Below are 95,986 nucleotides of genomic sequence, written 5' to 3' on the forward strand. Positions count from 1 at the left end.
TCGTAAACAAATTTTAGAAACACTTGATAATTTATGTCATTTAATTTACGAAGGAGGAACAGATAGGCAATTATTACTAGTCGATATATTACGTGCAGTTGTAAAGAAAAGCCTTTACAATTCATCGTGGAGTAGTCTTCAGAGGTATACAAATATTAACAAAGATAAATGGAGTAGTACCATACAAAATGGAGACTTCATAAAGGAGTTTTGGCCATCTCAAAAATTACTCGGAGAAAAGGGTATTTATAAAGGTAAATCGGCTGTTATTCAAATGCCAACAAGTGCAGGAAAAACAAAGTCCCTTGAAATTATTATACGCAGTAGCTTTTATTCGGGAAGAACAAAAATGGCCGTAATTGTTGCTCCATTTAGGGCACTTTGTTCTGAGATAAAAAACAGTCTCCAAGATACTTTCAAAAATGAAAACATCAATATTGACGAACCTTCTGATGCTTTACAGAATGATTTTAGCTTTATAGAAGATTTTGATTTTGAAGAATCAAACCTCGTCCTAGTATTAACTCCTGAGAAGTTTATATATATAATTAGAAATAGTCCAGAGTTAGTTCAACAAATTGGTCTTCTAATCTATGATGAAGGCCACCAATTTGATAATGGAATTAGAGGTGTAACATATGAGTTACTTTTATCATCGCTAAAGAATAAGGTAAAAGAAGATACTCAAGTTATTTTGATTTCTGCTGTGATAAATAATGCATCTGCTATCGGGGATTGGTTAATTGAACGTGATAAAGAGATAATTACTGGATTTGATTTACTTCCGACCTACAGAACGGTAAGCTTTGCCAATTGGACAACACGCCTTGGCAGGTTGCAATATGTCCATAGTGATAATGCAAATAAAGTTGAGTTTTATGTTCCAAGAGTTATTGAACAAACAACTTTTCCGCTGAGAGGTCGTGAAAGAAATCAGCGCATGTTTCCTGAGAAGAATGATGGTAAATCTATCGCTTTATATTTAGCCTTGAAGCTTGTAAAGAATGGTGCTGTAGCTATCTTCTGTGGTTCTAAACTTTCAGTAAAATCAATATCGGAGAAAGTTTTGGATATTACAGAAAGGGGGTTTGATACAGGAAAACCTATACTTGCATCAAGTATGGATGAAGTAGAGAAATTAACATATCTTCATCAGAAGCACTTAGGTAATGACCATTATATGACCCGTTGTTCTAAATTAGGAATATACTCTCATAGTGGCTTTACTTCTGAGGGGTTGAGGCTAGCAATTGAATTCGCTATGCAAGAAGACAAAATTAAATTTGTTATATGCACATCGACGCTTGCTCAAGGAGTGAATTTACCAATCAGATATCTCATGATTACAAGCTTTTATCAAGCCGATTCGAAAATTAAAACACGAGATTTTCACAATCTTATTGGAAGAGCAGGAAGAGCAGGAATGCATACTGAAGGGAGTATAATATTTACTGATACAGAACTGTTTGATAAGAGAAACAATAATAGAGAAAAGTGGAAATGGGAAAACGCTATTGATATGCTCGACCCAGTAAATTCAGAGCCTTGTGGTAGTACATTGCTGACTATATTTGAACCACTTTACAGCGACGACAAGAATTATAGTGTTGCTATAAGTCCATTGGAATTAGTGAGTGCATACGTAGATAGTCCAGAAGCAATTCATAAGCTTCCTAAAGATTTTGCAGAAGAACACTCTGAATCAAATTTCTCAGTTAATGGCCTGAATAAACAACTTAGTAATAAACTTGACATTATCGCTGCTATTGAAAGTTATTTAATGGCATATTGGATTGATTTCGGGCTTGGTACTGATTCGGATATAATTGAAAAAGTTGCAATGGGTACTTTGGCATATAGTATATCAGATGACAAACAGAAGGAACAATTAAAAGAATTATTTAGAGTTTTAGCCGAAAATATAAGTAAGAAGGTCACTTCAGATGAGAAAAGGATATCTTTTGGTCGTACATTATTAGGTGTAGAAGATATTCTTCAAATAGAGGCATGGACTTTTGAAAATATTGACAAACTAATAGAATCTGAAACTGATGACGAATTATTTGAAGTTTTGTGGACGATATTATACGAAAAGGCGCCTGTCAGTATAAAAAAATTAACACCAGCCGATTCAGCTTTTGAATTGACAAACCATTGGCTAAAAGGATACACGTTTAACGAATTACTTGCTTCTATATCAGCCAATGTTAAATATAAGGCTGGTAAACAAAGAAGGACTGTAACAATGGAGCATATAATTGACATTTGTCACAATACTTATTCCTTTGGATTGACTTTGATAATTGGTGCAATTTCTGAGGTCATCAAACTCATGAAAAATGATGAATATGATAATATTTTAAAAAAATTGGACTTAATTCAAAAAATGATGAAGTATGGGTTACCTAGTAGATTATCAATTTCATTATATGAATTAGGGTTTGCAGACAGGGTTGTTGCTTCTGAGCTTGCCAGTAAATTTGATTATTTCTCATATTATAGAACTGAATTAAAAGATAATTTAAAAGCAAATAAAAGTGAGGTTGAAGCATTTTTAAGTAAATACCCTTCTTATTTTACAGCGGTGAATAATATAATTTGTAATGAATAAAAGCGCCTAACATTTTGTATAAGTAATGGCAGGCAAAGTGCTATATATTAAGGTTTGTAGTCCGCTCAAACTGCATAGCGGTTTGACAGAAAAGTGCCACGCAATCTGCCACTACTCATACAAGTGGCCGTTATGCACAATTAATAATAACAACTATGAAATACATTATTTTTCTTTTCTTCCTTCAACTTGGATTTTATTCATATTCGCAAGAATATTATAAAGGAACTTTAAATTATAAAATCAGCCTGTCTTTTAATAAGGCATCGGATAGTATTAAGTATTATGGAGACTGGGAAAAGTATAGTCCAGAGCTTCTAAAAATATTCTCGTCACCAGTATCTGAGAAATATCTAGTGAAAAAGGACACAGTCTTGATTTACCAGTTTTTAAAAGAAGATGTTCAAGCGCAATACATTTTAATTTCTACTAAGAATAAACTTGATAGATTAGATGTTACTTCTGGTCAGATAAACAAATGGGGTGATTTTTCACCCAAGAAGTATTTAAAATTTAATAGCTATAAGAGAATAGCTGATGAAGATGAAATTATATTGCAAAAGGAGTGCTCGGTCTGGCTTTCAACTTCGAAAAATGGTTGGCGAAAAGTTTGGTTAACTAATATTGATGAAAAGCTACCTTCAACTGAAGGATCACAGATATTTTTAGATGGGAAATTAATTCTAAAACAAGTAAGCTTTTTCAATGATGGGCGAATAATAACAAAACAAATTGCTAATAGGGGAAGCCTATCAGAAAGTAATTTTGGTAAGCTAATTGGTGCTCACAATAAAATTGATATTAAATCGAAATACCTTCCTATTGCAGATAATTCGGAATATCATGATAAAGCACTTAAAAAAGGAGATTTAGCACCCAATTTGCATTACAGGAATATTTTTGAAAACAAGTTGAGTTGTCTTTATGAATCAACCCAAAAGAGTAAGTATACAATTATAGAACTTTGGGGTACTTGGTGTGTGCCATGTTTGCTCGCTACCGAGAAAATAAAAATGTTGAGGAAGAAATTTAAAGCTGAACATTTAAGTATCATTTCTCTAAACTGTAGGGACAGAAACATTGAAAAGGTGAAATCTGTTATTGAGAAGAAGGATATGAAATGGGAACATGGTTATACAACTGAAAAATTGACTTCAATTTTTAATAAAAAAAGATCCTATCCTAAATTACTAATCTTGGATAATAATAACAAAGTATTATTCATTGGAAATCCACAGACTGATATTGATGAAATTGAAGCAATTATTGCAGGAAAGTAAAAGTGCATAACATACGCTATATACCATAGGCGGGTAGTGGGTTTCGAAGGTTTTATGCTTTTAATGAGCAACGGCAAGGGAACCATTTTAGAATAGTTATAGTTAAATGTAATCCTAAAATAGCTTTATATATAATTCAACTAAGGGTTACATAGCTCCATTCGTTAGGCTTCATGCAAAGAAATCAAGTCAATAAAATATTAAAACTTAAAATAATGAGTCTATCAAACGAGACAAACAGCAAGATTTCAAGATTAGTAAGTGTTGTGTTCGCACTATTTATTCTCTCATTTATCTATTCACTAGTCGATAACTATCCTAATTACAATTCAGCATTTGATTTCGGTAGATCGACTGGAGCCATGTTTGGTCATTTGCTTAAAATATTAGGGACGATTGTTTTATTGGCATTGTCAGTTAGAAGTGTTAAAACGGTTTTGTTAAAAGAGTAAGGACACGAAGGGCTTTAAAATTATTATTTCACAATTAAATAAAAATTAATGCAGAACGATTATACAAAACCGGAATTTAAAAAGTTATTACACAAACTCCAGGAAGAAAGTTGGCAGCTAGAACTACTCATCTCTGGTTTTGCAATTTTTGGTTTAGTTACAGCAATCCCATCCGTTAGGGAGAGCCTAATAGAAGCTGAAAACAATCACCAAATATATTCGTTTGTAATTTCACTAGTAGCAACCATATCGTGTTATATATTAATTTTCAACCTATTACTTCATGTCTTATTGCGCGGATTATGGATCGGTGCTTTGGGCTTGCGTTATGTATCTGGGGATATCGATTATGATAGTTTAAAATACAGTGAAAAATTTACTAAATACTTAAAGAAGAGAGTTGGCTCTTTCGATAAATATATTGGCACATTAGAAAACTATTGTAGCGTGATATTTGCCGTTTCTTTTTTGCTCATTTTTTATGTTTTAGCAATAACATTCACCATACTCGCTATTTCTTTAATTGGAAGCCAAATAATTGGTAACGAAGATTTACCAGGATGGCTGTCTAAAGGTTTCGGTATCACACTTATGGTGTTTATCACTTTTGGAATGTTTTTCACCTTAATTGACTTTTTAACGCTAGGCTTTCTTAAAAAGAAAAAATGGCTATCTACCTTTTATTTCCCTGTATATTGGGTCTTTGGATTTATCACCTTGTCTTTTTTGTATAGACCATTGGTTTATAATTTTCTCGACAATAAGTTTGGTAAACGATTAAGTTTAGCATTGGTACCCTTCTATATAATAATAGCATTAGCCACAACTCTCAAATACAATGTTTCAAATTTTTTACAAGACGACATGACTTCGACTGAATATGTTGCTAACAATAATAACTATGAAGATTTATTATGTGATAGCGATGGATTTATTGATCATGTGGCCATCCAATCAAAAGTCATCTCCGATAACTATGTAAAGGTTTTTGTCTTGTTTTCTGAAAATATAGAAAACAGGATATTTAAGTTTAATCCGGAATTGGAGCCAGATGAAGATAGTCGTGGATTGAAATCAGGTGTTACAATTGGTAATGGGCGTAGACTTAAAAGAGGAAAAAGAGATAGTCTAAGACGTGTCTACTTAAAAACATTTAATGAAATGTATTCAGTAAAAATCGATACCATTCAGTATGATTCTGATTTTATTATATCCAAAAGTCAAAAAGGTGATTTAGGTTTTGAAACTTTCCTTAGTACGAAAGATTTAATAGAAGGCAAACACATATTAAAAGTTGACCGTTTAAGAATCAAAAAAGGGGATACGACAAATTTGAATGTGTCTAAAATTCCATTTTGGTATTACAAAGATTAAGTAACACTAGCTTCCTAAAAATATAGGACAGAGGGTGGATAGAAGTGTATTTTATAATGCCCAATATTCAAAACGTTACTAACAACAGCTAAGGATTAATGGATAATTTTGAACACAATAGAGAAAGTTGGAATGAATTAACAGCTTTACACGCAGAATCAAGTTTTTATGATCTTGAAGGTTTTAAAAAAGGTAAAACATCATTGAATCATATTGAGATTGAGGAATTGGGAGATATAAAGGGGAAGAAGCTGCTTCACCTGCAGTGTCATTTTGGAATGGATACATTATCATTAGCCAGACAAGGAGCTGAAGTCGTGGGTGTTGATATTTCCGATGCTTCAATCCAAAAAGCGAGAGAAATGTCTGCTGAATTAAAAATCCCGGCAAAGTTTGTGCGTTCAAATGTATATGACATTGAGAATGTCTTAAATGAGACTTTTGATATTGTTTACGTTTCTTATGGCGCAATTAACTGGTTGGATGACCTTGACAAATGGGCGAAAATTATAAGTCGATATTTGAAACCCAATGGCACTTTTTACATGGTTGAATTTCATCCATTCAGATACATGTTTAATGATCAGTCTGAAATTTCTTATAGTTATTTCAAATCAAAGCCATATGAAACAGTTGTCGATAAATCTTACACCGAGGAATCTGAAATTTCAAATAAGGATTTAAAACACATTGAATGGCATCATAGTTTAAGTGAAGTTATTAATAGCTTAATCACTAATGGATTGAAAATAGAATTTTTTAATGAATTTCCTTATCAGGTTTATAATTGTTTTCCTAATTTGATTGAAGATGAAAAAGGAAAATGGGTTTCTAAAAAATATGGTGATAAGATTCCTCTGATGTATTCTATTAAAGCAAGAAAAGTATGAACAAACGATTGGGCTCAATGCAGGTTCGAAAGCCTATACGGCCATTAGCCCAACCCTAAAAAAGGAGATAAGAAATGAAACTTGAAGATTTAGGCTATCATACAGAATTGGAAAACTACCGAAAGGATCAAAATCTTGATTCGTTTGGGGTGGGAAGAGTCATTTCCGAGCATAAGGAAAGATACGTTGTGAAAACAACTGAAAAAGAATACGATGGTGAAATCATAGGAAACCTGCGTTTTTTGGCAAGTAAGAGGTCTGATTTTCCTGCTGTTGGCGATTGGGTGGCAATTTCGGAGTACGATGAGGATAAAGTGCTTATTCATGCCGTTTTTCCAAGACAGACCATCATCGAACGACAATCTGTTGGTAAGCAAGGGGAGAAACAAATTATAGCAAGCAATATTGATTACGCCTTTATTGTGCAGGCTGTCGACCGGGATTTTAGTATTAACAGAATAGAACGATATCTGACCATTTGCAACACGTCAAAGGTCAAACCAATTGTCATTCTCAACAAAATAGACCTGGTAAGCGAGGCCGAATTAACAAAGATGATTAGCAGCCTTCGCGAACGGGTACATACAGCGCCCATATTGGCAATTAGTAATGCATCTCATAAAGGGATTGAAGAACTGAAACAGATTATAGAAAAAGCTAAAACCTATTGTTTGCTGGGCTCATCGGGAGTCGGCAAATCGACCCTCTTGAATCATCTTTTGGGTAAAGACCTGATGCGTACAGATGCCATAAGTGAAAGCTCAAACAGAGGCAAACATGTTACCAGTCATCGGGAGATGCATATCCTGGAAAATGGTGGGATTATAATTGATAATCCAGGAATGAGAGAAGTTGGAATTGCCGATTCGGCCAGTGGCTTAGAAATTACATTTGAAACCATAGTCGCATTAGCGAAGCGATGCAAGTTTAAGGACTGTACACATACAACTGAAACCGGCTGTGTGATTGTGACAGCCCTCGAAAGTGGGGAGATAGATACCTTGTCCTACGAAAACTACTTGAAAATGGAACGGGAAAAAGAGCACTTTGAATCGACTGTTGCTGAAAGGCGTAAAAAAGACAAAGATTTTGGTAAGATGATTAAGAACTATAAAAAAGACAAAAAAAATAAGAAGAATTGAGTACAATCATATAACTAAAAGAACAGGCCTGAATTCAGATGAAGCCTCGCTGGCGAGTGGTAGGACTTTGTTGTAATTGGTGACGAAGCTTAGAAAGAATATTATAACACATTTTATTAAAAATATAAACGATCAAACAGATGAAGAAAGAAATTAAATATTCGGTCATTTTTATTGTGATTGTACTCATTCTTAGTTGGAGTCTCACGATGTTCTTTTTTTCAAAACCGGAAACAGTGCAATTATTTCCTTTAGTGATGTTTATTCCTGCAATCGTGGGCATCATTATAAATTCGATACGCTATAAGTCGTTTAAATTGGTTTTTAAACCTATAACGACTAGGATAAACCTGAAATCAATTTTATTCTCACTCATTTATCCTTTATTATTTATTGGATTAGTGGCTATCGTCCTTTCTTTAACAGGTATCGGTAAATTTAATTCAGACAAACTATCGGAATTAAGTAATTTCCCTTCAATTGAGATGATAATCATTGGATTTCTCTTAATGTTTGGTGAAGAATATGGCTGGAGAGGTTTTTTATTGAAAGAATTAGCGACAGCTAAAGGGAAAATATACAGTGCAATAGTTGTAGGTATCGTTTGGGCGTTATGGCATGGGCCAGTTGTATTTGGATTAGCTAATCAGACAAATATGGAAAACCCACTTTTGATTTCAGTTATACAGATGGGGGCAGTCTTTGTTTTCTCACTACCATTTGCATATTCGTATTTTTTAACAAACAATATATTACCTCCTATGATATTTCATTTTGTCTGGAACTTTTATAACCCAATGATACTTGGTAATATCTACCAGAATCAGCCAGGAATTATAGAGGGAAATATGATTTATATTAATGGTGAGGGCCTGGCGGGAATAATTTTTGGCTCAATATTTATAATATGGTATATCAATACATTTAAAAAGAGCTCAATTAAGAGCATTACGAGTTAAATATGGTCAGAAATACAAGCTGCCATAACAACTATGCGTTCATATACCATAGGCAGTAGTCCCTATGGGGTGGGACTGAAAGCTTAGTTAAATTGATGAATACCTGCAAGCCCATTTGAAATCACGAACGTCTTTAAAATCGACTTCGAAATTTTGCAAAACCATTAGACCTAATATTTTAGAAACTACGATGCAAAAACTACATTTGAGTCTGATATTAATTTTTCTTGCCGGAACGCTCTTTGGACAAAAGAATTTTAGTGCAAAGGAAATTCAAGAGGATATTGATTTTTTTCAGAAAACACTGGTTGAAGTTCATCCTAATCCTTTTAAAACATTATCAGAAACCTCCTTTAATCATCAATTAGAACTTGTAATAAATCAGTTAAACTATCCTTGTTCGCAAAAGGATTTTTATCTTATGTTTTCCCCAATAGTGGCAAAACTTGGTGACGCACACACGGGTGTATATTATTATCCTCAGAATATTCTATTATTTCCTTTAGAATTAAAAAAAGTCCAAAATAGGATTATTATTTCATGCAATTTTACCGACAACAAAAGCATCCAGCCGGGAACGGAATTAGTTGCAATAAATGACATTAGTACGATAGAAATTATCGATAGCTTGACCAATTATGAATCAGGTGAAGTTAGGTCATTGAGAGAAGATTTCTTACTATCATCAGACTTCCCCTATCTACTTTACACAGTATATGGTTTCAAAGACACTTTCAAACTAACATTGAGAGTAAAAGATGAAGTATTTACCAGCACAACAAAAATAAATGGCCTTTTGTCAGACTCTCTTGATGTTAAAAAAGAAAGCTTAGCCAAACAACCCTTCAGTATGTTTATTAATGAAAATATGAACTTGGCTCTATTAACCATTAATACCTTTGAATACGGTTATTTAGATGAATTTAAAATGTTTTTGAAGAATTCAATTCATAAAATAAAAGGAAAATCTATTTCTAATTTAATTATAGATATAAGGGAGAATGATGGAGGAAGTTCATCTTTAGGTGATGAGTTATTAAGGTATATTTCAGACAAAGAGTTTTGTCAAGAATCAAAAGAAATATTAAAAGTTAGTCAATCATACTTAAATCAAAACGACAGCAAGTTAAAAGATCGTATTGGGAGTATAAAAACAACGATTACAGGATTAAATCATTTAATCAAACCATATCCTTGCAATAAACGATTTAGTGGACAAGTCTATATTCTTATTGGTCCTCATACATTTTCTGCAGGCTCTGAATTTGCAGTTGCAGTTAAAGATTATGGTTTAGGTATTTTTATTGGTGAAGAAACAGGAGGAAGGGCAACTTCATTTGGTGAAATGCAAGGTTTTTTTCTTCCTAATACTAGGCTGCGTTTTGGAATATCTTGTAAGAAATTCTTTAGACCCAATCAAACGGATGATGGAAAAGGAGTAATGCCTGATTTTTATGTTCCTCGAAATTTTGAAGACCTCTGTCATAATATTGACACTGTTTTGAATTTTACGAAGAATTTAATTTTAGATAATGGGCAATGATGAAAAAATGACATACGATAAGGAAAAATACAAAATTTGGGATTGGAAAAGCCCTGGGATTATCCAAAATGTGACTTATGGGGAATGATCTAATTTTTGAAACTGTTAGTAATTAATAAGACAATTGTGATTATGGATAAGAAAAAAGGAAAACTCAAGAAGATTATATTCGGTATTGTTGGAACAATAATTCTTTTTATAATAGTTGTGATTGCCAACTTAATAATTTTTGAAAAGCGAGCATCGGTTGTTTCAAAAGGGCAACCCATAGAAAATTATAAGGGGTCGAATTGTGCGCTTTTAGTCGTAGATATCCAAGAAGCGACAACAGGAGAAGTTTCAACGAATCCTTTCTATTCGATGAACTCTGACTCTTTAATAAAAAATATCAACCGTATAACTGATACTTTTAAGAACAGAGATTTCTTAGTTGTATACATCAGAAGTGAAATTTCGGATCCATTAATAAATCTATTAAATAATTCATTTGCAAAGGGGAGTTTGGGAGCCAAATTTGATAAGCGGATGAAATTCGATTCAGGTTTGGAAGTTATTAAAAGTAGAAATGATGCCTTTATTGATACGGAACTTGATCGTATTTTGACGGGTAATAGAATAAGTGAATTATATCTTGTTGGCTTAGATGCTGCTTATTGCATAAATATAACCTCTGAAGCTGCGCAGAATAGAAATTATACGGTTAAACTTATCGATGAAGCAATTTTATCAGAATCAGAAACCATGAAAGATAGTATGATGGTAGATTTTAAAGAAAGAGGAATTAAGATTATAAGCATAGACAGCATCAATATAATGAAATAGAAAATACGAAAGCCTCACCTTATATATACATGGCCGTTGACGTGCAGTTTGAAAGCTTAGTTCAATAAATGAACACCAGCTAGCCCATTAAAATGACTCACGCGCTTTATTTTGAGATTTAATAATTTGAAAAAAATAGATCAAAGTTATTTGATAATGAATGATAATGCTCGTACAAGCAATTGGATAAATAAAAATTTGAAAGAGCTTTCGCAGCTTAGTGGTAAACAAGGGATTGAAATCCTGCATAAATGTGGCGGAGCTTGTTGCGAATCGTCCGATCTTTACCAGGGGGCTTGTCAAGTCAGAAATGAAAATGCCTCTGAAACGGATATGGATGTTCTTTTTAATGCTTTTAAAGCGGACTATTGCAATTCAGACGATCTTACAAAAGAAGGGAATACAATAAGTTTGATATTTGAATCCTGTACCTGTCCTATGGTCAAAAATGGAGTGAAGGATGCATTTCTGTGCAACTGTACAGTTGGCTACTCTAAAAACTTATTCGAGACCTTATTTGATAGAAAAGTGAGAGTCGATTTGGAAAAATCGATTTTAAGAGGAGACTCTATTTGCAAGCAAATCATCACTGTTATTTAAAATAATCTTTCTGTGCCAATACTACAGATTTTTAAAGTATAATAATAAAATTTAAGAATAATGAATCAACCAAATCCATCAGCAGCTTTTTTGCCATTAATTTTAATCTTTCTGGTAATTGCCATAGCTGTATATAAACTCGCAAAAGAAAAAGGAAAAAATGTTGCCCTATGGACAATGCTAGCATGTATTCCTATAGTAAATATCATAAGTGTTATATATATAGTGGGTGCGACAAATTCAAGGCTCGAAGCTAAAATTGACAGGTTGTTAAAAGAGTTGGATAGGGAAGAGTAAGTTAAAGAAGGGGTTATTTGATCGTTAAAGAATAAAAACATATGGGCGGATCGGGTAGTTTATTGAATATGATAGTAAGCATGAGACAGAATCGTGCTAACAGGCCATCGAATAGACAAAAGTTTAGATCGGATACTGGTGATATTCATTATAAAAATCATGCTAAAGTTCTACATTTTAAAGAAGTCCCTAAAGAGGAATTGGAGCGGATAAAAAAAGATATCAGAGAGAAATCGCGAGCAGAACAAAGGAAGTTGACTGTAGTCTTTATTGTTGTTGCTGTACTGGTATGTACTTTAATGTTTATTCTTTTTTATTGAAAGAAGAATCATGCCAGCATGCAGCTCGTGCTTTTGTGAATTAATATACTAAACTGACCAAACTATTTTTAAACAGACTGAAAGAGTTGGATTTATAATGTTTGAGGTAAATAATAAAAACGGCTTGAGCCCTGAGGATCTAATTGTTCCGATGAAGTTCACTTTTTTATTACAATTAAAACATTACTCAAGTCTTATAATTGACCTTTCCTGATACACATCTTACAAATGATGGTGAGATTTTAAATAATTAATACGGTAATATTAAATGTGACAAAATATTTTATGAGAAAAAAAATCATCAACAAAAGAGTCCTTTTTGAATTTGTATCAATAAGCTTTGCGGTATTTTTAGGTATGATGTTGAATACATGGAAAGAAGCAAGAGATAACTCTGAACTTGCCGAAAAATCAGTGCAAAATATAAAGACTGAAATATTAAATAACAAAGAAGAAGTTGCTGAACTTTTACAAGCTCATAGGGGGCATCTGATAACTGTGGATAGTTTAATACTCGAAATGGAGGACTCAATAAAGGTGACAAACCGAAGTGTAAGTTTGAAATTCAGATTAATCAATTCGACCTCCTGGGAGACAGCCAAACTCACGCAAGCTGTAGCCTATATGAATATAGATCTGGTAACAAAGGTTTCCGGAACATACAAATATCAAGACTATTACGATGATTTGGTAAGAAAATATGCACAAGAGAGAATGACATCTGTTCCCGAAGCATATAATAAAAGTACACTGGAAAAGTTGCAAGTTTTTATTGCATCAATAATAGACATAGAAGATAATTTGCTTGAATATTACGACGATATTTTAAAGTCAGATCTTTTGCCTGAGATGGATACTAAGAGCTAGGAAAGTTTGATGAGCTAGGAATAGAGACGCAATTATTGTGACTCTATTTTTTTTAGAATACGATTTATTATGGTGATAGGCCTGTAATATATCGCGTATAACGAGAAAGACATAATGGATATAGAATAGAATTGAAATGCTGGAATAATTAGTCTAATTTGGGTTTTTGATTGTAACCAAAAAAATATTTTTATTGTCTAATAAATGCTTTGATTAGGAATCATATACAAACCAAAATTAATTAATATGAATGACAATTATTCGAAGAAGCTAAGTGCGCTTCTTGTTTGTTTTTTATTGCTTTCGGCCTATGTCCGGGCGCAGGGCACGCGACTTTTGCGTCAGCCCACACTATCTGAAACACATATTGCTTATACCTATGCAGGCGATTTGTGGGTATCTGATATCAGTGGCGCCCAAACCTTACGTTTAACCAGTACACCAGCCGTTGAAAGCGATCCGCATTTTTCTCCCGATGGTCAGACCATTGCTTTTACATCGAATCGTTCGGGGGTGAATGCCGTTTATACGGTTTCAGTTAAGGGAGGCGATGTGAAGCGTTTGACCTGGTATCCTGCTTCTGCTAATGCACGCGGCTGGACTCCTGATGGGAAACGGGTATTGTACGCTTCAACTCGTGAAACAGCACCATCTAACTTCGATCGTTTATGGACCGTATCACGCGATGGCGGCGTATCGACAATGCTAAATGCACAGTGGGGAACCAAAGCTTCATTTGCTGCTGATGGCAAGCAGATTGTGATTGATAAGGTTCGTCGTTGGGATTGGGAATGGCGCGCCTACCGGGGTGGACAAAATACGCCACTGATTATTCTGAATCTTGAGGATTCAAGTGAGAAATTGCTTCCCAATGAATCGACAACTGATGTTCAGCCTGTTTGGATAGGCGATAAGATCTATTTCCTTTCGGACAGAGACTGGGCGATGAATATTTGGATGTATGACACCAAGACCAGTGAATTAAAGCAAATCACGACATTCAAGGATATTGATATCAAATCGCTTTCGGGTTATAAGGATAAACTTGTTTTCGAAAGAGATGGTTATTTGCAAACTTATGATTTGGCTTCAGGAAAAACAACACAGCTTGATATTGAGCTTAGTGGTGATTTCCCTTGGGCAAGAACCAAGTGGGAAGATGTGAGTGATCGTATTGCATCGGCGTCACTATCTCCAACGGGTAAGCGAGCCATAATGTCGGCACGTGGAGAAGTGTTTACCGTGCCGGTTGAGCATGGCGATGCGAGAAACATCACCAATAATTCAGCTGCAGCTGATCGCGCTCCTATTTGGTCACCCAAAGGGGATAAAATTGCATGGTTTTCGGATGTGAATGGAAAAGGCTATCAATTGATGATTGCCAATCAGGATGGGCTATCAGAGCCTGAAGCCATATCGATTGAAGAATCGAAAATGGCCTGGGAGCCAGCCTGGTCACCTGATGGGAAGTTTATTGTGTTTACTGACGATGATGTGCGTATTCGTTTGGTTGATATCGAAGCTAAGCGTATCAAGACCATTGATGTAGGGGGTAATAATTTTGAGCGTGGCGATCTGGGCCTAACCTGGTCGAAAGATTCTAAGTGGATTGCTTATGCGAAATCGGGAGCCAATAATTTCCGACGTATTTGTATCTGGTCGATGGCTGATGATCGGGTGAGACCGGTTACCAACGAATTGGCAGATGCTTTTTCACCTGCCTGGGATGCCGATACGCATCATCTTTATTTTCTGGCAAGTACTGATTTAGCCTTGTTTTCGGGTTATGTGAATACCTCAGTCATGGGAGCAAAGGCACCCAACTACGAGGCTTATGTTGTGAATTTGCGTAAGAAAGATGCTTCGCCTTTTGAACCAAGAAGCGATGAAGAAAAGGCGCCAAAAAAAGAGGATAAAAAAGAAGCTAAGGATAAGAAAAAGGATGATAAATCAGCGAAAGTCAAGGAAAAAGCCGATAGCCTGATGCAGATTGATTTTGATGGTATTGAGCGAAGAATTATTCCTCTACCTATGGAAAAAGGGAAATATCGTTACATCTTGGCTGGAACCAAAGGCATTGTATTTATTGCTGAAGCCAGTCCTAAAGGGAGAACCTCTACGCTACATAAATTCGATTTAAAAGAGAGAGAAGCAAAGGAGTTTGTTTCCGGTGTTCGATCTGTTTCGATTTCGGCGGATGGAAATCAGATGTTAGCTAAAATGGGATCGGCCTGGAAAGTGATTGGAACGAAAGGTCCCAATGGAAAAAGTGCGAAGGTTTTAAAGGTAAATTTGAAAACACAGCTCGATCGTATGGCTGAATGGAATCAGATGTTTGAAGAAGCATGGCGATACCAGCGCGACTATTTTTATGATCCCAATATGCACGGCAGAGATTGGAACGAGGTTTACGAACGTTATACACCTCTTGTACCTTACATCAAACATCGCAGTGATTTAAATTATGTACTCGATCAGGTGAATGGTGAACTTTCGGTAGGTCATAGTTTTGTTTTTGGTGGCGATTTCCCTAAAACCGATAGTCCGTCGGTGGGTTTATTGGGAGCTGATCTGGTGGCCGATGGCAAGCATTGGAAGATTCAGCGCATTTATACCTCAGAGAGTTGGAACCCTGACTTGTCTAGTCCGTTGGATCGTCCAGGAATGAAAGTGGAAGAGGGGAATTATATCGTTGGCGTTAATGGTAAGGAAATCAGCAATAAACAAGACTTTTATAAGGCTCTTGATGGAACAGCCGGTCAGCAAACGGTTCTTCATATCAATAACAAGTCTGATTTTAAAGGTTCCTGGAAAATAACGGTGAAACCTATAAGTAGCGAAAGAGCCCTTCGTCAACGCGCCTGGGTTGAAGACAACCGACGTTTGGTTGATAAGCTTTCCGGCGGACGATTGGCTTACATTTGGGTGCCGAATACTTCAAATAATGGCTTTATCTCCTTCAATCGCTACTATTTTGCTCAGCAAGATAAGGAAGGAGCTGTGATTGATGAACGTTTTAATGGCGGCGGATTATTGGATGACTATATGGTTGATTTGATGAGACGCGAAACAAGAGCTTGTTTAACCAACGAGGTGCCGAATGGCGATCCGATTCGTTTGCCTGCCGGAATTGTTGGTCCAAAAGTCTTAATCATTAATGAGCTAGCCGGATCGGGAGGTGATTTCTTCCCATGGGTATTCAAGCATCAGAAAATTGGCCCAGTGGTTGGTGCACGTACCTGGGGTGGTTTGGTTAAATCGTCAGTACATTATCCCTTGGTAGATGGGGGTGCACTAACGGCTCCTGATAATGCCGTATTTGATCCAAACAAAAACGAATGGGTTGGCGAGAATAAAGGTATTTCTCCAACAATAGAGGTTCGTCAGGATGCACAATCCTTAAACAAGGGTATCGATCCTCAGTTGGAGCGTGCTGTTAAGGAGGCGCTTTCTCGTTTGTCTAAGACAAAAAGAAAAATAACCCCACCACCATTTTCAACACCTGCACTTAAGAAGTAGAACGGAAATGTGTATTGAACAGTTAGCCGAATCTGAAATGCGTTTCAGATTCGGCTTTTTTTTATGGGGAATCTGTTCTTTCATATTTGATATGATTCTAATATTCTGATAACATGATAAGTGTATCTGCGATCTTAGGTTTGTGCTACAGAGTTTCGAAGACAGATAAATTTAGGTGTAAATAAACAGATCACATTATTGTTATCTTTTCTATAGTTTTCCTACTTTCGCACTCCCAATCCAAAGAAATCAGAACTCCTATTAGATCAAGTGAAGAGCGTTTCGTTCATTGACTCGTCGTATCTGGTTAAAGCGTCCTGTTTTCAGATTATGCTAACATTCCATTGCATGTCTATCTGAATCCCATTCGAGGATTCTCAATATAACTAATATTAATTAATTTAAAATGTTTGATTCTTTTGTCATCGTTCTTGCCTTTTCGGCACTTTTTAGTCTTATCAATACCAAATATCTGAAGTTAAGTCCGACCATTGGGATGATGATATTGGCACTTGTTATGTCTGTTTTTATTCTTTTAGTTAAGGAATTTGCACCTTCGGTTTACCAATTTATTCCAACTTTTGAAAGAGATATTCACTTTAGAGAGTTTCTGCTGGAGATTATACTGAGTTTTTTGCTCTTTGCGGGGGCTATGCACATTAACATTAAAGATTTACAAAAGCAGAGAAAAGCCGTTTTTGTTTTTGCGATTTTCGGAACCCTTATTTCAACATTTTTGGTTGGCACACTAACTTTCTATGCAGCTCATTTGTTTTCATTGAACATCCCTTATGTTTATTCTCTATTATTTGGGGCACTCATTTCACCTACCGACCCGATTGCGGTACTTAGTATTTTGAAGAATTACAGTGTGAGAAAAGATCTTCAAATGAATATTGAGGGGGAATCTCTGTTTAATGATGGTGTGGGTATGGTTCTTTTTGTTGTGATCCTGCAAGTTATCAATAGGGGGTATATGAATGTACAGTTTGATGAGGTGATCTTTCTTTTTCTGAGAGAGGCTCTTGGAGGGATTGCTTTTGGTTTGTTAATTGGATTTTTAGGCTTTCAGATTCTTAAAAGAACCGAAAACAATGCGAAGACTCATGTCATGCTAACCATAGTTATGGCATCGGGAGGGTATTCATTAGCTGAAAATATTCATGTTTCACCAGCTTTGGCCATGGTTGCTGCCGGATTATATCTTGGAAACATGATACATAGTAAGTCGTATTCAAAAAAGAATCTGATGCAATTGGTGACATTTTGGGACGTTTTGGATGAAATTTTAAATGGGGTGTTGTTTGTACTGCTTGGATTTTTTATAACATTAATAAACCCTTCAGTTGTTCATATCCCATTTGCCATCGTCACGATACTTGTTGTTTTAATAGCGAGGTATATTTCAGTTTTAGTTCCTTTCCAGCTTATCAAACATTCCAATAAAAAGGTGAACCGAAAAACGATTTTAATCCTGACTTGGGGTGGTTTGAGAGGGGCCTTGGGAATTGCACTAGCCTTATCCGTTCCTCCGGAACATTTTGGTGACTTATTTGTTTTTCTGATGTATTCCGTGGCCTTGTTTTCAATTATTATTCAAGGATTAACAATTGGTAAGTTGGTGAAAAAGCTGGATCTGGTTAATCTGAAGGATGTTAAGTAACCAATTAGGCTTATTGAATCAGAGTAAACAACCTTCTTTACGATCAATAAAAAATCCGAACTCATATGAGTTCGGATTTTTTATATCTGTCTCTTTTAAGAAGAAAGACGATTTATTTCTCTGTGAAATTATAAAGCTTATTATGGAAGAGGTAACTCGCCGTTTGGTAATACGTAATGGCGTCGCGTAATTCCTCTTGATTGAGTTGCGTTACGTGCTGTTCCAAATTGTCAACCTGAAAGGCTTCGGTTCTTTTAGTTGGGACTTGGACCGTTAGTTGATTGTGTTGTAACAAACCAATTTTTTGATAGGTTCCCAGAAGGGCACGATCAGGCTGATCCAACAGAATATCCTTACCAAAGAATTTCGATTTGTAATCCATATTCAACAGCCCCAGAATTGTAGGTGCAAAATCGATTTGTGAAGCCAATGTGGCGTTTTCACCTGGCTTAATAATAGCTGGAGCATACACGATTAGAGGAATGTGGTATTTCTTGACCGGAAGCGATGTTTTTCCTGCACTCGATGCACAATGGTCTGCGACCACAACAAAGATGGTATTCTCAAACCAGGGATGTTTTTTAGCCTCGCGAAAGAATTTAGCAATGGCATAATCGGTGTATTTTACAGCGCCCTTTCTTCCCGAATGAGATGGAATATCAATACGACCCTCAGGATAGGTATAAGGGCGGTGATTGGAAGTGGTCATGATGAAGTTGTGGAAAGGCTGTCCTTTTTTATATAAGCTATCCGCTACTTGTGTCGCTTTTGCAAATAAGTCTTCATCACAAACTCCCCAGGCATTTTCAAACGTAATTTCATCGCTTGAGAAATCTTTGTGATCGATAATATCATACCCGCTATTACCAAAGAAATAGTTCATATTATCGAAATAACCATTACCCGCATAAATAAAATTGTTGGCATAGCCTTTCGATTTTAGAACATTACCTAAGGTGAACATGTTTTCGTTATGCGGACGCTTTACGATAGAAAAACCAGGTGTTGGCGGTAAAGACAGGGTCAGAGCCTCCATACCTCGAACGGTACGTGTCCCTGTTGCATAAAAGTTGGTGAAAAATAAGGATTGCTGGGCAATGGTATCCAAATTAGGCGTGATGTTGTTTGTGTTACCAAAGCGTTTAAAAAAAGAACCACTTAAACTTTCAACTGTAATCAGCATTACATTATAATGTTTATCCTCACCTGGATAGGTAATCTGACGGGTCACATCAAGAACATCCTCGCTGGTAAAGGTACTGTTTGGGGTCTTGATAAGCTCACGCAGATGAGTGAAGGCCTCTTTGTTGTCGATGTCCTTATAAAAGGCTTTATAATCCAACTCATTGTTTCTGAAAGCAGAAAAAATCTGATAGATTCCGTTGTGAGCGAGTTCATTGGAATAGGTGTTATCCATAATCTCAGCTGTGCTTTTATTAACCGAATAGAAAGCCAGTAGGGGTAAAAGCCACAGAATAAGGCTGAGTTTTAAACGGGAAACAAAGCGAGATTCCGAGTTGATACTTTTATCGAAATGTTTTTTTACCAAAGCGAAAATAGCTGCTGAAAGCAGCAACATGCCAAGAATAATGATGGGCATTGGGTAAGACTCTCGTATATTTGAGATGACTTCGTGTGTATACACCAGGTAGTCAACGGCAATAAAATTGTAACGAACACTAAATTCTTCCCAAAAGAACCACTCACCAATTCCTGAAAATACTAGAATACCTATGGTGATAATGAAAAATACATAAGAAATCCATTTGTGTATTTTCGTACTAAAAATACGATCCGGAACGATTAGTAGGTAGAATACAAAGGGAATTATGAAGTACGAAATGGTTACCAAATCGTAGAATAAACCATACAGATAAATTTGGAAGATGTGAATCAAACCGGGATCTGAATTTTGAAAATCACCAATCAGGAGTATCGTTCGAATAAGAAAAGAGAGGGTTATAAATATCAGACTGAATAGGAGCAGACCTCCGTAGCGTGATTGCAGAATACTTTTAAATCTCATACTGTATAATTTGTATTTATATTATAGGGGCCAAATATACATTGTCTTTTTGATAAAAACCTAATATTTATACCTGCTGAAGTTAAAAAAGACAAACAACTCTTAATATTAGTCATTCTAATTAGATGTCTTATAGGTCTGAAATATTAAGTCAATAATCAACTGATATGATAGAGCTCTGTATTGAATTTTATATTCATTACAGAGCTCTTTTTTTGCTTCACGATAAGTCGTGTTGAAAAAGTTAATTTGACTGAATTTTGTTTGGTGGAATTTAATGATTGAGTCAATTATTTCAAGATTATAATGTCCCTTAGACCTTATTTTTGCTGTGTTATAGATATAAATATCGATTTTGAATTTGTGTGTGTCCAGTTGTTAAAAATACATAAGAGCATTATATGCTTAACTTATTATTTTAATTTTTTGATAAGTTTATGATGAATTTATGAGGGCGATTTTGTAAAACATATAAAGTTTGATCTAATCTGTAACTTTTTTAGCGCTCATTCGTTTTGATATCATAAAAAAACAATAAATCGATTATGACAAGAAATCTACTTAGTATTCTTTTACTCTTCTGCTCATTATGGGGGCATGCACAGCAATTATCAGGGCTTATCAGCAATTCCGAGGGTAAGCCTATTTCTTTTGCCAACATTTATATCAAGGAACTCGCCACAGGAACCACTTCGAATATCGACGGGGAATACCAGTTGCCTTTGCCTGAGGGAAAGTGGCATCTTTCTTATCGTTATTTGGGTTATAAAACCAAAGAGGTGATAGTGAATATGTCGAAGAATGATTTGGAGATGAATGTCTCACTTGCTTCACAAACCTACCAACTGAAAGAGGTTAAGGTTTTGGCTAGTGGTGAGGATCCTGCTTATTTTGTGATGAGAAAGGCCATAGCCATGGGGGACTATTACAGTAAGCAGGTGAGTGAATACAGCAATATGGTTTATCTAAAAGGTTCGGGTAAAGTGACCAAGGTGCCGGGCCTTTTTAAAAAGAAGCTGGCCGAGGAGGGCATTACAGCCAACAAAACCTTTGTGACAGAGAATATTTCTAAAATCCATTTTCTTTTACCCAATAAGGTTGAGGAAGAAGTGATTTCAATCCGATCTTCGGGTTTGGATAATGAGGCTAACCCGATGCAATTTATCACAACCAATTTGTATAATACCCGTGATGATGGTTTTATCTCGCCATTGGACAAATCGGCTTTCACGGTTTATAAGTTTCGACTGGAATCGGTGTTCGAAGATCAGGGACGGACAATAAACCGGATTAAGATCACGCCAAAGCGAAAAGGGAGGGATTTGTTTAAGGGCTATTTGAATATTGCGGAAGATTATTGGAACATTCACTCTGCCGATTTAAAATTGAAACTGCCTATGACTGATGTGCACATGCGTCAAATGTATGCGCCCGTGAGCGAGGATGTTTGGATGCCCATGAGTTTTGATTTTAGTATTAAGTTTGAGGGAATGGGTTTTGGTATGAACGGGATGTATGTGGCTTCGATTAAGGATTATAAAGTGACATTGAATCCAGATTTGGATCATGACTATTTGAAACAAGCGGAGCTTGCCAAAAAACAGGAAGCCGCAGCAGTTGCTGAATTGACTAACCAAGCTGAATCGAAAGTTTTATCGGTGAAGGAGAAAAAGCGGAAAGATGAGATTCAGAGCTTATTGGATAAAAATGATATGAGCAATGCCGAGATGCGCAAACTCTATCGTTTAATGGAAAAAGATAATCAGAAAGAGAAAAAAATAAAGGTGAAGGAGCCTTTGGAAATTAAGATTGAAAAGGTGAAAATGGCTAAGGATGCCAAAGAGAAAGATTCTTTGTATTGGGCTGAGATGCGTCCGATACCCTTGTCAAGCGATGAAAAAATCAGTTTTATAAAAAAGGATTCCATCAGCCTGATTCGAAATAGTCCTGAGTATAAGGATTCAGTCCGTCAGGCCAATCGGAAGTTTAAGTTCAAGCATATACTCTTCGGAAAAACGTATAAGTACAAAGAGAGTCAGTCCCAATTGTCGACTCCGGGTTTGCTAAGTTTTGATAAGATTTCCTTCAATACGGTGCAGGGGATTACATTTAATGCGCCATTTTCCTATACCAAGAAGGATACCCTGGGACACTACTTTGATATCAATACCGATTTCACCTATGGGTTCTCAAGAGAACATCTTGATTTTTCAGTGGGAGGCCGATACCGTTACAATGGGATGAAGCGGGCCTGGCTTGGTTTTGAAGCCGGAAGTAAAGCGGTTGATTTTAACGGACAAACGGGGATCGATCCCATGCTGAATGCGATGGCTTCGCTTTATTTTAAGGATAATTACCTGAAGCTTTACGATAAGAATTTTGTGAACATATGGCATCAGACTGATTTAGCCAATGGGTTAAACCTATCCACCAAGCTGGAATATGCAAATAGAAAACACTTGGTTAACCATTCAAATCTTTCTATAACTAATCCCGATCATAAGTCATATAGTCCAAATATCCCGGAGGGCGTAGCGACCAATTTAGTTGGAGATAACAAAGCTTTAACTTTTATGGCCAGGTTGGAGTACACGCCACGCCATCGTTATTCAATAGTTAAGGGTACAAAACGAATGACTTCATTTCATCAACAACCAACTTTTGCTTTAGCATATCGGATGGGAGTTAAAAATCTTTTGGATTCGGATGCCGATTATGCTTTGTTGCAGGCTTCTGTCAAACAAGAATTGCCTTTGGGTTTCAACGATTATTTGTCTTACTCTGTTAAAGCCGGGCGTTTTCTGAATAAAAACAAAGTGTTCTTTGCCGACTATCATCATTTTAATACCAGTAAACCAACATTGATGTTGGGTGGAGGTTTGAGCACCTTTCGCCTGTTGGATTACTACAAAAACTCAAGTACAAACGATTATGCTGAGGCACATGTCCAATATACTTCGGATCGGTTTATATTGAAGCGTTTGCCGATTCTTAACAATGCTTTGGCGGTACAGGAAAGGGTGTTTGCCAATTATTTAACTCAAGCAGGACGGAAGAACTATTGGGAAGTGGGCTATGGTTTGTCGCAGATTTTCTTGTTACTTGATCTCGAAGTGGTTTGGAGTTTTGATGGCAATCAACATCAGGACACGGGTCTTAAAATTAAGTTGAATTTTTAAGTTGATTGTATAAGTATATCTATACGTTAGCTGTGTATTTAAAGAAGTATTAGAGGCTTGGACTTTTATAGTCTAAGCCTTTTTATGATAGAATTTTTTCTCCAAATTGTTGATTTTATAATGCTTCCAGACTGTGTTTTGTGAATTATTTCCTTAAGTCGTATTCATCGATTAACTCCAGCGTATCAGGATTCTTGACTCTAACATGAATTTTAGAGCCCTCCACATCGATAAGGACAAGAGCATTCTGGGTGGAGAAATTTCGAACATGCTTCATCCATGGTGTTTTTTCCTGTGCATAATAGGGCGCACCGGCTGCACCGTTGTTGATTTGGTAAAATGTTCTTGACAGTTTCACTTTCTCATGATTATAGGTTTCCGGATAGCGATCCATTTCTTCGGTAATGGTCAGCATGTTGTAGTTGTGCTCATCACCCGTAAGTGCGGCTACAGTTTTTGTGCTTTTATTTACAATGATATCCAGTAGTTTGTCCCTGCGTTCAATAATACCTTCATCGTATGTTTTTCCATTGACCGTAGGTCTCATTCGATTATCTCCATTATACCACATATCATCCTTTACATGGCCTCCGTTGGGGAAGAAGGGGGTGTGTACTGTCACAAATACATGATCAATGTTTTCGTCTTTCTCTAAACGTTTCAAGGTTTTTTCAAGCCATTTCATTTGATTGTCCATGATGTAGGCATGCAGGTTGCCACTGACAATGCTTAAGCCTTGTGGGCTGTACCAGTAGTCAGAATTCATCACAACCATGGCTACATTGTCGTAAGTGTACCAAAAAACAGATTCCTTATAGGACGGAAAATCATCTTTACTCTTATCGGGATCGTATTTCGAATTGTCTTCGCTTCGGGGGCCATTCTCAGGCAATACAAAATTATCCTGGAAAAGAGACTCCCCCGAATCATTTGCAAAGGGGAAATGATCGATCAGATAATTAAAATCCCTGATGGTATCATGAAAGATGTAGTTGTAGGCTTCATGATTTCCAAATCCCGGTATAAAAGGGATATAATGCCAATAGGCTTCTACTGCGTGTTTCCAGTTGGCATACTGCAGATTCATGCGTTCTCGGCTCACTTCGTAACCATCGATCAGGTCGCCAGTAAATTGTACAAATTTGGCTCCTTCTGCCATACTGAGCGAGGCAATGCGTTTCATAATATAGGCATTGGTGCCAAAAATATCTCGTTCGCCACCACCTTGTCCCGATCGGGAATCACTGCCATAGGCAAAGGTGAACTTTTTACGACTTCCGGGCGTGGGGGAGGTTTCAAATTTAAAATCGTATTCAAATTCTCCAAGTGTCAACTGATAGTTGTATTGGGTTCCAGCTTCAAGTCTGTTGATTTCTATTTCGTGTTTTATGCTGGCTTTTTTATCGGTAAATGTTTTGTTGTTTGTTTTTATACTTGCCTTCACCTCTTGAGAAGTAACAAAGGAAATAACGCAGCTCTTGTGGGTCAATTTATTTATAAATGGTCCTTCGATGACTGTAGGTACTGCTGTAAATAAAGTGTCTTGATGAATAAACGCAGCTTTGCCATCATATAGAATAAGGCCTTTGTCAGTCATTATTCTGTAACCCAGTATGCCCTTGCCGGATTTTTCCCAACCAATCATGTCATATCTACCTGATAGATTACGTGCAATGGGAATGACGGTTTTTCCATTTACGATGGGAGAACTTTCCCTGAAATAAACCGGTTGTGGAAAGCTGCCATCCTTATAATTGATAAAACCATAGTAGAGCGTTCCGTTTAGATCGGGAATTTTAAAATCGAATTCCAGTCCTGCTTCTGTTCCTGTTATATTGTTGTAAAAGTCGGAGAAATGGAAGTAATCTCCAGCAGCTTGTGCATATATCTTCTGATTGGACATCTGTAGAAAAACGCCATTTTCATCTGATCCTATGTTGGAATAAACTTCCGGAACCTCTTGAGCCTTTAGGGGGAATACAAAGAGTAGGCTGCAAGCCCAAGTCAATACTTGTTTCATGGTATCTTATTTTTTTTTTTGGTTTAATGTCTTGATTTCATTAAAGATACAACATGAAGGGGAGTGATGCAGATTTTTTAGATGAATTTGATGTTAATTCTATTGAAGATGTATGATAAGAAGGGATTCGGCTTTGTTTTAAATTGTTGAGGTGTGTGTAAAAATAAAGGAGCCCCTACGGGCTCCTTTGCTTTAAATATATAAACAATTACTTACTCTTTAAGGCTGATAACTTTGCCAAAAAGTTTTGCATTTTCGTTTACTTTTGTTTCGTTACCATACACACAAATAGCATTTTGTGCTAAAATGTCTTCCACCATTTTTTTCATTTCTTTAATATCTTCAGGTGTAGTTGACAAAACGGCAGCACGCTCAGTTTTTAACTCTTCGGGTGTTGTTTTCTCGAAGTAATACTGAATCGCACGTTTTCCTCTTTGTGAAGCTGTCATCGGGCCATCCATACGAGAAATTGTACCAATAATATAACGGGTCATCTCTTTTGCATCGGCATCAAACTTTTCCAAATACTCCGGAGTTTTGTTATAATTATTGATGGTTTCTGATAAATTCGGATCGCGGTAAGAAGCGAAATAAACATTACCGCTATTCGAAATGCCGGCAAAACCGCCATAAGCACCACCAATAACTCGTATCTGCTTTTGTAGCCAGTCGGTTGAAAGCACTTGGTTTAGAACTCTCATTTTACCATTGTATTCGTATCCCAGCTTTTTCAAGTCATAACCTTTAACTACATACTGTACCTTTGATGCCGTTTTTAAACCTTCGTTTTTCTTTTTGAAATCGAATTTCCAATTGTTTAAACTAACTGGCTCATCTTTAAGATTTGAAGTAAGGGTTTTAATGCCTGTAGTGTAAGCCATAAAATCTTTTTCATCACAGGTTACAGAACCAATCGTATTTTTTTTGGTGAAAAGTAAAGCAGCTGTTTTTTCAAGATTTGCAATAAGCTCGTCGCTTTTAGTATCGAAATTCTCCGATAAATCAGTCACGAAGCGGTAGTAGTCCAAGCCACTTGTTTTCTCGCTGTACGCACCATATGTTGAGTAATACGAACGAAGGCGAGTCATGGCATAACCTAAACCGTAATTTTTAATGTTAGACTCAACTCTCGATTGGTGACGGGTAAGCAGTTCTTTCAAACGATCTTTATCGTTTAGTTTTGAATGATTAATGATTTCATTAGCCAATTCAAACATTTTCCCAGCCTTTTCAGCTGTAGCCTTAGTATAAACGGCAAATTTTGGAATGATCTTATCATCAGAGTGATTTTCAAGGAAAGTGGTTGTGTATGTGCTGAAACCACCTGTTTGAATATTCAACGCATTATCCAGTTCACCGTAGGTGTAATTTTCTGTATTTAATTTTCCTAAGAATGAAGATAAGAGTTCTGCATAAGGAATAAGCTCCTTAGGCAATGTGCGGATATCGAAATACAAGTTGCTATATAGAATATTGTTAGTGAAGGTGTTGTGGTGTAAGACCTCTACGTCAGAAATATTCTTTTTATCGATGTCAAACCACTCAATATCACTACTGATATCTGCCAATTCAAGCATTGGGACAGTAGCCATTGCTTCAGGTGTATCCTCTTTTTTCTGGTGTGCAATCAATTCTTTAGTCTGCTCAATTAGCTTTTCCTTTTCTTCTTCGCTTAAGCCATCTTTAAACGCTTTTAACTCTGCTTTTGTTTCAGCAGTTAATTTCGCTTGTAAACCAGGTTCAGGCTTTAAAACCATCAATAAGGCATGTGGGTTGTTTACCAGATATTTGGTTGTGGTTGTTTCAAGAATATTTGTAGTCAGTGCTTTTTTAGCTTCTTCCAAAGGTTTATTATATTCCAGGCCTGGGAATGGATTATCGGCAAACATCCAGCTTTGATAGGATTGTAATAAATACATCATCCCTTTTTGTGGCGTATTGCCTTCTTTCATGTTGAATTCCATACGATTCAGAATGCCTTCAACCATGGTTTTATCAAACCCTTTTTCGGCAACGGTTTTCATGGTAGAAAAAACGATCTCTTTGAATTTGTCTTTATCCTCAGGGTTCGCATTTTCTACTGTAATGTCGAAAACACCTTGTTTAGCTGAATTGTAATAAGCACTCACGTCTCGTCCAATTCCAGCTTCTTGTAAAGCCAGGCGTAGAGGAGCTGATTCATGGTTAACCAAAGCATCGGCTAAAACATCGAAGGTTAAGCTTAAAGCAATATCGGTACCTTCGCCAGCTACAAAACTCATATTTAAGAATGTTTTATCTTTAGTTGAGGCTCCATCAGCTACAGCATAGGTTTTCTCAGCTTCCTTCATTTTATCAAATGGCTTTTGCATAGGAATCTCAATTTTCTCATTTGATAAATTGTAGTTCGCCAAGTACTCTTTGTCGATAAACTGTAGCTCCTTGTCTAAATCAGCATTACCATATAATAAAATGTAGCTGTTGCCTGGGTGGTAATACTTTTTGTGAAAGTTTACAAAAGCTTCCTGAGTAAGTTGAGGAATCGCTTTAGGGTAACCTCCTGATGAAACACCATAGGTATTATCCGGGAAAAGGATTTTATTAATCTGGTAACCCAATTCTCTGCCTGGGTTTGAGAAAGCTCCCTTCATTTCGTTATAAACCACACCCTTGTACACAACTTCATCGTCCTTGCTTGCCAACTCGTGGTGCCAGCCTTCTTGCTGAAGAATTTTAGGATCGGTAAGAAGATTTGGGTTAAAAACCGCATCAAGATAAACATGCATCAGGTTGAAATAATCCTTATCGTTCATACTTGCTACCGGAAAGGTGGTGAAATCAGCACCTGTCATGGCATTCAGAAAGGTATTTAAGGAACCTTTTATCAGAATATCAAAAGGACTTTTTACAGGGAAATTCTTTGAGCCATTCAATACGGAGTGCTCCATGATATGTGGCGTGCCACAATCGTTTTGAGGGGTTGTTTTAAATGCGATATTAAACAACTTATTCTGATCGTCGGCAGCAATTTTAAGCAATCGAGCCCCGCTTTTGTCATGTTTAAACAGCAGGCAGTTGGCATTGACTTCTTCCACAAATTTTTTCTCAACCAGAGTAAATCCATGGTATTTCTCGCCTGATTGAAATTTCTCTTTGGGGCTACAGGCTGTAAATACAGCGAATACTGCCACAAGAAAGAAATATGCAATGTTTCTTTTCATGTTAAATGTTTTAGTGATTGTTATTTTGATTAGTATTTGAGTTTGTAAAATGTGCAATTTTACAAATTGTAGTAAATATAGTAAAATTCAAATTGGCCTAATCATTGGCTTGTGATGATTTATATGTTAATACATATGTTTGTTTAAATAATGCCTGCTAAGACTTGAATTTAAAGCCATTTTTATAATTGTTAAAAAAACATAAGATAAAAATATTTGTTTCATTAAGGAGGGAGTAAGAAGCATATTGGAATAATCAAAGGTGATTTTTTGCTTTTTTAAATGATGATTGCGGGGGAGTGTATTAAATGGATAAGGAAGCGTTAATTTACAATTTCATCTTTTGGTTCAATATTTTGATTTTCATTAAAATTTGAACGAAAGTAGGAGGGATTCCGATTTTCTCGATGAATTATGATGGAATGGAAGCAATTTATTGAGCGAGCTGTATAGGAAATTTATACATTTCTCATTTTGATAATAATCCGCTCTTCCAGTTTCTTAAAATCAAGAGAGAGGGCTTTTTTGCTCTTTAAATCACGAATGCATTGTTCTATTAATAAACTTTGTTTGTGGTATTGTTTACATTTATTACACACTAGTTTGTGTGTTTTTAGTTGAAGTTTTTCTTTAAGGTTTAATTTTAAATGTATATCTCTTTCAATAAGTTCGCTTGCCTTAAGACAAGACAGGAAAAACAGGTGTTTTATTTTTGTTATCATTCTTTATTTTTTTAGCCAGTGGGTTTCAATACAATTTCTCAGTTTTAGTTTGGCTCGATGAACGATTTGCCAAAAATGAGTCGTGTTTATTCCCATTTCCTGCCAAATATTCTCACCTTTTTTTTCTGATAGATATTTAAGTTTTACACAGGTTTGCCAATTTTCGGGTAAAGTCTCAAGGCATCTTGTAAGAATAAATTGGAATTCTTCATCCTTAAGAACGTCCTTTTCATTTTGATGCCAAAATTGTGGTTTCTTGTGAGAATACCAGGTCTTCTGTTGATTAAAGAAAATGGGTAGTTCGTTGGTTTGGGGTAAACCGTTTGAGTTGAGTTTCGTGCGATAAAAATCGATGATTTTAAGGTCTAGTATTGAGAATAACCAGGTTTTGGACGAACTATCCTCTTTAAGCTGGTCAATTTTTTCTAAAGCGGTCAGAAAGGTTTCTTGCACCAGATCTTCTGCAATATCAGTTCGCAGCGTATTATAAAAGGCCCAAGAGTAGAGGTCCTTAGTATGAAGATAAACCAGTGTTTCTAAAAACGCTTTGTCCATGAGTATCGGCTAGATAAACTTTAGTCATTAAAAAATGAGAGTAGCAGTTTTTAGTGTGTGTAGGTGTACTCTAAGATAAGAATAAAATACCAAAAACTCTTTTATTTTTCATTTTGATTCTATTAGCTTGTTATTTAGGATTATATTCCATTTTTACATCTGGCTGGATTCATATTTTTATTGTATATTAAGAATCGAAATATGCTATTAACCAAAGCAAATATCTATGTATACACCCCAAAATAAAATTCGAATTGTGACCACAGCCTCCTTATTCGATGGTCATGATGCTTCCATTAATATCATGCGGCGTATTCTCCAGGCTTCAGGAGCGGAAGTGATTCATCTTGGACACAATCGTTCGGTTCAGGAGATAGTCGATTGTGCTATTCAAGAAGATGTTCAGTCAATCGCTGTAACATCTTATCAGGGAGGGCATAATGAGTTTTTTAAATACATGAGAGATTTATTGCTTGAGCGAGATTCCGGACATATTCGAATCTTTGGCGGCGGCGGTGGTGTGATTCTCCCTTCTGAAATTGAAGAACTGGAAGCTTATGGTATTTCTAAGATTTATTCACCTGATGATGGGCGTGTATTAGGTTTACAGGGGATGATCGATCATTTGCTTGAGAACTGTGATTATCCTACGGGTAAAGAGGTCGGTTTTTCTCTTGATGAGTTAAATAAAACCAATCATTCTTCTTTGGCCAAGATGATCTCTGCTGTAGAGAATTATCCGGAAATGGTTTTTGATTTAATGGAGAAGCTGAGAGTCGAAGAAAAGAAATCCAATTCTGTAATTCTTGGTATTACAGGCACAGGAGGCGCAGGGAAGTCTTCATTGATAGATGAGATCATTCGTCGTTTTTTGGAGGTTTATCCCGATAAGGAACTGGCTATTATATCGGTGGATCCTTCGCGTCGTCGTACAGGTGGGGCACTTCTGGGAGATCGTATTCGGATGAATTCGGTGCATTCCCATCGGGTTTACATGCGTTCTCTAAGTACGCGTCAATCCAATCTTGCCTTATCCAAACACATTAAGGATGTGCTTTGTATCACGAAGCATGCCGGTTTCGATCTGATTATTCTGGAAACTTCGGGTATTGGTCAGTCTGATACAGAGATTATCGATCATTCGGATTGTTCACTTTATGTGATGACGCCTGAGTTTGGTGCGGCCACCCAGCTTGAGAAAATTGATATGCTGGACTATGCCGATTTAATAGCCATTAATAAATCGGATAAGCGGGGGGCTTTGGATGCTTTACGCGATGTGAGAAAGCAGTATCAACGGAATCATTTATTATGGGAATCTGAGCTTGAGAGTATGCCTGTTTATGGAACGGTCGCTTCCCAATTTAACGACCCTGGTGTAAATGAACTTTTCATATCCATTTGTGAGAAATTGAATGCGATTAGCTCGGGTAAATTTGATCTGAGTGGAGCAAATAAATTGGGCGTTAGTGAAAAGATTCAAGTGATTCCTCCATCGCGTGTGCGTTATCTTTCAGAGATCTCAGAAACGGTTCGATTGTATAATAAACGCAGCGAAGAGCAATCAAAAATAGCTGATAAATTGTATTCGCTACAAAAATCAAGAGAAACCATTCATTCGAGAGGTAAAGAAGAGAAGCATTTGTTCGGAAAATTAGATCATTTAATTGGAGAATATGAAGAGAAACTGGACAGAGAAAACCTGAAGATATTAAACAATTGGCCAGAGAAGGTGAAACGGTTTTCGAATGATTATTATACCTACCAGGTGAGAGGAAAAGATTTTAAGATTGAAACAAAAGGGGAAACCTTATCTCATAATAAAATACCTAAAATTACTTTACCCAAATACCGTTCGTGGGGGGATATTCTGAAATGGAATTTAAGAGAAAATGTGCCCGGTGAATTTCCGTATGCTGCAGGTGTTTTCCCGTTTAAGCGTGAGGGAGAAGATCCGACGAGGATGTTTGCTGGTGAAGGTGGTCCCGAAAGAACCAATAAGCGATTTCATTATCTTTCAAAAGGGATGCCGGCCATTCGTTTGTCAACTGCCTTTGATTCGGTGACCCTTTATGGAGAAGATCCACACGCACGTCCTGATATTTATGGGAAGATTGGGAATGCTGGCGTTTCTATAGCTTGTCTGGATGATGCGAAAAAATTGTATTCCGGTTTTGATTTGATGTCACCCATCACTTCTGTATCGATGACCATTAATGGTCCTTCGGCAGCAATGGTTGCCTATTTTATGAATGCAGCTATTGATCAGCAATGTGAATTATACATCAAAGAGAGGGGATTAGAGAAGTCAGTTGAAGAAAAACTTGAAGAGATATTTAAGGCACGAAAAGCCAAACGACCAAGCTATCAAGGACAGCTTCCTGAGGGAAATAACGGACTTGGCCTAATGCTGTTGGGGGTGACCGGGGATATGGTTTTACCTGATGAGGTTTATCAAAAGATAAAGGTAGAAACCATGAGCCGAGTGCGTGGTACCGTACAGGCCGATATTCTGAAGGAAGACCAGGCACAGAATACCTGTATTTTTTCAACGGATTTTTCATTAAAGTTGATGGGAGATATTCAGGCTTATTTTATTGATCATGAAGTTCGAAATTTCTATTCGGTTTCTATTTCGGGCTATCACATTGCTGAAGCGGGTGCTAATCCTATCAGTCAGTTGGCTTTTACATTAGCCAACGGTTTTACCTATGTGGAGTATTACCTTTCACGGGGAATGGATGTGAATGCTTTTGCACCCAACCTTTCTTTTTTCTTCTCAAATGGTATCGATGCCGAATACGCCGTTTTAGGACGCGTTGCTCGTTTGATCTGGGCAAAGGCCATGAAGTTTAAATACGGAGCTGACGAACGCTCTCAGAAGCTGAAATACCATATTCAGACTTCAGGAAGATCCCTGCATGCTCAGGAAATGGATTTTAATGATATTCGAACCACTTTGCAGGCACTTTATGCTATTTACGACAATTGCAATTCTCTGCACACCAATGCTTACGATGAGGCCTTAACGACACCAACTGAGGAGTCGGTTCGGCGCGCTATGGCTATTCAGTTGATTATCAATCATGAATTAGGCCTGGCTATCAATCAGAATCCTATGCAGGGCTCCTTTATCATCGAGGAACTGACCGATTTGGTTGAAGAAGCTGTATTGCTTGAATTTGATCGAATTTCAGAACGTGGCGGTGTATTGGGTGCGATGGAGACCATGTATCAGCGAAATAAGATTCAGGAAGAGTCGCTTTATTACGAACGACTTAAAAATTCAGGTGATTTGCCTATTATTGGCGTGAATACTTTCCTTTCAAGTACGGGATCACCAACCGTTATTCCCGAAGAGGTGATTCGAGCAATTAAGGAAGAGAAAGAATACCAGATTGCATCGATAGAAGGCTTGCATGAAACCTATAAGAAAGAAGCAGCCAGGAGTTTATTGGAACTAAAGGCGAAAGCTACAGGCAATCAGAATATTTTTGAAACCCTTATGGATGCGGCTAAGTATTGCTCCATTGGTCAAATTACTCATGCGCTCTTCGAAGTGGGTGGTAAGTACCGTAGGAATATGTAATTGGTCATATTGCCAAGTTTATAATCTGTACAAAAACAAAATCCCAAGCAGTTATTGTTCTGCTTGGGATTCTGTTTAATAATCTTTTATGGATTTTTTTGTGTCAAAAACTTAATCCTTTTTCAATTCTTTAGCCTTTTTGATTTTGTCTTCCAGATCTTTAACACTTTTTTCAGCCTGATCAATCTTGTCCTTTCTTTCCTTGTATTGTTTTTCAGAAATCTTTTTTTCCTTTTTGTTTTTTTCGAGTTGTTCCTTCGACTTTTTAATTTTTTCCTTTGCTGTCTTTATTTTATCGTTTTTTTCTTTAATCGTTTTATTAAGCTCTTCAGTTTTTTGTTCCTTTAGCAGCTTAGCCTGACGAGCTCTTTCCTGTCCAAATTCTTTCCCTTTTAAGGTTTTATTTTTACCGTAAGCATGTCCTTCTTTATCCATTTCGGATTTAAGCTCTTTTTTATTAGCTTTCATTTTGTCTTTTTCGACTTGTCCTTTTTTTTCCAGATGTTCTTTTTTCTCTTTACTCATTTTCTGTAAAGAGTCTTTTTTCATCTTCACTGCTTTTTCAGTTTTTGCTTTTACCTTTTTGTCTTTTCCCTTTTGAGCAAGTGTTAGTTGGCTTGTGCAAACCATTAGAAAAAAAGATAACAGGATTATCATACACTTTTTCATAGTCGTTTGGATTTAGATTATAATTCGTCTAATAATTCATCAACTTCTTTGGCGCTTTATCGATATCATCCTTAGCTTTTTCTAATTGATGGGTGATAGAGTCGATTTGATTGATTTCGTTTGTTGAATTCTCTACTTTGGGAGCAGCTGTCGTATTTTTTTCAGTTTTCGTTTTTTTCTCAGCACAGGCGAATAAGAACAGGGACGAAATAGCCATAATAAAAAAGGTTTTTTTCATAACTCAGGATTTAAATGATTTTAGGAATGAATTAAAGTTAATGAAAAAGTAGTGATTATCAGTAAATAAAGAATCCCAACCTGCAATTCAGCAGGTTGGGATTCTTAGTTTATTTTAATTTTGATTAGAATATATATCGGACTGATAGGGCAAAACCATCCCCCCATAGTCCTGAATAACCAATTAGGTTTAAGGCTGGTTTCCAGTCCACACTTAAATTAATCGGAATTTCACGAATATTATATTCCAAACCTAAGATTCCGTCTAATCCAAGCACAGTGTAGTTCTTGCCATCGTCACCCCAATGTGCATGATCACCATCCCAAAAGCCGATATGACCACCAAAGCCGTAATACCAGTTAAAACCAGGTTCGTTAAAGGCTCGGGCGTGAATTTCATACAAACCAGTTAAGTTCAGGCCTTGCCATCTCGATGAAATAATCCCCTCAAGGGCAACATCATTCCTGATGAAATGTTTGATCGTTAATCCATTTGCTGAACCCCCTCTAATACCGATTCCCGTACCATAATCTTGTGCCTGAGCTAATGTGCCGATACAAAACAGGCAAACAATTAATAACAGTTTTTTCATAATTTTCAGTTAAATGTTTTTTTTTGTCTAAATGTAAAAGTAAACAATTTTGAATCTTTATGCATAAACTATTTGACGGCGGAAATATTGTGGACTAACTATTATTTCTGAGACGAATCATCTTGGATTCTATTTTTTAGAGACTAAAGTTCGATTGCTTCGAGCTCAGTTTCTGAAAAAGGCTCAAATTCCGGATTATCATTAAGAGTGATGACTGGATTGTAGTTTTGAACCTTATAATGCTGATTAAAACGTTTCTTTAAGCTTTTAATTTGGTCTATACTGTGAAGTCCCTTTACGATGGTTGTTCTGAATTCGTATTCAATATGCGATTTCTCGATAAGACTTATGGATTCCAAAACGTTCTTGTAGGTCTCTTCGTTTAAGGCGTGGCCAACCCCATGTTTATAGTTCTGGAATTCCAAAACATGTTTAATATCCATAGCAATAGAATCAATCAGTTTGTTTTTTATAAGATACTTAATCTGATTGGGATAGGTTCCATTACTATCTAACTTGACCTTCAGTCCCAGATTTTTAATTTTACGAATGAAGTCAGGCAAATCGTTGTGTATACAGGGTTCACCACCTGTGATGCAAACGGCATTTAATAAGTGTTGGTACTTTTGCCAATAAGCAAATAGTTCATTTTCCTCATAACATGAGCTAAATTTTTCGGGTAAGACCAGATCGGGATTATGACAGTACGCACAGCGAAAATTACAGCCCTGTGTAAAAACCACAGAGCTGATATTTCCAGGATAGTCGATAAGACTTTGTTTTTTGAATCCTGCTATTTTCATTGAGATAAGAGTTTAAATAAGTTCAATTTCTTCTACTTCAATCATCTTATCAAAGAGTTTTCTGTCATGGTATTCAGCTCGCTTGCCATTGTTCCATTGATCAACGGGACGCAAATAGCCCACAATGCGGGAATAGACTTCACAGATATTATGCTTCCCTACGTCCTCACATTTGGGGCAAGTTTTGTGCTCACCGTAGATGTAGCCATGCTCGGGACAGATACTGAATGTGGGAGACAGGGTAAAGTAGGGCAGTTTGAAGTTTTCACAAATGGTTTTGGCTAATTTTTTTACGGATTCGGGAGGCAATTGGCTTTCGCCCACAAAGGTATGGAATACGGTTCCACCTGTGTATTTGGTTTGCAAACTGTCTTGCAGTTCCAGAGCTTCAAAAATGTCGTCGGTATAGCCCACGGGCAATTGGGTGGAGTTGGTATAATAAGGCGCCGCGTCTTGTTCTTTCACCTGGTTTTCGTTGGCCACAATAATATCCGGGAATTCCTTCTTGTCGAGTTTAGCCAATCGGTAGGTTGTTCCCTCAGCAGGTGTGGCTTCCAAATTGTAGATGTGTCCTGTTTCTTCCTGGAACTCTTGCAATTTATCACGCATAAAGTCCATGATTTTTACTGCAAAAGCATGTCCTTCCTTGGTTGTGATATCTGTTCCAAGGAAATTCAGCAGCAATTCATTCATGCCCACCAGACCTATGGTCGAGAAATGATTGTCCCAGTAGGCGCCATTCTTCTTGCGGATGTTTCGCAGATAGAACTTGGAATAGGGATATAAACCATTTTCGGTGAGTTGTTCGATCACTTTACGTTTAATCTCCAGACTGTCCTTAGCCAGACCCATCAATTTGTCAACTCTTTGCAGAAGTTCGTCTTCGTTTTTCGATTCGTAAGCCAGGCGTGGCAGGTTTAGTGTCACCACACCCACAGAACCCGTTAGAGGATTGGCACCAAATAAACCGCCACCACGTGATTTCAATTCGGTGGTATCCAGACGCAAACGGCAACACATCGAACGTACATCGTCGGGTGACATATCGGAATTCACAAAATTTGAGAAATAGGGAATGCCATACTTGGCTGTCATCTCCCAAATGGGCTGACGGTATTCGTTATTCCAGTCGAAATCTTTGGTGATGTTATAGGTCGGTATAGGGAATGAGAATATACGACCGCAGGCATCGCCCTCAGTCATCACTTCAGCAAAGGCTTTATTGAAGATATCCATTTCGTGCTGGTAGTCGCCATAAGTCGTTTCCTGCAATTCACCGCCAATAATCACAGCTGTGTCCTTCATGTTGTTGGGAATCTCCAAATCGAGGGTGATATTGGTAAAGGGGGTTTGAAACCCGACACGGGTGGGCACGTTCATATTAAAGACAAACTCCTGAAGTGCCTGTTTGACTTCCTTGTACGACAAATTGTCGTGACGAATGAAGGGTGACAGATAGGTGTCAAAATTAGAGAAGGCTTGGGCTCCGGCAGCTTCGCCCTGCATGGTATAAAAGAAATTGACGATCTGTCCCAGTAGGGTTCTCAGGTGTTTGGCAGGTTTGCTTTCAACCTTGCCCGGTACGCCTTTAAATCCAATTCGAATAATTTCCTGCAAATCCCATCCCACACAATAGACACTTACAAAGCCCAGGTCGTGAATGTGGAGTTTGCCTTGCTTGTGCGCCTGACCAATTTCGGTTGGATAAATTTTATTTAGCCAGTATTGCGAGCTGATGATTGTGGAAATGTGTTGATTCATCCCCTGCAATGAGTAGGATGAATTGGCACTCTCTTTAATTCGCCAGTCGTTATTGTTTAGGTAATCATCGATGATATCGATATTCGAAAAGAGCTCTTTTACATCCCTGATGCCCTCGTGTTGTTTTCGATAAATAATATAAGCCTTGGCAGCCTGATAGTGTTTCTGCTCGAAGAGTTCAAACTCGACAGCATCCTGAATGTCTTCGACACTGGGGGCATCCGTTTTAAGTTTTGCAATAACACTTTTCGTGATTTGATCGGCAAGGGCTCGGTTGGGCGAACCAACGGCACGTAAGGCTTTGAATACGGCAAAGGCAATTTTTTCCGATTCGAAGGCGACGATTCGACCGTCGCGTTTTTGTACTGTTTTAATAGCACCATTAATTTTCATCATGTCTTAAATTTTAAATTAAAGAATTAATGGTAGCTGGGGGTAGAATACAAGAAAGCAGTAAAGTCTTCCTAAGCTTTTTCTCCCGAAAGCTACGAATTACGATCAAAAATGACAGGTCTTCCGGCTTATTGCATTTTACTTGGCCTTCCCATACGCTTGAGGCAGACAGTGGCTTTTTAATAAGTAAAACCTAATTGCAATTTACGGCTGCGGGGACAGCTACTGATTTTAACAGTATTCCCTTGATCAATTTTGCTTTATAAAAGTAGAATGAAAATTGATATTCTAAATGAAAAAATCATTATAGTTATTAAGAAGTAATGAACAATGGTCATTTTGTTTGGTGATCTTAAGGTTTTGGATTTGTTTAAATGTATTATTTAAATTCAATCCTTTTTTTGGATAGGGCAAGATCGGGAGCAGTGTAAAAAAAAAATCCCGACTTGCCAAAGTAAGTCGGGATATCATTGTCTTATCAGTTATTAAAGCTATTTGTTGCTGGGCTGATCTTTTTGCATTTCGACATAATCAGCAGACGATCTGAAATCACCGATCAGATATTTACAGAAATATTCACCACGCAGCCAGAACGAGTATTCGCTCATATTACCAAAACCATGACGTTGGCCAGGGTATAAGAAGAAATCGAATCGTTTGTTTGCCTTAATTAGGGCATTGGCCATTCTGATGCTGTTGGCAGGATGAACATTGTTATCGATATCACCGGTAACAATCATCAATTTCCCTTTCAGGTTCTTAGCCAGGCTAGGGTTGGTGTCAATCTTGTATTGGAAAGTGGTATCACCTTTTTCGCTCACAACTTCTTTCACACCATGATGTGTTTCACTCCACCAGCGGTTGTAAATATTGTTATCGTGGTTCCCCGCGGCAGATACCGCTACTTTAAAGAAATCAGGATAAACCAACATAGCCGCCGTTGACATGAATCCACCCCCTGAGTGACCGTAAATTCCGACTTTATTGATATCAATAAAACTGTATCTGTCAGCCAATTGTTCGATACCCACTTTTTTGTCCTCCAAACCATAATCTCTTAGGTTGCCATAACCGTAGTTGTGATACCACTTAGATCGGGCAGGATGACCGCCACGGTTACCCATTGTCACTACAATAAAGCCTAATTGAGCCATACGGTCAGCTCTATCCATACGCACTGAGAAACTTTTGTAAACCGCTTCAGTTTGAGGTCCTGGATAAACGTAAGTTAGGATTGGGTACTTTTTATTAGGATCGAAATCGAATGGCTTGTACATTACGCCGTAAATATCAGTTACGCCATCGCCTGCTTTTACTTTAAAAGTCTCAGGGAATTTATAACCTGTCTCAAATAAGCGAGTTAAATCAGTTTCTTCAAGATCCATCAATTTCGTTCCTCTTGAATTGTAAAGTGCAGAAACAGGAGCAGAGTCAACTCTTGAAGAGTTATTTACAAAGTAGTGAGTTTGATCATTCAAATTTACTTTGTGATCGAAATCACCCTTATTAAGAAGTTTTAAACCTGTACCGTCAAAATTCACACGGTAAAGATGCGAGTAATAAGGGTCTTCACCTTTTTCGCGAGCATTCGCTGTAAAATAAAGGACACGGTTTTGCTCATCGATGCCCTGAATTCCGTCACAGTGCCATGGACCTGAAGTAATTTGGTTCTTTAGTTTTCCTTGACCATCGTAAAGGTAAAAATGAGCCCAGCCATCGCGTTCTGACCAATGGATCATTTCTTTTCCGTTATTTACCAATGCGAAAGGACTTCTGCCTTCGATATAAGTGTTTAAGCGTTCTTCTATAAGGATATTAACTTCACCGGTTGTGGTGTTAGCCGTACAGATATCCACACGTTTCATATCACGGCTAGTGCGTTTGAAATAAAGCAAATCACTTCCCTTATTCATCCATTTCGAGAATTTGACATCATCAGCCTCGTTACGCTTCTTTCTTGGAGCGGTCAAAATTGAAAGGGTCTGATCCTTGAACGCATTTGCTTTAACTTTGACCGCTTTTTTGCTTTCCCAGTCGAAAATTTGAAGCTCGTACTGAGGAGCTTCTTTCTCGCCAGCCATGTGGTATTTATAGCTTTCCAAAGTCGGACGACCTTTAGCTACTGAATTGATAACCCAAAGATCTTTCACTTCACGCTCATCTTCACGCGTAAGAGCAAATTTCTTTGAATCAGAAGAGAAGGTGACATAAGCCTCTTTTCTTTTATCCTTTTCTTCTTCTTTTTCTCTATTGGTTTTACCATAAGAGTTGGTGCCGTAACAGTAGTGCTCAATACCATCAGTGGTTAGCTGGTGCTCTACAATGGTTGAGTCCTTTTCATTCTTCTGAGCTTTCTTGTAGTTTTCAGCATCCATCCAATATAGGTTGTGATGCTTAGCAAAAATCACATATTTCTGGTTTGGTGCTACAGATGCCCACTCTTTTTGTTCAAGGGGCTTTTCAAAATCATCAAGCAAATTCAGTTTTTCTGAAGCCAATGTGTATTCGAAATGCCACACTTTAGCAACCATTTTATTTTTTGAATCTTTCTTCTTTTCACCGTCCTTTTTTTCTTCCTGCTTGTCGCCCTCTTCATCTTTATCTTCTTCTTCAACCAGCTTACTCTTTACCTGAAACTGAAGAACTGTTTCATTTTTGATGAATTTAATTTTATCAATGTAAAGGTGTTGGGCATCGAATGGATCACCCGTCAGGCGACTCATATCAGAAGCCATTTTAACCACATCGAACAATTTGTTTTTTGTGTTTTTTACAGGATCGACCAAATAGTAAAATTGTCCCTCCGGAGTACGGTAGGTGTACCAGAATTTTTCACTGTTTTTTAGCCAGTGTGGTTTTACACTGGTCGAGAAGACCATTTTTTTCAATCGGTTTGGCGAAAATTTAGCCGCCAATTCAAAGTTTGCTTTTGTCACAGGCGTTTCCTGTGCAAATACACCAATTCCTATCAAAACGAGTAGGAGTGAGAGTAGGTTTCTTTTCATGTGTCTGTAGTTTGTTTTTCATTTACCACATGGAAGTCGCTTGTATTAGTTATCACCTTTTGTATAAAAAGGCTTGCTAATGGCTCGTTTCATGTTAGTTGGTTTATTTATTGAGTTGTCCAATCTCTCTTTGTGAGAGATTCTCATTTAAGCCCGCTAAAATAGATAACTGCCCAACATAAAACACTAACAAAGTTCAGTTTTCGATAAAAAATAGAATTGGCGGGATAAACAAGAAATTTTTTGAAATTTCGTAGAAATTATATACTGACAGTATCTTTTTAACTGACTTTTCTAAATCTATTTTATCGCCATACATAAAAGTTTAATTGATATTGAAGCAGGCTTTTAATAATTTTATATATGTGGGTGAATCAGTGAACATACAAAAGGCTATTTTTCAGCATATCAAAGGTATTTTTCCACCAAACTTATCCTTTATTCATGAAATTGCCCAAGTGCTCGGAATAAGTTACGAGAGTTCTTATCGTAGAATTCGAAGTGATAAAGTATTGTCCTTTGAGGAGCTTTACAAGTTGTGTGCTCATTTTAGAATATCCGTTGATTCTTTTTGTGGTGCCCCAATCAACAAAGTGGTTTTGTAGAACCGGAAAGTATTTGTGTTAGGTTAAAGCGTTTTGGGAACGATTTGCCTAAGCTTACCCTTTCTGCGTTAGTTTGCTTTTGTTTTATTTTGCTGTATAACAATATGCAAGCCTTTCGTAAAACGAAAGAAGGATTTGTATATGCCCGTGGATGATATGCGAAAGCATCGTAATTTAGTAATGGAAAGCAGATATGTTTTTGTGTTATATTGCTAATAACAAAAATGATGGAGTGCGATTCGAAAAAGGATTTTAAACATCTCTTGCAAAAGGAGAAATCGGTGCGTCAGCATATTTTTAGTCTTAAAATAAGTTAGAGAAAATTACCAGAGGATTTGCACTTGCTTAGTTCGTTAGTATGACTACCTTAGTTGGATTGCATTTGGTCTTTTCGGTAGGATTGGTCAGTCTTTTTTAATGGAACTGGATTGCGGCGGGCATCATTGCAGGAATAATTTCTGCATTCATTTCTTATGGTCTGGTGAAAAAGATCATAAGAAAAAGGAACGGACTTGTTGTTAATTAGTAATACCGATTGTATCAACTTAGTGGGCTATCCTTCGACTTGCTCAGAATAGCTTCCTATTTATTACATCGGCATTAGACTGGGTTGTTTTTGCTCGCGATGGCTTACTAATTATTCAAAATGGTATAATACAAAGAAATTATGAAAGAAAATAAATACGCACTGATAACAGGAGCAAGCAAAGGATTAGGTAAAGCATTGACTTTGGAATTGGCTTCGGAAGGGATTAATGTTCTTTTAGTTGCTTTACACGGGGAGGGGTTGCCAGAACTGAGTGCCCAAATAAAAAACCGATTTGGGGTTGAAGTTGATTATCTTGAAATTAATTTGAGAGACTCTTCTGCTGTTCATGAAATTGCCGATTGGTCAAATAAAGTGGATGTAAGCATACTGATTAACAATGCAGGCATAGGAGGGGCAAAACCATTTGAATTGGCTGGTGTTGAGTATTTGGATGCTATGATTTCGATTAATATTAGAAGCCTGACCTTACTAACCTATTTGTTATTGCCAAATTTAAAAAAACAGCCTAAATCGTATATTCTTAATGTTGCCAGTATGGCTTCGTTTAGCCCTATCGCATTTAAAACCGTGTATCCGGCATCTAAGTCTTTTGTTTACAGTTTTTCGTGCTGTTTGAAAGAGGAATTGAAGAATACGAGTGTTTCCGTTAGTGTTTTGCATCCAGGTCCTATGAAAACAAATGCGGAGGTAAGCAAACGAATCGAATCGCAATCTTATTTGGCTAAACTAGGAGTTCAGTCTCCCGAAGAAGTTGCAGACATTGCCATTCGTAATTTAATAGGAGGGAAGACAATGATCATTCCCGGATACATGAATAAGCTTAATTGGTTGTTGATGAAGATCGTTCCCTCAAGATTTGGAGTCCCGATAATTTCGAACATTGTAAAAAGGGAGATTGTAGCACAAGTGAAATGATTGATTAACATAGAGAAAACTTATTTTTAAATTGATTGTGATGTTACAAACATATTTTGACGAGATCGAGATTATTGTTGTGCTATTGTATGTTGTGCTTGGGATATCTCTTAATTCCTACCTTTTAACTTTTGCAAAACCTTTTCGTTTTTTGCTGGCAAAATACTCTGGCGAAACAGCTGCCAGACGGAGCGTTTATCTGCAACGAATTATGGGTATGTTTTTCTATGGCATTGTGCCGCTTGCAATAGTGTTGATGCTGTTGCATGGCAGCCTTCGCGATTATGGTACTGTGCTTTCAGAGCCGCTGACAACATTGTTGTGGGGAATTCTGTTTGCGGCTATTATCATTCCGTTAACACTCTACAATGCTAAGTCACCTTCTAATTTGGCTGTTTATCCGCAAATTCGTTCAAAGAAGTGGACGTTAAGTACCTTACTCATTAGCGGCCTAACGTGGGCTGGCTATCTGCTTTGTTATGAGTTTTTTTTTAGAGGTTTCTTACTGTTTGCCTGCCTAAGAGAATTTGGTACGGTGCCTGCAGTTGCAATTAATATGTTGATTTATTCCATAGCACATATTCCTAAAGGAAAATTAGAAACAATTGGTGCCATTCCTTTGGGATTGGTTCTTTGTGTTCTTACCATTTCAACAGAATCGATTTGGTTTGCTTTCCTGGCACATGTAATTATGGCGCTAAGCAATGAGTGGATCTCATTGTATCACAACAAGGATACGAAATTGGAAATTAAGTTTTAACACCGATACGAAAATGAATATTCTGATTACAGGAGCGACTGGTTTTATAGGAACAAGGCTAACACTAAAGTTAGCAGAGGAAGGGCATTGTGTGCATGCTTTATACCGCTCGGAAGAGAAAGCCAAAGCGATTGCACACCCAAATGTAAGCTTGTTTAAGGGGGATATTACTGATTATCGGTCTATTGAAAAGGCTGTGAAATCTTGCGAAGTGATATTTCATATGGCTGCTTATGCCAGAGTTTGGGCGAAAGATTCCGATACTTTTAACAGGATCAACGTTCAGGGAACAGTAAACGTAATGGATGCAGCCCAAAAGGAAGGTGTTCGAAAAATTGTTTTCACCTCTACAGCAGGGGTTTTGGGACCCTCTTTCGCTGAACGAGTATCGGAGAATACAGAAAGAACAACCAAGTATTTCAGTGAGTATGAAATGACCAAAGCACTGGCAGAAGAAAAGATGTCGGAATATATTCGTAAGGGGCTCGAAATTGTCGTTGTTAATCCAACCCGCGTTTACGGACCGGGAATATTAAGTGAGAGCAACGGGGTAACAAAGATGATCAAGCTGTATTTCGAGGGGAAATTCAGATGGATTCCAGGAAATGGGAAAAGCATAGGTAATTACGTTTATGTGGATGATGTTGTGGAGGGGCATATTCTGGCTCTTGAAAAAGGGAGGTCAGGCGAGAGGTATATTCTGGGGGGTCAGAACATTTCCTATAACAGTTTTTTTGAACAGTTAGCCGGGCTCACCGGACGAAAACTCAGGATGATTAAACTGTCTCTTTCTTTGATGCTAGGTACTTCTTATTTGTTTTTGTTAAGGACAAAAATATTGGGTACTCCGCCACTTATTACACCAAACTGGGTGGAAAGATTTCTTCACAATTGGGAGGTTTCGAGTGATAAGGCTATTAAAGAACTCGGCTATCATATAACTCCGCTGGATATTGGCTTAAGAAAAACTCTGAACTGGTTGAAAGAGTAGGACAGAGCAAATTAATTACCCAAGTGAGTAAAAAAAGAAAATTTAAGTCTAATGCCAAAACTGGCTTAGGATGTTAACGTTTATAACCATATATACTAAGTGATCGATGTTTCGAAAAATCAGGAGTACCAGTTCCCAATAAGTATCGGGAGCTGGTATGTTTTCTTTTTAGAGGCGATAACATTATAATAAAATCTGAAATTACCCTTGATTAACGAATCGAATTCAACTGATCTAATTAATGTGTTCCCCATTCAAAAAGAGTTGATAATTGATCTCCACAGAAGTTTGCAAGGTGATTGAAACTGAGCAATATTTTTCAAAGCTCAGGGCTGCTGCACGTATGACTTTTTCGGCAGGCATATCACCTTCCAAATAGATTTTAAGAATCATGGCTTTAAAAGGTTTGGCTTCTCCAATTTCCCGGGTTTCGCCCTCTATTTCAACTTTATAGGATTTGATAACCTGGCGTTGTTTTTTCAGGATGTTGATGATATCAATGGCAGAACAACCGCCAACGCCCATTAGCAGGAGTTCCATTGGACTGGCTCCCTGAACATTCTCAATTGTGGAATTATCCATCAAAACGGGCACACCACTAGCCCCTTTGGCTTCCATTAAATAGTCCTCGTTTATTCTTTCAATACTTACTTTCATATGTTTATAATTTTTTTTATTAAGGTCATATGGAAGTCGCCAATAATCATCCCGAGTGTGAAAAGGGACTGCTCATGGCTCGTTTCATATTCTTGTGTATTTTATATTGTTTTAAGCAGTTGCGCAGTGTTGATTATCGTTGCGAATTCGTCTTTTAAATTGCAAAGCGAAATTTGGTGAATCATCTCTGCCGGGTATTTTTCACCCTTTATACCCATCCGATCAAATGTAGCTGTGGCATCTTCAATAAGAAGGGTTTCATAGCCATAATTTCCAGCCATTCGGGTTGTTGTTGATATGCAATGGTTGGTTGTCAGGCCCACAATCACCAAATTTGTGATTCCCTTTTTCTCAAGTCTTTCTTTTAAATCAGTACCGATAAAGGCTGAGTTTACATTTTTAATGATGAGGGGCTCACCAGCCATAGGCTTAAGCTGATCACAGATTTCGAATCCTGCATGCGATTGATGTAATCGGGATTTGGGATCTTGCGAGCTATGAATAATGTGATAGATGGGAAGATCTAATTTTCGCCATACCGAAAGTATTTGAGCTGCTTTTTCTTCTGCATCTCTATTGTTTCTGTTTCCACCCCAATAGGCTTCATCATCAAAACCTTTCTGAAAATCAATTAATAATAGAGCGGGTTTACTTTCTCTTAACTTCATTCGCGATGTTTTACGGGTTAAAAGTCAAATTATTTCTTTTCTGGTATAAGGGTATTAATCAGATTATCAAGAACCGGATTCGTATTCATATTATTCCAAACCATTTTTAAAGTTGTGCGTTGTGGGATGTCATTCAATTCGATGAATTTAATTCCCATATCGTAGCCCAATTTCAGAGATGTGGGAACGATGGCCACTCCAAATTTGTTTTCAACCAGTCTGAAAATGGAACTGGCATTAACCGTATAATGTGAAATTAGAGGCGTGAACTGACTCTGATCGAATATCTGCATCATTTTTTCGTGATAAGATTCACTATAAGAAGAATCAAAAAGAATAAAGGGTTCATCTTTGAGTTGACTTAAATTTTTAAAGTTCGATTCGTTTAGAGAATGATCCTTGGGAAGTACCAGAGAAAAGGAATCTTCGAAAACCGATTGAATACTTATACCTCTTGGGACGCGCTCCATTCTGACGAAACCCACATCGATTTCCTGATTCAATAGGGCTTGAATCTGTTTGTTATTGTCCATTTCGTTTAAATTGAAAAGAACCCGAGGATGTTTGCTTTTGTATTTTAGAAGCAGATCGGGAATAATCTTTTGCATAGCAGAGCCCACATAAGCCAGTCTAAGGTTTCCATCCAACCCGTCATTTAATAATTTGGCGTGTGCAATAACATCATCCAGTCTTTTAAAAGTATTGGTGAGTTCTTTCTGAAGATACAAACCTGCTTTAGTCAGTTCAACTTTCCGGTTATGTCGTTCAAACAAGCTAATGCCCAAGTCATTTTCCATCTGTTTGATCTGACGACTTAAGCCTGGTTGCGAAATGTAAAGGCGTTCTGCAGCCTTTCTAAAATGCAAATCCTTGGCTAAAGCCAGAAAATATTTATAATGTCGAAATTCTATTTGATTACTCATAGTTATTAAATCTTAACAAAACTAGTATTGTTAGGTATCAAAACTAAGAATATCTTTGCAAATAATAAAATATATAACATCAGGTTTTAAAAGTGCCTTAACTTTAAAGACTGTAAGAATACAACACAAAACTTAAGCTAAAAATATGACGTTTCAAGAACAAATCTTACAAGGGATTCCAGCAGAATTACCTGTAAAGAAAGCTTATCCAAAGGATGCCAACCGTGCACCTAAGAGAAAAGATATTTTATCTGTTGAAGAAAAGCAATTGGCTATACGCAATGCCTTGCGTTATTTTCCAAAGCCCTGGCATAAGGAGTTAGCCACTGAATTTGCTCAGGAATTATTGGATTATGGTCGTATTTATATGTACCGTTTCAAGCCTGATTATAAAATTTATGCTCGTCCAATCGAAGAGTATCCTGCTCAGTCGCAGCAGGCTGCCGGTATCATGATGATGATGCAAAACAACCTGGATCCGGCTGTTGCTCAGCATCCTGAAGAGTTGATTACCTATGGTGGAAACGGTGCTGTATTCCAAAACTGGGCGCAGTATTTGCTAACCATGCAGTATTTGGCAACCATGACTGACGAGCAAACACTTCATATGTATTCCGGTCACCCAATGGGATTATTTCCATCATCAAAAGGGGCACCTCGTGTGATTGTAACCAATGGTTTGGTTATTCCGAATTACTCGTCACCTGATCATTGGGAAAAATTTAATGCATTAGGTGTATCTCAGTATGGACAGATGACTGCAGGTTCTTTCATGTATATCGGTCCACAGGGGATTGTTCACGGAACAACCATTACAGTAATGAATGCTTTCCGTAAAATCTTGAAAAAAGGAGAGACGCCTGCTGGAAAGATTTTCCTAACAGCTGGTTTGGGTGGTATGAGTGGTGCTCAGCCAAAGGCCGGTAATATTGCAGGTTGTATCACCATTGCTGCAGAAGTAAACCCTAAGGCTGCGACTAAGCGTCATGAGCAAGGATGGGTTGATATCCTAATCGACTCTATGGACGAGCTGATTGCTCGTGTAAAACAAGCTCAGGAAGCTAAAGAAGTTGTTTCAATAGCCTTTATTGGTAATGTGGTTGATGTTTGGGAGCGTTTTGATCAGGAAGATATCTTTATTCATGTGGGTTCCGATCAGACTTCACTTCATATTCCATGGACAGGCGGTTACTATCCTGTAGATACCTCTTATGAAGAATCAAACCGATTGATTCGTGAAGAGCCGGAAGTGTTTAAAGAGAAAGTACAGGCAACCTTACGTCGTCATGCGGCTGCGGTGAATAATCACACTGCTAAAGGCACATATTTCTTCGATTACGGAAATGCTTTCTTATTGGAAGCTTCACGTGCAGGTGCTGATATCATGGCAGAAAATGGCATTGATTTCAGATATAAATCATACGTTCAGGATATTTTAGGCCCAATGTGTTTCGATTATGGTTTCGGACCATTCCGTTGGGTATGTGCTTCGGGTAAGCCTGAGGATTTGGACATGACTGATGAAATTGCAATGCAGGTTCTAACAGAAATCAAAGAGAATTCTCCTGAAGAGATTCAGTTGCAGATGCAGGATAATATCACTTGGATTAAAGAAGCAAAACAAAACAAGATGGTTGTGGGATCTCAGGCTCGTATTTTATATGCCGATGCCGAAGGACGCTCGAAAATTGCTGAAGCCTTTAATAATGCCATTGCTGCCGGTAAGATTGGACCTGTTGTATTGGGTCGTGATCATCACGATGTGAGTGGAACTGACTCGCCATACCGTGAAACATCAAACATTTACGATGGTTCTAAGTTTACAGCTGATATGTCGATTCACAATGTGATTGGTGACAGCTTTAGAGGCGCAACCTGGGTATCTATCCACAATGGTGGTGGTGTAGGTTGGGGCGAAGTCATGAACGGTGGTTTCGGTATGTTACTTGACGGAACACCAGAAGCGGATGCCCGTCTTAAAAGCATGTTGTTTTACGATGTAAACAATGGTATTGCCCGTCGTTCATGGGCGAGAAACGATGAGGCCATGTTCGCTATCAAGCGTGAGATGGAACGTCGTCCTGACCTAAAGGTGACTTTGCCTAACCTTGTTGAAGATGATTTGTTAGCTGATCTTTTTTAAAGATTAGTTTTGTGTAAAGGGAAAATGGGTTTAGGTACGTTCTGAGCCCATTTTTATACCTTTCTAAAATTTTAAGAATTAATCCCGGCTGGTTTTCTGGCCGGGATTATTATTTATATGCATTCTAACTTGCTCATACAGGACTGTTTGACATGATTAAACCTGCATTTTTTAATAAAATATTGATGAAATTGGCGTAAATTTAGAAGTGATTCATCCTCGATAAAGCATTTAATAAAAAACAATATTCACTCAATATTTTAAAATTATGCTTATTCAAAAACAATTTTCGATGAGATGGCTAACGGTGGTATTGATGATGTGCCTCGTATTTAGCGTGAATTCCTGTAAGAATGATGATGATGATAATGGTGACAATGCGACACCATCCCATGTTGGAACCTGGCAGTTACTTGATGATGGAGGACTTGAAAAACAAGTTCTGGTCATCACCGAAAGCACATTTAAAATGACCGCGTCAGTATATATTGAAGATGAATGGGTCGATTTTATGATTGTTGAAGGTAGCTATTCGGTAGATGGAAATATTTTTATGCTTACGATTACCAGGCTTGGAGTGATTGCTGATGAGGAGACCTATGAAATGGTTTATTTTACCCCTGATGATCTCGAAGAATGGGAATTGCTTTTAGAAGAAGAATTTGAAATGGAAGATCATTTTGAAGCCAAATTTGTGGTTTCAGGTAATAAACTGACCATCATAACCGATGATAATGATGATGGTGTTTTTGATCCTATTGAAGAAGGGGAGACTTTTACCAAGCTTTAGTAGAAGGAATCATAAATCGTATAAAATCAGGATTTGGTTCAATTTGATTGAGACCGGTTTGCCCAAAATAGAAAGTGGACTCAGATATGTTCTGAGCCCACTTTTCTGTTTGTGATAATGGGAGAGGGAATCGCTTTTCATTTTAAATCTTGATCGACTTGTAAGGTCTAAAACTATCGTTAATGGTCTTGCTAATTTTGTGGGCGATTCAAAGAGTTGTCTTATCTACCGACCGAAAGGAAATCACGAAACGAAGGAATTATTGTTCAACTTTAGGATTTTTTCCACACATCTGTATTTTTCATAAATAAACTTTTATTATGACAATAAAAAATCTTAACTTTTGCGTCACCAAAGAATTATAAGAAAACCCAAACCCTAAAAAAACTTTTATATGAACAATGAATTTTCAAGAAGAGAGTTTATCCGAACAGGATCTGTCTCTCTTGCGGGAATGGCAATTTTACCCTCATTCTTAAGTCTGGGATGTAATCGTATTACTGAACAATCGGGCTTAGAGGAGTATTACGCTCATTTTAATGTTGACAGAGAAATGCTGCAAAAAGTTATGGCTGAAGCCTTATCAAGAGGAGGAGATTATTGTGATCTGTATTTCGAACATTCTCTTTCAAACAATGTTGGGCTTCAGGATAAGCAAGTAAATAGTGCTGGATCCAACATTGACTATGGTGTAGGAGTACGTGTATTGAAAGGAGATCAGACCGGTTATGCTTTCTCAGAAGAGATTACTTTAGATGCTATGAAGAAAGTAGCAAAAACTGCAGCTAGTATTGCAAATGAAAACAAAAAGTTTCCACCTATTAATTTGCAGGAAAGGGTACATCCTGAGTTCTGTAAGATTAAAACGTCCTGGGAGGATGTATCCATCAAACAAAAAATCCCATATCTCCAAAAATTGAACGATAAGGTTTTCAGTTTGGATGATAAAGTAGCTAAGGTTCAGGTTTATCTGAACGATAGTTCTTCATATATTCTTTTTGCGAATTCAGAAGGTGTGGTCAGTTTTGATTATCGCCCTATGGTTAGTTTTATTGCTGTTTGTGTGATGGAAAAAGGTGATAGACGAGAAGATTTCTTTGCATCACGTTCCATGAGAATAGGCTATGAATATATAAATGAAGAACTTTTGGATGAAATAGCGAATGAAGTGGTAGAGGGCGCCAATAAACAATTTGAAGCTGTAAAACCCAAAGCAGGTCAGATGGAAGTTGTTTTAGCTGCAGGCGGATCTGGTATTTTATTGCACGAGGCTATGGGTCATGCCTTTGAAGCTGATTTTAATCGCAAGGGAACATCAATCTTTAGTGATAAAATGGGGCAAAAGGTTGGAGAAGACTTTGTGAACATCATTGATGATGGAACAAATCCAAATTATAGGGGAACTCTGAATATTGATGACGAGGGAATCCTTACCCAAAAAACAAAGATGGTGGAAAATGGTGTGTTAACCAGTTATCTGCACGATAGAATTAGTGCAAAACATTATAATGTGGCGCCAACAGGAAATGGGCGTCGTGAGTCCTTCCGATATGCACCAATTCCTCGTATGAGGAATACATACATGGAAGCTGGCCCTCACAGCAGAGAAGATATTATTTCAAGTGTAAAGGATGGTATCTATGTCGACACATTTACGAACGGACAAGTTCAAATTGGAGCCGGTGATTTTACGTTCTATGTGAAATCGGGTTATTTAATTGAAAATGGTAAACTGACCCAACCGATAAAAGATGTCAATCTGATTGGTAATGGGCCTGAAGCTCTTCGCCAAATCTCAATGGTAGGTAATGATTTGAAAATTGATTGTGGTACAGGAACCTGTGGTAAGGGAGGACAAGGTGTCCCCGTTTCTATGGGATTGCCAACAGTTAAAGTAACACAGCTAACTGTTGGTGGTACGAATGCTTAATGAAGCATTAGAGTTTACTTTTAATCAATTTAAAAAGAAGTTTCGATGAAAGACAATAAAAAAATGGAATTGGCCCAATGGGCTTCCAAATATGCCAAAGAAAATGGCGCAAAAGAAGTTTCAGTTTCGGTTTCTGATTCTAAGGAATCGGAAGTAGAAGTCAGAAAGCAAAAAATAGAAAAAATACAGGAATCAATCCAAAGTGGATTAAGCCTTAAGCTTTATGTGAACGGAAAATACTCGACACATTCCACGAATCGACTTGACAAGAATGATCTTGAGAAATTTATCAAGGAGGCTATCCTGGGAACGAATTATTTAGCTGAAGATCAATACCGTTCTTTACCCGATCGTCATCTTTGTTATGATGGGACCGAAAAGGATTTGAAACTTTTTGATTCGCGTTATGATTCAATTGATCCTCGTCAGAAAATTGATTTGGCAATGCAAGTTGAGGCTGAAACAACAGGTATGGATGAACGAATTATTAGCGTTAGCGGATCTTATAATGATGGATCTTACCGTAGTTATTTAGTGTTGAGTAATGGTGTTGAGGGTTTCAAAGAATCAACATCATATTCTGTTAGCGCAAGCGCATCTATAAATGGTGGAGATAGTCGTCCAAGTGATTATCATTATAAAACCGCAAGATTTTGGGATCAATTATCAGGAGAAGGTGTTGGGAAATATGCCGTTGAAAGAGCTTTAAGGAAAATTGGAGCCAAAACAATTAAGTCGGGAAAAATGCAAATGCTGATTGAAAATAGATCAGTAGGCCGTGTACTGAGTTCTCTTCTTCAACCGATGTATGCTTATAATATTCAGCAAAAAAGATCCTTTTTAGATGGAAAGATTGGTCATAAAATTGCTTCTGATTTATTGAGTATTACCGATAATCCATTTATTGAATCAGGACGCAATTCGCGATTGTATGATAGGGATGGTTTGGCTGCTCGTAAAATGACGGTCATAGAGAATGGTATACTTCAAACTTATTATATTGGTGATTATTACGGTAAGAAGTTAGATATGGAACCAACTTCAAGCTCGGCATCTAATCTGATTTTTGAACCGGGAGATAAAGACTTATCAGCCTTGACCAAAGAGATGAATGAAGGTATTTTGGTAACGGGTTTTAACGGAGGTAATTCAAATTCTGCAACGGGTGATTTCTCGGTTGGCGTAGAGGGGTTTTATGTTAAAAAAGGAGAAATGCTTCATCCTGTATCGGGTATGAACATTTCCGGAAATCACAAAGAAATTTGGAATAATCTAGTTGCCATTGGTAACGATCCATTAACAGATCGTGGCTGGCAAACACCAAGCATGATGTTTGAAGGTATTGGTTTCAGTGGATTATAATATTTGAATAATAAGCTTAAAGAGCCCTGTCAGTTTGATAGGGCTCTTTTGTTGCTGATAACGGTAAATTGTATGAGTAGTGCCGAATTTCGAAGCTCTTTCTTGTCGAACCGAGATGAGCTTTGATACGAGAACCGAAGCTCAAATTACGCACATCACTCGGCATTACTTATACAAAATGTTGGCTGCTGGGTGCATTTTACGCCAACTTACTAACCTCATCTATTTCTACATAATACTTCTTTTTATCTCGCTTCATATCTTTTAACAATTGTCCTTTGTTGTATCCAGATAATAAATCATTTTCTATGATAAGGTGTTTTTTAAAATGTTTAAATATGGTATTTGCCGTATGTCTTGATAATCCAATATTTTGTAGCCCTATCACAATAGAATGCCTAGTTCCATATTCTAAATATGTAGCCCAGTTTATTCCTGCCTTTTCTTCTCCTAAAAAATGCACTAACAATTGATGATAATGGTTAAAATATCTTTCAAGTTTAAATCTTAAACTTGATTCAATATCTTCCAAAAGTGAGTTAATCTCAATATTAATATGCAAAGGGTTATCAATATCAAATAAAACAGATGATTTTGGATCTCTTGTTAGCCATATATCTTCACCTCGTTCATGCTTTCTTTCAAGCCTTTCATTTATGATTAGATTTAAGGGAGTATCAGATATCCACTTATTCATTAAAAAAGCCCAATATTTTAATCTTGCATTGGGGTTACCATTAGATGAACAGAATCCTTTTTCATTGATTTTCCATTCATACCATTCTTGAAAGTTCTCTAGTTGACTAAGAATATTGTCGTAACCAACTTGAGGTAATTTAAATTGAGTTGGATTGTCTTTAATTTTATAATAAATCTCTCTTTGGATTTTGAGACTTAATGATTTGTACGAAGTCAATACGGATAGAGGTACATCTTTTACCTTATCCGCATTTTTCTTAGCTAATTCTATAATCTTATCATGATTTAATTTGACAAACTCTCTTAACAAAAAACTTTCATTATAATTATCAAATCTCATTGTATCAATGGTGATTATATTAGCTATATACTCTAATATTTTTTGTTCTTTTTTAGTGTCCTTGATACCATTTTTTAAAACTTCCTCAATTGCTTTAAGATTTTTCTGTACTCTAGTTAAAACTATTGGAGTAGCTTTTGTTTGTTCTTTTTTTAATATATCTAAACTGACAGTATTTTCTGAATTGATGTAACAAAAAACGTTTCCTGAAAATTCCTTCATAAAACGACCTGCTCGACCAGCTAAGTTCCAAAAATTAATAGACTTTGAAGAATTATTAATATTATTGGCATCCTTAGCTGTTTTAAATCTTTCCTTCCCAGGAATAATAAATATATTTCTAATAGGCATATTTACACCTTCCAACAAAGTTGAAGTAGAGAATAAAAATTTGATTTTTCTTTTTCTAAATAAATCTTCAACTATATTGCGCACAGCTTGCGGCAATTTTCCATGATGATAAGCCACTCCCTTTTTTAAGAATTTTCGCAAATAATACTCATCATGAATATAATCTTTAATAATCCGTCTTGCTCTTTTAATTTCATCACATTGCTCAACATCTTCAAGAATATCATAGAATTCCTTTGCATTATCCACGACTAATCTAGGACTATTACAATAAATTAAATTTGAATCTCTAGATTCTCCAATTTTATAGATTGAATTTAGAATATCAGAGCAATACTTCTTATTAATTTTTGATAATTCTATATAGTTACCCCCTTCATTGTACTTCACACTTGATTTTGATGTATCAATTAAATAAAAATTTTGCGATACAGGAGTCTCAATAGTAGAATAACTATTTGATTCTGACAAGTGAAATAGTTTTAAAAATGTTTCTGGATTTGCAATATTTGGTGATGCAAAAAACACTCTCATTTTTGGAAATTTCTTCAATGCAATATCAATTGCTGAGTATTCTGTAATTGCCCTATCATCATTGCTTGTCAATTTATGGGCTTCATCAACGAACAAAATATCAATCGAAGGACTACCATTTTGAGAAAGGTAACTATGTAATCGTTCTGGAGTTAAAACAAATATATTATTCTCTTCAGCTTCAACATTAATACTCTTGACTACATTGGAGTTTGTATAAATCTTAAAATTATTATCCTTTAAGAGATCCCCAAATTCCGCATGAAGTTCTTGAGAAAATTGAGTAATTAACGCTCTACTTGGAACAATAACTACCAAAATTTTTACTTTTTTGTCAATTATTTGTTTTTCAATAAATTTTTGTATCAAAAATGATTTTCCCATTGAAGTTGGGCCTGAAAAACTGAAACAATTAGCCGAAAACATTTTTGTAAACAAATCATACTGGGAATCTGTAAATAATTTTTTCCCATCTGGTGTTATATGGCTCTCAAGTTTTATATTCTTTTCTAGTTCACGATCAAAAGGTAGTTCTGCTTTATCTTTTAATAAGTCACTAGAAGCAAACAAACCAAGTTTTATAAAAACAGCATATGCAACCCTTAAGTATCTCTCGTCATCTTTATAAGAATCATATAAAAGACTAATGATTGAATAAGCTTTATTTCTTGCTATTGATTCCGTTGAATTGGATAATATATCAATAAATCTTAATATGTCTGAAAATTCCTTATTTGTAAGTTCTATATTATTTCCTTGTCCAAATAAGGAATTGGAATAAAGCAAAATTATTTTTTCATTTAATTCCTTAAAATAACCATCAACTAAAACATCTTCAGCTAATTTATTACCAAATCTGTTCATCTTCATATAGAGTTTAAAAATTCTGTTGAAAAAGCACTAACATCCTCAAAAGGCACTAGATATAAGTTAATTTCAGATTCTGAGAGTTCTTTTTGCTTCAATTTTTCTGAAATTTTACCTAGTATATTTTCTATCATTGTCTGTATTTCTCCATATATATGGTTCTTGTATCCTTTTTTTATTTTTTTAAATTTCTTAACATCTGCATTAAAACCTACAAATACTCCAAACGAGTTATATATTTCTAATTCATCATCCTCTTTATCAGGTATTATTAGTCTCTTTAAACTATTATAAGTATCGCAATCATATGATGAACTTGCAATACTATTTGACATTAACATATTAGGTGTAAGACACTTATTTTCATTTTTAGAAATAAAATCCAAGCTATCCAATATTGCTTTATTAATATCACAATTCATCGCACCATTACTATGTACTAATGTGTAAGAATTATCATCCTGTATTTTAATATGTACACTACTAAAGGAGTTATCTATTTCTATTTTTGAAAATAATTTTGGAGCTTTCAAATCTGCCTCCAAGAAGCTAAAAATAAAAAGTTCCGCAGCTTTCTCTTCTGATTGATATTCCTCCATTTTTCTAGTAGCAATTCTATCACGCTTTCCAGTAAGTTTTCGTGCCTCATAGTCTGAATTTTCACTATCTGACAAAGAAAAATATCGGATATTTTCTATCAATCTATCTTTTAAAAGTTCTGTATCTAAATTTCTACCATCAAGTTTAATACAAAATAAATTTAAGGTAGAATCCTCAACAGTATAGGTTTTAATCTTCTCAAAGCAATCTAGAAATTCCTTATTTATTCTAGTTTTAATAAACTGTGAGTTATCTTCTATTGCTAAATTTCCTAGACCTTTTTCTATAAGAAATTGGTTAATGTGATCATCAATAATGACACCTTTTCCATTGGCTGAATTTTGTGTGTCAGTATATATTCCAATCAAATATTTATTCTCACCAAAAATACCTGCACCGGAAAATCCTTTTATATTATCCTGACTTGATGATTGGAGATCTGCTGTTGCATTAGATTCTATTGGTAACCACATCTTTCCACTTTCTCTGACTATCTTTGAAGCCTCTTTGAAATGAAATTGCGTAATTTCCGATGCATCATTAATTTGAGGGAATCCCCAGCCATCAATATTATCGAATTGTTTTTTATCTGTAAAATCAGGAGTAGGAATGTTGTCAATGTCTAGCTTTGGAACACTGACAATTGCAAAATCTCGATCCTCAATAAAGAATACCTTACAATCTTTTCCTTTCAATTGAATTAAAGGATTTTCAGGATGATCAATGACTAATTTTGCTATGGTATAGTCAGGCTTAGGACAGGTATCACAAATGTATTTTTTACACTCTCTTGCATCCTTACGACAGATACAATGCTTTGCTGTAAATATTAGGTCATAGTCATATTCTTTTGTTGGGTAGATAACTCCTGAACCATAGTTTTCTTCTCCTTTCTTTCTGTACGAATTAATCCGTACAGCTAATAATTCACCAATTTTAGTCTCCATAGGTTAGAGTGATTTTGTTATTTTTTCTTTCAGGAAAATAAAAATTCCTAAAATCTTCTTTCTTGAAAATCTCTCTTATCTTACTATTATCATTAGTAAAATAGAAATTCACATTTTCTTTTCCGTAGTGATTAATAATTAAAGCAAGAGTTTCCTTATTTGGATGTCTATGAGATTCGTTTGCATTCGCAGATATTACAAACTTTGAACAATCAATTAATTCTAACAACTCTTTAGTTATATTATTTTTGCTACCATGATGAGCCAATTTCACAAGGTCAAATTTATGTTTTGACTCATTATTCTTTAATTGTGACTCGAGAGAGTTTCGAATTACCTCGGGATGTGAATCAGCAAGTAGCAAGGCTTTATAATTTCCCATCACCTTTTCTTTTATATCTTCTGATTGAACAATTATAGGTTCCTCATAAATCAAAGCAATACTAGCACCATTTGTTTCTGAGTCATCCTTTCCAAGATTTTTGAACTTAAAATCTTTAAATAATATTGAGTAATCATATGATTTATCCTTAGAAGATGACTTTTGAGATGCTTTTTTTAATTTTTTCTTTTCTTTCTCCCAAAACTCTTGCAACTTCTTAACTTTTTCAATTGTAGGAGATAAAACCGTTAACTTTGCTTTACCAATAATAATTTCATCACCAGCTAAATAAATTTTCCGATCCCATTTCTCGTTATTATCCTCAAGCATATCTGTTAATCGCTTATCTTGTCCATAACTTGACTTAGCGGCGCCTTTAGATTTTCTAACAACTGAATAATTTTCTCTATTTTGAGATTCACTCTCAGTCAATTGAGAAATATATTTCTCGGCATGGAAGACATATTTTTTAATATTCCTTTCAATGCTTTCATCACCTACAAGATTTAATATTCCACCTATATGATCATCATCACTATGTGTAACAACAACCAGATCTAAAAAATTATTTTCATTTTCTTTTAAAACAGAATAGATTTCTTTGACAAACCGAGAGTTGATTATCTTATTTCTCTCTACTCCACCATCAATAAGAATGTGCTTATTCTCATTAATAGTTTGTATTAAAATAGCATCCCCATTTCCTACATTTATAAAATTTATCATCTCAACTTGAATAATTCTTTCGCAATTGGGCTGCCCAACCTTGCAGCCAACGTAAAAGTGTTTTATCCGTCCAATATGGCAGGATAAGAACAACACTTAAATAAGAGTCACTAAAATTAAAAATTAAATGAAGTAAACAGTATTCAGACCGGAAGTAAAATTATAAAGAGATGTAAAATAGAATCACTCTTCATAATGATGGCATAAATGTCAAATTGAAATGGGGAAGAATCAAAAAATAAAAGGCATTTTGCGTTTTAGTTTGGGCTCAAATCGTTTTGCAAAAGAGCATTTACGTTTTGCAAAAGAGAAAAATAGACTCAAAAAGGGTCTTTTTCGCTTTGTAAAAGGACCAAAATGAATTGAAAACAGTCTTTTGCAAACTGTAATGGGCATTTTGCGTTTTGTAAAATGCATTTTACAAAAGGCAAAAAAATGAAATTTGGCCTAAAAAGACTTACACGGCCATTTTTTCAAAAATGGACAAACGAGTTTGAAAGGTCAATAAAATCAGATTATTAGGGGGGAGTAATTAAGAATGGTTAATTAACTAAATATTTTAAACACGAAAAATGTCATTTTTCACAAAATAACAGGCAAAAGGACGCAACAGCTTATTTTTAAAGGCATCCATAAAGCTTATTCACCCACATAAATCCTTGGCATTTTCCCTGTTTACGGAGCTTTCATAATTTAACAAAACGCAGATATGCAAAATAAAAAGCAGCCTAAACTACTTTAATAAAATCGCGGATAGCCAGGATAAATTTTGCTTCTTCAAGCCTTGTGTTTTCGCAATCTTTTGTGGGTATAAAACTAAAGGTTTAGATCATATGGGCTTATGAAGCAAAAAGGAAACACCAGCCCGTCTTACTACGACAGCATCTCGGCAACACTTCGACTACGCTCAGTGCGGCGTCTCGATATAACAGCTCAGGAACCGGGAGGGGGGTACTGTTAGCCCAATTCAAGTCGGGCAAAACACGGGTTGTAGTCATACTCTAATATTTAGAGCTTGCTCATAATCAGGGAATGACAATTCAATTATCTACGCATTTATTTCCTAAGGGGGGCCTGAGTGCGTTATTCCGGATTTTTAGAAGGAAAGGGTGGTGATCGTTTTTTTCGCTTTGATTCAAAATCAAATTAGCTCCTCTAAAATTTAAATTTGTTGCTTTAAAATTGAAATCACTTGCTCTAAAATTTCAATAAGTTGTTTCAAAATTCAAATAACCTGCACTAAAATCCTGATTAGTTGCTTTAAAATTGAAATTACTTGCTTTAAAATCTTAGTCAGTTGTCTTCAAATTGAAATCACTTGCTCTAAAATCTTAGTAAGTCGTTTCAAAATCTAAATAACCTATTCTAAAATTCTGATTAGTAGTCTTAAAATTTAAATTACTTGCTTCAAAATCTTAGTCAGGAGTTTAAAATTGGGGTTTGATGTTAAAAAAAAAAAGGATGCAATAATGGCGTTTAAAAAAAAACTATTGCATCCTTATAAAGAGCTTAAATATAATCCTTATGAATTTCCAGGCCTTTTTCTTTCAGTTCCTGGCTGATTTTCTTCAACAATTTCACTTTTTGATTTAAGGGAAGAAAAGCCGATTTGAAACCATTTGTAATCAGGTATTTAATTTCTTTTGGGGAGAAATTAAATTCTTTGATTGCCAATAAATATTCGTCGGTAAGTGTGGTTTTTGAAATTAATCGATTATCCGTATTGATGGTGACCCTTAATCCCATATCGAAATAGAAGCGAATCGGATGTCTGGAATAGGATTCAATCGCTTTGGTCTGAAGATTCGAAGTAATGCACATTTCAAGAGGAATGCGGTGGTCATTCACGTAGTTTAGCAAATCACCATCTTCTTTTAGTCGGGTCCCATGTCCAATTCGATTGGCTCTCACATGGTGCAAGGCCTGATGAATGGATTCCGGTCCGTAGGCTTCACCCGCATGCACCGTTGTATTGATATTGTTATTGATGATTAGGTAAAAAGCTTCTTTATGGTCTTTGGCAGGGAAGTTCTTTTCGGCGCCAGCCAAATCGAAGCCAACAACGCCAGAGTTCTTATAAGCAACGCAAAGTTCGGCCAGTATATTGGTTGTTTCAGGGCTTAAATGACGCAGTCCGCATATGATAATTCCGATGGTAATATCAAAATCCTTTTCAGCTCTGCTCTTACCATCCAGTACGGCTTCAACCACTTTACTGAGCGATAAGCCTTTCTCAATATGAAGAATAGGAGAGAAGCGAATTTCCAGATATCTGATGTTTTCTTCAGCACAATCCTCTGCCAGTTCGTAAGTGGCACGCTCCAGAGCATCTTTGGTTTGAAGCACAGAACAGGTAATATCAAAGGGTCTTAAATAATCGGTAAGGCTTTTGCAATTGTGACCAACTTCTAATATTTGTTTTAATTTTTTTGGATCTTTCTCCGGTAAGTCTACCTTATTTTTATTTGCCAGATCAATAATGGTTTCAACGCGCATCGATCCATCTAAATGGCAATGAAGTTCTGCTTTGGGTAAGCTTTTAATAAATTCTCGTGTAAGTTCCACTCTTTAATTATTTCGTTAATAGAAAATTGTAAAATTTCTAGTAATAAAATGGTTGTGAAATCAAGACTGCCAGCCGATATAAGTTGACGATTGTCTTTAATTCTCTACAAAGATATCACTAAATTTTAAAATGATAGAGTCATTCTAAATTGGATGCTTCTTTCAGCTTTTATTTGTTACAAGCTCTTGCATAATTGAATAAAAGAGAGCAAATTGCGTGGACGAATTTCTAACCAACTTAAAGCCCTGATCTCATTATGAAACCTTATACTCTGCTCTTTTTACTGTGTGCCTGTTTGTTTGCTTGTTCAAAACCCCAATATCCCATTGTTGAAATAGAAACGGCTTTGGGTTCCATCGAACTGGAAATTTATGAAAACGAAGCCCCTGTTACAGCCAAGCATTTTTTAGCCAATGTCGATCAGAATATTTTTGCTAAAGCTTGTTTTTACAGAGTTGTGCATCTGGACAATCAGGAGGGGAGAGATATTAAGATTGAAGTGATACAGGGCGGTTTATTTCACGATTCTATTGTCGACCATCTGCCAACCATCCAGCATGAACGAACCGATCAAACGGGTATTCTACACAAGGATGGGGTTATTTCGATGGCGCGTAATCAGCCGGGGTCGGCCAGTACCGAGTTTTTTATATGTGTGGGGGATCAACCCAGTTTAGATGCTGGCGGACTTCGTAACCCCGACGGAGAGGGGTTTGCGGCCTTTGGAAAAGTCATTCGCGGAATGGACGTTGTCAGGAAAATTCAAATGCAAAAGGAAAAAGATCAGATGTTGCTTAAGCGAATTCCAATTCTTTCGATTCGGCTAATAAAGGAATAAATCTCAAATGAGAATTCATTTGAGAAATGAATTAATTCTTATCGACTATAGGAAATTGGTCGAATTTTGGCAGAACTTCCAGTTTATTGTCCCAGTTTGCTTTGCTTTTAAAAAAGACATGAGCTTGTGGTTTTAGGGGAATATTCGTTTCAAGACAGCCTGCGGGAACGACCAGATGTTTACCGTTTATCTGAATATTAGGGAGTGCCGATCCACAATTGGGACAGAAACTTTTCATGTGGCGGGTTGACTTAAATTGGTAGGTTTTCACTTTATTTTCGCCGGACAACCATTTAATACGTGCTGTTGAAGAGAATAGATTTGCAGCGTGAGCCGAGCCGGTGTCCTTACGGCAATATTCACAATGACAAAGAAAAAAGCTTTCAAAGTTGCCATCAATTTCGAAAGTAATATCGCCACAAAGGCATGATCCCGTATGTTTCATAATTTGTGTTTTTTTTTAATCAAAAATATTACGATACTGTTCATAATCGTTGCATTCAAAGGTAAATTAATTACCCACGGAGGGTTTTGTTGCCTTTCGAAAAATGATTCGTAGCTACCAGACTAAAACCATTTTTTTCTTTTGAAATAGATTAAAGGCAAGATAAAACTTAAAATTAGAAGTAGAAGAATAATTGGATACCCCAAAACCCATTGTAGTTCAGGCATATGTTTGAAATTCATGCCGTAAATTCCAACAATCAGAGTTGGTAGCGAAATGCAAACGGTAATGATCGTAAGGATTTTAAAAATCTTGTTTTGTTCCAACTCGATTTTACTATTGATATTTCCACTCAAGTCATCCAATCGATTGAAGTTGTATCGTAAATAGTCTGCAATGACTGTCAGGTCGTCTATTTCTTCGTTGATCTTATCGAATGAACTGTCGTTGTAGTTGTTGCTCTTTTTTAACAAAAACAGAATCCTTTGGAATTCAGAGAGGGACTCTCTAATGAGGAGATTGTTAAATTTTAACTCAGTAATGTAATCCAGATCATTCTCTTTAAACTGCTTGGATTTAAGTGTTTTCTGAAAAAGATCCTTTATTTTTTTTGAAATTAATTCAACAATGTCCGCGTAATAATCCGAGATGACTCCAATCTGAAAAAGGAATAGCTGATGATAGGTCTCAAAAGACGTCGCCTTAAGGTTGTATATATACTGTGTTAGCTGGTTTAAACTTTCTTCTATATCCGGCGAAAGAAATGTAAATACAATATCATTTTTAATCAGAATATAAATATCCTTTTCTTCGAAGCGATTATTGGAGGAGTAGCTTGGAATCGTGAAGTTTAAAGACAGTTGAGTATTGGACTCAATATAATGTGAACTGATTTCGATATCCTCTTTTTTACTGAAAGAAGTTAGGTCCAGATCAAATTTTTGGGCAATTGTTTCCAAATCTGAATTGAGAAAGCCTATAAACCGAATACTAAAAATTGCATTGGGTTGGTATTCAATTTCATCAACAGACGAGTAAGTTATGACATCATTGTTTTTATAGTAGATTTCAATCATCGTTATTTATTTACTTTACAATCAATGGTTTCGTCTATTCCGTTTGATACAAGACTTCAAATTTAGAACCTGCTTTTGCAAGGAACTTAATGCGATCTATTTCTAAGCTATTTTTATTAAATATCTTTTTTAAGTCCAACGACTTGCACTATACCTGATTCTAAAACAAGTTTAGAAATATCGGTAAAACCTGCATGATTCATCCATTGACTGACTTCATTTTCAGAATAACAATTGCCTCCTTCAACTCCAACCAACATATTAATCGAAAAAATGGCTCCTTGTACAGGCTTTGTTTTTGCATCGTTCATGATCCAATCCTGAATGATTATTTTTCCATTGGCATTTAAAGAATTGTAGCACTTTTTCACCAAGCCTTGATTGGTTTCGTTTGAATTGCTGTGGATGATGGCAGACAGAAAGACCAAATCGAAACCTTTGGGGAGTTCATCCTTCGTGTAGTCGCCGCTATAATGTTCAATTTTTCCTGTAAAACCTTCTTTCTCGATGATTCTCTTTGAAATGGGAACGACATTCGGCAGATCGAAAATCGCGGTTCTCAAACCTGGTTTTCTCTTTATGAATTCCATACAAAAACAGCCAGAACCACCTCCAACATCCAACACCGATTCGATATTTTGCAGGTTGATTTTTGAAACCTGAGAGGGGGCTTGCCTTTTTCCTCTATCGTGCATGGCATGGATAAATGACTCCAACCATTCATTGCCTCTTTGGTTAATTTCTGTTGATTGGGCTGGTTTTCCGGTTTTCACCACATCAGTTAGTTGACTCCAGGTATGCCACAAATGGTTCATATGCATCAAGCCACCCAAATAATTCGGGCTGTTTTTCGAAAGCAACTGATAACTCTCCTCTGAATTCCTGTAATTCCCATCGGTTTTTACCAACAGGTTTAAAGCGACCAAAGCATTCAACAGTCTTTCTGTAGCATCTTTATGAGAGTTTAAGGCATTCGAAATTTTTTCAGAGCTGTAGCAGTCCTTACCTATAAATGTGAAAAGATCTAATTCGTAAGCCGTTAACAATATTCTGCTTTTCTGAAAAGCCATTGACACTTCTCTGAGTTCCATTGGATTCATTGGCGTTCATTTATGATGAGATTGTTATCAAACAAGTCGTTGTAATAAATTTACTTAATTTATTCTTTTATGAAGCCTGATTTACTTAATCTTAATAAAATTTTAAGGTGTTTGGGTGATTTTTAATGTTTTGTTGGTGTTTGTTTCTGATATCTCTATTTTCTTAAGCGATCAAATTTTAAAACGTTGACACCTCTGTTTTTAAAACTCACGATCATACTATCCTTTGTCTTAACTGATTCTGATAAAATCGCGTCATCTAAAAGATTAACTCTGTAATTTCGATTCTGTGCGGCTTCAACCGTACTGTTTATGCAATAAGCAGCGTCTAAACCAACGATATACAGTTCATTTATTTTATTGTTGGATAAGATATTATCAAGTTTAGTATCTATAAACGCATCATTCTTACTTTTAACGATCTCTAAATTTGAATTTAATTTCAGTCGTTTATCAAATTTTGCTCCCGGACTCCCTTCGGCATATGAATCGTTCAGGAGATTGATTAAAGGATTTGTGATTGCACTTCTAATAAAAATAATGGGTATGTTTTGATTTTCACAATAGTCTGATACCCGGTTTATTTTGTTTATTAAGGCATCTGAATTACTGGTATAGAATGAGTTTGTCGAAATTTCGCCTGTTGTTGCTTCTTGGATATCGATAACTAAAAGGGCACAATTAGGTTCGTTGTAATTCTCTATGGGTTGCCCTTTTGAAACCACAGATGCATTTTTTTCAAAAACGATTAGGTTGACAATTAGGATTATAACGAAAAGAATTATTACTCCAGCGATACACAGGATAATCGTTCTTAATCTTCTTTTTTTTCTAGCCATTTTCTTTAGTTTTCTGTTTGTTCTTCAAGGGTAAATTGTATGATAAGTGGCAGACTGCGTGGTAATTTCTTGTCAAACTTTGGTTGGTACCACATTGCCTGCCATAGCTTATACAAAATATTAGCTTGAGTTATTTTTTTTTCATTTTAAGCCCTTCGATTTTTTTCTTATAGAAATCGTTACCACTTAATTCTAAAGCTTTGGATACATATTTAATTGCATTGTTTAAGTCGCCTTTGGCTTCATAATAATCAGCCATAGAATCAAAGGCATTTGCACTTTCAGGATAATACTCAATAGCAAGTTCTAAGTACATTTTCGCCTTTTCAAACTGTTGCATATCCATATTCATATATCCTGACATATTTAACAGTTCCTCAGGATAAGGCGGTTCTGAATAAGTAAAATGCTCTTTGAGTTTCTGTTCTCTATATCTAATTATAGCGAGAAGCTCATCTTTGGGAGTGTCAAATGAGTTTATTTTATCGGTATTTTCCATCTGATACCATTTAAAAAGAGAGAGCAAACCATCCATGATGGAAGGAAAGGGGATTGTGCCATGTATATCGCCGGGATAAAATTTCCAGTCAAATACTAATCCGTTTTTTTTCGCATTTTGCCTAATTAAGTTCGAAAAGGCAATGTTTGAACGGGCAAACAAGCTAAAGTCAGTTGTATCTTGCATGACATTGTCCAGAGTTATCTTTGAATTTTGCATATGCAATTGCCCACTTAAAGACATAAATAAAGATTTGTTTTTATATTTCTGACCAACAAGTAATCCTTGCGCCTTTTTCAGTAGTTTTTGGTCATCCCAATCAAGACTTGGGTCTATAGCTATATAGTTGGCAAATAAAGTTGGATGATTAATTAGCATATGAATGGTGAACAAGCCTCCATATGAGTGACCAATTAATGTTCTAAAATTGGTCACCGGATATTTGTTTTCTATAAATGGAATAAGTTCTTTCTCTATAAATTGACTAAAATGATCAGCCTCTCCATTTTTTTCATTAAAAGGCATACCGTATTTTGTTGTGATGGTTGAAGTCGTCAGATCTCTTATTCTGTTTTTTTTATTCGAAATTCCTACGAGTACCATTTCAGGCGTAAAGCCACCGCTATAATAATTTTGAACATCACTGACTGTAGGAAGAAACACTTCGCCGTCTAAAATAAAAACGACAGGGTATTTTTGATTTTTCTCCGGGGTATAACTGGCAGGCAATTGCACATAAATATTTCTCGACTCGTTTAGGATTTGGGAATATAGACTATCCACAACACCAACTTTTTGCAAAAACCTTTGATTTACTTGTGCATTGATACAATTTAGGGAAAGGATCATGAGTCCTGTTGTCAATGCTATTTTTAGTCCATTTTTCATTTTAGCTATTATATTTAGATTATATTTGTCATAACTAATACTAAGGCTTGTACTTAGGTACGTAGGTGATTTCAAAGAGTCATTTTATTCACTGATCAAGGGGAGGCCATGATACAAAGTGAGTAATGAGCCAATTAAGCAAGTTGTGTTTTTTAATAACAAATACTTTAGATATTATTTGTGAGCAATAAATATACATTTTTATTTTTAGCAAAGCCCATTTCTAAATCACGAACACATTAAAAATAGGGGAGGTGAGTCTTCTGTTTTTTTTATTGTATGAAACTTTTAAACGGCTTGTCAGGGTGCATGAGATTTTCCAGACTGGGTAGAATTGATAGAAGAAAAAATAGAGGTGTTGTGTTTTTGAATACATTAAAACTTGGTGAAAATCAAAACAAAGAGGCCGTTCAAATCTATTTTGAAACAGCCTCTTTCTGGTAATCTTCAAATTATACTAAAAAACCAGTAATGGCGAAATAATACCAATACTGAATCGTCCGGTATTTCTGTCTGCAGATGAAAACTGAGTTTTTGAATAATTGGAGTAGTTGTATTTTCTGGCTACATAACTAGCATAAAACTTCAAGTTTAGATCTTTGAAAGGCGAATACTGTATGGTAGGAATTAGTCCATAAGTCGTAACCAATTTCTCAGTTGAATTGCCGTTAAATTTAGCATATGTATTGTTTGTCATCACTGTTAAAAGTAAGTTAATCTTAGGTTGAATTTGATATTCTGCTCTCAACCAATGTTCAACATACTTAACATCTTCTGCCGGAGCTTGAAAGCCTGAGGCAATGATATTCGTAGCAATCCCTTTATTGTCCAAAGCTTCGAAACTGTATTGAAAATCATACATAAGAGTGAAGTCTTTTGACTGGAACTTATTACCCAATACGAAATAGTGCAACACTTTGCTCTTAGCTTCAATGAAGTAACTGTAACTATAAGCTGTTTTTAGTTTTCCTTCAAATAAGCTTCCTCTCCAGGAAGATACAAAGGCCAAAGGTGCTTTCGCAGCTTTAATCCCGGAAATATCATATCCCGCATATTGAACAGCTAAAGATTTTGTTCTCGTATTTAATGCTTGAAGACCAAATGTGTGTTTTCCGTCTTTCAAAGTATGAGAAACAGTTGCACCTATCAAATAGTTGTCGGCATATTCTATCAGATCATTGTATTCCAAGATATCAATCGGATTTAAGTCCAGCTCCATTCCACCCCAATCAGTAGATTGTTTACCAACTGTAAGTTTAGTTTGAGGTGTAAGTGTGAAAACTAAATAAGCAAGATCAGTTGATCGACTCATATTGTCAAGATCTCCCACTTGGTGCTCGCGAGTATATCTGTCTCGAAATCTGAAGCTGACCTTTTCATGTATCTTACCTTTAATTTCCAATCGGAATTGATTGGAAGAAAAGTTAGAACTTTCATAATCTCCATCTTCAAATTTATTATCAAATGCTAAACGGGTGTTAAAAATAACATCAATATTTTTTAATAATGACTGCTTTTCTACAGGAATTAAGGACTGGTATTTGAGGTCGGATTTATTTTCTTGCTTTTGCGCAACTGCAAGAATTGGCAGCAAAAGAACTACTATATAAACAAAATATTTTTTCATTTTTCCATGAATTTTATATTTATAGTATAGGCAGTTTAACGATAAGAACTCCAAATTCAATCCAAAACATAAGTTTATGAATTTAATTTTACCACTTTTGATTGTAAACTGAAAGTGAAGGTTTTAAGCAAGGAGTCGTAAAAGAATGACTCCCTGCATTTTTAATGTTAATAGTTGAAAAAGTTACTTTGGATTTTAGCACGATCACTCGTTTCCATTAAAGATAACATCAATAAAATTCGGGCCTTTTGAGGATTAAGATCATCTCCAACAACAAAACCAAGAGCAGCATCATCTACTTCGTTAAACAATGTCGTTCTACCAGCTCCCGTTCTATTTGAACGACAAACCACAATTCCTTTTTTAGATGCTTTTTCAAGAGATTTACCAACAGCCGCATTAAAATTACCATTACCCATACCAGCATAAACAATCCCCTTAACGTTTGTGTTTAAAAGGGCATCAACTGTAACCGGACTGGCATCGGCATAGCCGTATATAATTTCAACTTGAGGTAAAGACATCGCTTTCGTTACGTCGAATTTTTTTGCAGGATTGCGCAATGATTGGTAATAATAATTTACTTTCCCATCATATATTAAACCAATGGGGCCGAAATTACGGGAAGCAAAAGTTGACGTACTGGTGGTAATCGTTTTTGTTACATCTCTACCATCAAAAACCAATTCATTCATTGCTACTAAAACGCCTTTCCCCTGACTTTTAGGATCTGCAGCAACGATGACTGCGTCTAACAAGTTTTTATTGCCATCTTGACTCATTGCAGTAGAAGCACGCATCGCACCAACCAATACAACTGGTTTGTCAGACAATGTTGTTAAATCAAGAAATGTAGCAGTTTCTTCCATCGTGTCGGTACCATGAGTAATGACAATAGCGTCTGCAGAATTCTCTTTAAAAATCTCATTTATTCTTTTTGAAAGTTTTAACCAAACTTCAACGCTCATGTCCTGGCTACCAATTTTAGCAATTTGTTCTCCTTTAATTTGGGCTATATCGTGAATTTCAGGTACAGCACTTAATAAAATATCAATCGATAATTTCCCAGCAGTATAAGCAGCTTTAGTTGCTGATTCTCCTGCACCTGCAATAGTCCCTCCAGTTGCAAGAATGGTTACTCTTGGCAATATCTTAGTCGTTTTCTTTTTAGTTTGAGCCTGCGTTTGTAATGTGAAAACAAACAAAAACAGTACGAATATGCTCTTTTTTATTAAACTCGTTTTCATAATTGATAAGTTTTAAATTATTATTGGTTTTGCCGCATCTCTCATTATTATTTTATTCCATTTGATTTATATGGCGTTCTTTACAACTATTTGTTTTCATATTTTGATTTATCCAATCCTGTCATATTCTTCGGTGATAATAAGACCTTTATTTGTTCCTCTGTAAGCAGTTTTTTCTCTCTTACCAATTCTAAAATTCCTTTACCCGTTGCTTTGGCTTCTTTGGCCAGTTCGTCACCTACATGATGGCCCAAGACAGGATTTAAAGCGGTAACAATACCAATAGTAGTTTCTAAATTGCGTTTGTGAACATCCTTATTGACCGTGATGCCATTGACACATTGAACTCGGAAAGTTTTTATCGTATTGGTCAGTAATTTTTGTGATTCAAAAATTGTAAGCCCCACAACGGGTTCGTATGCATTCAATTGTAAATCACCATCTGATGCAGCAATATTTACAGTTACGTCATTCCCCATAACACGGTAGCTGACAAAAGCCATCAGTTCGGGGATTACCGGATTTACTTTCCCAGGCATGATAGATGAACCTGGTTGTCGTGCAGGAAGGTTAATCTCAAACAAACCATTCCTTGGTCCCGATGACAGATTGATCAGGTCATTTGATATTTTCGATAGGGTTGTTGCTAAGGTTTTTAAAGCCGAAGAATACACGACAAATCCTTGTAAACAAGATGTCGCTGCAATCAAATCATCAGCATTGACCACATCATAACCCGAAATTTTTCTAAGATGTTCAATCACATATTTGTCATAACCTTTAGGTGTATTTAAACCTGTACCAATTGCAGTACCACCCATATTAAGGACCATTAGAGATTGACTTGCATGTTCTATATTAGCAATATCCCATTCCAACATTGCAGCAAAAGAATGAAATTCCTGCCCAACGGTCATAGGTACGGCGTCCTGGAATTCAGTACGACCCATTTTCACGATATCGATATTTTCGTGCCCCAATTTCCTGAACGATTTTTTCAGTTCATTAAGTTCTTTTATTAAGCGATCATTATGCAACAACATACCTAACTTTAATGATGACGGATATGTATCATTGGTTGATTGTGACATATTCAAATGATCATTGGGAGAAATCTTCTTATAGTTCCCTTTGGCTTGTCCGGACTTTTCAAGTGCAATATTCGCTAATACCTCATTAACATTCATATTGGTTGATGTTCCTGCACCTCCCTGATAGAGGTCAATCTTAAACTGATCAAGAAAATTTCCTGCAATTAATTCCTGACATGCTTCTTCGATTGGTTTCAAAATTTCAGGCTTCATTTTACCGGCTTCGGTGTTTGCCCGGGCACAAGCCAATTTCACCATTCCCCAAGCCTTAATAAAGTCAGGATAATCATTAACATACTGGCCAGAGATATGAAAATTTTCCATTGCTCTTGCAGCTTGGGCTCCGTAGTAGGCGTCTTTAGGAACTTTTATGTCACCCAGTAAATCTGTTTCAGTTCTATACTCTTGTGAAAATCCATTCAGCATCATGCAAAAAACAAGAAGTAAGCTTAGCAAAATTGTTCGTTTATTTACATTTTTCATCGTTTTGAGATTTTAAAAATGAGTTGTTTATGTGATATAAGTTATGAGTAAAGCAATAATGACAGCAGAAAAGGTTGTCACCAATCCGGGAACCATAAAACTGTGATTCACCAATCGGTTGCCAATTTTGGTCGTTCCGGTTTGGTCAAAGGAAATAGCAGCCAGTATTGTTCCATAGGTTGGAAGCACAAAGTATCCGTTTACGGCGGGGTATAGGGCTATTAATAGTTCAGCATCAAGCCCCAGGGCTAGTCCAACTGGCATTAAAGTCACGACGGTAGCTGCCTGGCTAAAAAGCATAATTGATAAGGTAAATAAACCAAAACCAAACACCCATTGATAACCTTCAATGGCTTGGGAAATACTTTCAACAATAACGAGTCGGTTTCCTTCAAAAAATGAAGAACCCAACCAGGCAATTCCTAAAATTGAAATCAGAGCCACAACACCACTCTTCATAATGCTTCCACCGACAGCCTTGCTTGCTTTTGCCTTAAAAATGACCATGATTAAGCCTCCTATAGCCAACATGATGATCATTATGGCAGGTCCCATCCCAATTTGATCTTCTGTAAGTTTTCCATCAACCATCCATTCATAAGAAGGTCTTAATTCAGGAAACATGCCAATTATAACGATCATTATAATGGCGAAAAAAAACATAAATGTAGAACCTTTGGCGTTTTTTAAAGTTTTTTTATCTGGAGTTTTGGTCGCTTCCAAGGCAATAATTTTTCCATCTTTCAATCGTTGCTGATAAATAGGGTCATCAGCTAACTCTTTGCCTTTTTTAAGAACGGTTATTGAGCCGATAACAACAGCTATTAAAGTGGAAGGAATAATGACCAGTAACATTTGAGGAAGACTCACTCCCATAACCGATAGAATACCAATCATGGCCACTGTTGAAGCAGAAATAGGGGAAGACACAAGCCCCTGCATGGCTGCAATAACCGACATGGACATTGGCCTTTCCGGTCGAATACCCGATTTTCGTGATATCTCAGCAATGATGGGTAATAATGCATAAATAACGTGTTGTGTTCCAGAAGCCAGAACAAGAATGTAAGTTACCAAAGGAGCCACAAAAGTGATGTTCTGAGGTCGTTTCCGCATGATTTTCTCTGCCATGCCTACCAGAAAATCAAGACCTCCGGCAGCCTCCATAGTAGAAAGTGCCGTAATCACGGCAAGGATCATTCCCAACACAATTACAGGGGGGCTTCCAACAGGTAATTTCAAAACAAATATAAAAATGACCAATCCGATACCAGCCATTGTACCCATTGCGATACCACCAATTCGAGCACCAATAATTATGATTGCCAAAAAGATTATCAACTCAATCCAAAGCATATGATTAAGATTTAATTAGTTATAAACTTAAATTATGTTGGTCTAATCCTTTAGATTAAAAAAAAAACGATATTTTGACACAAATAGCATTAACATTTTCTGATTGGGTTAATAGTATGAATTTGCCATTGCGACGATTTTTTTTACAGAATCTAAGGCTTTTATGAATAGTGCTTTTTTTGAGATAGGAATGCCTGTAAAAATAAATTTTCTAATGCTCTAAAAGTTTGAATACCATAATCCAAATAATCTGCCATTCGCCTAAGAAAATATGCTTTTTTCTGGTAGTTTTTATAATTAATGTTTTTGTAAAATTTACAATTCAAATCTTAGATATCAAGTAGATTAATAAAGCAAATTCAAGTTAAGCATTCTATGAAAAACACACAACTATTTCTTTGAACAGAGTCTGTGTCAGGGATTTAATCTTTGTTTTGAAGAGATGGCGATACAAGATCTAAAGATTGTATAATTCTCACACCCCTTAAAAAGATATGAAAATAGCGCTTACCAATTTGTTACAAATAGGTTGGGAATCTTCGCCCTTGATTGCAAGCTAGTGCCACATTGGGGTAAAACACTAAAGATTTATTTCAGAACAAACGTATGGGAGGGAGGAGATGCTGCAAGCTTTTCAGTGAGCGCAAAAAAGAGATAGTTTATTTTTATTTTAAAATGAGAATCACGAAAATCGATACCTTTTTTCAATTGCTTGTAATGGTTTTGTTAGCTTGCGTGGGCGATTAAAATAGTTGTCTTATTACCGACCGAAGGGAGATCACGAAACGAAGTGAGTAAAACGCTAAAAAAGCAAGCTGAGTAAATTTGTTTATATTTTTTGCCATTGGGGGTACGTATGCAATTACAGAATTCAGCCTTATGCTGAATTTTTATACAATCAGCTCATATATTTTATACTGCAAACGTGAATTTCTATTGAATTACCTGGATGATATGCTTATTTTTGTTTTTTATGTCGCAATTAGCTGTAGAATATATGTTATATGAATGACTTTAATATCGGGAAAATTGGGAGATTAATGCGCCGAGACTATCAGATAAAAGGGTTATTAACTAAATACAAAATAGGTAAAAGTATGGTGGAAGAGTTTAAAATAAGGAAGGCTGAACCAGATGAATATCCTGAAATTGAACGAATATTTGAAGCTCAGGGATTAGAGAACAATAAAACCGGAGTCAAGGTTTTTAATGGATATTCAGTTGAAGTGTTTGACAGGCTAATAGGTGGAGCAGAAGTGATGCTTCAAGAGGGAGAATATACTTTTTCTGTTGCTGTGATTGACGATTTTAAAGGGCAGGGCATTGGAAAATCATTATTTCAAATAGTGGAAGAAAAAATACGGAACTTAGGAGCTAAGAGGATACTGATTCAAGCAAAAGTTCCTGCTTATTGGTCAAAGTTTGGCTTTGTTGAAATTGTTGATCCTAATGATGCTCCAAAAACTTTTCGGTGCGATGGCTGTTCTCAATATGGGAAAGACTGCTTTCCAAAGATAATGGTTTTAGATTTATGATAGGTTTGATAATGGGGCAAGTCTGTGTATATTTTTATACTTATAGAAAATTAAAAAAAGATTTTAAATTATATAACCTATTCTTTTCGGGCCTCTTAAGTAAGATTGTTATTGGGAACGTTGGCAAGGTGGTTTAGATTGCTCATTACCAATTATACATTCCCAATTCGATAAGCAATCAACGTCCAAAACTTCATTTTGTACGTTGACCTTTCGACTTTCAGCCCTTTTATTTATTTTTGCCTTTATCCTTTATCCTTTTCAACCTTATAAACCCTTTTATTTAATCAGCTGCTTAAAATAGCTTGGCGTATTGGCTTCAAAGGTCATTTCCTTCTTGGTATGTGGATGTCTGAGGGTTAATTTTGCAGAATGAAGCGCAAGACGTTTGATTCCCACGCTTTTTTCACCATAAACCTTATCGCCGGCTACCGGACAGCCATGTTCGGCAAAATGCACACGAATCTGGTTTTTTCGTCCCGTGTACAAACGGATCCTTAATAAGCTGAAACGTTCCGACTCTTTGATAACCTGATAACCTGTTTTGGCAAACTTGCCTTTGTCCGCATTTCTGACAGAGAAAACACGATGAATACTATTCTCTGCCAAATAAGAGGTGATGATGCCTTCTTTCTCACGCATTTTACCTTCAACTACCGCCACGTATGTCTTGCTAAAACTCTGCCATTCATCCTGAAGGAAAAATTTTGCTTTTTCGGTTTTTGCAAAAACCAATACGCCTGAGGTATCCTTATCCAAACGGTGTACAATAAAAATTCTGTTCTTCGATTTCTGACTGCCTTTTTTCACATACTGACTTAAAAGAAAATAGGCCGTTTTCTCTCGCTCACGGGCACTGGCCATGGTTAACAAACCACTCACTTTATTTACAACAATAATATCCTGGTCTTCGTAAAGTATCGTGAGTCCTTTAGGTTGGTATTTATTCGACGGTTTTTTATTTTTTTTCTGAATTTCTTCCATATCTATAAAATATAAACACCTTTTTTTCGTGTTGCGCGCTTCAGGCAACAAGGGTGACTGGCTCGGCTTACAGTAAAATATTTTGCTTCATTAATTATTCTGCAAAGATTACGCTTTCATTTTGTTTTTTTCTTAGAAGGATTCTAAATCAGATTAAAAAGTAAGGAAAGCTAAAATACAGTCAGAATCGAAGCAGAGGCCAAAACGAATATGGGTTCATTTAGAACCAAATTTTTAATCTAAATTCGGTTTCTGCATTAAAAATTTAGCGTACATTTGATACTATGATGTCAACAAAAACAATTACATATATTCTTTCCAAAGGTCATTTAAATCTGGATGGCCGTTTGATGTTTTTGTACATTTTTTCCGAACTCTAATTTATCCCATCCTATAGATGATTCACGGGTTTTACAAATAGCTTGTTGCTGATAACGACTATTGATAGAACAGTGTAGAATTTTCCTCTTGAAACCAAAGGTTCATTGAATGAACTGTTTGAATGTAGTGCCCTATTTTGTTTTATATGTTTAATTTTACTTAACTGATTGAATTAATGGAAGCCTCAGATATTTACGACAATGACCTGATTAATAAGAATAGTCAGGATTTTATAGAATTCCCTCAAATCAAATGGTTTAATGCCTATCGTGATGAACAGTTGATCAATCGAAGAGCCGACCTGTTGGACTTCACAAATGACAATCTGCTGTTTAAGGGGACCAAACCTTTTTATAAACAAATTTCAAAGGGCTGTAAGCTTTGCGGAGCAGGCTTCTGGAGCTGTTTGTTTATCACGGGCAAATGCAATGCAAATTGTTTTTATTGTCCCACATCGCAAACCCACGACGATTTGCCTACGACTCAGGGCTTGAGTTTCGAATCGGCTTCGGCCTACGCCGAATATGTCAATCATTTTAAGTTTAAAGGGGTTGGATTCAGTGGAGGAGAACCCTTCTTAGTTTATGATAGAGTAGTTGAGTTTCTGAAGAAGCTGAGAAAAAAGTGTTCTCCCGATTTGTATGTCTGGCTTTATACCAATGGAATCCTTGTTGACGAAATCAAATTGAAGAAACTGGCCTCTTTGGGTTTAAACGAAATACGTTTTGATATAGGCGCCACAAATTTTAGTCTCGACAAAGTGAAAATGGCTAAGGGGATCATCCCCAATGTGACCATTGAAATACCGGCTATCCCTGAGGAACTGGAACGAATGAAATTGCTTTTGCCTGAGATGATAAAGGCGGGAGTGAGCAACCTGAACCTGCATCAGCTTAGACTAACCAAATACAATGCACCTAAACTCTTAAAAAGAGACTATACTTATGTGGCTGATGAGCGACCGCTGGTTTTGGAATCGGAAATTATGGCATTGGAACTGATTAAATATGCCATGGAGGCTCATCTTGAGATGGGAATAAATTATTGTTCGTTCAACTTTAAACATCGTTTCCAGAAAGCAGGATTTCGTTCTCAAATTGCCAATGCCTTAGCCGATGATTCCGAAATTATCAATACCAATGGTTTTGTCCGAAATCTGAAAGGGCATCACTTGAGTTACGAACGTATCTCGGTGACTGATTTTGATAATCAGAATGGTTTAAGTTTAGATTTAAAATACAAAAAATATTCTGTGAAGCGGGATGCGATCATGAAAAATATTGAATTAAGCCCTCAGTTATTATCTGAAGTGGAAACATTAATTAGCGAAGGCGAAACCCGAATTCCTAAGGATGAATTATTGTACAAAATTTGGCGGATGGAACATATCGAGAACAAACTTCGTAAGTTTTAAACTGGGGATTGAATTTTAAGGATTCAGTTAAATGGAACTGAAGAGGGCCTAATAAATGTTAATTCAGCCTGAATAATAGACCAAAAACTCTTTTTTTAGTTTGTGTTGCCAAATAAAAAGCTTTTCTTTGTGCAAAAATTTATCAATTATTAAAAGATTTAAGTTATGACTATTGCTAAAGACAAAGTAGTATCAGTTATATATGAGTTGAGAACTGAACTTGAAGGAGAAATCATCGAGAAAGCAGTTGCTGAAACTCCATTAACATTTCACTGTGGTGCAGGACAAATGTTAGAGAAATTCGAAGCGAACCTAATGGGTCTTTCTGTTGGATCAGCTTTCGATTTTAAATTGGCTACTGAAGAGGCTTATGGTCTTGCTTCTGAAGAGGCTGTTATCGATTTACCAAAGAACATTTTCGAGGTAAACGGTGAGTTCGACTCAGAAATGATTAAAGAAGGTAACGTTGTACCTATGCAAGATAGCTCAGGTCGTCGTATGAATGGTATCGTTCTTGAAATTGGCGAAACAACTGTTAAGATGGACTTCAATCACCCATTAGCTGGTGACGATTTGTTTTTCAAAGGTGAAGTTATCGAAGTGCGTGACGCAACTCAGGAAGAAATGGATGCGCTTAAAGCTGAAGCTAACGGATGTGCTCCTGGCGGATGTGGCGGCGGATGTTCTTGCTAATCCTCAAATGAAATTCTCAGAGAGCTTTCTCTGAAAAGATACAACCCGGAAGTCATTGACTTTCGGGTTTTCTTTTGGGCTCTATTTTTAATCACTACATCCTCGCATCTCCTCATCCTCGCATTTCGTGAATTGTTGTATATTTAGGCTTCATTAAAAAGGATAGGAGATATGACAAAGAAAAAAATGCCACTTTATGTGAAAATATTAATCGGAATGGTTTTGGGTACTGTTGCAGGTCTTTTTGCCGTTAAAATGGGCTGGGATCAGTTTACCTTCAACTGGATTAAGCCCTGGGGAGCCATCTTTTTAAATCTACTGAAACTGATTGCCGTTCCTTTGATTTTTGTTTCTCTGGTAAAGGGGATTTCAAGTTTGTCAAACATCTCAAAGCTTTCTCGTATTGGTTTTAAAACCATTTCACTTTATGTGATCTCCACCGTGATTGCAGTAAGTTCAGGCCTGATTTTAGTGAATACCATACAGCCAGGCAACACCTTTCCCGAGGCGAAGAAAATAGAGCTTCAGGAGAAATACCATACAACGGTCGATTTAAAGAAAGATCAGGCTGCTAAGGTGAAAGAAGAAACGCCACTGCAATTTTTAGTTGATATGGTGCCATCTAACTTTTTTGAGGCGGCCAGCGACAATACCAAGATGTTGCAGATTATCTTTTTTGCGATTCTGTTTGGTATTGCTATGGTTTTGCTTGAAGAAAAGCAAATCGTTGTGGTGCGGGATTTCTTCAATGGTATCGATGCCATTATTCTTAAAATAATTGATCTGATCATGGCCTTTGCACCCTATGGTGTGTTTGCCCTTATTGCGGGCTTGATTGTCGATTTTTCCGGCGATGTTGATCTGTTTGCAGCATTGGGTTTGTACGCCATTACCGTGATTTTGGGTTTATTGGTGATGATCTTTATTATTTATCCGCTTTTCTTACGCTTGTTCACGCCCGTTTCGTATCGCGATTTTTATAGGAAAATTAGTCCGGCTCAGCTTCTGGCATTTTCAACCTCTTCTTCAGCGGCAACACTTCCAGTTACACTCGATAGAGCTGAGAATCATTTAGGGGTAGCCAACGAAGTGGCTAGTTTTGTTTTGCCGGTAGGTGTAACCATCAATATGGATGGGACCAGTTGTTACCAAGCCATAGCGGCTGTATTTATTGCACAGGTATTTGATGTGCCTTTGGATATTTACGACCAACTCATCATTGTAATGACGGCAACTTTGGCTTCTATCGGAACACCGGGAATACCAGGGGGGAGTATTGTCATGTTAATCATTGTTCTGTCATCGGTGGGTATTCCTATTGAAGGTCTTGCCTTGATTTTGGGTATCGATAGACCCCTGGATATGTTGCGAACCGTAGTGAATGTAACGGGTGACACCACCGTCGCTACCATTGTAGCCCAATCCGAAGGGAAATTGAACTATAATCCTGAACTCATCCCTCAAACTGTTGAAGTGAAAAAGTAGGATGATATAACCCGACAGAGTCGAAGACCTGTTGGTGTTAGAAAATTGAAATAAATCAATACTGTAGGTTACAAGCAAATTGATAGCCTATAAAACTATTCGAACCTGACAGGTTTAATTTACATCTCGTATATTAACCTGTCAGGTTTTGAGTCTAATATTACTTGTGTCTTTGAGTTAATAGCTCAACCACTTCTTCGAGTTTATAGCCTTTTGCAGATAAGAGAACTAAATAGTGATACATCAGGTCAGCTGCTTCCCCCATAAATAAGTCTTTATTGTCATCTTTAGCTTCAATTACCAACTCAACAGCTTCTTCGCCAACTTTTTGAGCAACCTTATTTATCCCTTTTTTGAACAGACTTGCGGTATACGATTTCTCTGAAAGATTGTTCTTTCTCTCTTCAATCACGTCCTGCAGTTGTAAAAGAAAATCAATTTCCGATCCCGTATTGCTTTCATTCCAACAGGTATCATTACCTGTGTGGCAAACCGGCCCCTCAGGATTAACCTTAATTAATAAGCTATCCTGATCACAATCCAAACTCATGCTGATAAAATTCAGGTAATTGCCACTGCTTTCGCCTTTTGTCCATAAACGTCCTTTACTGCGAGAGTAGAAACAGACACGCTTTTCTTCAAGTGTTTTTTCCAGCGATGCCTTGTTCACATAGCCCAGCATCAAGACCTTCTGTGTTTGCACATCTTGAATAATGGCAGGTGCAAGGCCATCACCTTTACTGAAATCTATTTGGTTGATTAATTCGGTATAATTCATAATTCTATTTTTTATCGATAGTCAATTCTTTAGTCGACAAATGCAACTAAATCATTTACACATTTACTTTTTTCACTCTTTTATTATTTATAATCGGACAGGAATATCTTCTGATTTTAAATAGTTTTTCAATTCGGGAATCTCAATCTCCTTATAGTGAAAAACACTGGCTGCTAAAGCCGCATCCGCTTTCCCTTTGGTAAAAACATCAGCAAAATGGTGCATGTTGCCGGCACCTCCTGAAGCAATCAAAGGAATATTTAGCATTTCAGATATTTCAGCTAGCGCTTCGTTGGCAAAACCATTTTTAGTCCCATCATGATTCATGGAGGTAAAGAGGATTTCACCCGCACCACGTCTTTCCGCTTCCTTCAGCCAATCGAATAGTTTAATACCAGTAGGAATCCGTCCACCGTTCAGATAGACTTCCCAACCCTCTTGAGTCTCGCAAGCATCTACGGCTAAAACCACACATTGTGAGCCAAAGCGATTCGCCAATTCCGTAATCAATTCAGGACAACGAACTGCTGATGAGTTAATGGCAATTTTATCAGCACCTGCCTTTAGAATCTGAGCCACATCCTCGCAACTGTTGATGCCACCCCCAACGGTAAAGGGAATAGTGAGCACCTTCGCAACCTTTTCAACCAGTTCAAGTAAGGTTTTACGTTTTTCATGAGTGGCTGTAATATCCAGAAAGACCAATTCGTCGGCCCCTCGTTCCGCATAAGCTTTAGCCAACTCAACAGGATCACCTGCATCCTTTAAATCGACAAAGTTGATTCCTTTAACAGTTCGTCCATCCTTTATATCCAGACAGGGTATAATTCGTTTTGCTAGCATCGTTTAGAGTATAAATTCATTAACTAAATCTTCAAGTTGAATTCGATTTTCGTAGATGGCTTTCCCAATAATCACACCCGTGCAATGGGTTTCATTCAGTCCTCTTACATCTTCGAGACAGGATACACCACCACTGGCAATAAGCTGTATTTCGGGGAACTGATTTAAAATCGATTGATAGAGTTCAATAGCCGGTCCTTTTAACATCCCATCCTTTGAGATATCCGTACAAATGACTCTGCGAATTCCTTTTTTCAGATGGGTTTCAAGAAAATTGAAGAGTGCAATACCCGAATCTTTTTCCCAGCCCGATGTGGCGATGAATCCATTCTTAACATCAGCCCCTAAAATGATTCGTTCCGCACCATATTTTTCCAAACAAAGGTCAAATAGTTTAGGATCAGTCACTGCCAAGCTCCCAAGTGTAATCTGTGAAGCACCTGACTCAAAAGCCAAATCGATATCAGTCTTAGATTTCAGGCCACCGCCAAAATCAAGCTTCAAATTGGTTGTTTCACTAATCTCTCGCAAAACAGAAGCATTGCAAATATGCTTCGATCGGGCTCCTTCCAAATCGACCAGGTGCAATTGTTTGATACCAGCTTTCTCAAAAGTCCGGGCAACATTCAGAGGATTGGAATCGTATACAATTTTAGTATCGTAATTTCCTTTGGTCAATCGCACACATTGTCCGCCAATAATGTCGATTGCAGGAATGATTTCTATCTTGTTCATGCCTTATAGCTTAATAAAGTTGTTTAATATTGCTTGTCCGATATCGCCTGATTTTTCAGGGTGAAACTGGCAAGCGTAAAAGTTATCCTTCTGAAGACTGGCTGAGAAACTTTTGATATAATGCGTTTCAGCTGTAGCGTATTCGTTTAGTGGAACATAGTAGGAGTGAACAAAGTAGGCATAGCTTTCCGTTTCAATCCCTTCAAACAGTTTCCCTTTCAATTGCCTGATTTGATTCCAACCCATATGGGGGACTTTATCTTCAGCAGGGAATTTTAGCGTATTAACGGGAAAAAGACCCAGCCCTTTGGTATTGCCTTCTTCCGAATGGGCACACATAAGCTGCATCCCCAGACAAATCCCCAAGACAGGTTGTTTAAGTTGAGGAATCAATTGATCCAAACCTGTTTCTTTTAGCTTTTTCATTGCCCAGGCTGCTTCCCCAACACCAGGGAAGATCACCTTGTCGGCTTGGCGTATGGTCTTTTCACAATTCGATATTTCAGCATTTACACCAAGACGTTCAAGAGCATATTTCACAGACTGAACGTTACCCGCTTCGTAGTCGATAATGACAATATTTTGTTTTTCCATAAGTATCGATTTATAACATGCCTTTGGTTGAGGGGAGTTGCAAATTGTTAACATCCCTTTTAATAGCCATCCGAATGGCACGGGCAAAAGCTTTAAAAATGCCTTCAATTTTGTGGTGTTCGTTTTTACCTTCAGCTTTAATGTTTAGGTTGCAAAGTGCACCATTACTAAACGATTTAAAAAAGTGAGAAAACATCTCAGTTGGCATATTTCCAATCATTTCTCTGTTGAATTCAGCATCCCAAACCAATTCGTTTCGTCCTCCAAAATCGAGAGCCACTTGTGCCAGACAATCATCCATAGGCAAACAAAAGCCATAGCGTTCTATTCCCAGCTTATCACCCAATGCTTTTTTGAAGGCTTCGCCCAGGGCAATCCCTGTGTCTTCAATGCAGTGGTGTTCGTCTACATTTAAATCAGCAACTGTTAATATTGAGAGATTGATGCCTGAGTGTTTGAGAATCTGTTCAAGCATATGATCGAAGAATCCCAATCCTGTGTTGATTGTCCCTTGACTTTTTCCATCCAAATCCAATTCAATTCTGATTTGTGTTTCAAGGGTATTGCGTTCAATTAAAGCCGTCCTTTCATTTAAGCGCAAAAACTCAAATACTTGTTCCCAGGATATGGTTTGCAAAGCGATTTGTTTCTTTAAATCATTTTGATCTTCTGATTCAGATTGATCTGCCTGAATAAAGATGGCTTTTGCATTCAGATTCCTGGCTAGCTCAACATCTGTCCAACGGTCTCCAATAACAAAGGAGTTCTCCAAGTCATACTCTTCATAAAAGTAGTGTTCTAAAAGGGCAGTGCCGGGTTTTCGAGTGGGCGCCTTGTCTTCAGGAAACGTTTTATCTATGATAATCTTATTAAAAGTGATGCCTTCGTTGGCAAAGGCTTGTATCATTTTGTTTTGGGCAGGCCAGAAATCGGCTTCGGGAAACGAATCCGTTCCCAAACCATCCTGATTGGTCACGATAACCAGCTCGAAATCGAGTTGAGAAGCAATTTTGCCTAAACCCCGAAAGACACCGGGATAGAACTCCAGCTTTTCCAGGCTGTCAACCTGAAAATCGATGGGGGGCTCAATAATGAGTGTCCCGTCTCTGTCGATAAAGAGGACTTTCTTCTTTTGTGTGTTTGTTTGCATGAGTCGATTTATTGGGTTTGGGTTGTAAATGTTTTTTCAAATTCTTTTAAGGCTTTAAATAAGCTTTGGTTTTCTGCCGCGGTTCCAATGCTTATTCTAAGGCAGTTTTCAAGTTGTGATATTGAGCTTCTGTTTCTGACCACAATACCCATATCAATTAATAAATTGTAAAGTTTGTTGGCATCAACGACCCGAATCAGAATGAAATTTGCCTGAGAAGGGAATACGTTTTCTACGAAAGAAAAACGTCTGAGTTCTTTTATCATCCCATCTCTTTCTTCAATTAAGAGCCTTATTTCTGTCTGACTTTTCTTTTCATCACTTAATCGTTCAAGGGCTTTCTCCTGGCTCAGTGTATTGATATTATAGGGTGGCTTAATTTTGTTCAATACTTCAATGATTTCACAAGAGGCCATGCCTATCCCCAAACGAATTCCAGCCATGCCCCAGGCTTTTGAAAGGGTTTGCAGGATAATCAGATTAGGATACTGATCAAGCTCTTTCACCAGACTTGCATCGGCAGCAAAATCGATATAGGCTTCGTCTAAAATAATTAAGCCTTTAAAGCTTGACAGCAACTCCTCTATAATTTCCCGATCAATCAAATTACCCGTTGGATTATTCGGAGAACAGAGAAATAAAAGCTTGGCATCATTGTTTTCAAGAATGGCTTTAACATCGGGTTGAAAGTTTGCATCAAGTTTCAGATCACAAATCTTTAAATCATTGATTTGAGCAGCAACCTGATACATGCCATAGGTCGGATTGCAAATAATAACTTTATCTTTCGATGGCTCACAAAAAGCTCTCAGGACCATATCAATAATCTCGTCGCTGCCATTACCTAAAATCAGATTTGCCTTGCTTAGCCCTTTAATCTCTGACAAGCGTTTCTTTAAATCCCATTGTTGTGGATCAGGATACCGATTGATTCTATTATTAAAGGGATTTTCGTTAGCATCCAGAAAGACAGAACTTGTACCGGAAAACTCGTCCCTGGCCGAAGAGTAGGGACTGAGCGTTTTCACATTTGCACGAATTAAATTTTCTAAATTGAATTTGGTATTCATCTTATTTACGGTTTAAGCGTATTTTTAACAGGTTTTGTTTAATCGAATGCTCACGGCATTTTTGTGAGCTTCCAATTGTTCAGCTTCAGCCATAATTTCAATGCTAGGTCCCAGGTTTTCGAGACCTTTGCGTGTAATTTTCTGAAACGTGATACTCTTCATAAATGAATTTAGTCCAACACCCGAATAGGATTTAGCGTATCCGTTTGTTGGAAGCGTGTGATTGGTTCCCGATGCATAATCGCCGGCACTCTCTGGTGTGTAATTGCCAATAAAGACGGATCCTGCATTCTGGATGCCATTCAATATCTCATCTTCATTCTTAACGGAAAGAATCAAGTGCTCCGGAGCATATTGATTGCTGATTTCAAGTGCTTCAACCGCTGATTCAACCAATATCATCTTCGAATTGTTGAGTGCTTTTGTCGCGATGGCTTCTCTTGAAAGCTTCTTCAGTTGCTTTTTTAATTCAATTTGAACAGCATCCAGTAGCTTTTCATTCCAACTCAATAAAATCACCTGGCTATCTGCGCCGTGTTCAGCCTGTGATAAAAGATCAGCGGCTACAAATTCCGGAACAGCACTCTCATCAGCCATCACCAAAACCTCCGATGGACCTGCCGGCATATCAATCGCAACACTCAATTGAATTGCGGTTTGTTTGGCAGCTGTGACGAACTGATTGCCCGGACCAAAGATCTTGTAGACAGCAGGAACTGATTCAGTTCCTATCGCCATAGCGCCTATGGCCTGAATGCCACCAATTCGAAAGACCTTTGTGATGCTGACCAGTTTGCATGCATAAAGAATCGCCGGATTAATTTGACCGTTCTTATCCGGAGGTGTACACAAGACAATTTCCTGACAGTTCGCAATTCTAGCTGGAATGCCTAACATGAGTACTGTAGAAAATAAGGGAGCAGATCCTCCGGGGATATAGAGTCCAATCTTATCAATAGGGGTAAATTTTCTCCAACAACTAACGCCTTCAGTAGTTTCAATAAGGTCTGATTCTATTTTTTGAGCCTTGTGAAATGTTTCGATGTTCTTAGCTGCCAATTGAATGGCTTGTTTTAATTCATCTGAAATGAATTGTTCTGAATCATCAATTTCAGATTGACTGACAGCCAATTCATCAATTTTAACTCGATCGTAAAACCAGGTGTATTTTCTTAGAGCAGCGTCACCATCGGCTTTAACTTCTTTGAAAATTTGCTTGACAACCTCTTTCATTTCCTCCAATTCAATAGTAGGACGCGCAAGAATTTGGTTCCAATCGTTTTTTTGTGGGTATTTTATAGTTTGCATGGTCTTGTTGTTTTAAAAATTAAAGAATCATTTTTCCGATTGGAATGGTTAGGATGCCTTCAGCACCATTGGCTTTAAGCTGATCGATCACTTCCCAAAAATCTTTATCGTTGATAACGGTGTGAATAGAACTCCAACCTTCTTGCATAAGTGGCATAACTGTTGGACTTTTCATTCCTGGTAAAATGCTATTGATGGCTTCAATATTGTCGTTAGGGACGTTTAGCAACAGGTATTTGTTGTTTTTGGCAGCTAAAACAGCACGCATTCTGAATAGTAAATCAGACAGAAGTGCGTTTTTGTCCTCTGAAATGTTGACGTTCTTTACCAGACAAGCCTCGGATGAGAGAATTTCTTCAACTTCCTTAAGTCCGTTTTTGAACAGTGTACTTCCCGAGCTCACGATATCACAAATAGCATCAGAAAGGCCGATGTTTGGTGCTATTTCTACGGAACCTGAAATAACGTGGATTTCTGAATCCAGATTGTTTCTATCTAAGAAGGCTTGCAATGAATTGGGGTAGGAGGTTGCAATTCGTTTACCATTAAAATAGTCTAACCCCGTGTATGCTTCATCTTTGGGGATAGCCATTTTTAATCGGCACTTCGAGAAACCCAGTTTTTGCAGAATCTCAACTTCCTTCTGTTTTTCAATCACTACATTTTCGCCAACAATGGCAATATCGGCAACTCCATCTTGCACATATTGGGGAATGTCTGAATTTCTCAGATAAAGAACCTCCAGAGGGAAGTTGCGCGCTTGTGCTTTCAACTGATCTTTCCCGTTATCTATTGAGATGCCACATTCTTTAAGAATTTGAAGCGAATCGTTTTGAAGTCTTCCTGACTTCTGAATGGCAATTTTTAATCGTGTACTCATTGTGTGTTTTGTTTTTAAAAACCTGATTCCGGGAATGGGTACAAATAAGAACGCCAACCTGAAATCAGGTTGGCGTGAATCGTTATAAATTTATAGCTTAAAATTTTGGCATAACAGTATCAGCTCACCTGAAGTAAGTAAAATGATGATGGTGATGATGCTGTGTTGTAAAATTCATTGTTTAGAGTTTTAAAGTCTTGGGTTTAATTTGATTTTGTAATATAATTTGTTCTAGAATTGCATATAAACAAAAACGCCAACCTGGAATCAGGTTGGCGTTAATTGTTATGAATTTATCACTTGAGATTTTTACATAACATCATCGGCTCACCTGAGGTAAGAGAAAATAATGATGATGATGTATTGCTGTAAAAATCATAGTTTTTGCGTTTTATCTGCGACAAAGATTAGTATTAATATTCGTTTAAGCAAGTCCTAATTATTGATTTTAATTTTCTTGCCGCCTTGATATTGTCCTGTAAGACTTGTAAACACAAGGGTTTTGGCTTGTGTTTATTTTTGAAATATTTTTTTTTGAATGGTTCGAACTCAATTGTTTTAAGCTTATTTCTTTTTAGTGAACTTGTTGCATTTTTAGTATATTTGCATGGAATTTTGAATAAGAACCATTAATATTAAGAAACTATGGCGAGTAGAAGAAAATTAAAAAAAGATATTGACTTTTTGACTTTTGAAGTTATTTCTGATTGCTACAACTATATTTACCTGCACCCGGGAAACGAAGAAAAAGTAATCGATATTATTAAAGAAACGGTTGCAAATCGTAACAAACTTGTTGCTTGCGTAAATCACCCTGACGGTAAGGATAACGCAAAAATTGTGAAAGCATATTATAAATCAATTTTCAACGATTTAATTTCGAATACGGATGCTTCATTCACAAAATTGAGTGAATTGATTAAAGCATAAGTTTTCTTAAAAGGAATAATTCTAATAGCTTTGCCTCCCGGGTAAAGCTATTTTTTTTTTATGAAGATTGAGAAGACAATTGAGCTAGAAGATTTGGGCGAATTAGTGCTTAAAAAGGATTCACGTTTTAAACGTTTATCCTTAAGAATGGCACCTAATAAAGGTATATGGCTTAATGTTCCTTATCATTTGGATTGGCAAACAGCGATTGATTTTGCCCAAAGCCATAAGGATTGGATCATAAAGAACCGATCGAAAATTCAAGTTAAGGAAAAGCAGAATCTGTTTTTCGATTCGGATACCGTATTCAAAACCAAGTACCATGAATTGAGAATGAATCCAACTCAGGAGAATCGGGTCAGAGCTTCTGTCAAACAGGGGATCATTCAGGTCAGCCATCCCGAGAATTTTGATTTTGAGACCGAGGGGTTTCAGGATTTTATCAAACACATGATTATTGAAACACTTCGAAAGGAAGCCAAACATGTTTTACCTAAGCGTTTGGCTGAATTGGCATCTCGTTTTGGTTTTAAATTCAATAAAGTGAGTATTCGAAATGCCAGCTCTAGGTGGGGATCGTGTTCGGGAGATAATAATATCAGTTTAAACCTGCATTTAATGCGTTTGCCTGAGCACTTGATTGACATGGTTTTGCTTCATGAGTTGTGCCACACCATTGAAAAAAATCACTCAAAATCGTTTTGGGATTTATTGGCAAAGGTTTGTGATAAACTTCCCGAAAAGCGAAAGGAATTGAAAGCTTATTCAACATATTTGTAGAGAAATAGGATTAAAAAAAATAAAAGATGAACAGAGAAATATATATTCTGATTGGTTTAAGCATTTTTGCTTTTTTGTTGGGTACGCAATTGAAAAAGAGGTTTTCTAAGAAACCTGTTGACACACCTAAAGTTCACAAGTCTCAACGCTCAAAAATGGCCAGAATAGCTCAGGATAAACCTCAGGAGACCAAAAGCAAACATCCTAAAATCAAACGTTTTTTCCTTTGGCTTCAACTTGTCGTTTTGTTCTTTATCATCATATTTATGATACCAGCTTTGTCCCGCGACATCATGGTGGCTGAGGGGAGTTACGATCAAAGTCTGATTCTAAGAATTCTGATTGTTGCTTTCGCGGTTTATACCTTATTTGTTGGTTTAAATAAGCTTTTTAAGAATAAAGGGAAGATGGGAACTGATCTATAACATATATTTTCCCTTCGTTTTGTGATATTAATAAAGAGTTTATTCGTCATTTCTGATGAATAAACTTTTTTTTTGAAAAAAAAATTAAAGAGATTGACTTTTTTATCTTCAAGCTTAAATCGTTTTCGAAGAACTCTCTTTTAGTTTATAAAAAAAAACTGAGATTTTAAATGATAAATAGCATATAAGCGTCTTTATATGCATTTTAAAGGAGGAAAATTTTCTGTAAATTTGGTACGGACCCGGCCTTCAAAAGCTATTTAAAACTCAAGATATGGAGAATATTAAAACAACTTATCGCGAAATCCAATCGAAAAATGGAGAGGTGGATCAGAAAGATCTGATTCGTTACATTAATCTGCAACTCGCAGCTATGGGACAACCGATCTTTAATGAAGAAAACAACGATTTGTCTGATGTTAACTTTATAGCACTGACGGATAGTTTAATTCAGAATTATCGGGTGAAATCTCGTTTGTTAGCGGATCATCATTGCCCCGCAGATCAGAGAATTCAGAACTTTTTGAATGACTATTTTAAAGATCTGAATAAGGAAGTCCCTCAAATTCCAACTTCGACATTTACCTTAGATCAGGAAGGAATTGCTCGCGAGTTAAGTTTGCCACCTAATAAGAATGAATATATAACAGAACATCTCAGTTCATATCGTATTAAACAAGGCGTGCTTCATAACCCCAAACATGATAGAAGAACGACCAAAGGTTCATTTCATATTGTAGAGGGAGATTTGCCTGCACCACTTGATAAGATTGAATTGCCTAAATCAGCTTTCCTTAAGTTTTTGGATTCGGCTTTTAATCCTTCGGATGAATTAAAAACATTGCCTTTTACAGCTGCTCAGGATACCAAAGCGAAGATGATGGTTTCTCTCTTATTGCGCCCTGTTGTTTGCCCTGAAGTAAAAGGGGTGATATCAGAAAAAGCAATGGAGGTTCGTTTCTTCGTACCTGGTGCTTTTGTGAGTAATCTGGATTTTGTTGAATCGATTTTTGGAAATGCGGGTGATCCTCATTTACCATCGAACGATGCTGGTTTGGATATTGAACACTGGACTGGACATACCGGTTGTATTGTATTGGCACCACAGCTTTTGGAAATGACCAAGAAAGAGCTTGGCTTACCTCATTATGATGATGCAACAGAGCGTCAGCGCCGCGATGGTGTTTGTTGGAAAGAAGAAGGTGAACTTTATAATGGCGGACAACCTTTCAAGGTAACTTGCAGAAGTGAAGAAGGGGTTGTGATTACACTGATTGCTGATAATTACTTTGGCTATTCAAAGAAAGAAATTAAAACGCAGATTAGCTTTTCAGCAAATCTATATGGTTTAGCCGAAGAGGAGCACTCTGGAGGAGCAATTGCTTTCCCTCGTAAAAACCTGGGTGATAATTTCGACGGAACGCTTTTTATGAATAACATTCTTAAAAAGCAGTTTAGTTTTGATGAAGTGATCAAACAATTGGGTGATTCTGTTGAGGTTAAACCTGAAGGTTACGCCATTGATAAAGAGTATGAAAATATCATCTATATCGACGGACATGCCAAAATTGATTTGTATAAGAGTACGGTGAGTTGGGTAAGAGATGGCAAAGATCAATCGATTCGTTTATTGCCTGAACATTACTATGTGCACCCATCGGGCTACAAATTGCATATGGAAAAACACCCATCGGCTCCGTCCTGGCGTTTGGTGAGTACCTATGCTGAGGGAACTTTTTGTCACAAGCCTTGTACGGTTTCAGGAGGTGGAAAGTCTGAGATTTCGAAATCCTTATTAAATGCGATTATCTACAGTTCATTCTATATTCAGGATATGGATAAGGACTTTGATATGGCGGATCAGGTTTTTGAACATGACTATTCAAACCGATGGAAAAAACATGTGGAGCGTTCGGAACCTTCTCGTCCTTTATTAAACTCAAAACGTTCTTTAGGATCGGTGGTGAAACTATTAACACCGTCTAAATACTATACCGATGAGTACAATGCTTATTTGGCATCTATTCCGGATCATGTAAAAGGATTGGTTTTATTTGTGAAACGATTCTATCGTGAAGGTCGTACCGGTCGTGACTGGAGAAATTATTTCTCGGTGGATATGGTGAATGGTAAAAAAGGACATGAGTTGCTTTATAACAATCGTAAGATTGTAGCCAGTTACCTGCGTGTTGGTTTTGCAACCGATAATTCATGGTTTTTGCATAAGTTACGTCAGGACTTTATTGCTTCGGCTAAAATTCAGATGGAGGATGATATTACAGCTTCGGTTGTATTGCCTGCAAGCAGCCTTTCCTATTTGAATGAGGCTTACGACAACAAGTCAGTAAAGCTTACAACCAACTGCGAGCGTCGTTTCTTCCAGCGTCCTGATGAAGCGGTTCACCGTGGATACGATAAGGAGGCAGAGGCCGATCTTTCGATGCGTGGTAACTTTACATCGAATTACGAACCCATGACCAAAGAGGATGGTCAGGAATTGATGGCTGATGCGATTGGTTTCGATTTATATACCAAGCCGATTCAGGAATTAATTCGCAGGGGAGCAACCAGCGAGAAGGATAACTATTTTATCACACCTTCGCATACACGTATTGTGAATGGCAAACCGTCACAAAACCCACGTTATTTGCAAATTCGTCCCGATTTGGTAAACCCTATCGATGATAAGTTGGCCGAAGTGGGTGTTCGCTTGTCCAGAAAAATTCCTTTGGATCAGCCGGTTCATCACCCTGTAAATGCGGTATTGCCAGGACGTCGTAACAATCCTGCGGATAAGGAAGCCGGTATTCGTGCATTGAGTGTGTATAACCCAATTCATTATCAGGAGTTGCCTGAGTTGTTTATGGACTTTATTTGTTCACTAACGGGTAAGTCACCATCGACAACAGGTGCGGGTACTGAAGGAGCCTTAACCAAAGGACCTTTCAACATGTTGAGCCCAACCACTGATTTGAATAATGCTTTATTATCCTATATCATTACAGGCTATCAGGGGTTCTCATCAGCTGCAGGTTATGTGGGTTCTGAGAATCGTTTTGATCATGATGTTTCTCTTTTGATTCCGGAATTGTGGTGTCGTTTGAGCGAAGACAGTCGTGATCCGAAGCTTTTGATTGAAGAAGGTTCGCTTGAGAAGTTGAATGATTTTGAATATAAGGGCGAGAAAATTCAGGCAAGCCGTTTGGGCTATCGTATTACAGAAGGTTTCTTGTTCCGTTACCTGAATCGAATTTTCGATGAACCTCAGAATGTATTCAACGAGAGAATGCTGAAACCTGAAATTCAGGATATGGATGCTTTTGCTGATGGAATCAAGAATATCGTAGAAGCTCAGGAAAAAGTTGCGATTAACTATTTTAATGATAATAGTATTTCTGCCGCTATTCCACCATTGCAGGTGTTGTTAAGCATTATGGCTTTCGGACAGTACGATGGTAAGGATATTAGTGATCCTGAATTGCGTCAGATGTTCGATCGTGATGTGGTAATTAATTCCGACTGGTATAAGGCTCGATTGAAGCGTAAGCAGGAGATCGATATCCAATACTACGAGAATCAGATTGATTATCTGAATCAGTTTATTGCCGATAAGAACAATACAGAATGGAATGCGAAAATGAATCTTGAGGATCGTTTGATCAAAGCGAAATCAGATTTGGAGCATGTGAAAACCGAGGCTTATCTTCAAAGCCTGGTTGGAACCATTGGAGCGGATCCTTTGTTTAAGAAATAAGCAGACTGGATGATTATAGAAAAGGGGATGAACAATTAAGTTCATCCCCTTTTTCTTTGTCGTAAACCGTTTTTAGCGTTTACGTAGAATGAGGTATAAGCCTAATATAGCCGATATAGACCCCACAACAATACTTCCAATCGAATCGTTATCTTTTTGTCCCAAAGCACGTGTGAGTTGCGATTCCAGGCTGTTGAGATGTGTAAATCCATAAACAACGAGAATAATACCCAGAATTAACAGAATGGCAGCAATGATCTTTTTAAAGTCCATAATTGTATGTTTGATTTGTAATATTGTAAATTGTTGAAAGCATAAAGATCGCTTTTTAGTTTGACTCTCCAAAAATTCGTTTCACACCAGTGTAATTAATCTCTTCTTGATCTTTCAAAAAATCGATCAGGCATTCTGCAGTGGTGATGAATGCATTTTGCCCTTCATCAGTGTGATCAAAGGTGTAGGCACTCGCAATATAGGAACTCAGTCCAACTTTATACGTTTTCGTTTCATCCAATAAACTGCCGTCGTAGTTCTCCAGCTGAATTTCTCCTTGTCCCAAATAGCGATAGTTGATCCCGGCAACTTTTAAGTCGCCAAAGTTTGCACTCTTGATTAAGGAACGAATTTCGTTGCAAGTCATTTCGAACACAATTACTTCATTGTTGAAAGGGTCGAGCTCGTAAACATCTCTGATTTTGATATCGCCCATAGGTAACCAGCTGCGAATGCCGCCTGAATTTTGAAAGGCAATATCTGTCTTAACTTTCCAATTAATGGCATCGGTCATGAGCGAGCCCAATTCGTCTTTGTTGCTGAAAGGAGCCAGATTTTGAGCGATGACCTTATCTAGAGTTGAATTGTTATTGTATTCGCTCACAAGTGCCGCAATTTCGGTATCCGTTTCGCTTAGGTTTTCCACCTCAATCAGTTTTGCCGATTTTGAAATGACAAGGCCATCTTCAATTTTAATATCGATACGGCCAATATAATTACCACTTGAACCGGCCTGACAGATTAAAGCCTTGTTTTGGATGTAAGGCGAACTGATAACCGAGTGTGAATGCCCGCCAATAATCAGATCAATTTCGTCGTAGGTGTCGGCCAATGTGCGGTCTGAGCCTTGTCCCAGGTGGGAGAGAACGATAAACAGGTTGTTGTCTGTTTTCAGATTGGTATAGTCTTCTGTTGTATACTTGTAGTAAGGAAAATGAATGCCTTCAACCTTGTCGGGGTGAGTAGATGGTATGTAGCGGTCTCCAATTTTTGTTTGGGTTTCGATAAGCCCCAATACGATAATTGGAAAATCGGTTTTTGTTTTAAGGGTGATATAGGCTTTCGGTTGATTTAGGGTGGCGCTTTCAGTATCCATATTGGCACAGATGAATGGAAAATTAGCCTGACTGATGCGTTGGTTTAAAATCGCCTGTCCGTAATCAAATTCGTGATTTCCAATGGCTGAAGCGTCAAACTTCAATCGGTTCATCAAATCGATCATGGGATAACCCTTTTCGGCATATTGATCGACAACAGGATTGCCGCTAAACAAATCGCCGGCTGATAGCAGAAAAACATTGTCGTTGTTTTCTCTCACCTGATTGATATAGGCTGCAATTTTTGGGAAATTGTTGATAGAAGCATGCAAATCGTTCATATGAAGAATGACGATGTTTTCGCTCCCTGGTTGATCCGGTTGATCCGGTTCGGTGTTGGAGTTGTTTGGGGTACACGCTCCAACACACAGAATTATAAGGAGGAGGAAGAGGTTTTTAATTGTTTTGATCATTTTGTTTTATGCTTAATAAAAAGTTCAATATCCTCCCAAAGTCTGCCGTCAGCTTCCATACGATTACCTCGCTCATCCTCAAGCCAAATTTGTTTTAGCTGCAGTTGCTTATAACAATCTTTTGAGTAGCTCAACAGGGCATCAGCCAGTTGGGCTCCCTTAAAGGTTTCTATTGGTGTATGATCGATGTATATCCTCATAAAATAAGAGATTCAGTTTCAGATATTGGGATATACAAAGTTAGTTCCTTTTTAAGAAAAGGAACATAATAAGAGTTAAGGAATTGGTTGATTTTTTAAATGAATCACTTATAAGGATAAGAACTGTTATGATTGACGAAGCAACTCTTTATTGATGGCCTTCACCAAAGCCGGTCCTTCGTAAATAAAACCGGTGTAGAGCTGAATGAGCGAAGCACCGGCTTCCAGTTTTTCCAGAGCATCTTCCTTGCTCATAATGCCTCCTACACCAATTACAGGAATGCTGCCCTTCGATTTGGTATGGATATAACGAATCACTTCAGTTGATCGCTCACGAAGCGGCTGGCCACTCAGTCCACCCGCGCCAACTTGTTTGATTTGATCCGCTGTATAGCTTAAGCCCTCACGCGAGATGGTGGTGTTGGTAGCCACAATCCCATCGATTGAGGTTTCGGTCACAATCTCTATTATATCGTCAAGCTGGTTCTGATTAACATCAGGAGCTATTTTCAGAAGAATGGGTTTCGTCTTTTCTTTAGAACGATTCAGTTGCATGAGTTCGTTTAACAGATTCTTAAGCGGTTCTTTATCCTGAAGTTCTCTTAGGTTTGGCGTGTTGGGTGAGCTGACGTTTACCACAAAATAATCGACAAGCGGGTACAGGGCTTCGAAACATTTCATGTAATCGCTGGTCGCTTCCTCGTTTGGTGTGACCTTATTCTTACCAATATTCCCACCAATAAGCACTTTGGTTTTCTTTTGGCGAAGACGCTTGACAACGTCTTCAAGCCCTTCGTTGTTGAATCCCATGCGGTTGACCAGGGCTTTATCGTTGACAAAACGGAAAAGTCGGGGTAGGGGATTGCCATCCTGAGCTTTGGGTGTAACCGTTCCAATTTCGATAAAACCAAAGCCCATGCTGCCTAAAAAGTCAAAAGCTTCGGCATTTTTATCCAAACCTGCAGCCAAACCAACCGGGTTTGGGAATTTTAAACCAAAGAGTTCGCGTTCCAGTTTGGGATGTTTGACATTGAATTGTGCCGAAACCATGGAACGCATCAAAGCTGATTTATGAAAAAGCTTAAAACATCTGAAGGTAAACTTGTGAATGCTTTCCGGATCGAACTGAAGCAGAATGGGGCGAATGGCTAATTTGTATAAACTCATCTATCTTGTTTTTTTTGCAAAGATAATAGGTTTATTATAATAAAAGACGAGTGGGTCTGATTTATGAGATGTGGGTATAAAAAAAGAGATTGCTTTATTAAACAATCTCTTCGAGTGATCCCTCTGGGGTTCGAACCCAGGACCCCATCATTAAAAGTGATGTGCTCTACCAGCTGAGCTAAGGAATCGTGCTGATTTTATTTGCAAGACT

The 95,986-nt window shown here is 37.0% G+C and carries 74 protein-coding genes, 1 tRNA gene and 1 riboswitch (1 of these 76 only partly in view); of the genes, 34 read left to right on the plus strand and 41 right to left on the minus strand.

What is annotated here, in order from left to right; genetic code table 11:
- The 15 genes from EV201_RS01715 to EV201_RS01785 form a co-directional block, all read left to right on the plus strand.
- Nucleotides 1–2,611: the 3' portion of a DEAD/DEAH box helicase gene (locus EV201_RS01715; protein WP_165389557.1), read on the plus strand. It extends 515 nt beyond the left edge of the window; only the last 2,611 of its 3,126 coding nucleotides appear in the window; its start codon lies beyond the left edge, outside the window; the stop codon is at nt 2,609–2,611.
- 155 nt (nt 2,612–2,766) lie between these two features.
- A complete protein-coding gene (locus tag EV201_RS01720; RefSeq protein WP_130305673.1) occupies nt 2,767–3,891 on the plus strand; it encodes a TlpA family protein disulfide reductase in 1,125 nt (374 codons plus the stop codon).
- Nucleotides 3,892–4,106: 215 nt separating this feature from the next.
- Complete coding sequence (locus EV201_RS01725) at nt 4,107–4,343, plus strand: hypothetical protein (protein ID WP_130305674.1); 237 nt, start codon at nt 4,107–4,109, stop codon at nt 4,341–4,343.
- A 48-nt stretch (nt 4,344–4,391) separates the two neighbouring features.
- Nucleotides 4,392–5,717 (plus strand): hypothetical protein, encoded by a 1,326-nt coding sequence (locus tag EV201_RS01730; protein WP_130305675.1) that lies wholly within the window; start codon nt 4,392–4,394, stop codon nt 5,715–5,717.
- 98 nt (nt 5,718–5,815) lie between these two features.
- On the plus strand, nt 5,816–6,607 hold the full coding sequence (locus tag EV201_RS01735) for a class I SAM-dependent methyltransferase (RefSeq protein ID WP_130305676.1): 792 nt from the start codon (nt 5,816–5,818) through the stop codon (nt 6,605–6,607).
- A 74-nt stretch (nt 6,608–6,681) separates the two neighbouring features.
- Nucleotides 6,682–7,749 carry a ribosome small subunit-dependent GTPase A gene (gene rsgA / locus EV201_RS01740; protein WP_130305677.1) on the plus strand — a complete coding sequence of 356 codons (1,068 nt, stop codon included), beginning with the start codon at nt 6,682–6,684 and terminating at the stop codon, nt 7,747–7,749.
- Nucleotides 7,750–7,889: 140 nt separating this feature from the next.
- A complete protein-coding gene (locus EV201_RS01745) occupies nt 7,890–8,708 on the plus strand; it encodes a CPBP family intramembrane glutamic endopeptidase (protein ID WP_130305678.1) in 819 nt (272 codons plus the stop codon).
- Between the two features lie 190 nt (nt 8,709–8,898).
- Complete coding sequence (locus EV201_RS01750; protein ID WP_130305679.1) at nt 8,899–10,251, plus strand: S41 family peptidase; 1,353 nt, start codon at nt 8,899–8,901, stop codon at nt 10,249–10,251.
- Between the two features lie 132 nt (nt 10,252–10,383).
- The gene (locus EV201_RS01755; protein WP_130305680.1) at nt 10,384–11,073 is read left to right on the plus strand and encodes a cysteine hydrolase family protein; all 690 of its coding nucleotides are present in this window, start codon (nt 10,384–10,386) and stop codon (nt 11,071–11,073) included.
- A 156-nt stretch (nt 11,074–11,229) separates the two neighbouring features.
- The gene (locus tag EV201_RS01760; RefSeq protein ID WP_130305681.1) at nt 11,230–11,673 is read left to right on the plus strand and encodes a DUF6144 family protein; all 444 of its coding nucleotides are present in this window, start codon (nt 11,230–11,232) and stop codon (nt 11,671–11,673) included.
- A gap of 60 nt (nt 11,674–11,733) precedes the next feature.
- Complete coding sequence (locus EV201_RS01765; RefSeq protein WP_130305682.1) at nt 11,734–11,970, plus strand: hypothetical protein; 237 nt, start codon at nt 11,734–11,736, stop codon at nt 11,968–11,970.
- A gap of 80 nt (nt 11,971–12,050) precedes the next feature.
- Nucleotides 12,051–12,290 carry a hypothetical protein gene (locus tag EV201_RS01770; protein WP_130305683.1) on the plus strand — a complete coding sequence of 80 codons (240 nt, stop codon included), beginning with the start codon at nt 12,051–12,053 and terminating at the stop codon, nt 12,288–12,290.
- A gap of 285 nt (nt 12,291–12,575) precedes the next feature.
- On the plus strand, nt 12,576–13,157 hold the full coding sequence (locus EV201_RS01775) for a hypothetical protein (RefSeq protein WP_130305684.1): 582 nt from the start codon (nt 12,576–12,578) through the stop codon (nt 13,155–13,157).
- Between the two features lie 246 nt (nt 13,158–13,403).
- Nucleotides 13,404–16,676 (plus strand): S41 family peptidase, encoded by a 3,273-nt coding sequence (locus EV201_RS01780; RefSeq protein WP_130305685.1) that lies wholly within the window; start codon nt 13,404–13,406, stop codon nt 16,674–16,676.
- Between the two features lie 406 nt (nt 16,677–17,082).
- Nucleotides 17,083–18,339 (plus strand): cation:proton antiporter, encoded by a 1,257-nt coding sequence (locus EV201_RS01785; RefSeq protein WP_130305686.1) that lies wholly within the window; start codon nt 17,083–17,085, stop codon nt 18,337–18,339.
- A 112-nt stretch (nt 18,340–18,451) separates the two neighbouring features.
- Here the strand turns inward: EV201_RS01785 and EV201_RS01790 are convergent, their stop codons facing one another.
- The gene (locus tag EV201_RS01790) at nt 18,452–20,365 is read right to left on the minus strand and encodes an LTA synthase family protein (protein WP_130305687.1); all 1,914 of its coding nucleotides are present in this window, start codon (nt 20,363–20,365) and stop codon (nt 18,452–18,454) included.
- Nucleotides 20,366–20,910: 545 nt separating this feature from the next.
- On the opposite strand from EV201_RS01790, the gene EV201_RS01795 reads away from it, so the two are divergent.
- Nucleotides 20,911–23,544 carry a DUF5686 and carboxypeptidase regulatory-like domain-containing protein gene (locus EV201_RS01795; protein ID WP_130305688.1) on the plus strand — a complete coding sequence of 878 codons (2,634 nt, stop codon included), beginning with the start codon at nt 20,911–20,913 and terminating at the stop codon, nt 23,542–23,544.
- 145 nt (nt 23,545–23,689) lie between these two features.
- On the opposite strand, the gene EV201_RS01800 is transcribed toward EV201_RS01795, so the two are convergent.
- The 4 genes from EV201_RS01800 to EV201_RS01815 form a co-directional block, all read right to left on the minus strand.
- Nucleotides 23,690–25,564, minus strand: coding sequence for a metallophosphoesterase family protein (locus EV201_RS01800; RefSeq protein WP_130305689.1), 1,875 nt, complete (start codon nt 25,562–25,564; stop codon nt 23,690–23,692).
- Nucleotides 25,565–25,776: 212 nt separating this feature from the next.
- On the minus strand, nt 25,777–28,764 hold the full coding sequence (locus tag EV201_RS01805; RefSeq protein ID WP_130305690.1) for an insulinase family protein: 2,988 nt from the start codon (nt 28,762–28,764) through the stop codon (nt 25,777–25,779).
- Between the two features lie 458 nt (nt 28,765–29,222).
- Nucleotides 29,223–29,486 (minus strand): hypothetical protein, encoded by a 264-nt coding sequence (locus EV201_RS01810; RefSeq protein ID WP_130305691.1) that lies wholly within the window; start codon nt 29,484–29,486, stop codon nt 29,223–29,225.
- A gap of 3 nt (nt 29,487–29,489) precedes the next feature.
- Entirely contained in the window at nt 29,490–30,041 is a 552-nt protein-coding gene (locus EV201_RS01815) for a sigma-70 family RNA polymerase sigma factor (RefSeq protein ID WP_130305692.1), read from the minus strand.
- Nucleotides 30,042–30,267: 226 nt separating this feature from the next.
- Between EV201_RS01815 and EV201_RS01820 the strand changes: the two genes are divergently transcribed.
- Nucleotides 30,268–33,630 (plus strand): methylmalonyl-CoA mutase family protein, encoded by a 3,363-nt coding sequence (locus tag EV201_RS01820; RefSeq protein WP_130305693.1) that lies wholly within the window; start codon nt 30,268–30,270, stop codon nt 33,628–33,630.
- 111 nt (nt 33,631–33,741) lie between these two features.
- Here the strand turns inward: EV201_RS01820 and EV201_RS01825 are convergent, their stop codons facing one another.
- The 6 genes from EV201_RS01825 to EV201_RS01850 form a co-directional block, all read right to left on the minus strand.
- On the minus strand, nt 33,742–34,299 hold the full coding sequence (locus tag EV201_RS01825; RefSeq protein ID WP_130305694.1) for a hypothetical protein: 558 nt from the start codon (nt 34,297–34,299) through the stop codon (nt 33,742–33,744).
- A 28-nt stretch (nt 34,300–34,327) separates the two neighbouring features.
- Nucleotides 34,328–34,537 carry a hypothetical protein gene (locus tag EV201_RS01830; protein WP_130305695.1) on the minus strand — a complete coding sequence of 70 codons (210 nt, stop codon included), beginning with the start codon at nt 34,535–34,537 and terminating at the stop codon, nt 34,328–34,330.
- Nucleotides 34,538–34,661: 124 nt separating this feature from the next.
- Complete coding sequence (locus EV201_RS01835; protein ID WP_165389558.1) at nt 34,662–35,129, minus strand: hypothetical protein; 468 nt, start codon at nt 35,127–35,129, stop codon at nt 34,662–34,664.
- 143 nt (nt 35,130–35,272) lie between these two features.
- Nucleotides 35,273–35,932 (minus strand): anaerobic ribonucleoside-triphosphate reductase activating protein, encoded by a 660-nt coding sequence (locus EV201_RS01840; RefSeq protein ID WP_130305697.1) that lies wholly within the window; start codon nt 35,930–35,932, stop codon nt 35,273–35,275.
- Nucleotides 35,933–35,944: 12 nt separating this feature from the next.
- The gene (locus EV201_RS01845; protein WP_242610442.1) at nt 35,945–38,089 is read right to left on the minus strand and encodes a ribonucleoside triphosphate reductase; all 2,145 of its coding nucleotides are present in this window, start codon (nt 38,087–38,089) and stop codon (nt 35,945–35,947) included.
- A gap of 93 nt (nt 38,090–38,182) precedes the next feature.
- Nucleotides 38,183–38,355, minus strand: a riboswitch (cobalamin riboswitch).
- 222 nt (nt 38,356–38,577) lie between these two features.
- The gene (locus tag EV201_RS01850) at nt 38,578–41,091 is read right to left on the minus strand and encodes a S9 family peptidase (RefSeq protein ID WP_130305698.1); all 2,514 of its coding nucleotides are present in this window, start codon (nt 41,089–41,091) and stop codon (nt 38,578–38,580) included.
- 1,272 nt (nt 41,092–42,363) lie between these two features.
- Here EV201_RS01850 and EV201_RS01855 point away from each other — a divergent pair.
- From EV201_RS01855 to EV201_RS01865, 3 genes are read left to right on the plus strand one after another with little or no spacing between them, the layout of a single operon-like run.
- Nucleotides 42,364–43,161 carry an SDR family NAD(P)-dependent oxidoreductase gene (locus tag EV201_RS01855; RefSeq protein WP_130305699.1) on the plus strand — a complete coding sequence of 266 codons (798 nt, stop codon included), beginning with the start codon at nt 42,364–42,366 and terminating at the stop codon, nt 43,159–43,161.
- 40 nt (nt 43,162–43,201) lie between these two features.
- Nucleotides 43,202–43,921: a CPBP family intramembrane glutamic endopeptidase gene (locus tag EV201_RS01860; protein ID WP_130305700.1), complete on the plus strand. Its 720-nt coding sequence runs from the start codon at nt 43,202–43,204 to the stop codon at nt 43,919–43,921.
- Between the two features lie 13 nt (nt 43,922–43,934).
- Nucleotides 43,935–44,912, plus strand: coding sequence for an SDR family oxidoreductase (locus tag EV201_RS01865; protein ID WP_165389559.1), 978 nt, complete (start codon nt 43,935–43,937; stop codon nt 44,910–44,912).
- 234 nt (nt 44,913–45,146) lie between these two features.
- Here EV201_RS01865 and EV201_RS01870 read toward each other — a convergent pair whose 3' ends face one another.
- From EV201_RS01870 to EV201_RS01880, 3 genes are all read right to left on the minus strand, one after another.
- Nucleotides 45,147–45,569, minus strand: a complete 423-nt coding sequence (locus EV201_RS01870) for an OsmC family protein (RefSeq protein WP_130305702.1) — start codon at nt 45,567–45,569, stop codon at nt 45,147–45,149.
- Between the two features lie 101 nt (nt 45,570–45,670).
- A complete protein-coding gene (locus EV201_RS01875; protein ID WP_130305703.1) occupies nt 45,671–46,237 on the minus strand; it encodes a cysteine hydrolase family protein in 567 nt (188 codons plus the stop codon).
- Between the two features lie 29 nt (nt 46,238–46,266).
- Nucleotides 46,267–47,160, minus strand: a complete 894-nt coding sequence (locus EV201_RS01880) for a LysR family transcriptional regulator (protein WP_130305704.1) — start codon at nt 47,158–47,160, stop codon at nt 46,267–46,269.
- 145 nt (nt 47,161–47,305) lie between these two features.
- Between EV201_RS01880 and EV201_RS01885 the strand changes: the two genes are divergently transcribed.
- From EV201_RS01885 to EV201_RS01900, 4 genes are all read left to right on the plus strand, one after another.
- Nucleotides 47,306–49,303, plus strand: coding sequence for a urocanate hydratase (locus EV201_RS01885; RefSeq protein WP_130305705.1), 1,998 nt, complete (start codon nt 47,306–47,308; stop codon nt 49,301–49,303).
- A 292-nt stretch (nt 49,304–49,595) separates the two neighbouring features.
- A complete protein-coding gene (locus EV201_RS01890) occupies nt 49,596–50,093 on the plus strand; it encodes a hypothetical protein (RefSeq protein ID WP_130305706.1) in 498 nt (165 codons plus the stop codon).
- 394 nt (nt 50,094–50,487) lie between these two features.
- Entirely contained in the window at nt 50,488–52,023 is a 1,536-nt protein-coding gene (locus EV201_RS01895) for a TldD/PmbA family protein (protein ID WP_130305707.1), read from the plus strand.
- A 45-nt stretch (nt 52,024–52,068) separates the two neighbouring features.
- Nucleotides 52,069–53,385 carry a TldD/PmbA family protein gene (locus EV201_RS01900; RefSeq protein ID WP_130305708.1) on the plus strand — a complete coding sequence of 439 codons (1,317 nt, stop codon included), beginning with the start codon at nt 52,069–52,071 and terminating at the stop codon, nt 53,383–53,385.
- 199 nt (nt 53,386–53,584) lie between these two features.
- On the opposite strand, the gene EV201_RS01905 is transcribed toward EV201_RS01900, so the two are convergent.
- From EV201_RS01905 to EV201_RS01915, 3 genes are read right to left on the minus strand one after another with little or no spacing between them, the layout of a single operon-like run.
- Nucleotides 53,585–56,173, minus strand: a complete 2,589-nt coding sequence (locus EV201_RS01905) for a DEAD/DEAH box helicase (RefSeq protein WP_165389560.1) — start codon at nt 56,171–56,173, stop codon at nt 53,585–53,587.
- 2 nt (nt 56,174–56,175) lie between these two features.
- A complete protein-coding gene (locus EV201_RS01910) occupies nt 56,176–57,723 on the minus strand; it encodes a Hachiman antiphage defense system protein HamA (RefSeq protein ID WP_130305710.1) in 1,548 nt (515 codons plus the stop codon).
- Nucleotides 57,713–58,831 carry a ComEC/Rec2 family competence protein gene (locus tag EV201_RS01915; protein WP_130305711.1) on the minus strand — a complete coding sequence of 373 codons (1,119 nt, stop codon included), beginning with the start codon at nt 58,829–58,831 and terminating at the stop codon, nt 57,713–57,715. Before EV201_RS01915 ends, EV201_RS01910 begins: the two co-directional genes overlap by 11 nt.
- A 220-nt stretch (nt 58,832–59,051) precedes the next feature.
- Here EV201_RS01915 and EV201_RS16330 point away from each other — a divergent pair, with 220 nt between their 5' ends.
- Complete coding sequence (locus tag EV201_RS16330; protein ID WP_165389561.1) at nt 59,052–59,192, plus strand: hypothetical protein; 141 nt, start codon at nt 59,052–59,054, stop codon at nt 59,190–59,192.
- Nucleotides 59,193–60,340: 1,148 nt separating this feature from the next.
- On the opposite strand, the gene add is transcribed toward EV201_RS16330, so the two are convergent.
- The gene (gene add, locus EV201_RS01920; protein ID WP_207224364.1) at nt 60,341–61,396 is read right to left on the minus strand and encodes an adenosine deaminase; all 1,056 of its coding nucleotides are present in this window, start codon (nt 61,394–61,396) and stop codon (nt 60,341–60,343) included.
- A 257-nt stretch (nt 61,397–61,653) separates the two neighbouring features.
- Between add and EV201_RS01925 the strand changes: the two genes are divergently transcribed.
- Nucleotides 61,654–62,235, plus strand: coding sequence for a peptidylprolyl isomerase (locus tag EV201_RS01925; protein WP_130305712.1), 582 nt, complete (start codon nt 61,654–61,656; stop codon nt 62,233–62,235).
- 31 nt (nt 62,236–62,266) lie between these two features.
- Here the strand turns inward: EV201_RS01925 and EV201_RS01930 are convergent, their stop codons facing one another.
- From EV201_RS01930 to EV201_RS01970, 9 genes are all read right to left on the minus strand, one after another.
- Complete coding sequence (locus tag EV201_RS01930) at nt 62,267–62,680, minus strand: GFA family protein (RefSeq protein ID WP_130305713.1); 414 nt, start codon at nt 62,678–62,680, stop codon at nt 62,267–62,269.
- 122 nt (nt 62,681–62,802) lie between these two features.
- Complete coding sequence (locus EV201_RS01935) at nt 62,803–63,756, minus strand: CorA family divalent cation transporter (RefSeq protein WP_130305714.1); 954 nt, start codon at nt 63,754–63,756, stop codon at nt 62,803–62,805.
- A 116-nt stretch (nt 63,757–63,872) separates the two neighbouring features.
- A complete protein-coding gene (locus EV201_RS01940) occupies nt 63,873–64,856 on the minus strand; it encodes a methyltransferase (protein ID WP_130305715.1) in 984 nt (327 codons plus the stop codon).
- A gap of 155 nt (nt 64,857–65,011) precedes the next feature.
- Complete coding sequence (locus EV201_RS01945; protein ID WP_130305716.1) at nt 65,012–65,695, minus strand: cysteine hydrolase family protein; 684 nt, start codon at nt 65,693–65,695, stop codon at nt 65,012–65,014.
- A 130-nt stretch (nt 65,696–65,825) separates the two neighbouring features.
- Nucleotides 65,826–67,082 carry an alpha/beta hydrolase-fold protein gene (locus EV201_RS01950; protein WP_130305717.1) on the minus strand — a complete coding sequence of 419 codons (1,257 nt, stop codon included), beginning with the start codon at nt 67,080–67,082 and terminating at the stop codon, nt 65,826–65,828.
- A gap of 457 nt (nt 67,083–67,539) precedes the next feature.
- Nucleotides 67,540–68,709 carry a porin gene (locus EV201_RS01955; RefSeq protein WP_130305718.1) on the minus strand — a complete coding sequence of 390 codons (1,170 nt, stop codon included), beginning with the start codon at nt 68,707–68,709 and terminating at the stop codon, nt 67,540–67,542.
- A gap of 167 nt (nt 68,710–68,876) precedes the next feature.
- The gene (locus tag EV201_RS01960; protein WP_130305719.1) at nt 68,877–69,956 is read right to left on the minus strand and encodes a type II asparaginase; all 1,080 of its coding nucleotides are present in this window, start codon (nt 69,954–69,956) and stop codon (nt 68,877–68,879) included.
- Between the two features lie 86 nt (nt 69,957–70,042).
- The gene (locus EV201_RS01965) at nt 70,043–71,530 is read right to left on the minus strand and encodes an aspartate ammonia-lyase (protein WP_242610443.1); all 1,488 of its coding nucleotides are present in this window, start codon (nt 71,528–71,530) and stop codon (nt 70,043–70,045) included.
- Between the two features lie 27 nt (nt 71,531–71,557).
- Entirely contained in the window at nt 71,558–72,886 is a 1,329-nt protein-coding gene (locus EV201_RS01970; RefSeq protein WP_130305720.1) for an anaerobic C4-dicarboxylate transporter family protein, read from the minus strand.
- A gap of 1,004 nt (nt 72,887–73,890) precedes the next feature.
- Here EV201_RS01970 and EV201_RS01975 point away from each other — a divergent pair.
- Nucleotides 73,891–74,421: a GNAT family N-acetyltransferase gene (locus EV201_RS01975; RefSeq protein ID WP_130305721.1), complete on the plus strand. Its 531-nt coding sequence runs from the start codon at nt 73,891–73,893 to the stop codon at nt 74,419–74,421.
- Nucleotides 74,422–74,700: 279 nt separating this feature from the next.
- Here the strand turns inward: EV201_RS01975 and EV201_RS01980 are convergent, their stop codons facing one another.
- Nucleotides 74,701–75,405 carry an RluA family pseudouridine synthase gene (locus tag EV201_RS01980; protein WP_130305722.1) on the minus strand — a complete coding sequence of 235 codons (705 nt, stop codon included), beginning with the start codon at nt 75,403–75,405 and terminating at the stop codon, nt 74,701–74,703.
- A 556-nt stretch (nt 75,406–75,961) separates the two neighbouring features.
- On the opposite strand from EV201_RS01980, the gene EV201_RS01985 reads away from it, so the two are divergent.
- The 3 genes from EV201_RS01985 to EV201_RS01995 all read left to right on the plus strand — a co-directional run bounded on the left by EV201_RS01985 (nt 75,962) and on the right by EV201_RS01995 (nt 79,378).
- Nucleotides 75,962–77,200 (plus strand): radical SAM protein, encoded by a 1,239-nt coding sequence (locus tag EV201_RS01985; RefSeq protein WP_130305723.1) that lies wholly within the window; start codon nt 75,962–75,964, stop codon nt 77,198–77,200.
- 165 nt (nt 77,201–77,365) lie between these two features.
- Nucleotides 77,366–77,893, plus strand: a complete 528-nt coding sequence (locus EV201_RS01990) for an FKBP-type peptidyl-prolyl cis-trans isomerase (protein WP_130305724.1) — start codon at nt 77,366–77,368, stop codon at nt 77,891–77,893.
- A gap of 171 nt (nt 77,894–78,064) precedes the next feature.
- Entirely contained in the window at nt 78,065–79,378 is a 1,314-nt protein-coding gene (locus tag EV201_RS01995; RefSeq protein WP_130305725.1) for a dicarboxylate/amino acid:cation symporter, read from the plus strand.
- A 160-nt stretch (nt 79,379–79,538) separates the two neighbouring features.
- Here EV201_RS01995 and hisIE read toward each other — a convergent pair whose 3' ends face one another.
- The 8 genes from hisIE to hisG all read right to left on the minus strand — a co-directional run bounded on the left by hisIE (nt 79,539) and on the right by hisG (nt 86,736).
- Nucleotides 79,539–80,156 (minus strand): bifunctional phosphoribosyl-AMP cyclohydrolase/phosphoribosyl-ATP diphosphatase HisIE, encoded by a 618-nt coding sequence (gene hisIE / locus EV201_RS02000; RefSeq protein ID WP_130305726.1) that lies wholly within the window; start codon nt 80,154–80,156, stop codon nt 79,539–79,541.
- An 87-nt stretch (nt 80,157–80,243) separates the two neighbouring features.
- Nucleotides 80,244–80,999: an imidazole glycerol phosphate synthase subunit HisF gene (gene hisF / locus EV201_RS02005; protein ID WP_130305727.1), complete on the minus strand. Its 756-nt coding sequence runs from the start codon at nt 80,997–80,999 to the stop codon at nt 80,244–80,246.
- 3 nt (nt 81,000–81,002) lie between these two features.
- Nucleotides 81,003–81,734, minus strand: coding sequence for a 1-(5-phosphoribosyl)-5-[(5-phosphoribosylamino)methylideneamino]imidazole-4-carboxamide isomerase (gene hisA / locus EV201_RS02010; protein ID WP_130305728.1), 732 nt, complete (start codon nt 81,732–81,734; stop codon nt 81,003–81,005).
- Between the two features lie 3 nt (nt 81,735–81,737).
- A complete protein-coding gene (gene hisH / locus EV201_RS02015) occupies nt 81,738–82,328 on the minus strand; it encodes an imidazole glycerol phosphate synthase subunit HisH (protein WP_130305729.1) in 591 nt (196 codons plus the stop codon).
- Nucleotides 82,329–82,338: 10 nt separating this feature from the next.
- Complete coding sequence (hisB, locus tag EV201_RS02020; protein ID WP_130305730.1) at nt 82,339–83,478, minus strand: bifunctional histidinol-phosphatase/imidazoleglycerol-phosphate dehydratase HisB; 1,140 nt, start codon at nt 83,476–83,478, stop codon at nt 82,339–82,341.
- 8 nt (nt 83,479–83,486) lie between these two features.
- Nucleotides 83,487–84,548 carry a histidinol-phosphate transaminase gene (gene hisC, locus EV201_RS02025; RefSeq protein WP_130305731.1) on the minus strand — a complete coding sequence of 354 codons (1,062 nt, stop codon included), beginning with the start codon at nt 84,546–84,548 and terminating at the stop codon, nt 83,487–83,489.
- A 24-nt stretch (nt 84,549–84,572) separates the two neighbouring features.
- Nucleotides 84,573–85,856, minus strand: coding sequence for a histidinol dehydrogenase (hisD, locus tag EV201_RS02030; RefSeq protein WP_130305732.1), 1,284 nt, complete (start codon nt 85,854–85,856; stop codon nt 84,573–84,575).
- 19 nt (nt 85,857–85,875) lie between these two features.
- On the minus strand, nt 85,876–86,736 hold the full coding sequence (hisG, locus tag EV201_RS02035; RefSeq protein WP_130305733.1) for an ATP phosphoribosyltransferase: 861 nt from the start codon (nt 86,734–86,736) through the stop codon (nt 85,876–85,878).
- A gap of 645 nt (nt 86,737–87,381) precedes the next feature.
- Here hisG and EV201_RS02040 point away from each other — a divergent pair.
- From EV201_RS02040 to EV201_RS02055, 4 genes are all read left to right on the plus strand, one after another.
- Nucleotides 87,382–87,666 carry a hypothetical protein gene (locus EV201_RS02040; RefSeq protein ID WP_130305734.1) on the plus strand — a complete coding sequence of 95 codons (285 nt, stop codon included), beginning with the start codon at nt 87,382–87,384 and terminating at the stop codon, nt 87,664–87,666.
- Between the two features lie 60 nt (nt 87,667–87,726).
- A complete protein-coding gene (locus EV201_RS02045; RefSeq protein ID WP_130305735.1) occupies nt 87,727–88,446 on the plus strand; it encodes a M48 family metallopeptidase in 720 nt (239 codons plus the stop codon).
- A gap of 26 nt (nt 88,447–88,472) precedes the next feature.
- A complete protein-coding gene (locus EV201_RS02050; protein WP_130305736.1) occupies nt 88,473–88,871 on the plus strand; it encodes a hypothetical protein in 399 nt (132 codons plus the stop codon).
- 274 nt (nt 88,872–89,145) lie between these two features.
- Nucleotides 89,146–92,625 carry a PPi-type phosphoenolpyruvate carboxykinase family protein gene (locus EV201_RS02055; protein ID WP_130305737.1) on the plus strand — a complete coding sequence of 1,160 codons (3,480 nt, stop codon included), beginning with the start codon at nt 89,146–89,148 and terminating at the stop codon, nt 92,623–92,625.
- Between the two features lie 72 nt (nt 92,626–92,697).
- Here EV201_RS02055 and EV201_RS02060 read toward each other — a convergent pair whose 3' ends face one another.
- From EV201_RS02060 to EV201_RS02080, 5 genes are all read right to left on the minus strand, one after another.
- Entirely contained in the window at nt 92,698–92,898 is a 201-nt protein-coding gene (locus EV201_RS02060) for a DUF3185 family protein (protein ID WP_130305738.1), read from the minus strand.
- Between the two features lie 55 nt (nt 92,899–92,953).
- On the minus strand, nt 92,954–94,408 hold the full coding sequence (locus tag EV201_RS02065) for a bifunctional metallophosphatase/5'-nucleotidase (protein WP_130305739.1): 1,455 nt from the start codon (nt 94,406–94,408) through the stop codon (nt 92,954–92,956).
- Nucleotides 94,405–94,608, minus strand: a complete 204-nt coding sequence (locus EV201_RS02070) for a hypothetical protein (RefSeq protein ID WP_130305740.1) — start codon at nt 94,606–94,608, stop codon at nt 94,405–94,407. Before EV201_RS02070 ends, EV201_RS02065 begins: the two co-directional genes overlap by 4 nt.
- 126 nt (nt 94,609–94,734) lie before the next feature.
- Nucleotides 94,735–95,775, minus strand: a complete 1,041-nt coding sequence (locus EV201_RS02075; RefSeq protein WP_130305741.1) for a quinone-dependent dihydroorotate dehydrogenase — start codon at nt 95,773–95,775, stop codon at nt 94,735–94,737.
- Nucleotides 95,776–95,890: 115 nt separating this feature from the next.
- Nucleotides 95,891–95,963 (minus strand) — tRNA-Lys (locus EV201_RS02080).
- Nucleotides 95,964–95,986 lie beyond the last annotated feature (23 nt).

The sequence above is a fragment of the Ancylomarina subtilis genome (assembly GCF_004217115.1).
GTDB lineage: Bacteria > Bacteroidota > Bacteroidia > Bacteroidales > Marinifilaceae > Ancylomarina > Ancylomarina subtilis.

Coding starts and splice junctions, on each gene's coding strand:
- EV201_RS01890 (WP_130305706.1), top strand. CDS start 49,596: ATGAGATGGCTAACGGTGGTATTGATGATGTGCCTCGTATTTAGCGTG.
- EV201_RS01810 (WP_130305691.1), bottom strand. CDS start 29,486: ATGATAACAAAAATAAAACACCTGTTTTTCCTGTCTTGTCTTAAGGCA.
- EV201_RS01800 (WP_130305689.1), bottom strand. CDS start 25,564: ATGAAACAAGTATTGACTTGGGCTTGCAGCCTACTCTTTGTATTCCCC.
- EV201_RS01875 (WP_130305703.1), bottom strand. CDS start 46,237: ATGAAGTTAAGAGAAAGTAAACCCGCTCTATTATTAATTGATTTTCAG.
- EV201_RS02040 (WP_130305734.1), top strand. CDS start 87,382: ATGGCGAGTAGAAGAAAATTAAAAAAAGATATTGACTTTTTGACTTTT.
- EV201_RS01985 (WP_130305723.1), top strand. CDS start 75,962: ATGGAAGCCTCAGATATTTACGACAATGACCTGATTAATAAGAATAGT.
- EV201_RS01935 (WP_130305714.1), bottom strand. CDS start 63,756: ATGATTGAAATCTACTATAAAAACAATGATGTCATAACTTACTCGTCT.
- EV201_RS01820 (WP_130305693.1), top strand. CDS start 30,268: ATGTATACACCCCAAAATAAAATTCGAATTGTGACCACAGCCTCCTTA.
- EV201_RS01720 (WP_130305673.1), top strand. CDS start 2,767: ATGAAATACATTATTTTTCTTTTCTTCCTTCAACTTGGATTTTATTCA.
- hisA (WP_130305728.1), bottom strand. CDS start 81,734: ATGAACAAGATAGAAATCATTCCTGCAATCGACATTATTGGCGGACAA.
- EV201_RS01850 (WP_130305698.1), bottom strand. CDS start 41,091: ATGAAAAGAAACCTACTCTCACTCCTACTCGTTTTGATAGGAATTGGT.
- EV201_RS01825 (WP_130305694.1), bottom strand. CDS start 34,299: ATGAAAAAGTGTATGATAATCCTGTTATCTTTTTTTCTAATGGTTTGC.
- EV201_RS01785 (WP_130305686.1), top strand. CDS start 17,083: ATGTTTGATTCTTTTGTCATCGTTCTTGCCTTTTCGGCACTTTTTAGT.
- EV201_RS01845 (WP_242610442.1), bottom strand. CDS start 38,089: ATGATGAAAATTAATGGTGCTATTAAAACAGTACAAAAACGCGACGGT.
- hisH (WP_130305729.1), bottom strand. CDS start 82,328: ATGGAAAAACAAAATATTGTCATTATCGACTACGAAGCGGGTAACGTT.
- EV201_RS01775 (WP_130305684.1), top strand. CDS start 12,576: ATGAGAAAAAAAATCATCAACAAAAGAGTCCTTTTTGAATTTGTATCA.
- rsgA (WP_130305677.1), top strand. CDS start 6,682: ATGAAACTTGAAGATTTAGGCTATCATACAGAATTGGAAAACTACCGA.
- hisB (WP_130305730.1), bottom strand. CDS start 83,478: ATGCAAACAAACACACAAAAGAAGAAAGTCCTCTTTATCGACAGAGAC.
- EV201_RS01905 (WP_165389560.1), bottom strand. CDS start 56,173: ATGAACAGATTTGGTAATAAATTAGCTGAAGATGTTTTAGTTGATGGT.
- EV201_RS01870 (WP_130305702.1), bottom strand. CDS start 45,569: ATGAAAGTAAGTATTGAAAGAATAAACGAGGACTATTTAATGGAAGCC.
- EV201_RS02070 (WP_130305740.1), bottom strand. CDS start 94,608: ATGAGGATATACATCGATCATACACCAATAGAAACCTTTAAGGGAGCC.
- EV201_RS02060 (WP_130305738.1), bottom strand. CDS start 92,898: ATGGACTTTAAAAAGATCATTGCTGCCATTCTGTTAATTCTGGGTATT.
- EV201_RS01730 (WP_130305675.1), top strand. CDS start 4,392: ATGCAGAACGATTATACAAAACCGGAATTTAAAAAGTTATTACACAAA.
- EV201_RS01880 (WP_130305704.1), bottom strand. CDS start 47,160: ATGAGTAATCAAATAGAATTTCGACATTATAAATATTTTCTGGCTTTA.
- EV201_RS01900 (WP_130305708.1), top strand. CDS start 52,069: ATGAAAGACAATAAAAAAATGGAATTGGCCCAATGGGCTTCCAAATAT.
- EV201_RS16330 (WP_165389561.1), top strand. CDS start 59,052: ATGGGGAAGAATCAAAAAATAAAAGGCATTTTGCGTTTTAGTTTGGGC.
- EV201_RS01925 (WP_130305712.1), top strand. CDS start 61,654: ATGAAACCTTATACTCTGCTCTTTTTACTGTGTGCCTGTTTGTTTGCT.
- EV201_RS01950 (WP_130305717.1), bottom strand. CDS start 67,082: ATGAAAAATGGACTAAAAATAGCATTGACAACAGGACTCATGATCCTT.
- EV201_RS01975 (WP_130305721.1), top strand. CDS start 73,891: ATGAATGACTTTAATATCGGGAAAATTGGGAGATTAATGCGCCGAGAC.
- EV201_RS01915 (WP_130305711.1), bottom strand. CDS start 58,831: ATGATAAATTTTATAAATGTAGGAAATGGGGATGCTATTTTAATACAA.
- EV201_RS02065 (WP_130305739.1), bottom strand. CDS start 94,408: ATGATCAAAACAATTAAAAACCTCTTCCTCCTCCTTATAATTCTGTGT.
- EV201_RS01815 (WP_130305692.1), bottom strand. CDS start 30,041: ATGGACAAAGCGTTTTTAGAAACACTGGTTTATCTTCATACTAAGGAC.
- hisD (WP_130305732.1), bottom strand. CDS start 85,856: ATGCAAACTATAAAATACCCACAAAAAAACGATTGGAACCAAATTCTT.
- EV201_RS02055 (WP_130305737.1), top strand. CDS start 89,146: ATGGAGAATATTAAAACAACTTATCGCGAAATCCAATCGAAAAATGGA.
- EV201_RS02045 (WP_130305735.1), top strand. CDS start 87,727: ATGAAGATTGAGAAGACAATTGAGCTAGAAGATTTGGGCGAATTAGTG.
- EV201_RS01780 (WP_130305685.1), top strand. CDS start 13,404: ATGAATGACAATTATTCGAAGAAGCTAAGTGCGCTTCTTGTTTGTTTT.
- EV201_RS01835 (WP_165389558.1), bottom strand. CDS start 35,129: ATGAAAAAACTGTTATTAATTGTTTGCCTGTTTTGTATCGGCACATTA.
- EV201_RS01840 (WP_130305697.1), bottom strand. CDS start 35,932: ATGAAAATAGCAGGATTCAAAAAACAAAGTCTTATCGACTATCCTGGA.
- EV201_RS01970 (WP_130305720.1), bottom strand. CDS start 72,886: ATGCTTTGGATTGAGTTGATAATCTTTTTGGCAATCATAATTATTGGT.
- EV201_RS01745 (WP_130305678.1), top strand. CDS start 7,890: ATGAAGAAAGAAATTAAATATTCGGTCATTTTTATTGTGATTGTACTC.
- EV201_RS02075 (WP_130305741.1), bottom strand. CDS start 95,775: ATGAGTTTATACAAATTAGCCATTCGCCCCATTCTGCTTCAGTTCGAT.
- EV201_RS01750 (WP_130305679.1), top strand. CDS start 8,899: ATGCAAAAACTACATTTGAGTCTGATATTAATTTTTCTTGCCGGAACG.
- EV201_RS01830 (WP_130305695.1), bottom strand. CDS start 34,537: ATGAAAAAAACCTTTTTTATTATGGCTATTTCGTCCCTGTTCTTATTC.
- EV201_RS01955 (WP_130305718.1), bottom strand. CDS start 68,709: ATGAAAAAATATTTTGTTTATATAGTAGTTCTTTTGCTGCCAATTCTT.
- EV201_RS01765 (WP_130305682.1), top strand. CDS start 11,734: ATGAATCAACCAAATCCATCAGCAGCTTTTTTGCCATTAATTTTAATC.
- EV201_RS01760 (WP_130305681.1), top strand. CDS start 11,230: ATGAATGATAATGCTCGTACAAGCAATTGGATAAATAAAAATTTGAAA.
- EV201_RS01795 (WP_130305688.1), top strand. CDS start 20,911: ATGACAAGAAATCTACTTAGTATTCTTTTACTCTTCTGCTCATTATGG.
- EV201_RS01960 (WP_130305719.1), bottom strand. CDS start 69,956: ATGAAAACGAGTTTAATAAAAAAGAGCATATTCGTACTGTTTTTGTTT.
- EV201_RS02050 (WP_130305736.1), top strand. CDS start 88,473: ATGAACAGAGAAATATATATTCTGATTGGTTTAAGCATTTTTGCTTTT.
- EV201_RS01860 (WP_130305700.1), top strand. CDS start 43,202: ATGTTACAAACATATTTTGACGAGATCGAGATTATTGTTGTGCTATTG.
- EV201_RS01770 (WP_130305683.1), top strand. CDS start 12,051: ATGAGACAGAATCGTGCTAACAGGCCATCGAATAGACAAAAGTTTAGA.
- EV201_RS01725 (WP_130305674.1), top strand. CDS start 4,107: ATGAGTCTATCAAACGAGACAAACAGCAAGATTTCAAGATTAGTAAGT.
- EV201_RS01990 (WP_130305724.1), top strand. CDS start 77,366: ATGACTATTGCTAAAGACAAAGTAGTATCAGTTATATATGAGTTGAGA.
- EV201_RS01945 (WP_130305716.1), bottom strand. CDS start 65,695: ATGGCTAGAAAAAAAAGAAGATTAAGAACGATTATCCTGTGTATCGCT.
- EV201_RS01755 (WP_130305680.1), top strand. CDS start 10,384: ATGGATAAGAAAAAAGGAAAACTCAAGAAGATTATATTCGGTATTGTT.
- EV201_RS01805 (WP_130305690.1), bottom strand. CDS start 28,764: ATGAAAAGAAACATTGCATATTTCTTTCTTGTGGCAGTATTCGCTGTA.
- hisG (WP_130305733.1), bottom strand. CDS start 86,736: ATGAGTACACGATTAAAAATTGCCATTCAGAAGTCAGGAAGACTTCAA.
- EV201_RS01885 (WP_130305705.1), top strand. CDS start 47,306: ATGACGTTTCAAGAACAAATCTTACAAGGGATTCCAGCAGAATTACCT.
- EV201_RS01855 (WP_130305699.1), top strand. CDS start 42,364: ATGAAAGAAAATAAATACGCACTGATAACAGGAGCAAGCAAAGGATTA.
- EV201_RS01995 (WP_130305725.1), top strand. CDS start 78,065: ATGACAAAGAAAAAAATGCCACTTTATGTGAAAATATTAATCGGAATG.
- EV201_RS01930 (WP_130305713.1), bottom strand. CDS start 62,680: ATGAAACATACGGGATCATGCCTTTGTGGCGATATTACTTTCGAAATT.
- EV201_RS01980 (WP_130305722.1), bottom strand. CDS start 75,405: ATGGAAGAAATTCAGAAAAAAAATAAAAAACCGTCGAATAAATACCAA.
- hisF (WP_130305727.1), bottom strand. CDS start 80,999: ATGCTAGCAAAACGAATTATACCCTGTCTGGATATAAAGGATGGACGA.
- EV201_RS01965 (WP_242610443.1), bottom strand. CDS start 71,530: ATGAAAAATGTAAATAAACGAACAATTTTGCTAAGCTTACTTCTTGTT.
- EV201_RS01735 (WP_130305676.1), top strand. CDS start 5,816: ATGGATAATTTTGAACACAATAGAGAAAGTTGGAATGAATTAACAGCT.
- hisIE (WP_130305726.1), bottom strand. CDS start 80,156: ATGAATTATACCGAATTAATCAACCAAATAGATTTCAGTAAAGGTGAT.
- hisC (WP_130305731.1), bottom strand. CDS start 84,548: ATGAATACCAAATTCAATTTAGAAAATTTAATTCGTGCAAATGTGAAA.
- EV201_RS01790 (WP_130305687.1), bottom strand. CDS start 20,365: ATGAGATTTAAAAGTATTCTGCAATCACGCTACGGAGGTCTGCTCCTA.
- EV201_RS01910 (WP_130305710.1), bottom strand. CDS start 57,723: ATGGAGACTAAAATTGGTGAATTATTAGCTGTACGGATTAATTCGTAC.
- EV201_RS01940 (WP_130305715.1), bottom strand. CDS start 64,856: ATGAATCCAATGGAACTCAGAGAAGTGTCAATGGCTTTTCAGAAAAGC.
- EV201_RS01865 (WP_165389559.1), top strand. CDS start 43,935: ATGAATATTCTGATTACAGGAGCGACTGGTTTTATAGGAACAAGGCTA.
- EV201_RS01895 (WP_130305707.1), top strand. CDS start 50,488: ATGAACAATGAATTTTCAAGAAGAGAGTTTATCCGAACAGGATCTGTC.